The organism is Bacteroides sp. 43_46 (genome assembly GCF_001915455.1).
Taxonomy (GTDB): domain Bacteria; phylum Bacteroidota; class Bacteroidia; order Bacteroidales; family Bacteroidaceae; genus Bacteroides; species Bacteroides caccae.
The window spans coordinates 11,292-93,646 of the sequence record NZ_MNQN01000098.1 but is presented as its reverse complement, the minus strand read 5'-3'; the positions used below and the strand labels follow the sequence as shown (position 1 = coordinate 93,646).

The window sequence follows — 82,355 nt, the reverse complement described above, 5'->3', positions numbered from 1 at the left end:
ATCTATATCGGTGATCTTTTTATAAAGTAACGCCTGTCTTGAAGATAGCTATTTCGCGATAACCTTTCTTTTCATTGTTAACGAATTCACCGCTCGCCACTTTGATAACGTAGTCGATAAAACGTTCGCAAGTCTTTTCCATTGGTTCGTTCTCAACGATTACTCCTGCATTGAAGTCAATCCAACCCGGTTTGTTCTTCGCTAGATTTGAATTGGTGGAAATCTTCATTGTCGGGACAAAGGTACCGAAAGGCGTGCCACGTCCGGTAGTGAAAAGTACCATGTGACATCCGCAAGCGGCAAGGGTAGTAGCGGCTACCAGGTCATTGCCCGGAGCAGAAAGCAGGTTAAGTCCTTTCTTTTGCAGGCGTTCGCCGTAAGGCATTACACCGGACACATAACTCTTACCACATTTCTGTGTACATCCTAAGGCTTTTTCTTCCAATGTAGAGATACCGCCGGCTTTGTTTCCCGGAGACGGATTTTCACCAACAGGCTCTCCGTGTGACAGGAAGTATTCTTTGAAATCATTAATCAAATGTACTGTCTGTTCGAACAAGCCTTCGTCTGAACAACGATTCATTAAGATAGTCTCTGCACCAAACATTTCCGGCACTTCGGTCAGGACACTCGTACCGCCTTGTGCAATCAGGAAGTCGGAGAACATACCCAATAGCGGATTGGCTGTAATGCCGGAGAAACCGTCGGAACCACCACATTTCAGACCCACACGGAGTTCAGACAAAGGAACATCGGTCCGTTCGTCTTTGGATACTTTGGCATACAATTCACGCAGAATTTCCATTCCTTCTTCATATTCATCACCTACTTTTTGAGTTACCATGAATTTTACACGGTCTTTGTCGTACTCACCTAGAAATTCACGGAATACATCCGGCTGGTTATTCTCGCAACCCAGACCTACTACCAACACCGCACCTGCATTGGGATGAAGCACCATGTCACGAAGAATCTTTTTCGTATTTTCATGGTCGTCGCCAAGCTGTGAACAGCCGTAGTTATGTGGGAAAGCAACGATTGCATCCACGCCTTTTCCTGCTGTTTCACGGCGCAGTCCCTCTGCTAATTGTCCGATAATACCATTTACGCAACCGACAGTCGGAATGATCCATATTTCATTTCTTACGCCGACATCGCCATTCTTGCGGCGGTAGCCTTTGAAGGTTAAGTCTTTATGAGGGATATCCAAAGAGACCTGAATCGGATTATAGGTATATTCCAGTAATCCGGCGAGGTTCGTTTTGATATTCGTTTCGTTCATCCAGTCGCCTTGTTTCTTTGCCATTAGGGCGTGTCCGATAGGATAGCCGTATTTAATGACGTTTTCGCCTTCGGAGAAGTTCTTTAATGCGAATTTGTGTCCTGCGGGGATGTCTTCATTTAATGTAATCTCTATTCCATCTACGGAGAGATATTCTCCTGCCGGGAGGTTAACAATGGCAACGGCAACGTTGTCGGCAGGATTAATTCTTAAATACTTTGTTTCCATGTACTTGTTAGTTGGATTTGTTTTTTTGTTGTTATTTGCTATGGTAATAATCAATGGTTTCTACTGTCAACAAGTCAATTGGCATATAGTTGATGCAGGTCACTTCTTTCTTGAAAATAAGGTGGTCGCAAAGAGCTTTAATACCATTGAAACCTTGCAATTCCGGTTGCTGGGCAATGAGGAAGGAAACACTTCCTTCTTTCAGGCAGGTGACATTCCGTTCGAGAAGGTCATAACCTATCAGGTTGAAGTCTTTCTTTCCGTGACTTTGCAGATATTCGCCCACGATGTAGACTTTGGAGTTAAAAGTAATTCCGTTCTTCACTGTCGGGTGGGTGCGGAAGAGTTCATCCAGCATCTCATTGTCTTCGTCGTTGCGTTCGGCATGCAAGTCGAGCTCCAGTATAGTACAAGACGGATGATATTCTTCCATGTACTGCCTGAATCCGATTTCTCTGTTCTCTTGCTGGTTAGAACCGACAATTCCTTCATGTATTTTACGGAAAATGACGATTTCTTTTTCATCTCTGGCGAGCAGCATCAACATCCGTGCAGCAAAATATCCGCTCTGACGTGAGTTCTGGCCGAAGAAGGCGAGGGGAGGAACATCCTTGATATTCGAGTCTATATATATATAAGGTATGTCTAGTGTGTGCAGCTGGTCGGTGAATCCTTTCGTATATTGCGGAGCGGTGGGGGCCACCATAACTCCGTCCGGTTGAAGAGTGATAATCGTTTCGCTGGCATCAACAAAGGAATGATAGTCGTATGGGTCGTAGTAGTTGATTTTCACCGAGGTATTAAAATCTGAATAGGTAGCAATAGCCTCGTGGATACCCAGTTCTACGGCAGTCCAGTATTCACCTTCCAAATGTTCCGGCAAAAGGCATATGAACGTATATTTCTTATTGGAAGCCAGCGCACTGGCATACATATTAGGCTGGTAGTCAAGCTGTTTTAGAATTTCTTCCACTCGTTTCTTACTTGCTTCCGATACTCCGCTACGACTGTGGATCACACGGTCTACCGTTCCTACTGATACATCTGCCAGACGCGCGATATCTTTAATTCTGATTCTTTCGGGCAATTTATTCATACGATTACCTTATTTATATAGGTTTTTGTGCTCGCACACAATATCGCACACAATAATAATCTTAATATTTTCGATACAAATATATAACAATTTTTGTAATTACGAAAATTGTTGTATCTTTGTGCCCGCACACGAAAGGTGTTGTATCCTATCCTATTTATGGATTAATAGTCATTATATCAGTGTGTTAAGCTCGAAAATTAGCTAAAAATGATAAATTGAAAGTTCATAATATTAATAACTTAGAATTTAAAACATAAGATTATGGGAGAAAGTCGTTACATTAGGCGAAATCATGCTTAGATTATCAACTCCGGGTAATACTCGTTTTGTTCAATCTGATTCTTTTGATGTAGTATATGGTGGTGGAGAAGCGAACGTTGCTGTAAGCTGTGCCAACTACGGACATGACGCCTATTTCGTAACTAAATTGCCGAAACACGAAATTGGACAGTCTGCTGTTAACGCATTGCGTAAGTATGGTGTGAAGACAGACTTTATTGCTCGTGGCGGCGATCGTGTAGGTATCTACTATCTTGAAACAGGTGCTTCTATGCGTCCTAGCAAGGTTATCTATGACCGCGCTCATTCTGCTATTGCTGAAGCCGACGCTGTTGACTTCGACTTTGACGCTATCATGGAAGGCGCTGACTGGTTCCATTGGTCTGGCATCACTCCGGCTATCTCTGACAAGGCTGCCGAACTGACTCGTTTGGCTTGTGAAGCTGCAAAACGTCATGGTGTAACTGTTTCTGTTGACTTGAATTTCCGTAAGAAACTGTGGACAAAGGAAAAAGCACAGTCTATTATGAAACCGTTGATGCAGTTTGTCGATGTATGTATCGGTAACGAAGAAGATGCAGAACTTTGCCTGGGCTTCAAACCGGATGCAGACGTTGAGGCCGGTCACACAGATGCTGAAGGCTACAAAGGTATCTTTCAACAGATGATGAAAGAATTCGGATTCAAATATGTTGTTTCTACATTGCGCGAATCTTTCTCCGCAACTCACAACGGTTGGAAAGCTATGATTTACAACGGCGAAGAATTCTATACTTCAAAACGTTATGATATTGATCCGATTATCGACCGTGTAGGTGGTGGTGACTCATTCTCCGGTGGTATCATCCACGGTTTGATGACTAAACCTAATCAGGGCGAAGCTCTTGAATTTGCAGTGGCTGCGTCTGCCTTGAAACACACTATTAATGGTGATTTTAACCTTGTTTCCGTAGAGGAAGTGGAAGCATTGGCTGGTGGTGATGCAAGCGGTCGTGTACAGAGATAAAGAGATAAGTTGAAAGTTTAAAAACAATTCATTTAAAATAGGAGATTAAAATGGCAAAATTCGATAAAATAGCCGTATTGAATAAAATCGGTTCTACAGGAATGGTTCCTGTATTCTATCACAAAGATGCAGAAATTGCAAAAAAAGTGGTAAAGGCTTGTTATGACGGTGGTGTTCGTGCTTTTGAGTTTACCAATCGTGGTGACTTTGCACAGGAAGTATTTGCTGAAATCGTAAAATTCGCAGCAAAAGAATGTCCTGAAATGGCAATCGGTATCGGTTCTATCGTTGATCCGGCTACTGCCGCTATGTATTTGCAACTGGGTGCTAACTTCGTAGTAGGTCCATTGTTCAATCCTGAAATTGCTAAGGTATGTAACCGTCGTTCAGTGGCTTATACTCCGGGTTGTGGTTCTGTATCAGAAGTTGGTTGCGCTCAGGAAGTAGGTTGCGACCTTTGCAAAGTATTCCCGGGTGATGTTTACGGAACAAACTTCGTGAAAGGTTTAATGGCTCCGATGCCATGGTCTAAGTTAATGGTGACAGGTGGGGTAGAACCTACAAAAGAAAACCTGACAGCATGGATTAAGGCTGGTGTATTCTGTGTAGGCATGGGGTCTAAATTGTTCCCGAAAGATAAAGTGGCAGCAGAAGACTGGGCTTATGTAACAGCTAAATGCGAAGAAGCTCTCGGCTATATTGCTGAAGCTCGTAAATAAGATTAGAGAGCGAAAGCTGTCTATAATAAAAAAGAGGCTGGTGAGACAGCCTCTTCAAAATATGCCTCAAAGGGTTAGTTAGTTTAGTTAGTAATGAGGCATATTTTCATTTTGTTTAAAGGTGTTTAAAGGGGATAGGTCATCGGAATGAGTGATTCATTTCGGTGGCTTGTTTTTTGTTACTTTTCATTAAGAATGATGAGGCAATCGCATTTTGATGACACGCCCGACAATAAGAGCTATAATATAGAATACGGCAAAACCGATAATAGAAAAAACGAATGGCTTTTGTTCATTGAAGGTACGTCGTGGAGGAATGACAGTGTAAGTTTCTGACGTAACCTGATTGGTTGGCTGTGTGGCAGGAGAGACCTTTAGTGTTGTTCCTGTTGTTTCCATTTGACAGCTATCTGTTGCAGATATTGTATCCTCTGTTATTTCTGTAAACATATCTTTTTCCCTTTTTATTTGTATCTGAATTCTTGTAATTGTTATCAGTTATAACATAGTACATAGACTTTTGTTTAAGGGAGCAAAGATTGTTGCAAAGGTAATTAAAAAAGTAAATGATGAATCAAGGGGAGTGCATTCTTTTTAAAAGATTTGATGTAGGTCAATTTTTAAGGCCTTTCTTTCTTGTTGTCTTTTGATAAGAGTGCCATGTCGTGTGAGTTCTTTAGAGAGTTACACGGATAATATTTGTAGGCATTATCCGTGTAGTAGTGTTAGAGTAACAATTATTCGGGTACGTAAATTATTTCCCCGTTATCCAATTCATAGGCGATACCGATTTTCTTGCCACGTTTCCCTTCTTTTTTATCCTGGTCCTCCGAAGGAGTATACCGATTGATTTTTTCTCCTTCTTTGGTGATGATTTCCATATTTTCCTTACCCGGATTTTTCACCATGGTGAAGTCTTCTTGCGAGAATACCTCAGTCATGTTGTAGCGGCTGACAAGGGCAACCATTAAAGCTACTGCAAATACCATAGCAACGTCAAACAAGTTGGATACTACGCTGATGGGGTCGGAGTCTTCTTCTTTTCGTAATAGGTTATGTTTCATTTCTCAGTAGTTTTAGTAGTACGGTTTTCGTTCAGAAGTTCAGCGATAAATTCGAGATTGGTCATATCTTGCAGATACCAACGTTGCTTAACCTGCTGTGTGAGAAACCCGACGGCACCTGCTACCAATCCGACCACGGTCGTGGCAAAGGCAATCTGCATATTATAAGCCATGGAAGCAATATCTCCGCTTGCCAGTCCGGCCAGGGCAGGGCCCATTGGAATCAAAGTACCCATTAATCCTAAGATAGGACCTAGTTTGGTCAGCGTTTTTGAGATTGCAAGGTCTTTGTCGGCTGCAATCTCAAAGTTAGCCAATAAACGTTGTACTTGTGCGGGAGTATCACGGGCATCCAGTACCTGACGCATATACATAATAACGAGTGAACGCGACTTTTCCGGTAACTTGGAATTTAGTTCTCCTACTGTTTCAGAAGTTAGTTTCCCCAGTTCATTGCGGAGCAAAGCTTCTGTTTTGCGAATGGACATATACTGTCCGTAGAAACTGCCTGCAAGTAACAGTGCCCGGCAGAAGAGAATGATTAATAATACGATGACAGGAACAAGTAATCCTGTTGAAATCCAATATAAAATATCTGATATAAAGTTCATTGTTGTTGATTATTTAATAGGTAATTGATTCTTTTTATTGCTTCATGCTTTTCTGTTTGTTTCTGTTCCGAAAGTTCCACCAGACAAGACCGATGATTCCACCGGCCAGAGTGATAACCAAAACGCCTGCCAGTGCTTGCCAGTCTATTTCGCTGACACCTGTCGCCGAAGTTCTTCCGTTGACGGTGGCTACAATTCCTAGGATAGCTACCAGTGCATTAGTGAGGAAGAACAATTCGAGGCGTAATTCCTTCTCCGGTAACAAATAGAGCAATAAATATCTGCCGGAAGGAATTGCTATCAGGATAAAACCGGCATAACTCCAGGCTATTGTCTGAAAGGAAATGCCCGGAAAGGCGAATATCAGGTATATTAACCCGCTGAATAGAACCGGGAATATCAATAATCCAGGAAACCAGCGGAGAAAGCGGTACATCACAATCATACGAGGTTTGACCGGATAATCGTTCGCCACGTGGACAGCCAGCATGGCGTAAGCCATTTGCACGCAGACCTCCACACTAAGCAATACAGCTGTATCCAACATCAAAGGTTGATTACTAAGCCAATTTGCTATCTGGGTTTTAGACTGTTCAATAGCATACGGCCACATTAATCCGGCAAACGCAGCGCAGATAGCGGCGATAACACACACCGCTATTACTTTCCAAAATGTTTGCTTCAGCAGAAAATTAAATGCTGTCAGAAGCATAAGTACAAGGACAACTGTATTCATTTTTGCTAATTACAAATTATGAGTTACAATTACATTTGGCTGCTTTTACGGCGTTTGCGTACAAAGAGGATTAAAGCAAGTAGGACAATGATAACAGCAATACCGACAGCTACATTGCTTAATGTATTTGTTTGTTCTTCAGTGGTCTGGTTCATTTCTTCTTTTTTCATCACTACTCCTTTGTCATTTCCGCTTGCTTTTGCTTCACGGATTTTGGAGATATTCTCTTTGTATTGTGCGGCTGTTGGCGCATCTGCTTTAGAAGCAATATAATCGCGTAGTTTTGCATTGTCGCAGACGAAGCCCGAACAGGACGGACGATAATTGTTGACTATCTCCGTATGTAACTTACTCAATTCTGCTACTTGTTCTTCGCTGGCTTTCCATAATCCTTTGCGGGCACTTTCGAGCATGACAGCCGTCATTTCCTCGAGAGCGGCAGGATTCTGTTGTTCAAAGTATTTCTTTACTCCCAAGTTAAGCTCGTCTTTTACATATACATTATAGATATTATCCCAAAGTTCTTTATCAATGGCGGCAGTTTTCATCACATTCCAACCATAAGTGTTGGTGATAACTTCTGCAAATTCACTCGCAGAAGAAGCTCCTCCTTTCATTTTCTCTTTAATATAGACCGGATTGAGAATAGTCGTACGACTTTCTACACCGACAGCTTCTTTAAGTTCCTGCATTTTCATGTTATTACGATTGCGATAGTCGCTGAGGTAAGCGTCCGGATCTTTACCGGTCACATTGCGAACGGCAAGATTCATGCCTCCCATAAACTCATATACATGGTCAAGGCTTAAGGCACCCCAAGTATTGCTTTGACGTGGCTGTACTACTACATCTGTACGTGTCAATGCTGCTTCAAAAGCAAATTTTTGGAAAACTTCCCAGTTCTTTTCACTACCGTAATAAGCTCCCATATTATTGAGATAGGTAGTAGCAAGTTCCGATTCATTTTCCCAACGGTCACCGGATTCCACCATTTCCTGAATACCGGTACCGTACATACCGTTTATTCCTCCGAATATGCGGAAAGTTGAAATCTCCCGGGCGTCTTTCGGGCTCAATCCTTTTTCTGTCAATACCCGTTCAGCCTCAATTACACTTGTCGCTACTTGGTTCTCGTATTTATCATCTTTGGCACCGGCAGCCATTTCTACCGCACGGTTAATCAGGAAAAGACGGGAGGCGGCAAGGTCACGAAGTTGTCCGGAGGTCTGAACTACCACATCAATACGCGGACGACCCAGTTCTGCCGAAGGAATCAATTTTAAATCGCTGACACGGCCGAAAGCATCACGAACAGGTTCTACACCAAGCATATAAAGGACTTGAGCAATCGTTGCTCCCCCGGTCTCGATGAACTCGGAGGACCAGAGTGTATAGCTTACTTTCCGTGGTATAGAATCGTTATGACGTTGTTTGTACGTATCAATCGTTTGTTTGGCTAAAGCAATCCCTTTTTCCCATGCCGATTCAGTAGGAGTCGCTTCAGCGTTGATAGCGTACATATTGCGTCCGGTAGGCAATGTATTCGGATTAGCTATGGGGTCACCTCCCGGGGTAGGGGTGGTGTAGCCTCCTTTCAATGCATTCATCAGACTAGCCAGTTCTTCTTCAGGACTTGTCAAAAGTGCATTTTTATAGTTTCCTATATTCTTAATAGTGCGTTCCACTTCTGTGACAGCCAAAGAAAACTCTATATCTTCTTTGCTATACTCTTTAGGAGCTTTTCCCGGATCCATGTTAGTGCCCATTTTCTTCATGGCTTCTTTCATGCTTTCGGGAATTTTCTCATGAGGGGACTTTTCACTTTGCTGTGCAGGATGTCCTCCCATTTTCTTGTTCTTATCATCTTTATCTTGTTTGGCTGCGGCAACCATCATCATCGCCATCATTCCTTTCGGAGCATTCCGGTCAGCTTCTATTTGGCGTGCTTTAGCCAGTTCCTGAGGAGTAATTCCGGCAGTACGGCAGATCAGTTCGTCTGTTGCCTGTGCAGGATTGGTTATCAGCTTTTCTACTAACTGGCGGGCAGGATTTAGATATTGCTGTGTAAAAAGACTCCGGTGTTTGTTGATAGCGTTCGTTGCTTTTCCACGTTGCTTGTCAAGAGCCAAAAGGCTGTATGCGATAGGTTCTGTTGCCATTGCGTAAACAGAAGAAGTAATCCGTTCCGGTTCATACGGAACACCCATAGTATAAAGTTGCCCGGTGATTTTTTCTGTGGCCAATTCTTCGGCGAAGTTTTCTATACGGGCGATTTCATCCTCTGTATAAGGCTTGTTGGTGATGCTGTCTAGACCTAAATCTCGGTGGATTCCCATTTTTACTGTCAATGCTTTGATGGCCAGCGATTCCTGCTCTTTATTCTCTTTTGCGGAGTTATTGTAAATCTTGATTTTCTCCATAAGCTCACGATAGATACCGCGCACGCTACTTTCGAGGAAAGGAGGAGTAAGGTAAGATTGCAGTGTCGCATACGAACGGCGTTTTGCCATCATTCCTTCACCTACATTTCCGATAGAATAGAGATAAAAGTGAGGAACAGTTCCGACCAGACGGTCCGGCCAGTCATTGCTGCATAGGGCAACTTGTTTTTTAGGAGTGAATTCCAAACTGCCATGTGTTCCGAAATGAATGAGTGCATCAGCTTTGAAACCGTGCTGCATCCATAAATAAGAAGCGATATAAGTATGCGGAGGAGCAGCGTTCGTTCCATGAACTACCTGAAAAGAATTGTCTCCACTTCCTGCTGCATTCTGTGGCATTAACACGATATTACCGAACTGTAACCGGGCTACGCCCAAACATCCGTCCGAAGTGACCATATAGTTTCCGGGAAACTCTCCGTCGGCAGCAACGACTTCTGCATATTTTTCAGGACGAAGCGATTCTTTCACCCAGCTTTCATATTGTTCTTTTGTAATTAATTCCGGATTTCCGTTTTTCATGAACTCGTCAAAAGCCCCCTCTGCATACGAGTTGAATACTGCACCTTGTGCTTGTATCATTTTTGCAAGTTCTTGTGCATTGGCAGGAAGTCCTGACACATTATAACCTTCCTGTTTCATGCGAAGCAAGAGATTGTAGAGCGAAGGTACTACTTCCATTCCGGCAGCCGTCAAGGCATTTTGTCCCGGTCCTTTGTAATAGTAGATAGCAACCTTTTTGTCTTTATTAGGCTTTGTTTTCAGATTCAGATAGTTGTTGATAGTGGAAACGAATGTTTTCAGTCGTTCGGGAATGGCGTATGAGTGGCGTAATCCTTCTTTGTCTTCATATTGTGCAAAAAGGGCAAAGGGGCGGATAGCACCATCTATTTCCGGTGTCACAATGCTTTGTGACATAAAACCACCGGACATACCCAACGGATCGTTTTCCCATTCATCCACAAGGCTGTTGATCGTGAGTGGGGCAAAAAGCAGAATATTCTTAGTTTTCAGATAATCTACCATTCTATCCCCCATGCGTCCGTGAGCCATATTAATAACAGCGTCAGGCTGCACTTCATCAATAAACGACATGAATCTTGTCATTGACTGAACCGGATAAACGTTGTAGCCTTCTTTTTCGAGAGCTTTGATGAGGTCGGTAGCATCTGCCATTTGTCCGGTAATTATAATTCTTCGAGCTCCTTCTTTGTAGAGGTTGTTGTCTTTCATAAATTTCTCATAGTCGGTAACTGTGAGAAATTCCAGCTCATCGTCCGGATTACTGATTCCGGCATGATACAACATATCGCTCGGCCTTTCTACCGGGTCTTCCATTTCAGTTGTGGAATATGTTTTTCCATCAATGGCTTTACGGATGTAGTTCAACATATTCCTGTAGTTCGTTTTTCCGCCATTGCTCAGATAGCGGCGTATCAGATTCTGTTGTACACTATCGAGGTTACAGATATTGTTGGTAGGATTGGTGGCCATTGATGTGTACACAGGGACACCTTTGTCTGCTGCCTGCTGTATTTGCTGACGCTGTTCTTCAACGATACGCAGTCCCATGCCGTTAACAAATACCATATCATAATTTGACAGGCGGTCGAGGTTGGCAAGCGATACTTCGCTGAGTTTGATGAATGAATTGTCATTTGCTTTCGATATGCTTCCCTGCTGTATGGTCTGGAAGTTGACGAAAGCAATCTTTGTGGCGCTGAACCAGGCATTCCAGATAGATATGCCTATCAGGACGGCTGCAACGATGCACACACCTAAGATGATTTTACTTTTCTTTTTCATTTCTCTTATTTTTAGCTTTGTATGTAGTTTTATTGTTGTTTATTTTTTGAAGAACCGATCTATATCCAACGAAAGACCTAGTGTCAGATTAGCTCCTGTCGTAGTGGGTGAATTGAAATAATAATAATCCGGTACATAGTTAAACAAGTTATTAATAGCCAGATTCATATTCACACCTTTGAATACTCCCACCGAGAAGGTTAAATCCCAAATCATATATCCCGGGTACGTAACAGCAGTGCTTCCGGCAGCAGGGTTGTTGAAGCTATCGTTGTATACGTTTGTTTTTACTTCTGACAAGATGCGTCCGTTGAGTGAATAATTGAAATCTACTTTATCTAGGTTTTCGCCCCAGTCTACTCTTACAGTTGCCGTATGCGGGCGCGTATCTGTGAATTTTTTCTGCCCGTCACGCATAAATTCATGGATGTAAGTGTATGACATACGAAATCCTAATCCACAGGGGTATTTGGCAGAGATGTTAGCGTCCACTCCTGCAATGTCCACTTTGTCGGTATTGGTATATATTTGTCCTTTGGGATCATCGCTGTAAACTGTGTTAATACGGTTGTGTACCAGATTATAATATCCTGTTACAGAAAAATTGTAACGGTTTTTTGTGTACTCGGCAGACAGGGAGAAGTTGTGGCTTGTTTCTGATTTAAGATCAGGATTTCCATAAATCATCATCATGTTTGCCATATTGAACACCATATACATTTCTTTTAAAGTCGGTGAGCGGAATCCTTGTGAATAAGAACCTCTCAATGAACAGTTACCAATCTTATACATCATTCCCAAATGCGGGGATAAATGACGAACATTGGAATCGGAGAAATAATCGAACCGTAATCCGGCGATTACATTTAGTCTTTCAGTCGGATTCCAGTCGAATTGTCCGAAAGCATCTGCTGTATGCATGATATAGTTAGCGTTATCAGTGAATTGGTAAGACATCAGATAATCGCGAAGGTAATCGGCTCCGACAGTCAACGTATGTTTTTCATTGAAAGTGTAATTATAAAGAGCGTGTACATTATGCTGCACATTGCTATAATCACGTACATCATTTTTATAGAGTACCTGGTAATCACTTTTGTCATATTGGTCGAAAGTGTAACCGACTTCAAGATTACTTAATGTGTTGAATGTATAATTTGCTTTTAGCCCACCGTTGAAATCCCGGTATCTGTCTTGAGTGTCTCCCGGTTTATTACGTTCACGGAAATAATACCCGGCTCTTGCGGTCAGTTTAAGTGTTTCCAATGGGTGATAGATCAGCCGTTCCTTGAAGTTCCATACTCGGCTTCCGAATACAGTTGAGAAATCTCCCGGATTATCTACGCCATACGTATCTACATTATTATATTGTACATTGGTCAGGCTGTTGAATTTACCTGCATTGAATCCCACAGTACCGCCATATCGATGGTCATTGTGCTCGGAGAAGCGTGAATTAAGATTTAAATTCCATGGGTCATCCGATTCGCGTGTAATGATGTTGATAACCCCTCCGATAGCGCTTGAACCGTAAAGGGTGGATGCTGCACCTTTCACAATCTCGATGCGTTCTACATTATCAAGGTTCAGACGGTCGTAGTCTACGTTATTTAGCGTTTCACCGGCCAAACGTTCCCCGTCTACAAGAAATAATACAGAGTTTCCGCCGAAGCCTTGCATATTGATAGAGGTTTGCTGGTCCATAGCAAAAGTGAATTCAATGCCGGGAAGTTCAGTCTTTAACAAGTCGGCTACATTATTGGCATTTACCTTTTTAATATCTTCCGAGGTAATCACCCGTGTAATGATAGGTGCATCTTTCAGCAGTTTGGGAGTACGGGTACCGGTAACTACTACCGTTCCTAAGTCAAATTGATCTTCGGATAGACGGAAACTTAGTTTTTTGTTTTCGTCCGTTGTGAATTTCTTTTCTGCTGTTTGATAACCTACGTAAGAGGCGGTAATGATATACACGCCAGTTCCGGGTAGTTGCAATGTATATGTTCCGTCGGATGTGGTGACGGCTCCAGTTCCTTTTCCTTTTATAGAGATTGTGGCGCCGGGAAGGGGTCCCCCGTTTGTATCAGTTACACGTCCGCTGACATAATTACTGGATTGTTGTGCAAATGTGGAGCAAGTTGCTATAAAGGAAAATAATAATATTATAAATGTAGGTTTCATTCTTTGTTATTGTTTTCTTAGTTATTTTCTTCGAAATCAAATGGATATAGGAAGTCGAAGTCGATGTATCCCTTTATACCTTTGGCATTGGTATAGTTGGTAAAACGAATGGCTGCATAGGTGTTGTCTTTCAGTCGTATCAGGTAGACCTGATTGGACATTGTGTAGATAGGTGGCATAGTCGAAGTATCTACATTCAGCCAGGTGGATAGGATACTGTTATAATAAGAGTCGGTATAGACAATGTTTCCTTCCATCATGCCGGACATATCAATAGCAATTTTGTCCGTTGTCCATTCATCTTTAACAAAGTCTTTGTCATCAGGCAATTTTCCGTTTGCTTTCAGGGCATCAAAACTTGTGTAGCTCGTTTGGTAAGCTGCCCCTTCATTCGTTTTTATATCATAGCGATGAATGGCGATATCCCAATTATCGGGTATTTCGCTTTCATATTCTTTCCCGATTTTGACTGTGGTAACTTTACGACCGGAAAAATCAATATATGCCCACTCTGTGTACTCAACAGTTTTGATTTGTGAGAAACTATTTTCTTTGATTTCCATTTCAGTTTCTGTGGGGGCGTCATAAATATTCTCAAATAATCCATTACAAGCTGAGAGCGACATAGCCGCTCCCAGTATCATTGTATATTTAAAAATAGTGTTATTGCTTCTTTTCATTTCTTTCATTTAGATTGTTTATTCTGCACTTGCTGTATCACTTCCTGTAAATACTGTGGAAATAGCTATCGGCATACTACCCGGCTTGAAGTCAGTGTTAATAGTAGCAGTACCGTCTGCTGCGATTGTACCGCTCAGGCTTTCTCCTGTGATAGCTTTTCCATTGCTGTCGGTAGATTCATATTCTCCCAGGCTGAGTGAATAGGTTCCGTTTGCTCCGGCTGTTACATTGACTCCACTGATAGTGAAATTACCTAAACTCATATGACCACCGGCACCTGACAAGTTAGCGAAACCGCTTAAAGTAATGTCTACCGTTGTGTCCGATACACGTTTGATAACAGCTTTACATTCATCAGTTGTGCCGTAGGATGTATCTCCAACACTGATAGACAATGAACTGTTATACTGATAGGTAGCAGCTATATTATAAGTTATCGGTGTTTCTCCTTGCATGAACACGATTTCCATTTCTCCTATGGGTGTCGGAATATCTACATTAGTCTTCAAGGTTAACACTTTGGATTCATTTACACTACCTTCCAGTGTGTAGTTATAACTACTACCTGTGCCACTGCCCATGGACATCACCACTTCACCTGAACCACTGAAAGATTTCGAGGAAAGTTTTAAATTATTCAGGCGGAAATCACCTGAACCGGATTTATATACCAAATTAATGCTACCGTCTTCGTTACCGGTTATTGTTGCGCTGGATTGATCGCCCAACAAATAGTCTGAGAACATATCGCATTCACCGACTGAATATCCATTATAAGTGCCGGCAATTTCCTTTGCAAGATTTATATCGTTGTCGTCACCGCAAGAAACAAATGTTGTTGAAAATGATAGTGCCATAAGAGCAACTGTCCAAAAGTTTAAAATTTTCATACTTAATATTGATAGATAATGATTAATAAATTTTTCAGTTGCAAAGGTACGGGGAACTGAAATGTGGAAAAATACCCAAAAGAAATGAAAAAGAGTTGAGACGTTAATCATATGTAGGTATTATAAAAAGTTTGAACCAATTCTTTTCACTTTGGAATTTGAAAATGAGGAAATCACGGCTTTTTCATTTAAGCTTTGAATTAGTCGTTCGATTCTCCTACCCATGCCACTGCGGCATGAGGGGAAATCCCGTTATTGGTAATCACTAATTTACGAATATCTCAAATCTGAATTTTTCTCATTTTTGAGCTGGAAAATGTAACACGTCAGTGAAGCTTACTGATAGTCCCCTTATTATCTCAGCGTGCGTGAATAATCTGCTTTTCTTCTGGAATACTTGACAAACGACTTTTTATTTTGTATCTTTGAAGAAATAAAAGTGATAAATAGCATGAGTGATATAAGAAAAATAGATACATAAATAGCATTCAGACTGATATGTTTTAGTATCAGGATAGATATGATATAGGGCAATAGTCTAACGATTATTGCCCTATTTTGTTTGTATTTTTGCGCAAAACATTTAATCCATTTCCGAAAAACGAAAAAAATAGTTTTTAATAAACTCTGATACCGTTTATAATAAACTATCCAAAAGTTTATTATAAACAGAAATCAAGTTTATTAATATTGGAATAGCTGGTTGTAAAAATAGGAAAAACTGTATTATAGAGTAGAGGAGCATCGATAAGCGCATTCGTTTACAAAGTAATATAAGATAACATTTTCCATTTCTTCCAAATATGCAGAGAATTCAAACCGTCAACACAAGGAGATAGTATCCCGTCAAAAATGAACGATAAGAAGAAACACCTATGGTGATGTTTCCGCATCGCTGCGCACGAATATAAGGATTTTTACTACAATAACGAGCGACGAACAATATTTCTTAAATGAAAAAGCCGTGTGAGGAAATCACTTGTAAGATGGAATGTTGTGCGGATTGAAATAAAATCCGTACCTTTGCGCCCTTAAAACTAACTAACCTTTATTTTTATGTTTACTGACTTGTTGCACTCCTCTTATTTTTCCCTTTTCCTGATTGTCGCGTTGGGATTTATGCTGGGAAGAGTTAAAATTAAGGGGTTATCTCTTGATGTGTCGGCGGTAATCTTTATCGCACTTCTTTTCGGGCACTTTGGCGTCATCATTCCCAAAGAATTGGGAAATTTCGGTTTGGTACTTTTTATTTTTACTATCGGTATTCAGGCAGGACCCGGATTCTTCGATTCTTTCCGTAGTAAGGGGAAGACGTTGATTCTCATTACTATGCTTATCATTTGTTCCGCCTGTCTCACGGCGGTAGGACTGAAGTATGCGTTCGACATTGATACTCCCAGTGTGGTAGGTCTGATTGCCGGAGCATTAACCAGTACGCCGGGTTTAGCCGTCGCTATTGACAGTACACACTCACCTTTGGCTTCCATTGCTTACGGTATCGCATATCCGTTTGGAGTTATCGGTGTGATTTTGTTTGTTAAGCTGCTGCCTAAAATCATGCGGGTGGACTTGGATAAAGAAGCACGTCGCCTGGAGATAGAACGTCGTGGACAATTCCCTGAATTGATTACCTGCATCTATCGTATCACTAATTCAAACGTATTCAACCGCAGTCTGATGCAGATTAATGCTCGAGGAATGACAGGAGCTGTTATTTCTCGTTTGAAACATAGTGATGAAATATCTATTCCTACTGCTTCTACCGTGTTGCACGAAGGAGACTATATACAAGCAGTAGGTAGCGAAGAATCACTAAATCAACTCGCAGTGCTGGTAGGCGAGCGTGAAGAAGGCGAACTTCCTTTGGATAAAACACAGGAAATAGAGTCTTTGTTATTGACCAAAAAGGACATGATAAACAAGCAATTGGGGGATTTGAATTTACAGAAAAACTTTGGTTGCACAGTGACCCGTATTCGTCGAAGTGGTATTGATTTATCCCCGTCGCCTGATTTGGCTTTGAAATTCGGCGATAAGTTAATGGTTGTGGGAGAGAAAGAAGGACTTAAAGGTATAGCCCGCCTACTGGGAAATAATGCGAAGAAATTGTCGGATACAGACTTCTTCCCGATTGCAATGGGGATTGTACTGGGAGTGTTGTTTGGCAAAATAAATATCTCTTTCTCCGAAAGTCTGTCATTCTCACCGGGATTGACCGGAGGTGTCCTAATGGTAGCTCTCGTACTGAGTGCGATCGGTAAGACAGGACCTATTATTTGGTCTATGTCGGGACCTGCCAATCAGTTGCTGCGCCAATTAGGGCTGCTTCTTTTCTTAGCCGAAGTAGGTACTTCTGCCGGAAAAAATCTCGTAGCTACTTTTCAGGAAAGCGGGCTACTGATGTTCGGTGTAGGAGCAGCCATTACTTTGGTGCCGATGCTTATTGCAACAGTTGTGGGGCGTCTGATATTTAAAATTAGTTTACTCGATTTGCTGGGAACTATCACCGGTGGTATGACAAGTACGCCCGGTCTGGCTGCTGCCGATTCAATGGTAGACAGTAATATTCCCAGTGTGGCATACGCAACAGTTTATCCGATTGCTATGGTATTCCTGATTCTGTTTATACAAATGATAGCTTCAGCCGTATATTAACAGTATTCTGTCTGAAAATTGATTGTTAAAAAAAAAGTTTGTATCTTTGCCGTCCTAAAGTAGAAATGAGTTGAAACGATTGTTACTGAATATAACGCGCTATTTCTTGCCGATACTTTTTGTATCGTATCTGGTAAGCCTTACATTCTTTGCCCACGTACATGTGGTCAATGGCGTGACAATCGTCCATTCACACCCGTTTAAGAAAGGGACGGCACATGAACATTCAACAGTCGAGCTGATACATATTCATTTCCTGTCTCATCTGACGACGGACGGTGCGGCTGTTATTTTTGCTCTTTCTCTTTTCATCCCTTTTTTATTGTGTCTGTTGTTCGGTCGTCCGCAGCATACACATTCTCATGCTCCATATCATGGAGTGATTGCACTCCGGGCACCGCCTGCGATTCGTTTTTCAGTTATTTAGCTGATGATATTCTGCCTTGTTTGAGGCTGGGTATTGTCTGATTTTTCATGTGAATACTTAACGAAGAACGAATTATAAACGAAAAATGAAAAAATACATATTTTCGCTTGTCTGCTTGTGCTGTGCATTGTTGCCTGCTCTTGAAGGACAAGCTGCTCTTCACGAGCATCCTGAGTATCCGGAATTGCGTAAATCGGATGCGAATATTGTTGGTCATATCCTTGATAAAAATACAAAAGAACATTTGCCCTATATTACTATTGCTCTGAAAGGAACAACAATCGGTACTGTAACCGACGTAACCGGACATTATTTCCTGAAGAACCTTCCCGAAGGAAATTTCGTACTTGAAGTTAGCTCTGTAGGTTATAAAACGGTGAGGCGGAATGTGACCTTGAAGAAGGGACATACGCTGGAGGAAGATTTTGAAATAGAAGAAGATGCGGTAGCATTGGACGGTGTCGTTGTTTCTGCCAATCGCAATGAAACAACCCGTCGTTTGGCACCGACATTGGTGAATGTTGTCGATCTGAAAATCTTTGAGAATACCAATTCGACAACTTTAGCACAAGGACTGAATTTTCAGCCGGGAGTTCGCGTAGAATCCAATTGTCAGAACTGTGGCTTCCAGCAGGTACGTATCAATGGACTGGACGGTCCTTATACACAAATCCTGCTGGATTCTCGTCCTATCTTCAGTGCACTTTCCGGAGTATATGGCATCGAACAGATTCCTGCCAGCATGATTGAACGTGTGGAAGTGATGCGCGGAGGTGGTTCGGCGTTGTTCGGTTCGTCTGCTATTGCAGGTACAATCAATATCATCACGAAGGAGCCGATTCGTAATTCGGGTATGTTGTCGCATACTATTACTGGGATTGGCGACGGTGACGCTTTTGATAACAGTACAGCATTGAATGCCTCACTGGTGACGGATGACCAGCGTGCAGGTTTATATATCTTCGGTCAGAACCGTCATCGGTCGGCGTATGACCATGACGGAGATGGATATTCGGAAATACCGAAGATACACGGGCAAACGGTCGGTTTCCGTTCTTTCCTGAAGACAACTCTTATTCCAAATTGACTTTCGAATATCATCACATGGAAGAATTCCGTAGAGGAGGAGATATGCTCAACCGTCCGCCTCATGAAGCGAATGTGGCTGAGCAGACAGAGCATTCTATCAATGGTGGTGGTATGAAGTTCGATTATTTCTCGCCTGACGAGAAACACCGTTTCAATGTATTCGCATCTGCGCAACATATCAATCGCGACAGCTATTATGGAGGTGGGCAGGACCCGAATGCTTACGGAAACACTACTGACCTAAATTGGATGGCAGGCTCACAATATGTTTACAGCTTTGGTAAATGTATTTTCATGCCTTCTGATTTTACTGCCGGAGTGGAATTTAATCAGGACAAACTGGAAGACAATATGTGGGGATACAACCGTACGGTAGATCAGAAAGTAAATATCGGTAGTGCTTTCGTACAAAACGAATGGAAGAATGATCGTTGGGGATTTTTGCTCGGAGGTCGTTTTGATAAACATAACCTGATAGATCATCTCATTTTCAGTCCCCGTGCCAATCTGCGGTTCAATCCGACCAAGGATATCAATCTTCGTTTGAGTTATTCATCCGGTTTCCGAGCTCCCCAGGCTTTTGATGAGGATTTGCACGTAGAAAATGTAGGTGGTAAAGTAGCAATGATTGAACTTGCTGATAATCTGAAAGAAGAAAGATCTCAGAGTTTGAGTGCTTCTGCGGATGTTTATCGGCGTTTTGGCGCTTTTCAGATAAACTTCCTGATTGAAGGATTCTATACTAAATTATCAGATGTCTTTGCTCTTACCGACGGCGAAGTTGTAGACGGAGTTCTGATACGTACACGTCATAATGCACCGGGAGCTCGGGTAATGGGACTTACATTGGAGGGAAAAATGGCTTATCTGAATAAATTCCAGATTCAGGCAGGGGTAACTCTGCAACAGAGTCATTACAGTGAACCGCATACGTGGAATAAGGACGCACCGGCAGTAAAGAAAATGATGCGCACACCTAACACTTATGGCTATTTCACAGCAACCTATACACCGATAAAGCCGTTATCCATTGCGCTTTCGGGTACATATACCGGTTCAATGCTGGTTCCTCACGAGCCAGTCCCCGGATTCCTTGAGAACCCGATTACGGTGAATACAAAAGATTTCTTTGATATAGGTTTAAAGGCGGCTTATGATTTTAAACTTTATAAATCAATGAATCTCCAGATAAATGCTGGCATACAGAATATCTTCAATGCTTATCAGGATGACTTTGATAAAGGTGCAGATCGTGACTCTGGTTATATTTACGGCCCGTCACTGCCGAGAAGTTTTTTTGCGGGAGTAAAGATTAGCTATTAATAATGGTTTAATAATTCTTTTAAGCTCTGAAATCGTCATAAATGGGGATTGTTCGGATATAAAACAATCCCTATCTTTGTTTCGCAGAAAACGCTATTGTTTTTGTTACACAAAACTAACGAATGAGACAACTGTATCGGAATATAATAAAGTTTTTTCTGCCTGTACTATTTATTTCGTACATGGCAGGGATTACTTTGTTTACTCACTCTCATGTAGTAAACGGGGTTACAATTGTCCACTCACATCCTTTTAAGAAGGGCACCGAACACAATCACACGACAGTCGAGTTTCAGTTACTTCATCTATTGAACCAAGTGTTGGTGACAGATAGCGGGTTATTACCTATATTTGTTGTTTCCGTTTTATCATTATTATGTATTCTTCTTATTCGTCCGCAAGGTGCGTGTTATTGCCGGTCTTGTCCGGGTGTTGTCTCTCTTAGGGCACCTCCTGTCCCTTAGTCTACATTTATCGAAATTGCTATTTATTTTTAGAAACAGTACTTATTATTGTTTCCGTTTCCTTTATTACTTTCTGAATTTAAACGATTAAAAGACTAACGACAATGAAGAAATATCTATTAGTCCTGGTCAGCCTATGCTGTGTCTTATCGGCCGCATTCGCTGAGAATCCGGATTACCCTGAGCTGAAAAAATCTGATGCAAATATTATCGGTCATGTATTGGATAAAAAGACGAAAGAACATTTGCCTTATATTACAGTCGCACTGAAAGGCACTACGATAGGAACTGTGACTGATGCAACCGGGCATTATTTTCTGAAGAACCTGCCGGAAGGTAGCTTTGTTCTCGAAGTGAGTTCAGTTGGCTATAAAACACTTACTCGCAACGTTACCCTGAAGAGAGGAAAGACATTAGAGGAAGATTTTGAAATAGAAGAAGATGCGATCGCTTTAGACGGAGTGGTGGTTTCTGCCAATCGCAGTGAAACGACTCGGCGTCTGGCTCCGACTTTGGTCAATGTTGTTGATTTGAAACTTTTTGAAACGACTAATTCTTCAACTCTGTCGCAGGGATTGAACTTCCAACCCGGTGTCCGTGTAGAAACAAACTGCCAGAATTGTGGTTTCCAGCAAGTCCGTATCAATGGTTTGGACGGGCCTTATACGCAGATATTGATTGATTCGCGTCCTGTGTTCAGCGCTCTTTCGGGAGTATACGGGTTGGAGCAGATTCCTGCCAGTATGATTGAGCGAGTAGAGGTCATGCGTGGGGGAGGATCAGCCTTGTTCGGCTCTTCAGCCATTGCTGGAACAATTAATATCATTACGAAGGAACCTTTACGTAACTCCGGTCAGTTGTCGCATACCATTACTTCTGTCGGAGGAAGTTCCTCGTTTGATAATAACACATCGTTGAATGCTTCTTTGGTGACTGACGATCATCGTGCGGGATTGTATATTTTCGGACAAAACCGTCATCGGTCCGGATATGACTATGACGGCGACGGATTTACAGAACTTCCTGAATTGAAGAATCAAACAGTCGGTTTCCGTTCTTATCTGAAGACAAGTACATATTCAAAGTTGACATTCGAATATCACCATATGCAGGAGTTTCGCCGGGGTGGGGATATGTTGGACCGTCCACCTCACGAAGCCCATATTGCGGAGCAGTTACAACATTCGATAGACGGCGGGAGTTTGAAATATGATTATTTCTCACCAAATGAAAAGAATCGTCTGAGTATCTTCGCGTCGGCTGCCAATACAGACCGTGACAGTTATTACGGTCCCGGGAATGACCCTCTCAAAGCATACGGAAAGACAACAGACCTTATTGCTATGGGGGGTGCCCAATACGTACATACGTTTGATAAATGTCTTTTCATGCCTTCCGATCTCACTGCGGGACTTGAATACAACCGTGACCGGCTGAAAGATAATATGTGGGGATACGATCGTCATACGGATCAGACAGTGAATATTTACAGCGCCTTCCTGCAAAATGAGTGGAAGAATGAACGCTGGAGTATTTTGGTCGGAGGACGTCTCGATAAACATAATATGGTAGATAATATCATTTTTAGCCCACGTGCCAATTTGCGCTTTAATCCTACGCAGAATATCAACTTGCGTTTGAGTTATTCTTCCGGTTTTCGTGCTCCTCAGGCTTTTGATGAGGATATGCATATTGAAAATGTAGGTGGAACTGTTGCCATGATTGAACGGGCGAAGAATCTGAAGGAAGAGAAGTCGCAGAGTTTTAGTGCATCCGCAGATATCTATCATCGTTTTGGCGCTTTTCAGACTAATTTTCTGATAGAAGGATTCTACACAAAACTGACAGATGTCTTTGTGCTGGGTGAACCTTATAATCGTGGAGACGGTGTTCTGGTGAAATTACGTAGTAATGGTCCGGGTGCCAAAGTAGTGGGGGTAACGCTGGAAGGGAAACTGGCTTATCTTTCCTTGTTGCAAGTACAGGCAGGATTGACATTGCAGCGTAGCCGATATGATGAACCGCATAAGTGGCATGATGATGTGCCTGCCAAGAGGACGATTTTCCGTACTCCCAATGTGTATGGCTATTTCACCGCTACCTATATTCCGATTAAACCTTTATCAATAGCCTTGTCAGGTACATATACTGGTAGTATGTTTGTGCAACGCATGGATATTACAGCCAAAAATGCTGCAATGGGTGATATGCCCGAACGAAAAGCGGAAGCTGTTAAAACTCCGAAGTTCTTAGATTTGGGCGTGAAACTTGCTTATGACTTTAAATTATATAAAACAGTTGATTTACAACTTAGCGGTGGTGTTCAGAATATTTTGGAAGCCTATCAGAAAGATTTTGATAGAGGAGCAAACCGTGATTCCGGCTATATCTATGGTCCCGCACTGCCGAGAAGTTTTTTTGCAGGAGTGAAGATTAGCTATTAAAACAGTGTATAAAAGATTTGTCTCCAGATAAACATATATAAAAAACAGCTTTCATTTTTCATATCCGCAAAATGAAAGCTGTTATTATTCTAGTAAGAAGGCAGAGTCAATGATTGCAAACCTTTGTGATATCTACGGTAAAACCTTCATCGGTAGACATAAACTTACCTTTCATCTTGAGAAACTCTATAAGTTCATCAATATCCATATTTTCTGCCGAACAAGTATAGAAGCGTTGATCTTCTCCGAACTTTTCAATAATTGCCTTCTTTAATGATGATTCTGAGTAACTATTACCTTTCATCATGTGAAGGACTTCATGAGCATGTAATTGTTCCATAATCTATTTTTTTGCAAAGATAATACGGGCATATAGATTAAAACTGTAACATATGTGACAAAGGTCAATTATATCTATTAATTATGGTTTATTTATTGTTTTTTCGACCATATCTTTATCTATTCCGAATTTTTCATTTGTCTGGCATTCACCGGCAGGTTCTACGTGTACAAGAATGTCATAAACGTTATCTATGGAACTTTTTATGCTTTTTTCCACCGATTCTGCAATCTCATGGGCTTGTGTGATGGTAATTTGTGGATTAACCTCTATATCGAGGGTAATCATATAAAGATTCCCTATCATTCTTGACCTTACACGGTGCGGGTTGCTTGCGCCGGGGACTTCCTCTACGGCTTCAAAGATCTTGTTATATACATTCACATCTTTAACACCGTCCATTAGTTCGACATTAGAATCAATAAAGATACTGACAGACGATTTTATAATAAAGAGACTGATTATTAATCCTGTGATTGAATCGAGTATCGGTAGTTTGAATATAAAGGTAAAGACCAGTCCTACCAAAACTCCGGATGAAATAATAACATCATTACGCATATTGATCGCATTTGCTGTCAGTAAAGAGCTATCAATTCTCTTTCCTTGTTTATACTGATACAGGGCCAGCAAGAGCTTTCCAATGATAGAGAATACAGTAACATATATCGCAATAGCCGAAGGAACCTCTTTTGTTGCATCCGAAAAGATGTTGGCAACGGAGGATAACAACATTTGCATACCGGCATAAAATATTACGAGCGACAGGATTTTGGTTGCGATTCCTTCCGCTTTCTCATAGCCGAATACATACTTTTTTGAAGGTGGGCGGTTCATGATGCGTGCAGTGAAAATCATTACGATAGAGATGATTACATCGGTTGCCGAATCAATACCGTCACCGAGTACAGCCAAACTGCCTGCAAATAATCCGACAATGATTTTTGATGCGGAAAGTATGGCGTTGCCAATTGTACTTACCCAGGAAGTTCTGATTAATATTTTCTCTCGTGACATATAATTACTATGTTTATGAAGCGAATATATATTATTTTATAATACTGACCCTCATATTGTTCTTTTTATTATCATAATTTGATATGTGAGAGGACATGAAATCTAATAAATCACTATAATCTTTCTTTCTCCTTTTAGTAGTTTGGATGTTTTAGTTGTATTATATATAGACAGTCAATTAAAACAAGACATTAACCCATAAATAGTTAGCCTTTATGTTCAAAAAATTAAGTACCTCTCTGCTGATAGTATTAGCTTATGTTTTATACTCATGCACATCTGCCGTCAGGCAAGAGATTGCCATTTTACCTACTCCCGTTAATTTAATGGAACAGTCAGTCAGTTTTGTCTTTAGAGATGAGATGAAGAATACTTCCTGCCTATAGAGAGAAAGATTGTGAAGCCTGCTGATATTCTCAGAATGGCAATTTGTCACTCAACAAGGTAAATAGTTCTCGCCTTGGAGTATAGGCTTTGAATTGTTCTTGTTGTTGAGTCATAACGTTGCTTTTTGTTAGTTTGTTGTTGAGCGAATCGTTTCTTGGTATAACAAGTTTCCATTGGAAAACGTTTCTCCGATTATCTGTCTTTTTAGAAACGATTCTGCTCGGTACAAACTACATACAAACAAAGCTTACAAAGCCAAAGTTATCTTTTAAACAGCAATCTTAATACCTCTTTTTTTGTTGCAATAGCGTTTGCATTGCTGGCAAAGATCATATCCCAGCATTGTTCCTAAAATGAAATCTTCTTCAGCTGTCAATTGATTTAAAGGACGAGTGATAATATGTCGCATAGCTTCCATACATTCGGGTTTACCAAAAAACAGGTTGATTTTATTAGTACTTATCTCCTGTATCATATAGCTGATGTTTTGGTTCTTCAACCGGCGCACGGCAAAGTCTTCATGTTCTTTACTCATTGTATAAAGTACCATGTTACGTATACCTTTCTTAAACTCATAAATATGATTGAGGAAAATCCGGATTTCACCGGGAATGATTCTTTTGGTAGCCATGATGCAAACAATTGTTTATATTAAGGTAAAGGTTAGCTTATTTCTTGTTTTACTTGTTCAGCCCATGCACTGATACGTTCCTCTGTCTGATTGTCTTCGTTGACTTCATCAATTGGAAGTCCGACAAATTTGCCGTCTACGACCGCTATGGAAGAATCGAATGTGTATCCAGCCGTATCTACTGCTCCGCAGAATTTGCAATGCGTGTCTTTCAGGTCTTCATAAATAATCCCGATGGCATCGCAGAATGTATCGCTATATGAGTCGGAATCACCGCAACCGAACAAGGCTACATATTTATGAGACAAATCGCATTTCTTTAAAACATTTACTCCGTCATACCAATCGTCTTGCAGTTCGCCGGCTCCCCAAGTAGAGCTGCCTAGCACAAGTACATCATACTCATTGACTAAAGCCTCTGTAAGTTTAGATACTTCAAAAATATGTGCGGAAGGAACATTTAGTTTCTCTGCAATTCGACGGGCGACGTCTTCGGTTGTTCCGGTTGTGGAACCATAAAATACTCCAATTTTATTCATCTTTGATATTTTTTTAATGTGATGCTGCAAAGATAGGGTACCTTGTAGAAATAGAAAATCCCTATTAATAATGGAATAATAGTCTCATTCTCATCATAAGTGGGGATAAAATAACTATGTTTTTTGATACTTTTATTTAAAATAGCTATCTTTGGGTCGATCAAAACAAACATTATATGAATATGAGAAATTTAAAGTATTTTTCTTTTGGAATCATCAGTCTGATTTTCGCTTCATGTATAGAAGAAAAAAACTTATCTATTCAGAATGAGGAAGAACTGGAAAATGCAGAACTTGGTTTATCTACAGATTTTTCTCTAAAAACAGAGAGGAGCATATCTATTACTGCTACTGACGGAGAAGGAAAAACACAGAAAGGGGTAAAAATGGGGATATTTGCAAGTCAACCTTACACGGGCGAAGGAATTATCTCTGTCGAACCTATTTTTGTTGGATATACAGATGCTTCCGGTAAATTGAATGCGGATGTAGTCGTCGCCAATAATCTTTCTAAAGTCTTTGTTGCTCCACTTACTGCAGGATATGGGCAGGTGCAGGAAGTGGATGTACGGAATGTTAGCTCATTAAATTTTCGTGGAGTTGCTTTCCCGCAGGCTGCTACTGTGACTCGTGCTGCTGCAGATGAAATTCCACAGATTTTTGGTCCAATCAGCGGGCTTTATCAATTATTTATTCCTTATAAAAATGACGAAGTGAATGAGAATGGTATACCTGTTCAGGGAGGTTGCTCGTTGGTGTCAAAAGAACAACTTTCTCCGGCATTGATTAATAAGATTGATAGTTGGTATCCGGAAAAAAAGAATGTTCAGACAGCGGATTTATCAAAGAATTCTGATTTGAGAATTGTTGATGAGGACGGAGCTCAGGTTTGGGTGACTTATGTTGGAGACGGTGGTTTCTGTGTGGATAATCAAACTGTTTATAATTCATTGCTATATTATAATTATAAAGAGGGGGATTTAAAAAGTGATGTTTATAAACTTCACATGACTATGTTACTGCCTAATACAAATCAGTTGCAATGTCCGTCAGGCTTAAAAGTTCAGTTGCTTTATTGGGATGGCTCGAAATATAGTAAGGTTTTTCCAAATGGTACACGAATCGGGTTTGCCGTTGCGCGTGCCGGATTTAAGAAAGACGGTACTGCTATAACAGATAAACTTGCATATAGTTTTAAGAATACGATGAGTCCTGCCGTTAATGGGGATGTGAATGGAATGTATTACTCTACTCCAGAATTGAATACATGGGGTAAAACTCAAGCAGTAACTCGTGAATTGGACGGCTATAATTGTTGTGTGACAGGTTTTGATATCCGTCCTTTTGGAGACAGGAAGGCTGATTATGATTTCAATGATGTAATGGTAAAGGTAACGGCTACTCCTGAAAAAGCTATTAGGCCGGGTGAAGATATTCCAGTTGATGAAGATGTGACTGTGGCTGAATCAATTCATGGTACGTTAGCTTTCGAAGATCAATGGCCTAATCCCGGTGATTATGATTTAAATGACTTTGTAGTGAACTATACATATGGTGTCTATAAAAATGTGGATAATAAAATTAACGGTATCCAAATGCGGTTTAGACCGATTGCTAAGGGTGCGGCAAGTTATACAAAAATTGGTTTTGGGATAGAACTACCGTTGGCTTCGAATGATATTGATGTAGCAGAAGTAGAGGGAGCTATTTTAGAAAGTGGAGACTCAAACGCTACTTTCATTATTTGGGAAGATATAAGTAAACCTTTTGCTGGTGGTGAAACAGGTTTTATCAATACAGAAAAAGGCTCTTCTTTTGTTTCGGCAGAAGAGTTGGTTGTGACTATCCCATTAAAAGCAGTAATTAGCAATGTTTCTATGATGAAGTTTAATCCGTTTATATTTGTCAATAAGCGTTCGCATGAGATTCATTTAACGGATTTTGCTCCGACATCAAAAATGGATATGAATTTGTTGGGAAACGGGAAAGATTGTTCGGATGTATCGAAAGGTTTTTATTTCCGAATGAAAGATATGTATTGTTGGGCATTGGATTTTCCACGAACTTCTGCAGATGAAGCGGCATGGAGATATCCGAAAGAAAAATCATCAGTGGTAAAAGCTTATAAGAATTACAATAAATGGGTAACAAACAAGACAGATTTATCTTGGTTTGACTCTACTATTCCGGGTAATGTAGATGGAAGTGAATTGTATTAATCTGTTTTGATAATAAGTTAATAAATAAGGGGCTGCTTTTTGAGGCAGCCCCTTATTTATTAACTATGTTTTTTAATGGTGGAATAAACGAATTCCTGTAAATGCCATTGCCATATTATATTTGTCGCAAGTGCTGATAACATGGTCGTCGCGTACAGAACCACCCGGCTGTGCTATGTAGCTGACGCCGCTCTTATGTGCTCGTTCGATGTTATCTCCAAAGGGGAAGAAAGCGTCTGATCCCAAAGATACTCCTGTCATTGTGTTCAACCATGCACGTTTTTCTTCGCGAGTCAGTACTTCCGGTTTTTCAGTGAAAAACTGTTGCCATATGCCGTCTGCTAATACATCATCATAATCTTCTGATATGTATATATCAATCGTATTGTCACGGTCTGCACGACGGATTTTTTCAATCCAAGGCAGGTTCATCACTTTCGGATGTTGGCGTAGATACCAGATGTCTGCTTTATTTCCGGCGAGGCGTGTGCAATGAATACGTGACTGCTGTCCGGCGCCAATGCCGATAGCCTGTCCGTCTTTAGCATAACATACAGAGTTGGATTGCGTATATTTTAAAGTGATTAAAGCAATAATCAAATCACGTTTTGCATCGGCAGGAATTACTTGATTCTGTGTCGGCATTTCTTTCAAAAGACTTTCGTCAATTTTCAGTTCGTTTCTTCCCTGTTCGAAGGTTATGCCGAAAACATCTTTGTGTTCAATAGAATCCGGACGATAAGCCGGATCTATTTTGATTACATTGTATGTACCTTTTCTCTTGTTTTTGAGAATTTCCAATGCTTCGGGAGTATAATCCGGAGCAATCACACCGTCAGATACTTCACGATTAATAAGGCGTGCGGTTTCTTCGTCACAGGTATCGGACAATGCGATGAAATCTCCATACGACGACATACGGTCGGCACCACGTGCGCGTGCATAGGCGGTGGCTAATGGGGACAACTTCACATCATCTACAAAATAAATCTTTTTGAGTGTATCATTCATTTCCACTGCAACGGCAGCGCCGGCTGGACTTACATGCTTAAAGGAAGCGGCAGCCGGTAGCCTGGTAGCTTCTTTTAGCTCTTTCACTAACTGCCAACTGTTGAATGCATCCAACAGATTAATATAACCGGGACGTCCGTTCAGTACTTCAATGGGGAGTTCGCCGTCCTTCATGAAAATACGGGCAGGCTTTTGGTTAGGGTTGCAGCCGTATTTCAGTTCGAGTTCGTTTGCCATATCACTTTAATTATAAATTACTAATTACAATTTAATAGCGACAAAATTACTAAAAAAAGAGTAGCCAGCCTAAACTCCTGTTAGAAATTACTAGCATATAATTAGTATTTAGTAATCCGTAATTAATTGAAATACCTATAAATGGTGATTGTATTTCCGTGAAATATTCCGTTTCTTTGCAGCATCTAAACATAAATAGGTATAAATGGATAATTTACAGAAATATAAACCAACCGATAAGATGATTGATCTTATCAGTGATAACTATTCTTTGTTGCAAGTGATGAGTCGTTTCGGACTTTCGTTGGGATTTGGTGATAAAACGGTCAAAGAAGTTTGTGAACTTAACGGAGTAGACTGTCGGACTTTTCTTATTGTTGTCAACTTTATAGCTGAAGGTTTTTCCCGGTTGGATGGAGATGACGGAGAAATTTCCATTCCAGGATTGATAGATTATCTGCGTCAGGCGCATATTTATTTTCTTGATTTCTCCCTTCCCGCTATTCGTCGTAAACTGATTGAAGCGATAGACTGTTCTCAGGATGATGTCGCTTTTCTTATTCTCAAATTCTTCGATGAATATACAAGGGAGGTGCGCAAGCACATGGATTATGAAGAAAAAACAGTGTTTAAGTATGTGGATTTACTGATTAAAGGGGATGCTCCTAAAAACTACCAGATCAGTACGTTCTCTAAGCATCATGATCAAGTAGGGGAGAAGTTGACAGAACTGAAAAATATCATAATTAAATATTGCCCTGCCAAGGCGAACGAAAATTTGCTGAATGCAGCCCTTTTTGATATTTATGCTTGTGAGGCGGGATTGGAATCCCATTGCAAGGTTGAAGATTATATTTTTGTTCCTGCCATTCTGAAGTTGGAAAGGAGGATAAGAGAAAATGAAAAATAACGAAGTTATTCGAATAGCCATTGCAGAAACTTCTGTAATTATTCGTGGAGGACTGACTGCGGCATTGAAACGTCTTCCTAATGCAAAGGTGCAGCCAATAGAGTTACTTTCTGCTGAGGCTTTGCATGATTGCTTGCGGACACAATGCCCTGAAATGTTGATTGTAAATCCGACTTTTGGCGATTATTTTGACGTAAATAAGTTCCGGGAAGAAGTATCTGGCAAAAAGATACGTTTGATAGCATTGGTCACTTCTTTTGTGGATGCTTCATTGCTAAGTAAGTATGACGAGTCGATCTCCATATTCGATGATCTGGAAACTCTTTCCAAGAAAATTGCCGGTTTGTTGGATATGTCTTCGGAAGAGGATGAAGTGGATAGTCAGGACGCACTTAGCCAACGGGAGAAAGAGATTGTGATCTGTGTGGTAAAAGGTATGACTAATAAAGAAATTGCGGAAAAATTGTTTTTATCGATTCATACAGTGATTACTCACCGGAGGAATATTAGCAAAAAATTGCAAATACACAGTGCAGCTGGTCTGACTATCTATGCTATTGTAAATAAGCTGGTTACGCTTAGCGATGTGAAAGATTTGTAACTACTGAAAGTGTTATAAAACACAAAACCGTTTGCGTACACGAAAATATTTCGTACCTTTGCAGTGCAGTTGAGAAACTGTTAGTTTATAAGGTAAAAGAAAAAGGTTAAAGGTATTAGATTTGACAATTTAAGGTATTAATGGTTTTAGTTCAATAGGAAAAGTTTTAATAGAAGGTAAAAGGATAACGATAGGTAACACGTTTTTAGGTAAAAAGAAGATTAGTTTTCAGGAAAAAAGAGGTAATGAGAAGAAAAGCCCCCAAAGGCTTTTCTGATGCGAGGCGAGTGGTTCCATAGAAGGAATTAGCTCGTTTTTTTATTTGGGGAACAGATTAACGGAGTTATGTTTCCTGATTAATAAAACCTAAAGTCTGTGTAATCTGTGCTTAAAACAAAAACAAAATCCCGACGAAATCGCTTCGGCGGGACTCTATTTCATTTTTACTTAAATGTGGCTACGTAATAAAATTATGACTAATTAATTCAATTCTGATACTGCAAAGATAAAGCGTTTCAGTGGGTGTCACAATCACCTTTATGAGGTATATTGCGTAGCTATTCTCACTATTTATAATTACCGGATACTGTTTTTTCCACCTTTTTCCATTCTTTTGTTTCAAAATCATAGGTTTTGATAACTTTTGCAGGACATCCGGCACATATAGAATAGGAAGGTACGGAATGGCTGACTACGCTTCCGGCAGCTACTACACAGTGCTTCCCTAAAGTTACTCCTGGAAGAATAACTGAGTTAGCGCCTACCCATACGTCATCTTCAATAACAACGGGCTGTGTGTTGACCCCTTGTTCGTCGATCATCTTTTTCACATCCTGATAATTATGATTGAGTCCTGTTACGGTCACATTTTGGGCTAGATTAACGTGATTGCCGATATTGGCCGGACCTATAATCGTATTTCTTAATCCGACACGGGTATAATCTCCGATAGTCAAATCACCAACTGCATTATTAAGGCAGGAGAAATCTTCAACCACAGAATATTTTCCTAAAAAGAAATGGTTGAAAGGAGGAAGATCTTTGCGTACACTCCGATAGATCACAGAGCCTTTTCCGCGTTTCAGGTAGATGAAATCAAAGAGGCGTATCCACCAGTTTGGACGAGTTTTGACAGGATGCATAATAAGCCGATACACTGCTTGCTTTAAACTGGGTTTTTCTTTAATTCGTTGCTTAAATGTCTTTTTCTCCATATTGAATGTTTTTTCTTTTTGTCTTCCACCAAATAATCCGGAATAGCCAGACTATAAGTAACTAGTAGGCCGAAGAGTATAAGCCACCAGCCGATAGATAATGCCCAGTTATATCCTGTAATCAGCAATGTCCATACACTGACGAAGATACACATTTTTAGCGGAGAAGGTATTAGATGCTGTACTATTCGGTTACAGAAATTCCAGTTCCCTTCCAAAAGCGAAGGGAAAAAATAAGAGGCTGTCTTTCGGAGGCGTCTCCTATATGGGTGAACCGGACTTGATTGACAGTATACAATAGCATCCGGAAGGTAGTCAATATATACATTCTTCTGAAATAACTTCCGTTCGATATTGGTTTTAGAGCTTCTCAGATTGTTTTGCAACCATCCCAAGTCGATAGCCATATTGGTTCCGGATAAGTTAGACGACAGTCCGAATTGTGTATTTCCAGCTCTGAAAAGGCTGTTCTTTATTTCTTTGCATATAGCACGGAAACGATTACAGAAACCTTTGCGATTTTCAATAACTGTGTGTAATTGAATGGCTTGTATTCCGGCATCATACGCATTGTAGATTTTCTCCAGAAAGAGTGGAGACAGAGAAATGGCTGTGTTTGATAAGATAAGGACCAGTTGATAGTGTTCTCTGTCAAGAGTATTGATTCCTTGATGCAAATCATTGTATGTGAAGAATTCGTAAGATTCTTCACGATAGATTACGGGAAGCGGACTTTCTTCCGGAACGAGGATAGCACAATGGTATTTCTTTTCAGCTTTTGGATAGACAATGCGCTTGAAGTGCGATGCAACTGCCAATACAAAGAGGTATAGAATAACAATCCCCACGAAGAAGAATACCAGGTCATCTATTATGTAAATGTAGGTGCTCATCGTCTGTAAAAGGTTATACGTTCTCTTTTTGAATAAATGCAGTAACTGTTTTCAGAATAATTTTGATGTCCAACCAGAAAGAGAATGTCTTTGCATACTTGATATCCAACTGTTTGCGTTCTTCCGCAGATAACTTGCCGGCTTCACCTCTTTTTTCTACTTGCCATAGCCCGGTAAGTCCTGCCGGTCCCATAAAGCGGTCGATATGTTCATCACTAGTTAGTAATTCGGCTTCGTAGAGTGGGAGAGGGCGATTACCTACTATGGACATATCTCCTTTTAAGATATTAATAAGCTGTGGTAATTCGTCAATACTATATTTACGAATGAAGCGCCCTATCTTCGTTATTCTAGGATCATTTTCCAACTTGACAAAAGCATTACTTTTCTCTTTCGATTTTTTGTGAATATAATCTTCTTCGGAAATAACGAAATCATCAGATATCAGGAGAATTTCTTCTTCGTCCACTTTTTGAATTTCTTCGGTCTCTTGCTCTTCTCCCCAAATATCTTCCTCTTGCTGATACTGGTTGAGCGTATTGAAATCCTTCAAATGTTTGTCGGCATCGGTATACATGGACCGAAATTTGAGAAAATCAAAAATCAGATAATTGCTTCCTACACGTTTGGATTTGTAAATAATAGGACCTTTGCTTTCTAGGCGGATAGCCAGTGCTGTGAGTATGAGAAGTGGGGAAAGACATAACAATGCCATTCCTGAAAAGACGATATCAAAAGCTCTTTTCCATAAAGGTAGGCGGAAAGCATTCAAGTTTTGCGTCTTGAGTTGAAGTGCCTGTATCTTTTGATCTTTTCTATGTTTCAGGAAGGTTGACAGAGCCTGCAAGGATTCCGGATTCGTTTCGTATTTAATGGTATTATTTATACCGGCTTTGAGATATTCTGGAGCTTCTTCTTTAGATAAAGAATCAATGACGAGTACCATATAAAGTCCCGGATACTTTTTGCGCATATAATGAATATTTGCAATATCTTGGGATAGATTTATCTGTTCGAAAAACAGAGCTGTATCGTATTTTTCCCGTATCTTGTCTAGTACCTTAATTGCTTGATTACAATTAGATGCTGCATAAAATACCCCTATGCTAAGTTTAGAGAATAGGTTTATAGTCTTGCTATCTTTGCCTATGTAAACAAAATATTGCATATAGAGGATCTGGTGTTAATCGATAATCTTTTTGATTCGAATTTTGAGTTCTAGTGGATTGAATGGCTTTAAAATATAATCTTCCGCTCCTTCTTCCAGCAATCTGATTCTTTCGGTTGTACTTTCTTCACTAGATAACATAACGATAGGTATTGACTTGAATAACTCGTTATTTTTCATATATCTTAGAAATTCGTCACCTGTCATTAACGGCATACGGATGTCTGAAATGATAAGATCAGGTACGTTACCTTCATTCAGCCATTCTATTGCTTTAATGGGATCTTCCAAATAGGTAAAATCATAATCCTTACCTAGGTATATACCGGCAACTTTTCCAATAGTCGCTTTATCATCGACTAGTAATATTTTTTTCTTCATACGAATAGACCTTTCTATCGCTTGCTTTGTTATTGATTTATAGATTAGCTTACTGTCACAGATTATTTATGACAGTTTGCAAATATAGATATTATTTTAGAATAATCTCTCAATATTGACAAGTAAAATTCGTGATATATATTTATTTTATCTAATAAATCTCTCAGTGCGATGTTCTAATAGAAAAACACGGATTTCATCAATATGAAATCCGTGTTATCAATAAATATTTGGTTGTTATTTGTACACTTTAGATGAATCGAATGTTTTCCACCATTCCTGATTCTTAACACCACCGCTAGTTACCCAATCTGTAAACAAGGAATAAACAGTTTTTATATTTACATATTCTAAAGCCCACTTGAAGTCAGTAGGGACCATGATTCCCCATGCCAGATTGTCTTTACTGATGTAATATTTCTTACCGGAAACAGAACTATTATCATTATTTCCTCCAAATAAATCAGTATTAGCTAGTTTGGTTGGTTGATAGCCGATAACATGAATTTCTTTACGATTATTTCTATTTCCTTCCACAAAAATGAAAACATTCAGTTTGTTGATGTTTAATTCATCCGGAGAAATCGGATTGCTGAGTTTTATGGTGAAACTGATGTTCTTAACATTCGTATTGTTTGAATGATTGGCAAAGGTGTTAATTTGTTCATACCGATCTCTTCCCAATGCTTTGTGCGCATCGTCGAATAACGGAATAACTGCATAATCTTGTCCGTTCTCAATCTTATTACTGTTCAGGTTGAAGCTTTTGATAAGAGAGTTGTCACTAAATTCAACAGGTTGCATAATTGCGCTGGCAGGAACACCGTCCAACATGATAGCAGCTCCAATACTTTTAGTAGCTCCGGTAGCGGCTAAATCGATGCTTAATTTGAATTCTTCCACTTTATTATTCTTATTGAGAGAAATCGTTCTTTCTTTGATAATCATGACTAAATCATTCATATCATAGTCTCCATATAATGGCCATTGATCTTCAAATAAATATGCATAATTATGTGTATCATCCACTATGATCGGGAATTTAGGTTCCTCTGGTTCTTCTCCCTTATTTCCTTCGTTCTTTGTTCCTGTACAAACTTCGATAGTTACTTTGGATTCTCCTATTTTTGTAATATATGCGCCGTTCTGTACATGAAAATTAGTCCAATGTGGACTTTTCTCTACATGATTATCTGATTCAATAGCCAAATTGCCGTCATAAGTAAATCCTTGACCGGCTATAATGGGAGATTTTATCATAGAGGTGTTTTCACCTTTTCCATAGAACGTAGCATAACCAGGAGGTATATCCAGTCTTGTAGTTGCTTCCAGCATAGAGCCGTTATTCAAGTTAACAACTCCGTTTTGGAACTCCATTTTAGGTGCCTTGATATATCCTTGGGTTAAGTTTAACTTAATTCCGTTTGCGTAGAAGGAAATAGTGGCTTCCATACTGCAACTATTGTTGACGGTAGGATTAGTGAAACTGATCGTCTCAAAAATGATTATATTTTTGTTTGTGATAACAGCATCTGAGTTTGCAATCATTTTTTTTCCATAAATCTCTCCGTTATTTTCTAATGAGAAATTAGACGGAAGGTTAAACTCTCCTTCAAGTTCAATCTTATTGTCGTTGATAATTTGGGTATTTGAATTAATTGCTATGTCCTTGCTTGTTATAGTACCTCCGTTGTAGAGTGTAGCTCCCGAATGTAATGTCATAGTGTTTGTAACTGATACATTACCCCAGTTTCTTAATGCCGCAGGTGCTCCGTTAGTAAATGATATATTTTCGGCTTCAACGTTTCCTTCATCCATGACAGTCAGCATGGAGTTTCTTATAAAAGTCATCACTCCGGATGCTTTTATTTTAGCATTGTCCATAACTATGATTTCAATACCATTCTGGAACTGGAATGTAGTCGGAATTGTCCATGTTGCATCAACGTAAACTTTGGTTTTAATCTCACCGTCATATCCGTCAAATTTGAATGTACCGTTATAGTCAGAGGTAATTTTATAGGAAGCGTCACGCAGTAAAGTTGTTCCTTGCATTTCTGTAATTTCTTTTGCTTCACTTGGTATGGAAGTATAAACCGGTTTCTCGGGTGAAACAGCTCTTGTGGTAGCGGTACGGCTCATTAACACTCTGTTTTGAGCAGCAGATTCTTGATAGTAGAGTTTACAGGTAAAGTTGTCATTATCTTCCGGCACATCAAACAGATATACCTCTACACGTCCTCTGGGATCAGTCTGCTTTATATAAATACCTTTTTGCGTAGGTAGCAGAGTGATAGCAGCTGTAGCTTTAAAGTTATTCTCTTTATTTGCTGTCCTTGTAGCCAGTACAGATGCGTTTTCATTAGTAAGAGGATCTTCTGTATATATTTCTACTAAGTAGGAATATAACCCTCCTTCTTCATCTTTAACTTCGACTGTGACATTTTCTGTTTTGATTGTGCTCCAATCAAAACCATCAGGAGCAGCAAAACCGTCTCCCATTGGGTTGGACGTTTCGTAGGAGGGATCATACAAATCCTTCCCCGAGTCAACACAACTAAACAGGATACCTCCCATTGCTATTGCAATGATTGGCATGAAATGAATTGTTTTTTTCATCATAATTAATATTGCTTGATTGTTTGTAACCAAAATCTAATGCAAAAATAGCCGCATGTCTTATATTTAGGCTGTATTTTCTGTTATTTTATGTAGGAAAAACAATTGAATTTCCGTTTCGGTTCTATTTTAGCTCTAGTAGGTGCGATTAAGACTTTTTATATGATAAGAAATCCCTTGATTTTCAAATCTACAGATATATCAGATTTGAGAATCAAAGGATTATAATAATCGAATGGGTGTCTTAAGACTTGGTGATTTCTCCTATTAAACAGGAGTTCATTTTGTATCGTATATCTTTGTTGGGCAGTCCGTGTCCTAATAGAAACATTAGTTTTGTTATAGCACATTCAGGGGTACTGTCGTATCCGCTGATAACACCTGCTTCCAAGAGATGCATTCCGGTTTCGTAACGTCCCATTTCGACTGCTCCGGAAGCACATTGGGTGATGTTGACAATGATAATGCCTCGTTCAGTAGCCTCCTTTAATTGACGGATAAACCATTCTTTTTGCGGTGCATTTCCTGAACCGAAAGTTTTCATTACCACAGCTTTTAATCCGGGAACATGAAGGAGTGAAGTTACAATACTCTCTTGAATACCAGGGAAAAGGGTTAAAATAACCACATTGTTATCAAATAAGTAATGCGGCTTTAACGGCTTCGTAGGGTCTGGTTTACGAATGAGGTTGGGCTCGTATTTAATGTGTATGCCAACTCGTGCCAAAGGCGGGTAATTGAAAGAGCGAAAAGCATTAAAGTTTTCTGCATTGATTTTGGTGGTACGATTACCACGCATCAGATGATTTTCAAAGAAAATGCATACCTCCGGAACGATAGCAGTGCCATCCGGATTTTTTGCAGCAGCGATTTCAATAGCAGTGATGAGATTTTCTTTCCCGTCTGTACGCAAAGTTCCGATAGGGAGTTGGGAGCCGGTGAGGATCACAGGCTTACTCAGATTCTCAAGCATAAAACTTAAGGCGGAGGCTGTATATGCCATTGTATCTGTTCCGTGAAGGATCACAAAACCGTCGAAATAATCATAATTGTAATTGATGATTTTTACCAGTTTTGCCCAGTAAGCAGGCTCCATGTCCGAAGAATCGATAGGAGGATTAAATTGATAGGAGGAAATGCGATAGTTGAATCTTTTTAGCTCAGGAACGTGCTTGAGCAGATGATCGAAATTAAAGTTTTCTAGCGCACCAGTTTCTGGGTTTTCTATCATTCCGATAGTTCCACCCGTGTAAATTAACAAAACGGAAGGAGTTTCTGCTCTCATAATTGTTGAATTACTGTTAAAACGCTGACAAAGATATAGATTAATTGCGAATTATGGATAGTAAATGATAAATTTGTTTGTATTTTAGCGTAAAATGTTATAATATTGAATATTTATGCGGATGTATGCTAGGAATTAAAAGGAAAAGCAGGGTAAGTAGCTAAAGTAGTAACTACTTACTCCTGATTACTTCTATAAACTTACTTCAGTGCTTCTTTCAGTTTGAGAATAGCTTTTTCCGGGTCTTTTTCTTCTTCGAGCAGGGTGACGAATCGACTACCTATAATAGCTCCTGAAGCATGTTCGCAGGCAGCCTGAAAAGTTGCCTTGTTAGAAATTCCGAATCCTACCATTAATGGGTTTTTTAGATGCATATCTTCAATCTTCTTGAAGTATAACCGTTTTTGTTCATTGAAATCCTGTTGAGCTCCGGTAGTGGCTGCCGATGAAACCATATAAATGAATCCGTCTGTATGTGCATCAATCTCACGTACACGTTCTTCGCTGGTTTCGGGGGTGATAAGCATAATCACTTTAATGTCGTAACGTTCGGCAATGATGCGATAGCGTTCCTGGTAATCATGGAAGGGAAGGTCAGGAATAATAACACCGTCGATTCCGCACTCCACGCATTTGCGACAGAAATTTTCGAATCCGAACTGCATAATCGGGTTTAAATAGCCCATTAATACTAATGGGATTTTTACATCCCGGCGGATGTTACGTAATTGTTCAAAAAGTACCTTTAGGGACATTCCGTTGCGTAATGCTTGAGTTGCGGCATTTTGAATGACAATACCGTCTGCCATTGGGTCACTGAAGGGGATTCCGACTTCGATCATGCTGACACCATGCTTTTCGAGGGTACGGATCACATCGGCAGTACCGTCCAAAGTTGGATCACCTGCACAAAAATAAATGGAAAGTAAATCTTTCTTATTGCTATTGAAGAGTTGGTTAATTCTGTTCATGACTTTAAAAAATTAAATTTATCATTTTAGTTCATTTAAAAATGTCCGGATTCGTACCGGATCTTTTTTCCCCGGTTCCAATTCAAAACGGCTGTTCAGGTCGTAACCGGCGAGACGTGGATGTTTGAACTCCTTTAGTGCGTTGGCGCTGTAAGAGTTGATGCCTCCGCTAAGAAGGAAAGGAAGGAGACCGTTATAGGTATGCAGAATATTCCAGTCGAACAAGTTACCGGAGCCGCCGTATTGTTCGCATTTGGTATCGAACAGGAAAAGGTCACAGACTTTCTCATACTTATATACATTTTTCAGATCTTTCGGATGGGATATAGAAAAGGCTTTGATAATTTTTATCCCCATGGAATACAATGATCGACAGTATTCCGGTGACTCATTTCCATGTAGTTGCACATAGTTTAGTCCGAAACGGTCAGCATACATACTGACAATCTGCTTGTCTTCGTTCACAAAAACACCGACACGGTGGGTGTGGATAGGCAGATAAGCCGGAAGCTCATAGACATACCGGGGAGATTTGGGATAGAAGATAAATCCCAGCATATCTATATCTTGGAGCGATTCTATCTCCTGTATGTTTTCGGCTTCGCGCATACCGCATACTTTGATGATTTTTCCGTTGACCATAAATCTTCTGTTTTGAATAATTGATTTATTGTATACCTTGCAGGAAATTCCCTAAGGTGTTTCCCGGTTGTGTAGTTCTCATAAATGTTTCTCCGATCAGGAATCCCCGGAATCCGGCTGTTTGCAGACGTTTTACAGTTTGCGGGTCGGAGATTCCGCTTTCGGATACCAATACTGCATCTTGGGGAAGTTGTCCGGCCAGCCGAAAAGAGTTTTCCACATCAGTGAAGAATGTTCCTAAATTCCGATTGTTGATTCCCACCATATCTATTTTCTCATTAATATAAGTTAACTCCTCGGAACTGTGAATTTCTAGTAGTACTTCCAGACCTAAATCGTGTGCTTTCTTCACAAGTTCATTGCATTTTTCCGGTTTCAAAGCAGCGGCAATGAGAAGTACAGCATCTGCACCAACAATTTTAGCTTGATAGAGTTGGTATTCGTCAATGATAAAATCTTTTCTAAGAATCGGAATATCTACCAAAGGACGTGCAGCGCGAATGTCTTTCAAGTTCCCTCCGAAAAACTTCTCATCCGTGAGGATAGAGAGCGCAGAGGCCCCCGCAGCCGCATAAGCCGGAGCTATTTCTTCCGGACGAGCCTCCTGCTTTATCCAGCCTTTGGACGGAGAACGACGTTTGAACTCTGCTATAATTCCCGGAGACGAGGAAATTAATGCCTGTTTCATGGAACGGGAAGACGGCATTTCACTAATTCCTTCCTGCAACTGCTCGATAGAAATCGCCTGTTTTTGCAGATCTACTTCAAATCGTTTATTTGCTATGATTTCGGATAATATATCTTTCATATTTTAATTATTGAGTTCAATAAACTTCTTTAATGTATTCAGTGCCCTTCCGCTTTCTAGTGATTCTTTTGCAAGAGTGATACATTCTTCAATAGTCTTTTCCGGACAAATAACATGAATGGCAAAAGCCGAATTAACTACTACTACATTTTTTTGAGCTTCAGTTGCTGTATTATTCATGATATTATCGAAAATTTTGGCAGCCTCTTTCGGTGTCTGACCGCCATCCAGGTCAATGTCCCTATAACGGGAGAATCCGAGGCTTTCGGGAGTATAAATCTTTTCGTTGTCACTCGTTGCTACCTTAAATTCATTCGTCAGAGAAATTTCATCATATCCGTCCAAGCTATGAACAACGGCAAATTTGGTTTTACTTTCCTGATAAGTATAAGTATAGAGGCGTAATAACGGAAGATTGTAAACTCCCAAAAGTTGATAAGCCGGTAATACTGGATTTACTAACGGGCCGAGCATATTAAAAAAGGTACGCACGGCAAGTCCTTTGCGAACCGGAGCGACCGCTTTTAATGCCGGATTAAACAACGGAGCGTGCAGATAAGTAATGTTACATTGTTCCATGCTGCGGCGCAACTGATCTATATCGTCGGTGAACTTTACACCATGTTGTTCCATTACGTTACTGGCGCCACTAACAGATGTTGCTCCGTAATTACCATGTTTCACGACCGGGAAACCTGCTCCGGCTACCGTGAAGCAAGATGCTGTGGAAATATTGAACGTGTTTTTCCCGTCACCACCGGTTCCTACAATATCTATCGGCGCAAATTCGCTTAAATCAACCGGAACGCGCATTTCCAACAATGCGTCGCGGAAGCCGCATAATTCTTCGACTGAGATATTGCGCATTAGAAAGACAGTGATGAGTGAGGCCACCTGTACATCGTTATATTTTCCTTGTGCGATATTTTGTAAGATAGTACGGGCTTCATCACGTCCCAGATATTGATGCTCGAAAAGCTTGTATAGAATCTGTTTCATAAATTTAATTGTTTAAGAAGTTCTTGATAATTTCTTTTCCTTGCGGAGTTAATACTGATTCGGGGTGGAATTGTATCCCGTGCACATCATAGGTCCTATGGCGCAATGCCATGATTTGTCCTTCCCGGCTTTCTGCCGTTATTTCCAGACAGTCAGGAAAATCCTCCCGGCTGACCACCCAAGAGTGATAACGTCCTACGGGAATTTCTTTTCCCAGCCCTTCGAATAATACATCTTGTCGTAGGATACTGACCGGGGTCTGTACACCGTGATATACCTCTTTCAGATTCTCCAGTCGTGCACCGAAAGCCTCGCCGATAGCCTGATGTCCCAGACAGACACCTAAAATACTTTTCGTGGCTGCATACTTTTTGATAATAGGCAACAATAAACCTGCTTCTTCCGGGATACCCGGCCCGGGAGACAAGATGATTTTATCGAATCGTTCCACATTATCAAGTCCTATTTGATCGTTGCGGACTACTTCTATGTCCGTAGCACCTAATTCTTTCACTGCGTGCAATAAGTTGTAGGTGAAAGAGTCGTAATTATCTAAAAGTAATATTTTCATTTTATGATTATTGTAAAATTGTTGCTTAAACAGGTTACTTTATTTTTTCTGCTTAGTTCTTTAATTGAACGGCTAAATCAATCGCCTTTTTCAGTGCTCCCAACTTATTGTTGACTTCTTGCAATTCGTATTCATCCTGACTCCGTGCCACAATACCACCTCCTGCCTGAAACCACAATTCATTGTTGCGACTGACGAAGGTACGGATAGTTATGGCTTGATTCAATTCACCGTTTAATCCGATAAAACCGATACAACCACCGTAAGCTCCGCGATTGTGAGGTTCTATTTCACTAATTAACTGCATGGCACGTACTTTGGGCGCGCCGCTCAAAGTGCCGGCAGGGAACGTATCAATAAAAGTTTTTATCTTGTCCGCATCCTCGTTCAATTCACCACTGACACGGCTAACCAAGTGGATGACATGACTGTAATATTGTGGCTCTTTATAGAAAAGTACCCGTACATCATGACAATTACGTGACAAGTCGTTTCTGGCAAGGTCTACCAGCATAACGTGCTCCGCATTTTCTTTAGGATCAGCCAGTAATGCTTCTGCCAGTTCACGGTCTTTCACGATATCGCCACTCCGGCGTGTTGTTCCGGCAATCGGATCGATATAAGCATGGTTGCTTTCAATCTTGCAGTGTGTTTCCGGTGAAGAACCGAAGATTCGATATCCTCCGAAATCGAAATAGAAAAGATAAGGGGAAGGGTTAATGCTGCGGAGTGCCCGATATACTTTGAAATCATCTCCGGCGTAAGGCTGAATGAACCTCCGGGAAAGAACGATCTGGAATACATCGCCACGCATACAGTGCGCAATACCTTTGCGGACGTTGGCTTTGTGTTCTTCATCTGTGATAGGGCTGGTAACGGGACCTGTCACAGAAAAATTGTAAGAAGCATAATTCCGGTTTTCAATAGCTGCTTCCAGTTCCGGCAGGCCGCTTTCTTCCCCTTCGGTCAACATCTCTACGAGTGTCAATTCATTTTTGAAATGATTGAAGACAATTATGTATTTGTATAATATATATAATAAGTCCGGTGCATCATTCTGTTCATCGTGGCTCTCTTTAACGGGAATATGTTCGAAGTATTTCACGGCATTGAAAGTCGTGTATCCATAAAGTCCGCATACATTCTTATTTTCTCCGGTCACTTGGAATTGATTGATGAATCGGTTCATTGCCTTTTCTACGGTGAATGTTTTCGTCAGCGGTTCTTCCGTGCGGCTATTGTCCGGATAGTTGGCTGTGACTATACCACTGTTCACACCGATATTTGCCAGTGGACAAAGGGCGATGAATGACAGTGAATTTTCTCCGGCGTGATAATCGGAACTCTCCATTAATGCAGATTGCGGATACATATCACGCACTTTCAGATAAATGCTGACCGGAGTATGCATATCTCCCAACACCTGTTTACTGTGGGTAGTATAATTGAATGTTTTCATTTTGATTACAAATTACAAGTTACAAATTACTGTGAACTAATTGTCCTGTTTTTCTTCGTTAAAGGATAAATAAGTCTCTATATCCTTGTCGCCACGTCCGGATACAGTTAATACGACTACATCTTCCGGTTTGAATTTCAACTTTTTTAAAGCGCCAAGCGCATGAGCTGATTCCAGTGCGGGGATAATTCCTTCAAACTTAGTCAGTTCATAAGCAGCTTCTATGGCTTCGTCATCGTTTATTGCCAGAACGTTGGCGCGTCTTTGTGCGGCAAGATTCGCGTGTATCGGTCCGATACCCGGATAATCGAGTCCGGCAGAAATCGAATAAGGTTCCTCAATTTGTCCGTCTTCGTTTTGGATAACGTAAGTACGTGCTCCGTGGATAATTCCCAATTTGCCAAGTTGAATGGTAGCTGCGGTCATTCCGGTTTCTATTCCCTTGCCTCCGGCTTCTGCCAGGACGATACCTACCCGCTCATCGTTGATATAATGATAAATAGTTCCGGCAGCATTACTTCCTCCTCCTACACAGGCTATCAGGTAGTCGGGGTAATCGCGTCCCTCTTTTTCTTGAAGTTGCTTTTTGATTTCTTCACTGATAACGGATTGCAGACGTGCCACCATATCCGGGTAAGGATGAGGTCCTACAGTAGAACCGATGATATAATAAGTGTCGGCGGGATGACAGCACCAGTCGCGGATAGCTTCGTTGGTAGCGTCTTTCAGTGTCATATTCCCGGAGGTGACAGGGATTACGGTAGCTCCCAGCATTTTCATTTTCTCAACGTTGATGTGCTGGCGTTCCACATCCGTTTTTCCCATGTATACGATACATTCCATATTCATTAGTGCACATACGGTAGCGGTAGCCACTCCATGTTGGCCGGCGCCGGTTTCGGCGATGATGCGCTTTTTTCCCATGCGGCGTGCCAATAGAATCTGTCCGATAGTGTTGTTGATTTTATGGGCACCTGTATGGTTCAAGTCTTCCCGTTTCAGATATAATTTGCAACCATATTTTTTCGAAAGGCGCCTTGCCGGATAGAGTGGGGAAGGACGTCCTACGTAATCACGTAACAACTGTTCGAATTCTTTCTTGAATTCCTCACTCTCAAGTACTTCGAGGTACTTATTCTTCAGTTCCTCTACACATTTGTGGAGAATTTCCGGTACATAAGCACCGCCGAACTCTCCGTAATAGCCATCCTGGTCAACTAAAAAACTTTTCATAATCCTATCTATTTTTATATGTTATTTTTTTCGATGTTTAGAAACGGGCAAATAAAAAAGCCCTGCCGCAAGTTGCGACAGGGCTCTTTCAAATCTGTTATATCTTTAATGAGGTATATACATACGAGCGCTGCTCCCTTACGACTGTCGGAGTTGTAACGGACGCCACCACCAATATGTATTTACTAATATAGTTCTCATTGTCATTTGTTATTTAACGGGAGCAAATATAGACACTTTGTTTGAAACAACAAACAAAAAATGACTTTTTTTCATTTTCCCCTTCATTTTTCTGATATAGAACAATTTTCCCCCTGATCTGTTCTTATAAATACTGAATATTTAAACAGAAAACAATTATGAAACAGAGAAAAGTATTAGTAGGTATCGCTATTGCCATTTTCGTTATATTATTACTTTATTGGTTGTTGGTAGCAGAAGATATGAAACCTTGGTTGTCGGCTATGGTTCCTTCTCTTACGCAGCAATTCATAGCCTGATTCCGACAAGGTTTCAGATAATTCGTGTATATTTGCATGAAACATGAAAAGTGAATAATAACCGAAATAATAACAATAGACAAGATATGGAAAATTTTATCTTTCAAAATCCCGTCAAACTGATAATGGGGCGCGGGATGATTGCCCGATTGGCGAAAGAAATTCCGTCCGACAAACGTATCATGATTACTTTTGGCGGTGGAAGTGTAAAGAAAAACGGGGTATACGATCAGGTGAAGGAAGCACTGAAGAATCATTATACCGTTGAATTTTGGGGGATTGAACCCAATCCTGCTATCGAAACTCTCCGCAAAGCGATTGCTTTGGGAAAAGAAGAGAAGGTAGATTATTTATTAGCTGTTGGTGGTGGTTCCGTGATTGACGGTACAAAATTAATCTCTGCCGGGTTATTGTATGACGGTGATGCTTGGGACTTGGTGCTTGCCGGACGTCCCGCTACCCACACTGTACCTCTTTCCACTGTGTTGACGCTTCCCGCTACCGGTTCGGAAATGAACAATGGAGCAGTGATCTCACGTCGTGAAACCAAAGAAAAATATCCTTTTTATTCCAACTATCCGTTATTCTCTATTCTTGATCCGGAAGTAACATTTACTTTACCTCCTCATCAAGTGGCTTGTGGATTGGCGGACACATTTGTACATGTCATGGAACAGTATATGACTACTCCCAGACAAAGCCGTGTCATGGACCGTTGGGCAGAAGGACTCCTGCAAACTCTTATAGAAATAGCTCCGAAAATCCGTGAGAACCAGCATGATTATCAACTTATGGCTGACTTTATGCTTTCGGCTACAATGGCATTGAATGGATTTATAGCTATGGGAGTATCGCAGGACTGGGCAACTCACATGATAGGACATGAAATCACTGCATTGCACGGGTTGACACACGGACATACGCTGGCGATTGTACTTCCCGCTACATTGCAAGTGCTTCGGGAAGCCAAAGGAGATAAACTTGTGCAATATGGTGAGCGCGTATGGGGAATAACTTCGGGTACAAAAGAGGAACGAATAGATGAGGCAATCCGCTGTACGGAACAATTCTTCCGTTCATTGGGGTTGACTACACGCCTGCACGAAGAAAACATCGGCCAGGAGACGATTCTTGAAATTGAACGCCGCTTCAATGAGCGAGGAGTAAAATATGGAGAAAATGGAAATGTGACAGGTGCTGTGGCTCGTAAGATATTGGAAACTGCACTATAATTTCTTTTCCTATAAGAAATAATAACTGCCTTGTGACTTTTATCAGAAAAGTATACAGGGCAGTTTTTTATTGTTCAATCGTATCGTGTATTGGCACCCCAAAGCAATACGGGAATATCTTGTTTGATATTAAAATGACGTCATTTAAACCAAAAATAATTTTAATTTGTTTTCTATAAGGGGGAAGAAATATCTATATTTGTTCACTCAAGTTTTTGATATCATCGAAATAAAACATTCATTTTATTTTATTACTTATGTTGATAACCATTATTATTCTCGTTCTTTCGGCTATCTTTTTTGTAAATGGTAAAATCCGTTCGGATATTGTGGCGTTATGTGCGCTGGTTGCTTTACTTGTCTTTCAGATATTAACTCCTGATGAAGCCCTTTCGGGTTTCTCCAATTCGGTAGTTATTATGATGATCGGACTGTTTGTGGTAGGAGGTGCTATTTTTCAAACAGGGTTGGCAAAGATGATAAGTTCGCGTATTCTTAAACTTGCGGGAACGAGTGAAATTCGTCTGTTTCTATTGGTGATGTTGGTGACTTCAGCTATCGGTGCATTTGTCAGCAATACCGGAACAGTAGCGTTAATGCTTCCTATTGTGGTTAGTCTGGCGATGAGTGCTGGGATGAATCCGAGCCGCTTGCTGATGCCGTTGGCATTTGCAAGTAGTATGGGAGGCATGATGACATTGATTGGTACTCCGCCGAACCTTGTGATACAGAACACATTAACTTCGGCAGGACTCGAACCGCTTTCTTTCTTCTCTTTTCTGCCTGTTGGCATTGTTTGTGTGATTGTCGGTACATTGGTATTGATGCCGCTTAGTAAATGGTTTCTGTCTAAAAAAGGACAGAAGAATGACAGTAACCGTTCAGGAAAATCGTTAAAGCAGTTGGTCAATGAATACGGGCTTTCCAGTAACCTGTTTCGTTTGCAGGTGATAGGGGATTCCCGACTCTTGGGAAAAACGATTATTGATTTGGATATACGACGCAAATATGGATTGAATATAATGGAAGTCCGTCGTGGGGATGCATCGCAACATCGTTTCCTGAAAACTATCACGCAGAAATTTGCGGCACCGGATACGGTTTTGCAAGTAGAAGATATTCTGTATGTGACAGGAGATTTTGAGAAAGTACAACTGTTTGCTGAAGATTATCTGCTCGATATATTAGGTGACCATGCTACCGAGGAAACGAAAAATACAACTAGTTCTCTTGATTTTTATGATATAGGTATTGCTGAAATAGTATTGATGCCTGCGTCTAATTTGGTAAACCAGACAATTAAAGAAGCCGGATTCCGTGATAAATATAATGTGAACGTTTTAGGTATCCGTCGTAAAAAGGAATATCTGTTACAGGATTTGGGAAATGAGCATATTCATAGTGGCGACGTGCTTTTGGTACAAGGCACTTGGGGAAATATCGCCCGTCTTAGTAAGGAAGACTCTGATTGGGTGGTATTAGGTCAGCCTTTAGCCGAAGCTGCTAAAGTAACTTTAGACTATAAAGCTCCGGTGGCTGCTGCTATCATGGTGTTAATGGTGTTAATGATGGTATTTGATTTTATCCCGGTTGCTCCGGTTACGGCTGTTATGATTGCGGGTATATTAATGGTACTGACAGGGTGTTTCCGTAATGTAGAGGCCGCATACAAAACGATAAATTGGGAAAGTATTGTACTCATTGCAGCAATGTTGCCTATGTCGTTGGCATTGGAGAAAACAGGAGCGTCGGAGTATATATCCAATACATTGGTGAGCGGATTGGGTTCCTATGGACCATTGGCTCTGATGGCGGGTATCTATTTTACTACTTCATTGATGACTATGTTTATCAGTAATACGGCTACTGCGGTACTGCTGGCACCTATTGCTTTGCAAAGTGCTATACAAATCGGGGTTAGCCCGATTCCTTTCCTGTTTGCTGTGACAGTGGGGGCAAGTATGTGTTTTGCTTCTCCATTCTCTACGCCGCCTAATGCATTGGTAATGCCTGCCGGACAATATACTTTTATGGATTATGTGAAAGTAGGATTACCGTTACAGATTATCATGGGAATTGTGATGATATTTGTTTTGCCTTTGATCTTCCCTTTTTGATTGAAAAAGAAAAAAACAGGAAGGCTGTATTGAAAAATGCAGCCTTTTTTTATTTAATATCTGCAAATACAGTTATCTTTGCACCGTCCATGACCGATGATTGAGAGGGTTGTGGATGTTTTTGCGCATAAATAAAACGAACTAAAGCATTAAGGGATTATGAAACAAAACATTGCAAAAGTATTAACCTTTTCTTTATTGGCAACTTCTGCCGTTTTTATCAGTTGTGTGGATAATGAGAAAAATCTGTTTGATGCAGAACAACTGAGACAGATTTATGAAGAAACTTTTCCGGTAAAGAATATCGATCCTGACGGAGACTGGACTATGTCCCGTAGTGTAACTGCACACGTGACGGTTAATGGAGATTTAGGAGAGGATTATCCGATACGGATATTTGATGCGAATCCTTTAAGTCCGGAAAGTAATGCCAAACTTTTAGCAGAAGGTGTTGCAAATAGAAGTACATCTTTTAATGTTGTAATGGATTGTGCTACTGCACTCGATAGAGTATTTGTCGCGCGTGTAGACAGAAAAGGACATTATCTTGTGCAACCGATCGCTATTGAAAATGAAGAGGTGAAGGCCTGTTTCGGAAATAAAGAAGGTAGTACTACTTGTTCTATCACGAGAACTATAACAGATATACCTGCTATGGCAGCTCCTTATACAGATGAGTATATTAGTAATAAAAAGGCCTATGCTACTATTATTAAGTCCGGCTGGGATCTTGGCTCTGGATTTGACCAGTATTCTGCCTATAATCTTCCTGTTTTCAAGGAAAAGGAACGTTGGTTTAAGATTCAGGAAGGGGGCTTTAGGGCAAGATTTACTACAGGAGGAACTTGGGGTGGAGCTAATGCCGTGAAAGTGATTGTTCCTGAAGGAAGTACATGGGTGATTGAAAACGAAAATCAATTCAGTGATATAACGGAGGTAATAGTTGAAAATGGAGGAAAAATAGAAATAACTAGAAATGCCAGTTTGATATTGACTCGGGCTTCTTATATAACTGTAATGCCGGGTGGTAGTATTATAGGTGAGGGAGATATTTCAATAACAAATAGTTCTGCCGGGTTTAGTAATTATAATGCTGGTATGATTGATTGTTCCCGTTTAAATATTGATGGCGGTGGAAGTGGGGTTGATTTCATGAATTATGGAACGCTTAAATTGAATTCTTACAATGCATCTACAAGCGGTACAACACTGATAAATCACGGTGTTATTGAGGCTGGTAGTATTAATGGTAATAACAATACCAATGTTAAGAACGGCTGTTATATGAATGTGGCAGGAATGTTTCAGTTCGGTACACTTATAATGGGGCATACTTCTGAAGCTATTTGTGGGGAGTTGGGTTATAACGGAAATAACAATGATATTGTGATGGAGGCACAATCAATACTGACCTGTACAGGTAAAGCTAGTCTATATAGGCATGTAGTCGGTCCCACAACGGGAACGGCTTTGTTGAGAATTCATACGATTGCTAATATTTCAGGGCTCATTGAATCAAATTCGAAAGTCACGAATAACATTATTTGTGAGATAACAGACCAGACCTCTTCTAATGAAAAAGAGCAATCACTGTGGACTCCTTTCGACTGGTTAGTATATAAAGGCTTACAGAATTCCGCCACTTATTGCAATCCGGGAAAAGCAGATTTTTTGCTTCCTGCTGATGAAGATGGGTGTATAAAAGAAGGATATGGTTCTGATGATACCCCCGATGACGTGGAGATTCGGAAAGCCGTTTATTCCTATGCTTTCGAAGATAATTATCCCAAAGCAGGCGATTATGATTTCAATGATATTGTATTGAACGTGACTTTACCCGTTGCCGGTAATGAAGTGAAAGAATTGAAATACGTGGTTGACCTTCAGGCTGTGGGTGCCATGAAGCAATTAGGTGCCGGATTAAGAATACTGGGAATAAATAAAAGTAATGTGGAAACGGTTGACTTTGGAGCCGGCGCCGCTCAACGTGACGGTTCTTTGTCTGCTTCCCGTATATTTGAAGATGCATCTTATGAGACGACTGGCAGTGAACTTGTCATTCCTTTGTTTGGAGATGCACATTCTGTATATGGATATACCGGAACACAACGTCCTATGCTGAATACTGGAAATGCAAGTACATCTCTAACAGATATATATACTCTTGAAGTGATAATCAAACTTAAAAATGCCGTATCCATTCCCAGTGTAACAAACTGTTTAGACTTCTTTATAGCATATCAGGGTACTGGTGAAAAGAGAACGGAGATTCATTTGAATCAATTTAATTCGGCAACGGCGAATGGTCAGTTGGCAGATAATAACGTGCTTGAGGTTATCAAGGTAGTCAATAATACATGGGCTCTTTGCGTTCCTGATAAATTCGCATATCCGACAGAAAGAACTGTGATAACAGAGGCGTATGCTAAGTTTGCGGACTGGGCACATGACCAGAGTACTAATACCGATTGGTATAATATGCCTTCAAGTAGTGATAAAGTGATAGAATACTAACCTTTTCTTTTAAATATAAGTCAACCGCCGGAGAAGTTTTTGTTTTCCGGTGGTTTTTGCTACGAATTAATGCTTTGATTGTAAGGTAGTAGTATTTGTTTTACATGATCTTATTCGTCTGACAGTTGTTGAACATTCGTTTGACAACTGTTGTCTTTTCGTCTAACAACTGTCAGACGAAAAGAAGACAGCTGTCAGACGAATAAATTGTTGCAAACTGAGGTATAAATTCTTTAACTTGGAGAAGTAGAATTATGCGAAACAGGTGGTACATTCATATTCTGTGTGTACAGACTATCAATGATACCATCGGACAATCCGATAGTAGGTACAATAATACCAGTAGCTTTTACATAAGTCGCCACCTCAAGAAATATCTCTGCTGCCGGAACAATTACATCTGCCCGATCCGGTTTTAGCTTGTATTGTTTGATGCGCTGTTCGGCGGGAAGTACCTGTAATGCTAAATAAATCTCACGTAGTGACTCAACTGGTAGGAGAGAAGCCTTTTTATCCTTTTTATCCGCGAGACGGAAGAGTTTGTTGATATTTCCCCCCGAACCGATAATGCTGACAGGCGCATATTCTGTGGCAATGCCAATCAGGTCAGTACGTAACGCTTCTTTTTCCTCCTCTTTCACCATGCCGCTAAGCATACGGACTGTACCTATATTATATGAACGGGAGTTTTTCAGTTCTCCGTTACTGATAAGATTGATTTCCGTACTACCGCCGCCAACATCTACATATAGATAATTCTGTCCGGAAGCAAACAGTTGCTCGATATGATTGTCATATACGATATGCGCTTCTTCCTGTCCGTCGATAATATCTACACGAATACCCGTTTTTTTGGCTATTTGCCGGACGATAGCTTTACCGTTCCGGGCATCACGCATAGCGGACGTGGCACAGGCGCGATAATCCACTACATCATATATTTTCATTAACTGCTTGTAAGCTTTCATCAGCCGGATCAGTTTCTTTTCTTTTTCTGCTGAAATAATACCTGCTGTGAAAGCGTCTTCTCCTAGCCGTAACGGGATACGGATGAGTTGCACCTTACTCATAAGTTCGGGCGCATTTTCTTCGTTTACGCATTTTATCAGTAGTCGTACGGCATTGGAACCGATGTCGATTGCTGCATAATTAACTTTCTTCATATTTATCATCATGTGTTCTTGTATTCGTTATATAATTTTTCTTGTGAACGGAAAAGCGATGCCATTTCTTCACTAAGCGGGGGAGTAAACGGAAAATTCCATATCCGGTTGGTTCCCATTCCGTCTACTATGCGTCCTTTGGCTGTATCCTGAAACCCGTAACAAACAATCCGTTTTAAATCCGCCTGTATCTCTTTGTCATAAACAGGAGCCAGTACTTCGATGCGGTTGTCCAGATTGCGTGGCATCCAATCTGCTGAACCGATATAATACCTTTCTTCTCCGGCATTAGCGAAAATGAAAATACGTGAGTGTTCAAGATAACGGTCGATAATTCCATTGATATGTATATTTTCACTGACACCCGGAACGCCCGGTACTAAAGAACAGTTGCCGCGTACAACTAGTTCTATCTTGACTCCTGCTGCTGAGGCTTCGTATAGCTTTTCGATAAGTGCGCGGTCTGTTATGTGATTTACTTTGGCAAGGATATAGGCGTCTTTTCCTTGTTCCTTGTTCTTTATCTCCTTATTGATAAGGGCAATCAACCGTTTACGCATATCATTGGGAGAAACGAGCAACTCTTTGAAATTGACGGGAGTGTATGGCTTCTCGATAAAGTCAAATACTGCATTTACTTCCCGGACAATGGGACGGTGAGTTGTCATAATGGTATAGTCGGTATACATACGTGCATTTCCTTCGTGGAAGTTGCCTGTACTGATACAGACAATATCTCCATGTCTTGTCCCGATGTGCACCAGTTTGGAGTGAATCTTCAGCCCTTCCACCCCGAAGATTACACGGATTCCTGCATCCTGCATCCTTTTACTCCAGTTGATATTTGAGGCTTCGTCAAAACGTGCCAGTAGTTCGATGACTACCGTCACTTTCTTACCGTTCTTTGCTGCGCAAATCAATGCTTTAACCACTTTGGAGTCTTTAGCTAGTCGGTAAAGCGTCATCTTGATGCTTTTCACTTCTTTGCTGATAGCAGCTTCGCGCAGTACGCGGATGAACGTATCAAAACTATGATAAGGATAATGTAGTGAACGGTCTTTCTGGCGAATCAGGGTCAGCAGGCTTTCTGTACCATTTAGTTCGGGTTTGAAAATCGGTTCCCAAACCGGATATTTCAGATGACTGTGTCCGCAGACAGGAAATTTCATCAGGTCTTTGAAATTATGATAACGTCCGCCGGCTACGCGGGTGTCGTTCTTGTCTATATTCAGCCGGTCGGTCAGTCTTTTTAGCAAGTCCCTGGGGATTTGCTCGTCATATACAAAACGGAGAGGTTCGCCTTTCTTGCGGCTTTTCACTCCTTTGGAGATTTTCTGAAGTACGCCGGTCCGCAAATCACTGTCTATTTCCATTTCAGCGTCTTTGGTAAATTTGAAGGTATATGCTTCATAATCCGTATATTTCATTCCGACAAAAATCATTGGCAGGCAGTAACGGATAACATCATCAAGAAACATTAGATAGGTCTTTCCTTCCGATTCGGGTAGTTGGATGAAGCGTCCGAATTCCCCAACGGGCAGTTGGATAACCGCGTAATCCTTCTCTTTTATTTTTCCTGCTTCATCTTTGCGGAGCAAGCGGATAGCCAGGTAAATATCTTCATCTGTCTGGTCGTCCAGCTGTCGGGGACCGTTAAGGAAAAGAGGGTTGGTGGAACCGTTCAGCTTATTACGATAGAAAGAAGTGATGAACGCTTTCTGCTCATCGTTCATTTCCGTTTCTTTGATAACGTAGATATTCTCTTTTTTCAGTTCTTCCATGATAGAAGCGAACGTTTCTTCAAACTGTTCATAGTAACGGTTGTGCAGTTTACCTATCTGTTTCAGTGTGTGCGCAGCGATTTCCTGTTCTTTCTGTATATTCTTGTCGTCATACTCTATAATCCGGTTTAAGGTAGCGACACGGACGCGGAAGAACTCGTCAAGATTGTTCGAATAGATGCCAAGAAAAGTCAGCCGTTCCAGTAAAGGAACTTCCGGGCGGGCAGCTTCGAGTAAGATACGTTGGTTGAAATACATCCAACTGATGTCACGCTCAACATAAGGGCACTTCTTTCTTGTTTCGCTTGGTTTCATGATGAAGAATCTATTTTTAATTTTCTGCAAAAGTATCTAAGTGAGATGTAATAGCTATAACGATTTTGTTACGAACTTATTACAATGTTTATTTGTTATTTTTATATATCAGTAGAAACACTTATATTCGCAAAAGTATTGAAACAGACTTGGTTAAAAAATATAGAATTTATGAAAACAATGAATTATTCCCTTATTCGTATTCTCTTTGCATTAGTGATTGGTCTGGTGTTGGTGCTGTGGCCTAATACAGCTGCCAGTTATATCGTTATTACGGTTGGAGTTGCCTTTTTGATTCCCGGTGTTATCAGCCTTTTCGGCTATTTCGGACGTAAGAAATCCGAAGACGGAGTTTCGCCCCGTTTTCCGATAGAAGGAGTCGGTAGTCTGCTTTTCGGACTTTGGCTGATTGTAATGCCCGAATTTTTTGCAGATGTCCTGATGTTCTTGTTAGGTTTTATCCTGATAATGGGAGGGGTGCAGCAGATAGCTTCCTTGTCAATGGCTCGTCGTTGGACACCTGTTCCGGGAGCATTTTATCTGGTTCCCGCTTTGATTTTAATTGCGGGCATCGTTGCTTTATTCAATCCGACAGGAGCACGTAATACAGCGTTTATAATTATTGGTATCAGTAGCTTGGTATATTCGCTTTCTGAATTGATAAACTGGTTTAAGTTTGTACGTTGCCGTCCGAAGAACCCGATATCACATCACGATGAGGATATTGAGGATGCGAAGATTATTGAATAAAATAAGAAAAAGAAGAGGGCTACCTCACGGTACCCCTCCACTGCAAACTTAAAACAACCAACAAAAGAAATAGATCATTTCTACTTTATGTCCGATGAAAACTTCTTCATCGGACATTCTCTTTTTCTATCTTACAAATAATAGTTCTCTGTATTTCGGAAGTGTCCACATCTGGTTGTCAACGATAAGTTCCAACTTGTCGATGTGATAACGAATTTCTTCCAGTGCCGGAACAATCGTGTCGTGATAAGCAATGGCTTTTTCACGTTCGCTTTCAATCTTGTTCGCCACTTTACGCGCTTCTACCATTGCGTCTACATGCTCTTTGATGAAGGCTGTACGGTCAGCAATTTCTTCGATAAGTTCCAGATTCTTTGCTGATAGTTTCGCCGCTTTTTCTGCCGGAAACAGGGATTGCATTTTATAGACGTTATTAATCAAATCCGTCTGATACTGGGTTGCAACCGGTATAATGTGGTTCATAGCCAAGTCACCCAATACACGGGCTTCAATCTGGATCTTCTTCGTGTAGGTTTCCCATTTCACTTCATTGCGTGCTTCCAACTCTTTCTTTGTCATTACACCGGTAGCTTCGAACATGGCAATTGTTTCCGGTTTCAGGTAGTTGTCGAAGATAACGGGAACACTCGTTTCACAATCCAGACCACGGCGTGCAGCCTCTTCTTTCCATTCGTCACTGTAGCCGTTGCCGTCGAAGTGAATGGCTTTACATTCTTTGATATATCCGCGAATGATTTCAAGGATAGCGGAAACTTTCGGTTCTCCTTTTTCAATTAGAGCGTCCACGTCTTTCTTGAACTTCGCTAACTGGTCTGCTACTGCGGAGTTCAGCGCAATCATTGCAGAGGCGCAGTTTGCTTCGGAACCTACGGCACGGAATTCGAAACGGTTTCCGGTGAAGGCAAAAGGAGAGGTGCGGTTACGGTCTGTATTGTCAATCAACAATTCCGGTATCTGCGGAATATCCAGTTTCATTCCCTGTTTGCCGCTAAGGCTGATTAAATTGTCTTTTGTGCTGTTTTCAATATGGTCTAATACTTGCGATAACTGCTTTCCGAGGAAAGAAGATATGATTGCGGGAGGTGCTTCGTTGGCGCCTAAGCGGTGGGCGTTGGTTGCACTGGAGATAGAAGCCTTCAGTAACCCGTTATGATGATAAACTGCCATTAACGTATTTACTACAAATGTCACGAAACGCAGATTGTCTTCCGGTGTCTTCCCCGGTCCCATTAATAAGATTCCCGTATCAGTACCCAATGACCAGTTGTTGTGCTTACCGGAACCGTTGACACCTTTAAATGGTTTTTCATGAAGCAATACACGGAAACCGTGTCGACGGCTTACCTTGCGCATCAATGACATAATCAATAAGTTATGGTCATTTGCCAGGTTACATTCTTCGAATATCGGAGCTAACTCGAACTGATTAGGAGCAACCTCGTTGTGACGGGTCTTTACGGGAATACCCAATTTCAGAGCTTCAATTTCGAGCTCTTTCATAAAAGCAGCTACACGGGTGGGGATAGCACCGAAGTAGTGGTCTTCCAACTGCTGGTTTTTAGCACTGTCATGTCCCATTAAGGTACGTCCTGTCATTAATAAGTCAGGGCGGGCAGCATATAAACCTTCATCAACTAAAAAATATTCTTGTTCCCAGCCAAGGTAGGCAACCACTTTTTTCACTTCCGGATTGAAATAATGGCAGACGTCTACGGCTGCTTTGTCTACTGCACGTAATGCTTTCAATAATGGAGCTTTATAGTCAAGGGCCTCGCCGGTGTATGCAATAAACACAGTCGGGATACAAAGAGTATCATCTACAATGAATGCAGGAGATGAAGGGTCCCAGGCACTATATCCACGGGCTTCAAAAGTATTACGGATACCTCCATTCGGGAAAGAGGAAGCATCCGGCTCTTGCTGAACAAGTAATTTGCCCGTAAATTCTTCCATCATGCCACCTTTACCGTCATGTTCAACAAAAGCATCATGTTTTTCTGCCGTACCTTCGGTCAGGGGTGCAAACCAGTGGGTATAATGAGTGACACCCATTTCGATAGCCCATTTTTTCATGCCGGCAGCTACTTCGTCAGCAATGCTACGGTCTAGCGGAGCACCATTATCAATAGCATCAATCAGTGCATTATACACTTTGCTGGGAAGGTATTTAAACATCTTTTCCTTGTTGAACACATACTTGGCGAAATATTCCGACGGACGTTCAACAGGAGTTGCTACCTCAACCGCTTTCTTCTTGAAAGCAGTCTCTACTACTCTGAATCTTAGTTTTGACATAATACCTAATTTGATTTGTTGTTAAATATGTTAGAGTAAATAATTACGTTCTCTTATATGGTTAGTTGTATGCTGATTCTCCGTGTTCGTAGATATCCAGCCTTTCTTCTTCAACTCGTGCCGGAACGCGGAGTCCGTGGACTTTGTCGAGCACTTTGAAGATGATGAATCCCATACCTGCTGCCACCTCTTACATCATAATAAGAGAACCATTCTATGTCTGCTCAAAGCCAGTTCTTTATTCTTCTCATGGCTTCAATGCAGTCGTTACGTTCACCGAATGCCGTCAGACGGATATAGCCTTCGCCGCTGGGGCCAAAACCTACACCGGGAGTTCCGACTACGTTGGCCTCATACAACATCTGCTCAAAGAACCGCCATGAAGAAAGGCCATTCGGGGTTTTCACCCATAAATAGGGAGCGTTGACTCCTCCGTAAACTTTCAATCCGCTAGCTTCCAGTCCTTCCTTCATGATTCCTGCATTGGTCATATAATAGTTAATCGTTTCTTTAATCTGTTCCTTTCCTTCTGCGCTGTAAACTGCTTCTGCCGCCCGTTGAGTGATATAGGAAGTGCCGTTGAACTTAGTACATTGGCGGCGGTTCCACAGTCTGTTGAGTGGGATTCTGTCTCCTTCGAGTGTTGCGGCGGTAAGTTCTTTGGGGACTACAGTGTATCCGCAACGCACTCCGGTGAATCCTGCCGTCTTCGAAAAACTACGGAACTCAATGGCGCACTTCTTGGCTCCCTTGATTTCATAAATAGAGTGGGGGACATCCGCATCCTGAATATATGCCTCATAAGCAGCGTCGAACAGGAGTAACGTGTCATTTGCCAAAGCGTAATCTACCCATTTCTTCAATTCCGGTTTTGTCAGTGTAGTGCCAGTCGGGTTATTCGGATAGCAGAGATAGACAATATCTATCCGTTTGTCCGGAATTTCGGGTATGAAGTTATTTTCACTTGTGCAAGGCATATAAGTTACATTACTCCACTTACCTGTTTCTTCCTCTAATACTCCGGCACGTCCGCACATGACGTTACTGTCTATATAAACCGGATAAATAGGGTCTGTGACGCCGACACTGTTGTCATGACGGAGAATATCTCCGATATTTCCAGTATCGCTTTTTGCTCCGTCGCTGATGAATATCTCTGAAGCGGAGAAATGAATACCGCGCGGAGCAAAGTCATTTTTTATAATTGCTTCAATTAGAAAATCATATCCCTGTTCAGGACCATATCCGCGGAATGTATCCTTATCGGCTAGTTCTTCTACTGCTTTGTGCATTGCTTCGATACAAGCCTTGGGAAGTGGCTGAGTAACATCGCCGATACCTAGCCGGATGATGTCCTGCTTGGGATGCGTTATCCTAAAAGTATTTATCTTTTTTGCTATATCCGAGAATAAATAGCTTCCCGGTAATTTTAAAAAGTGTTCGTTTACTAATGCCATGTGGTTATTGTTTTAAGTTTCTATCAATTATTATTATTAATTCTTCATTTTCAACCCCTCAACCCTCGATTTCTTCAATTTCTCCGTCAAAAACTTTAGTTGCCGGTCCCGTCATTAATATATGGCCCGAGGCTTCATCCCATTCAATGGTGACTGTACCACCGTCCATTATTATATCGCTTTTTCTTCCTGTAAGCTCGTTGATGAAGGCTGCTACTGCGGTAGCACAAGCACCTGTCCCACAGGCTTGAGTAATTCCCGAACCTCTTTCCCATACTCTCATCCGTATAGTATCTTTGCAGACAATTTGTGCAAACTCTACATTGGTTCTGTCGGGGAAAAGATGATGATTCTCCAATTCAGGGCCGATTTCCGGCAAATTAATCTGGGTAATATCATCCACGAAAGTAACCAGATGAGGATTTCCCATTGATACTCTGGTTGATCGGAAAGGATATTTATCCTCAAAATGAACTTCTCCTGTTTCTAATGGACTGCCCATATCTACTGTGACTGCTGTAACTGTTTTTCCTTCTACATGAAGTTTCAGAATTTTAATTCCCGACAGTGTGTCCAGAGTGATTTCTGTTTTATCAGTCAAGCCATATTCATATACATATTTGCCTACACAACGGCTTCCATTACCACACATCATCGCTTCCGAACCGTCTGCATTGAAAATACGCATACTGAAATCAGCCTTATCAGAGTTTCCGATCAATATAAGTCCGTCACTCCCAATTCCTGTATGGAACTTGCTCCATTCGATTGCTTTCTTTTCAGGAGCTGCTATCGGATAGTTGGTAGTGTCTACATATATGTAGTCATTTCCTGCTCCATGCATTTTAGTGAACTTAATCTTTTTTGTCATTTTGACTTGTATTTGCTGGTTGTTGTATCCTTTTGTTTTATTACAATGCAAAGGTATGACTTTTTGCTTTATGTTTTATTGAAATATATATCTAATCTCTATTTATTTTATGTAAACTTTCAATTGTTTCGTATATAGCTATGTTTGGTTATAATCTGAAATTATATATATATGTATATTGATAAACTGTTATTTAGGTGAATTGTTTTGCATATACTTTCATAATATATAAAGAATAATTAGCCTTGATAATCTTTAAATTTAGTCATAAGAATAGGAAAAAACTCCTTTTTGTTTTGACGAAATGAAAGCGGATAGCTTTATTTCACTATCATATTGCTTGCCGGATACTCTGAAGAACCTTTTCCCGTATTCATTGTTCTAGCACTATATTAATATAAAAATGTAGAGATATGAATATAGAGAAACAATTAGAAACAGCAGTACGAACCAATCATTTGGTATTGGTTGTATTTTATGCGGACTGGTCGCCTCATTACGAATGGATAGGGCCGGTACTCCGTACTTATGAGAAGAGGACAATCGAATTAGTACGAGTAAATGTTGGAGAAGATAAGGCAATAGCCGATGCGCATAACATAGATACTATTCCGGCTTTTCTTTTATTACATAAGAGAAATGAACTCTGGAGACAAGTTGGGGAGTTGACAGTGGAAGAACTGAAAGATGTATTAGATGATTTCAAGTGATCGGACTGTAATCTTTTATAAGTATGCATAGAAATATCAATTTCTTCCTCAATTAAAAATAACGAAAAATGTAGTGTATTGATAATTAAGTTCTTATATGTTTGCATTTTTCTTTAAAAGAAACCATACGTTTGACACCGAGAAATAGCCCGTTCCTTTTAAAGGAACGGGCTGTTTCATTAATGTTGAAGGATAGAGTATTGAATGTGTATGTTTTATTTATTCTTTTTTAGTTCTTCCAACAAAACAACCGGCTCATTGGTCGTAATGAAATCTACTTTCTGTTCAATTAACCACTTCATTTCTTCGGCTTCGTCCACTGTCCACACATTGACTTTCAGACCAAGGTCATGAGCTTCTTTAATCCATTCGGGATGTTTTTTAATCACTCCCATGTGATAGTCAAGACCCGTAGCCCCGAGTTCTTTTAATTCTTTCGGAGATAATTCACCGTTCAGATAGAATACCGGAGTGCCGGCAGGTGCCAGGCGGATAAACTCTTTCATGGCATGCAATGAGAAAGTGATATATTCCATGCGGCTCTCTAATCCCATTTTTTTCACCGTAGCCAGAATTTCCTGAACGGCTTTGGTCTCGCGCTTTTTGCTGTTAAGTGCTTTCAGTTCAAGTATCAGTTTAGTATTATGTTCTTTTCCGACTTTTAAGTACTGCTCCAGACTTGGGAGGTTTTCTCCATTTGATAATTTCAACCCAGTGAGCGCGTCTCCTTTAGAATACTCCATAGGTCTCATTTTGTACACAGGATCATGATTGACTACTAACTTGCTGTCTTTAGTAAGCCAAACATCAAATTCTGAACCATAACAACCGATAGAGTCTGCTTTTAGAAGTGATGTAATACTGTTTTGTGATGGTCCCGGGGTTTTCCAGAAACCGCGGTGAGCAATTGCTTTTGTCTGCGCCTGCATACAACATGCAGCCATTAAAAGGGCGGAACCTATCATCATTTTTTTTAAATTCATTCGTTTTATCTTTTAAAGGGTTTATATAGGTTTAATTGGGTTTGGCTTCAAAATTATAAAAAAGAAAACGCAAATTAGTCAATTATATGCTAATCTGCGTTAATCCTTGGGATTTAGAATCGAAATACTACAAAAAAGTAACAGAAATAACCGATTCTGTGATTCTTTCTGTCGTCAGTTAAGTATAGGCTTCTTCATGTATTCCTTTTACTGCGCGTCCGCTCGGTTCATTCAGGTTCTTGAAGGCGATATCCCATGCCAGCGCTTCTGCTGTAGAGCAGGCTACGCTGGGAACACTGGGTACACTGCGTGCTGCACTTTCGCTGGGGAAATGTTCTTCAAAGATACTGCGGTAATAATATTCTTCTTTATTTTGCGGGGTATTGATAGGGAAGCGCCTGGCCGCGTTTTCCATTTGTTCATCACTTACGGCAGCAGTGGTTATTTCTTTTAACGTATCAATCCAGGAATACCCTACACCGTCACTGAACTGCTCTTTCTGTCTCCATGCCACGCTTTCCGGTAGCATATCGGCAAAGGCTTCGCGTACGATTCTCTTTTCAATGTTTTTTCCGGGACACATTTTGGCTTTCGGATTCAACGTCATTGCGACATCAAGAAACTCTTTGTCTAAGAATGGTACACGTCCCTCTACGCCCCAAGCTGACAAACTTTTATTAGCACGAAGACAGTCATACATGTGTAATTTAGAAAGTTTACGTACTGTTTCTTCATGAAATGCTTGTGGGGTGGGAGCCTTATGGAAATAAAGGTATCCTCCGAAAACTTCGTCGGCACCTTCTCCGCTCAGCACCATTTTGATTCCCATGGATTTAATGACACGTGCCAATAGATACATAGGAGTGGAAGCCCGTACGGTAGTTACATCATACGTTTCGATAAAATAGATAACATCACGGATCGCATCTAGTCCTTCCTGCACGGTGTAGTTTATTTCGTGGTGTACGGTACCGATATATTCGGCAACCTCACGTGCTTTTATCAAATCGGGTGCACCTTTCAGACCGATAGCAAAGGAGTGAAGTTGAGGCCACCATGCATCGCTTGCTCCGTCTGTTTCTATACGTTTGGCCGCATATTTCTTGGCAATGGCGGAGATAACAGAACTATCCAAGCCACCGGAAAGAAGTACTCCGTAAGGCACATCACTCATTAATTGGCGATGAACGGCATCTTCTAATGCTTCTTTCACATCGCCGGCTTTCGCATCGTTGTCTTTTACAGTTTCATATTCCGTCCAGTCGCGTGCGTACCAACGTTTCATTTGCCCTTCCTTGCTGTAATAGTAATGTCCCGGAAGGAATAATTCATACTCATCGCAAAATCCTTCAAGAGCTTTCAGCTCGCTGCCGAAATATATTTTCCCGTCTTTGTCCCTGCCTATATATAAAGGTATGACGCCAATTGGGTCACGGGCAATCAGAAATTCATCTTTTTCTTCATCGTAGAGAACGAATGCAAAGATTCCGCTGATATCTTCCAAAAAGTGAATGCCTTTGTCTTTGTAAAGGGCAAGAATAACTTCACAATCACTTCCCGTCTGAAAATCATATTTTCCGGCATATCGGGTACGGATTTCCCGGTGGTTATAGATTTCACCGTTTACGGCAAGTACTTGTTTCCGGTCGGGAGAGTACAAAGGCTGCCCTCCACTTTGCGGGTCGACAATTGAAAGGCGTTCGTGTGCCAAAATCGCACTTCCACCTACATAGATACCACTCCAGTCCGGTCCGCGGTGACGGATTTTCTGAGCCATTTTCAATGCTTTATCTCTTAGCTCCTTGGTTTGAGCTTTTATATTGAGTATACCTGCTATTCCACACATAACTTTAATTTTTAGTTGTTAAATAAGTATCTATTTCCGCAGCCGTCTTTCGTCCTCCTGCCATGGCGCGTACCACCAGACTGGCTCCGGTAGCAGCATCTCCGGCAAGAAATACATTATCGGCAAAATTCGGTTGTTCCGGTTTTAAGAATCCCATGGCCAGCAATACCATATCTGCCTCGATCACCTCTTTTTTCCCGGTAGGTTTCAGTGTCGGACGTCCTCCGTCTGTTGCCGGAATCCATTCTACTTCTTCCACTTCCACACCTGTTACGTTCCCATTTTTTCCTAGGAATTGATTGGAAGTGAGGCACCAGCGGCGTATGCAACCTTCTTCATGGCTGGAAGTAGTCTTGAGGACTACCGGCCACTGCGGCCAGGGGGTAGACGGGTTATGTCCCACGGGTGGCTGGGGCATGATCTCAATCTGCGTTACGCTGGTTGCTCCTTGGCGCACACTAGTTCCGATGCAATCCGACCCCGTATCTCCACCACCAATGACAAGTACCTTTTTGCCCTTGGCATTCACTAATTTATCTTTGGAGAAAGTTTGTCCTTCCAGAATCCTATTCTGTTGGGCCAGCATTTCAAGTGCAAAGTAAATACCTTTCAAATCCCGTCCCGGAATACTTAAATCGCGTGCTGCCGGTGTTCCCGTACAGATGCAGTAAGCGTCGAATCCCTCCGGTAAATGATTGACGTCAATTTCTACTCCCATTTCAAACTTGATTCCTTCCGCAGTTAAGATATTCATGCGCCGGTCAATCACATTCTTATCCAGTTTAAAATTGGGAATACCGAAACGTAGCAATCCGCCGGGAGCTTCGTTCTTATCAAATAAGGTTACTGAATATCCTTTTAGATTGAGTTGATTGGCCACGACCAGTCCGGCAGGACCGGCACCAATAACCGCTACTTTCTTTCCGTTTCTTTCCGGGGTCTGTATTTGTATATATCCTTCACGAAAAGCTGCTTCAACGATAGCCGCTTCGTTTTCGCGAATCGTCACAGGTTGGTCACATGAAAGTTTTAGTACACAAGACTTCTCACAAAGGGCTGGACAAATACGCCCCGTAAATTCAGGAAAGTCACAGGTGGACGATAGGATTTCGTATGCCTCTCTCCATTTCCCTTTGAATAAAGCGTCCTGCCATTCCGGTTGTTTATTCCCTATCGGGCATGCCCAGTGGCAGAAGGGTACGCCACAGTCCATACAGCGAGAAGCCTGTAACTTGCGGCTGTTTGTATTCAATGTTTGTTCTACCTGGCTGTAATCAGTGATTCGTTCGTTCACAGGGCGGTATCCCGCTTCCTGTCGAGGTATATTTAAAAAAGCTCTAGGATCTCCCATTTTCTTTAAGTTTTAAGTTTAATTTTAGTCCCGCATGGAAACCTGGCTCCGGCATCTGCCGGTTGTCGGTTAATAGTCTCTTTGCATATCTGCAATCTTTTGTTGTAACTTTCTCATTTGCTCTTCCTGTAGCACTTTTTTGTACTCGATAGGCACTACCTGGATAAATTGATCGACATAATGATTCCAGTCATCAAGCATGGTACGTGCCAGTTTCGAACCTGTATATAAGTAATGTTGACGAATCAGTTCGTGTAATTCTTTTCGGTAACTGGCTTCTTCAATCAGTGAAAGTTCTACCATTTCCATATTGCAGAAATAGTCAAAGTTTCCTTCCTTATTCCATACATACGCTACCCCACCACTCATACCGGCAGCGAAGTTGCGTCCTGTCTGTCCGAGAACCACCACACGTCCTCCAGTCATATATTCGCAACAATGATCGCCTACACCTTCTACTACGGCTACTGCACCGGAATTACGTACAGCAAAACGTTCACCTACACGTCCGTTGATATACACTTCACCACTTGTAGCTCCATAAAGTAACGTATTGCCTGCAATCGTATTCTTTTCAGCTTCGAAGTTGCTACGGATAGGAGGGAGTACGGCAATACGACCACCGCTTAACCCTTTTCCCAGATAATCGTTAGCCTCGCCTTCCAGTTTGAAATTAACTCCCGGTACTAAGAATGCACCGAATGACTGACCTGCCGAGCCTTTGAATTTCACGTTCAACGTATGTTCCGGTAATCCTCTTTCTCCATACTTCTTGGCGATGACGCCGGAAAGCATAGCGCCGATAGCACGGTCGGTATTAGCTATCGTATATTCCAGAGAAATCTCTTTCTCATATTCAATAGCCGCCTGAGCTGCATCAATAATCGTCACATCCTTTACAGTAGAAATAGCATGGTCCTGGTCAATGACGTGGCGGATAGCTGCACTATTGTCAATGCGTGTCAGTAATCTTGTGAAATCAATTAATGCGTGCTTCGGATTCGGGTCGTCCGTCCCCGACTTACGTTCAATCAAATCAGTCCGTCCGATGATGTCGTCCATTTTTGTGAATCCCATTTCAGCCAGATATTCCCGGACTTCCTGTGCCAGGAAAGTGAAGAAATTTACTAGGTATTCGCTACGGCCATGGAAGCGTTTGCGCAGTTCCTCATTCTGGGTGGCAACTCCAACCGGACAAGTATTTTGATGACATTTCCGCATCATCACGCAACCTAGTACGATGAGGGCGGAAGTGGCAAAACCGTATTCTTCGGCTCCCATTAATGCCATTAGGATAATATCTCGTCCGGTTTTTAACTGGCCGTCGGCTTGCAGTACTACCTGTCCGCGAAGTCCGTTCAAGACTAATGTCTGCTGTGTTTCGCTTAATCCCAGTTCGGGAGAGATACCTGCATAACGGATAGAAGAAGCGGGCGAAGCCCCTGTACCGCCTTCCGCTCCGGAGATCACAATCAAGTCCGCTTTCGCTTTTGCCACACCGGCAGCAATTGTTCCAACGCCACTTTCCGCTACCAGTTTCACGCTGATTTTTGCTTGTGGATTTATGTTCTTCAAATCAAAAATCAGTTGAGCCAAATCTTCGATAGAATAAATGTCGTGGTGGGGAGGAGGAGAAATCAGCGAAATTCCCGGAATAGAGTGACGTGTTTTGGCAATCACATCGTTCACTTTGAATCCGGGAAGTTGTCCGCCCTCGCCCGGTTTGGCTCCTTGGGCAATTTTAATCTGTATTTCATCTGCATTTACCAAATATTCTGTCGTCACGCCAAACCGGCCGGAAGCTACTTGTTTAATAGCACTTCGCATGGAATTTCCATCAGGTAACGGCTGGAAACGGGCAGCATCTTCACCCCCTTCACCCGTATTGCTGCGTCCGTGGATCCTATTCATGGCAATAGCTATTGCTTCATGTGCTTCCTTGCTGATAGAGCCGAAAGACATGGCACCCGTAACGAAGCGGCGTAAGATGCTTTCCACCGGTTCTACCTGTTCGATAGAAATCGGATTACGACGGAAATTTAAGAAATCGCGCAGGAAAATAGGTTTTTCCTTTTCATCTACCAAGTAAGTGTATTCCTTAAATTTCTTGTAACTACCCAAACGGGTGGCCAACTGTAATGTACTGATTGTTTCAGGATTCCAGGCATGTTTTTCTCCGTCTTTACGGAAAGAATACAAACCTTTATTCGGTAATAATCCGCCTGCCTCTGCTGCAAATCCTTCATTATGGAAAGCAATGGCATCTCTAGCTACCTCCTCCAATCGGATACCTCCAATCGGTGAACCTAGTCCTCCGAAATATGCTTTGCTCAGTTCTTCACTCAAACCGATAGCTTCAAAGATTTTTGCTCCCCGGTAAGAACGGATCGTAGAGATACCCATTTTACTCATAATCTTGAAAAGTCCCTTGCAGATTGACTTGATGTAGTTTTTCTCTGCCGTGGCATAATCTAGTTGGATATCTTTGTTTTTTACCAACTTATCAAGAATAGCAAAAGCCATGTATGGATTTAGGGCGCTTGCTCCGAATCCCAGCAATAATGCAGCGTGCATCACTTCACGTATTTCACCGCTTTCCACAACCAGCGCTGTCTGTACGCGTTTCCCTACAGAAATTAAATGATGATGAACGGCACTCACTGCCAGAAGTGAAGGTATCACTGCATGAGTGGCATCTACATTCCGGTCTGTCAGGACGATATAGTTTACTCCTTCTGTTACGGAGGCCTCCGCCTGTTTGCAAAGTTCGGTCAGTGCTTCCTGTAATCCGGCTTTCCCTTTGGCTACTTCAAACAACATCGGCAGTTTGACAGTCTTAAAACCTTTATAGCGGATATTGCAAAGGATATCCAGCTGTGTATTGCTTAGGATCGGGTGATTCAGACGTACCATTTTACAATGGCTTTCACTAGGTGTCAGAATATTCATACCGACTGCTCCGATATATTCCGTCAATGACATCACCAATTCCTCGCGTAGCGGGTCAATTGGCGGATTTGTCACTTGGGCAAATTGCTGGCGGAAATAATTGTAAAGCAACTGCGGCTTGTCCGAGAGTACAGCCAGCGGAGTGTCGTTACCCATTGAATGAATCGGTTCGGCTCCGGTACTTGCCATGGGTATAATCAGTTTCTCGATATCCTCCTTTGAGTAACCGAAAGTACGGAGCATCCGGTCGTAATTCTCTACATGATGAGGCATTTTGCGTCCGCTTTTCAATTCATCCAGTTCGATACGGTTTGTAGACAACCAGATACGGTACGGTTTTGCTTCCGCCAGTTGTTTCTTCAGCTCACCGTCATAAAATATTTCGCCTTTTTCCGTATCAACCAGTAGAATTTTACCCGGTTGCAGCCGTCCTTTCTCTTTGATATCTCCCGGTTCGAAATCTATTACACCGACTTCTGAGGCAACCACCATCATATCATTTTTGGTAATCAGGTAACGGGCGGGGCGCAGACCGTTACGGTCGAGCATACCACCGGCAAAGCGTCCGTCGCTGAATAACAAGGCAGCCGGTCCGTCCCAAGGTTCCATTAGTATGGAATGATATTCATAAAAGGACTTCAAATCTTCACTGATAGGGTTCTTCTCATTGAAAGACTCCGGCACAAGCATTGCCATTGCGTGAGGCAGGCTCAATCCTGACATTACCAAAAACTCCAGCACGTTGTCCAATGAGGCGCTATCACTCATGCCCGGCTGTATAATCGGACGGATCTCTTTGATATCCCCGAGAGTGGGAGAGGAGAGTACACTTTCGCGAGCTTCCATCCACCCGCGGTTGCCGCGAATCGTATTGATTTCACCATTGTGTGCCAAAAGGCGGAAAGGTTGTGCCAATCCCCATGTCGGGAAAGTGTTAGTACTGAAACGGGAATGCACCAAAGCCAACCCGCTGGTGAAGTAATTGTTCGTCAGGTCGGGATAATAGTTCCGTAGCTGCAATGACGAAAGCATACCTTTATATATAATACTTTTTGTAGAGAGCGAAACGATGTAAAAATCCTCTTTCGCCGGAATGGCTGACATTCTGACTTTATTTTCTATTCTTTTACGGATCAGATACAGTTTGCGGTCGGCAGTTTCTGTCTCAGTAAATCCCGTGATAAATACCTGTTTGATATCCGGTTCATTAGCCAAAGCCGCTTCTCCCAGAATTTCCGGGCAAGTAGGTACATTACGCAGATGCATCAGCGTAAGTCCTTCTTTTTCGATTTCCTCAATAATGATGCTCAAAATAGTTGCCTGGTCTTTCTCTTTTTTCGGTAAAAAAAGCAGACCGGTGCCATAACGTCCCTTTTCCGGAACGGGAATACCCTGCAATAAAATAAACTCATGCGGAATTTGTAACATAATGCCTGCACCGTCCCCGGTTTTGTTGTCTGCACCTTCGGCACCGCGGTGGCGCATATTCTCTAATACTTTTAAAGCCGACTCAACAATGTCGTGTGACTTTTCTCCGTGAATGTTTACCAGCATACCAACACCGCAGGCATCATGTTCGTATGCCGCATCGTACAGGCCCGGCTGTTTGGGATGTCGTTGGTAAGGGAATCCTTTTGCTCTGTTGTTAAAAAGTTCTTGTTTCTTCATTCTTACTATCTTTATTGTATGATAATACCTGTTTGGTGTATCAAAATGTTTGGCAAAATTAAAAATTTAATTTCATAATGATACTAAATTCTATCATTTCTATGACACGAAATGAGAAGCCTATTCTATATTCTTTTAATTTGTAATCAAAATCGTTGGCATTGCTTTTAAATTGTTAGTCTGTTGCCTATTATTTTAAGATGATTGTAATTTGTTTCTTTTTGAGCTAAAAATAATATATTATTTAACTTTTTGATGTATTTGCAACTTTTTTGTGCGTTTCTGTCAAATAAATATCGAATTTATAATCTTTATGTTATTTGAAATATGTATATTTGCAACCAAAATAAAAACGCTATAATGTGCGTGGAATGGTAGGCTATATTGGTACAAGAAAAGCCTTTCCCAGCCTAATAAAAGGGCTGAAGTATCATCGAAAACTATGTTGTTTTCAAAGGAAAACTTCAAGCCCAAGGAAATACAGTCATCAACAAAATCGCCGATTGTAGTATCGAATTTCCCGAAACAATCGAATGCCTCGATCTGTTGATTACTACGGTACCTCTTCAGTTGCCTGCTTACCATATTGCGGTTTGCAAGGGAATGGATGTAGGCCAGCCCAGGAATTTGGCTAAATCAGTAACAGTGGAGTAAAACTTGTAACTTATAACAGGTAATTTGGATTTGTATAAATGGAACAATTGAAACATGAATGTGGCGTTGCCATGATACGCCTGCTTAAACCGCTGGAGTATTACGAGAAGAAGTACGGAACGTGGATGTACGGTCTGAACAAGCTTTATCTGCTAATGGAAAAGCAGCATAATCGTGGGCAGGAAGGTGCGGGACTGGCTTGTGTTAAACTGGAGGCCAATCCGGGTGAAGAATATATGTTTCGCGAACGTGCCTTAGGTTCCGGTGCCATTACGGAAATCTTTGAGAATGTACAGAATAATTTCAAGGATTTGACTTCCGAACAATTGCATGATGCAGAGTTTGCCAAACGTACATTACCTTTTGCGGGTGAAACGTATATGGGGCATTTGCGTTATTCGACAACCGGGAAATCCGGTATCTCTTATGTGCACCCGTTTTTGAGGAGAAACAACTGGCGTGCCAAGAACTTGGCTCTCTGCGGTAACTTCAACATGACGAATGTAGATGAAATTTTTGCCCGTATCACAGCCATTGGACAACATCCCCGTAAGTATGCTGATACCTATATCATGTTGGAACAAGTGGGGCACCGGCTTGATCGTGAAGTGGAACGTGTGTTCAACCTTGCCGAGGCCGAAGGGCTTACAGGCATGGGAATCACCAACTATATAGAAGAGCATATTGATTTGGCTAACGTATTGCGTACCTCCAGCCGTGAATGGGACGGGGGATATGTCATTTGCGGACTGACCGGAAGCGGTGAATCTTTTGCAATACGTGATCCGTGGGGGATACGTCCTGCTTTCTGGTATCAGGATGAAGAGATTGCTGTGTTGGCTTCCGAACGTCCGGTCATTCAGACAGCTTTTAATGTCTCTGTAGAAGATATTAAAGAACTGCAACCGGGACAGGCATTATTGATTAGTAAAGAAGGTAAACTGCGGACATCACAAATAAACAAACCTCGTGAGAAACAGGCTTGTTCATTCGAGCGTATCTATTTCTCCCGTGGTAGTGATGTCGATATTTACAAGGAACGGAAACGGCTCGGCGAGAAACTCGTGCCGAACATTTTGAAAGCTATCAACAACGATCTTGACCATACCGTTTTCTCTTTTATTCCCAACACCGCCGAAGTTGCTTTCTACGGAATGTTACAGGGACTGGATGACTATCTGAATGAAGAAAAAGTGCAGCAAATAGCTGCATTAGGTCATAATCCGAATATGGAGGAACTGGAAGTTATTCTTTCCCGCCGTATCCGCAGTGAAAAGGTGGCTATTAAGGACATCAAGCTCCGTACGTTTATTGCCGAAGGAAACAGCCGAAATGATCTGGCGGCTCATGTCTACGATATCACTTACGGAAGCCTTGTTTCTGGTGTCGATAATCTGGTGATTATTGACGATAGTATTGTGCGTGGCACAACATTGAAGCAAAGTATTATCGGTATTCTCGACCGTCTTGGTCCGAAGAAGATTGTTATCGTTTCTTCTTCCCCACAGGTCCGTTATCCCGATTATTACGGTATCGATATGGCAAAGATGAGTGAGTTTATTGCTTTCAGAGCTGCTGTCGAATTGCTGAAAGAGCGGGATATGAAAGATATAATTGCGTCTGCCTACCGGAAATCCAAAGATCAGATAGGTTTGCCGAAAGAGCAAATGGTGAACTATGTAAAAGAAATATATGCACCTTTCACGGATGAGGAAATCTCCGCCAAAATGGTAGAACTATTGACTCCGAAGGGAACGAAAGCTAAAGTGGAAATCGTCTACCAGCCATTGGAAGGGCTTCATGAAGCCTGTCCCAATCATCGGGGCGACTGGTACTTTAGCGGCAATTACCCTACGCCGGGTGGCGTGAAAATGGTGAATCAGGCATTCATCAATTACATAGAGCAACTGTATCAATTCTGACAATCATACAACGATTCAAAAATAAGAATGAGAAATGTGACATTAATCCTTGACGACGGGAGCCGGTTTTCCGGCAAGTCGTTTGGCTACGAGAAGCCGGTGGCGGGCGAAGTAGTTTTTAATACTGCCATGACCGGATATCCGGAGAGTCTCACTGACCCTTCGTATGCCGGACAGTTGATGACTCTTACCTATCCGTTGATAGGAAATTACGGAGTTCCCCCTTTTTCAATCGAACCGAACGGACTCGCTACTTTTATGGAAAGTGAGAAGATTCATGCGGAAGCGATTATCGTAAGTGACTATTCTTACGAATACAGTCATTGGAATGCTGTTGAAAGTCTAGGCGACTGGCTGAAACGTGAGCAGGTTCCCGGCATCACAGGCATTGATACCCGCGAACTGACTAAAGTACTCCGCGAACATGGCGTGATGTTGGGAAAGATTGTTTTTGACGATGAACCGGACAATGTTCTTGAAGCTACTTATGCAGGCGTTAACTATGTAGATAAAGTAAGTTGCAAGGAAGTGATTCGCTATAATGAAGGTGCGGATAAAAGGAAAGTGGTATTGGTGGATTGCGGTGTAAAGACTAATATTATCCGTTGTCTGCTGAAACGTGATGTTGAAGTGATTCGTGTCCCTTGGGATTATGACTTCAATGGACTCGAATTTGACGGATTGTTTATTTCCAATGGTCCGGGCGATCCGGATACCTGTGATGCTGCGGTACAAAATATCCGCAAGGCAATGAAAAACGAAAAACTTCCTATCTTCGGAATCTGTATGGGTAATCAATTACTCTCGAAAGCCGGAGGTGCCAAGATATATAAACTGAAGTACGGACACCGTAGCCACAATCAGCCTGTGCGTATGGTAGGTACGGAACGATGTTTCATCACTTCCCAAAATCACGGTTATGCCGTAGATAATAATACGTTAGGAGCAGATTGGGAGCCGCTTTTCATCAATATGAATGACGGTTCTAACGAAGGAATTAAACATAAGACGAATCCTTGGTTCTCGGCACAATTCCACCCGGAAGCTGCCAGTGGACCTACGGACACGGAATTTCTGTTCGATGAATTTGTAAACCTGCTTAAATAACCGACAATTATGAAAGAAAATATAAAGAAAGTATTGCTGCTGGGTTCCGGTGCCCTAAAAATCGGTGAGGCCGGTGAGTTCGACTATTCCGGTTCGCAGGCACTCAAAGCCTTGAAAGAAGAGGGGATTGAAACGATTCTCATCAACCCGAATATTGCTACGGTACAGACTTCCGAAGGAGTGGCAGATCAGATTTACTTCCTGCCGGTGACTCCGTACTTCGTAGAGAAAGTGATTCAGAAAGAGAGACCCGAAGGCATTATGCTTGCATTTGGCGGTCAGACCGCTTTGAATTGCGGTGTGGCTTTATATAAGGAAGGAGTCCTTGAAAAATATAATGTAAAGGTACTCGGTACTCCGGTACAAGCTATTATGGATACCGAAGACCGTGAACTTTTCGTGCAGAAACTGAATGAAATCAATGTAAAGACTATCAAGAGCGAAGCCGTGGAAAATGCGGAAGATGCTCGTCGTGCAGCAAAAGAACTGGGTTATCCGGTGATTGTTCGTGCTGCTTATGCATTGGGTGGTTTGGGTTCCGGTTTTTGTGATAACGAGGAACAACTGAATATTCTGGTAGAAAAGGCTTTTTCCTTCTCCCCACAAGTATTGGTGGAAAAATCACTCCGTGGCTGGAAAGAAGTGGAATACGAAGTAGTGCGCGACCGCTTCGATAACTGTATTACTGTTTGTAATATGGAGAATTTCGATCCGCTAGGTATCCATACCGGTGAGTCTATCGTTATTGCTCCGTCTCAAACGCTTACTAACAAAGAATATCATAAACTTCGTGAATTGGCTATCCGTATCATTCGCCATATCGGTATCGTGGGCGAATGTAACGTACAATACGCTTTCGATCCGGAATCCGAAGATTACCGGGTGATTGAAGTAAATGCCCGTCTTTCCCGTTCATCAGCCTTGGCCTCCAAAGCAACCGGCTATCCGCTGGCTTTCGTTGCCGCTAAATTAGGATTGGGTTACGGACTTTTCGATTTGAAAAATTCCGTAACAAAAACGACCTCCGCCTTCTTCGAGCCTGCTCTGGATTATGTGGTCTGTAAAATTCCTCGTTGGGACTTGGGTAAATTCCATGGGGTAGACAAAGAATTGGGTTCTTCAATGAAATCAGTCGGTGAAGTAATGGCTATCGGTCGTACTTTTGAAGAAGCGATCCAGAAAGGTCTTCGTATGATAGGACAGGGAATGCACGGATTTGTGGAAAACAAAGAACTGGTTATCTCTGATATTGACAAAGCACTTCGTGAGCCGACCGATAAACGTATTTTTGTAATATCGAAAGCATTCCGTGCCGGATACACAATTGATCAGGTACATGAACTGACAAAGATTGACAAGTGGTTCCTTCAGAAACTGATGAATATTATGCAGACTTCCGAAGAACTGCACAGTTGGGGAAACAATCACAAACAGATTACCGACTTGCCGGGAGAATTGCTGAAGAAAGCGAAAGTGCAAGGCTTCTCCGATTTCCAGATTGCCCGTGCCATTGGTTATGAAGGTGATATGGAAGACGGCATTCTCTATGTCCGTAATCATCGCAAACGTGCGGGTATTCTTCCCGTTGTGAAACAAATTGATACTCTGGCTGCCGAATACCCGGCACAAACTAATTATCTATATCTTACTTATAGTGGTGTAGCAAATGACGTTCATTATCTGGGTGACCATAAATCTATCGTCGTACTAGGCTCCGGTGCCTATCGTATCGGTTCTTCGGTTGAGTTCGACTGGTGTGGTGTTCAGGCATTGAATACAATCCGCAAGGAAGGGTGGCGCAGCGTTATGATTAACTATAATCCGGAAACCGTATCTACGGATTACGATATGTGCGACCGCCTCTATTTCGATGAACTGACTTTCGAACGCGTAATGGATATTCTGGAACTCGAAAATCCACATGGCGTCATTGTATCTACCGGTGGACAAATTCCGAATAATCTGGCATTGCGCCTGGATGCACAAAATATCAATATTCTCGGTACAAGTGCCAAAAGCATTGACAACGCTGAGGATCGCGAGAAATTCTCTGCCATGCTCGACCGTATTGGTGTAGACCAGCCGCGTTGGCGTGAACTGACTTCTATGGATGATATCAATGAATTTGTTGACGAGGTCGGTTTTCCTGTACTTGTCCGTCCGTCTTATGTGCTTTCGGGTGCCGCGATGAATGTTTGCTCCAATCAGGAAGAACTGGAACGTTTCCTGAAACTGGCAGCCAATGTATCGAAGAAACATCCGGTAGTAGTAAGTCAGTTTATTGAGCATGCCAAGGAAGTGGAAATGGATGCCGTGGCTCAAAATGGAGAAATCGTAGCGTATGCTATCAGTGAGCACATCGAGTTTGCCGGTGTGCACTCCGGTGATGCGACCATTCAATTCCCGCCGCAAAAGTTATATGTGGAGACGGTTCGCCGCATCAAGCGTATCAGCCGTGAGATTGCCAAGGCTTTGAACATTTCCGGTCCGTTCAATATCCAATATCTGGCAAAAGATAATGATATCAAGGTGATCGAATGCAACCTGCGTGCCAGCCGCTCTTTCCCGTTTGTCAGCAAGGTATTGAAGATAAACTTTATCGAACTGGCAACGAAAGTAATGCTTGGCCTGCCTGTCGAAAAACCGGAAAAGAATCTTTTTGAACTGGACTATGTTGGAATCAAGGCTTCCCAGTTCTCCTTCAACCGTTTGCAGAAAGCCGACCCGGTGTTGGGGGTAGATATGGCTTCCACCGGTGAAGTCGGTTGTATAGGTATGGATACTTCCTGCGCCGTACTGAAAGCAATGCTTTCCGTAGGTTATCGCATTCCGAAGAAGAATATCCTGCTTTCTACAGGTACAATGAAACAGAAAGCCGATATGATAGACGCAGCCCGTATGTTGGTAAATAAAGGATATAAGCTCTTTGCTACGGGCGGTACGCACAAAGCGCTTGCCGAAAACGGTATTGAGAGTACTCATGTTTATTGGCCGAGTGAAGAAGGACATCCGCAAGCTTTGGAAATGCTCCATAGTAAAAAGATTGATATGGTAGTCAACATTCCGAAGAATTTGACAGCCGGAGAGTTGGACAACGGATATAAAATCCGTCGTGCGGCTATCGACCTGAATGTTCCGTTGATAACGAATGCCCGTTTGGCTAGTGCATTTATTAATGCTTTCTGTACAATGAGCATTGATGATATTGCTATCAAGAGTTGGGCGGAATATAAGTAATATAATAAGTTGTTATATAATAAGTAGAAGAAGTCGTCTCTGTTTTTTCAGGGGCGGCTTTTTTTATAAAAATATTGCAAAAAGGATAATTGGCTTAGTCTCCGTGCTCATTTTTTTATGCTCGAAAATTAGTTGCATTCAAATATTCGTTTTACCTTTGACAGAAATTGTCAACGTGTAAAGTAAATGGAGTCATTGAGTCAGTATTCAAAAGATGTTCGTGAGGAATTGAAATTGTCATTACAAGAAGTCTATAATCGAACTGATATAGATGTCACTCTTTGGGGGTATAAGATGTTTGATTTGGAGAGTCGTAGATATATTGGAAATAAAGCAAAGTTAACCCCTTGGATTATGAATATAATCAACGAGCATACAGGAGGGTTTGAATCATTTTTTGATGTCTTTGCGGGAACCGCATCTGTTTCCAAGGCTGCGATACCTTATGCAAAGAGAATAATAATGAATGACTTTCTGTCATCTAACAATATTATATATCAAGCCTTTTTTGGTTCCGGAGCTTATGATATGAATAAACTTCATTCAATCATAGAGTATTATAATAATATAAATCCTGACACTATTGAAGACAATTACTTTTCGGATAATTTCGGAGATAAGTTCTTTGATTACAAGAACTCCAAATTGATAGGTCATATAAGGGAGGATGTCGAAAAGAGGAAAGTGGCATTGACGCATAAGGAATATGCCATTCTATTGACCTCTTTAATATATAGTATTGATAAAATAGCAAATACAGTAGGGCATTTTGATGCATACATCAAAAAAAACATCCTGTATCATCCTTTATCCATACAACTTATTAGACCACTTGATCCTCAGTGTGTAGAAATCTTTAGAGAAGACTCCAATATACTTGCTGAAAACATCACGGCAGATGTTGCATATATTGACCCGCCTTATAACTCTCGTCAATATAGTAGATTTTATCATATTTACGAAAATCTGGTAACTTGGGAGAAGCCTGAATTGTTTGGTGTAGCGATGAAGCCTAAAGCACAAAATATGAGTGCATATTGTACCTCTAGTGCTCCCGTTGCATTTCGGGATCTTATAAGTAAATTGAACGTCAAGTATATTGTCGTATCATACAATAATACATACGAATCAAAAAGCGGGTCATCAAAAAACAAGATTACATTAGAGCAGATTAAATCCATTTTAGAAGAACGCGGTACTACAAAGATATATGATTGCGATCACAGATATTTTAATGCAGGTAAGACTAATTTTGCAAAGCACAAGGAACTATTATTTATCACGGAAGTAGGGCAATGAAAAAAAAGATAGTAAGATCACCTTTTTTCTATGTTGGAGACAAATATAAGCTCATTGAAGAAATTAGCTCGTATTTCCCTGACGACATAGAGAAATTCGTTGAACCGTTTGTTGGCGGAGGGTCGGTATTTATGAATATTGACGCTCGGAAATTTTACCTGAATGATATAGATGTAAATGTAATTGCGCTACACAAATTCTTATGTAAATCTGCCAATAAACGAACTGATTTTTTTAGTCGAATAGAAAGTCTTATCGCTGAGTATGGACTATCATATTCATATAAGGAAGATCGTATTCCGGTAGAACTTAAACGACAGTATAAAAAAACATATTATGCTAAATATAACAAAGAAGCGTATGGGCAGATGAAAAGGGATTTTAATGAATCGTCGGTAGCAGATTTATATGTTTTGTATCTTCTGTTGATATATGGATTTAATCGAATGCTACGATTCAATAAAAATGGAGACTTCAATCTTCCTGTAGGCAATGTTGATTTTAATGCTAATGTAGTAAATGCTCTAGAGGCATATTTCATGCAAGTAATATCCAAAAAACCTAAATGGTTTAATATCGATTATAAAGATTTCCTACAAAAAATAAGGTTGTCTGAAAAAGATTTTGTATATTTAGACCCGCCATATCTTATCACATTTAGTGAATATAATAAGTTATGGAATGAGCAAGATGAAATTGAGTTGTTGCAATTATTGGATAGCCTAAACAAACGACGTATTCGGTTCGCTATATCGAATGTTACTCATTACAAAGGTCGATGTAACAATCTGTTTATAGATTGGGCATGCAAGTACAATGTTCATCCGATAAAGAGTAATTATATAAGCTATCACGACAATTCAACAAAACAAATTAGCGAAGTATTAATCACAAATTACTAATATGCCTAGAAAACCTGAATATAAGCCGTTGCTTTACACGACTACGATACGAAATCCTGAGCGTTTTAAAGATTTCATGCACATACTTAAACGGTTCAATGGCCGGATACTTAATAATAAAACAGTCGAGTTGTTCGAGAGAGAACTGTTTAAGGTTGGCTTGTATCGACCAATGAAGCGCCCGGAAACAGTTCAGGATAAGTGGAAATCAACAAAGAACGGGGAATTAGCCAGCAAACCATTAACAGATGAAGAAACGAAAGATGTGTATCAGCAGAATGATCCCCAAGTCAACAAAAGTATAAAGGGACATCAAGAAGCAGGGTTTCCTAAAGGGTGGCCGAGTCGATTTGACACACAATTCAAATTGATGAAAGTTCTGGGCTTTGTATATTATGAATGGGGAAAGCCTATAAACTTCTCTCAAACAGGTAACTATCTTGCAGATACTGTATCCATTGAAATAGATTCAGGAGCAATATCTCGCGAGATTGTAAATCCACAGAATGAGCAAATTGCATTTATGCAGGCTTTTGCCAAGCAACAAAGATGCAATCCGTTTATTTGTGAATTAAATGATAATATTCCACTGATATTATTGCTTGAAGTTATAAAGAAGTTAAACTCTGATCCAGATTATAATGGTTCGGGAATCTCATATAAGGAGATACCTTTAGTTATCTTTTGGAAAGATAATGATGCGGAATCTTTGTATCAGCGTATTAAACTTCTGCGAAAGGAACATAGGTACAATCCTTCAAATGAAGTGATAGAGGATATATGTGTAAACGAAATACTTGGGGGATTCAAGAAATTTGATCTTGACTCTATTGTGTCCGAATATCCCGATGAATTTGTCCGCAAAATGAGAATGACAGGACTTATATCATTTAGAGGGGGTGGTCGATTTATCGACATTAACCATAATGAAGATGATAAGATAAATTATATACTGGCTAATTATGCCACATATCGCAAGTACACTTCAAAAGAAGAATATTTTGACTATATGTCAGACATTGATGATGCATTGTTTGCATTAAAAGCTGTCGAAATCCCAAAGAATGTCGCAGCTGATAAATTAGCTAAACTTGTGGGTGATTACTCATGGGATTCTATTAAAAAAGAACTTACCCATTTAGCGAAAAAAACATCATCAAGCCACAATATTTTAAGGTTTATTGCAGCTCCGGCAAGATTAGAGTTCCTGACCGCTCTTGCTATTAAGTCAAAACTGCCTGCTGTTGAGGTAATTCCCAATTATCCTTGTGACGATGAAGGTTTGCCTACCTCTACGGCTGGTGGGGATATTGGAGATATTGAGTGTTTCGAGGCTTCTAACAGTATATTGGTAGAAGTCACAATGTCTGAAGGGCGTCAGCAGACAATGATGGAAGTATGGCCTATTGCGAGACATTTAAAGGAGCTTAGAGAAAAATATGAATGTGAAAATTTCCAATGTGTGTTTCTGGCACCAAGTATATTTGTTGATTCTGAGAATCAGATAGACTGGGTTAAGGATAAAAAGCAGCTTGTTATTCGTCCATACAAGATTGTAGATTTTATTAACTATCTGGATACAGCAGCATCTTTATATCAGATTGTATAAGGTTACTAAAAACAATATAAGAAAACTATAGAAAAGCATCTTCTTGTTTGGAAATTTGTTTAAATTCTCGTATTATCGAATTCATTTTTAAACTAATAGTAATAATATGAGAAAAGACGGATTTACCGTATGCGCAAAACATTATATTAAGTGTTTGCGGCAAGAAGGGCGTTATGCCACTGCGCATGTTTATGAAAGTGCGCTTCGCTCTTTCACTATGTTTTGTGGCACTGCGGGTGTATCATTCAGACAGATCACCCGTGGAAATTTAAAGAGGTATAGCAGCTATCTTATGGATTGCCATTTGAGGCTTAATACCATTTCTACCTATATGCGGATGTTGCGCTGCATATACAATAGGGGAGTAGATATGCATCAGACCCCATACGTTCATCGTATGTTTCGTGATGTGTTCACTGGGATAGACACTCGTCAGAAGAAAGCTATTCCTATAAACGAACTTCATACGTTACTTAACGAAGACCCACAATCTGATAAGCTGCGTCGGACACAAGCTATTGCCAACTTATTGTTTTTATTTTGCGGAATGCCTTTTGTCGATCTTGCCTATTTGGAAAAGTCAAATTTGGAAGGGAATATGTTGAAGTACAACCGTGCCAAAACCGGTATTCCTATGAACGTAGAAATATTGGATTCGGCAGCAACTATCATTTCACAACTTCGCAATAAGCATACAACAGTTCTTCCCGAACATCCGGATTATCTGTTTTACATATTGAGTGGAAAGAATAAGAGGAGTGATGAGGCGGGTTATAAAGAATACCAATCTGCTTTACGTTGTTTCAATAATGATTTGAAGAGTTTAGCCAGAAAGTTATGTATTCGCTCCTCTGTAACCTCTTATACATTCCGTCATTCATGGGCTACTACGGCAAAATATCGTGGAGTTCCTATCGAAATGATAAGTGAATCATTGGGACACAAATCTATCAAAACAACACAAATCTATTTAAAAGGCTTCGAACTGTCAGAAAGAACTAAAGTAAATCGGTTGAATTATTCTTACGTGATGAACTTCAAGACTATCTAGTTGTATGTGTGTAAACTGTTGATAAATAGTATGCTTAGATGAATGTTACTTTAAAGGTAACGGAAATATTTCGATGCAAATATAGGTAAAAATATTAATAGCATACAAGTAAACTTTCCTTTTTTTCCTTTTTCTCTTGAAATATGCGATAAAAAAGCTGCTGAACATGAAAATATGAATTTCATGCTCAATGGATTTTATTGCCTGAATCCGAATGATTTCTGCATTGAATATCAGACATTCCCCGGTTTTACGTCCTCCTTGTTAGTATAATTTCCTTTTTCATTGCTGTCATGTCTCCTATGTGTATGATCCGTTACCTTTAAAGTAACGGATAAAATTGGGGTAAAAAAATATGATTTTTCAAGAAAAGAAGTCAGCAAATGCCGGGTCTAGTTGTGGGACAGGGGAAGGCGTAGCACACTCAAAACGTTGGTATGTCGCTCTCGTTCGTATGCATCACGAGAAGAAGGTATCCGAACGTTTATCCA

General features: G+C 41.0%; 59 protein-coding genes and 4 pseudogenes. 25 read left to right on the top strand and 38 right to left on the bottom strand.

Translation table 11 applies throughout. The annotated features are described in order from the left end of the window. Positions 1 to 19: 19 nt before the first annotated feature. Together BHV72_RS08250 and BHV72_RS08245 are read right to left on the bottom strand one after the other, a co-directional pair. Entirely contained in the window at positions 20 to 1,510 is a 1,491-nt protein-coding gene (locus BHV72_RS08250) for a UxaA family hydrolase (protein ID WP_005675619.1), read from the bottom strand. A gap of 31 nt (positions 1,511 to 1,541) precedes the next feature. Then, positions 1,542 to 2,606, bottom strand: coding sequence for a LacI family DNA-binding transcriptional regulator (locus BHV72_RS08245; protein ID WP_005681243.1), 1,065 nt, complete (start codon positions 2,604 to 2,606; stop codon positions 1,542 to 1,544). Positions 2,607 to 2,862: 256 nt separating this feature from the next. Between BHV72_RS08245 and BHV72_RS08240 the strand changes: the two genes are divergently transcribed. Together BHV72_RS08240 and BHV72_RS08235 are read left to right on the top strand one after the other, a co-directional pair. Beyond that, a complete protein-coding gene (locus tag BHV72_RS08240; RefSeq protein WP_286855575.1) occupies positions 2,863 to 3,894 on the top strand; it encodes a sugar kinase in 1,032 nt (343 codons plus the stop codon). 50 nt (positions 3,895 to 3,944) lie between these two features. Further along, the gene (locus BHV72_RS08235; protein ID WP_122265072.1) at positions 3,945 to 4,613 is read left to right on the top strand and encodes a bifunctional 4-hydroxy-2-oxoglutarate aldolase/2-dehydro-3-deoxy-phosphogluconate aldolase; all 669 of its coding nucleotides are present in this window, start codon (positions 3,945 to 3,947) and stop codon (positions 4,611 to 4,613) included. Between the two features lie 189 nt (positions 4,614 to 4,802). On the opposite strand, the gene BHV72_RS08230 is transcribed toward BHV72_RS08235, so the two are convergent. The 8 genes from BHV72_RS08230 to BHV72_RS08195 form a co-directional block, all read right to left on the bottom strand. Continuing rightward, a complete protein-coding gene (locus BHV72_RS08230) occupies positions 4,803 to 5,063 on the bottom strand; it encodes a hypothetical protein (protein WP_005681241.1) in 261 nt (86 codons plus the stop codon). 287 nt (positions 5,064 to 5,350) lie between these two features. Further along, the gene (locus tag BHV72_RS08225; protein WP_122265073.1) at positions 5,351 to 5,677 is read right to left on the bottom strand and encodes a DUF2149 domain-containing protein; all 327 of its coding nucleotides are present in this window, start codon (positions 5,675 to 5,677) and stop codon (positions 5,351 to 5,353) included. Continuing rightward, positions 5,674 to 6,288 (bottom strand): MotA/TolQ/ExbB proton channel family protein, encoded by a 615-nt coding sequence (locus BHV72_RS08220; protein WP_005675625.1) that lies wholly within the window; start codon positions 6,286 to 6,288, stop codon positions 5,674 to 5,676. Before BHV72_RS08220 ends, BHV72_RS08225 begins: the two co-directional genes overlap by 4 nt. Before the next feature lie 34 nt (positions 6,289 to 6,322). Beyond that, positions 6,323 to 7,024, bottom strand: coding sequence for an HmuT family protein (gene hmuT, locus BHV72_RS08215; protein WP_005681239.1), 702 nt, complete (start codon positions 7,022 to 7,024; stop codon positions 6,323 to 6,325). Between the two features lie 29 nt (positions 7,025 to 7,053). Further along, entirely contained in the window at positions 7,054 to 11,271 is a 4,218-nt protein-coding gene (locus tag BHV72_RS08210) for a cobaltochelatase subunit CobN (RefSeq protein WP_286855573.1), read from the bottom strand. A 39-nt stretch (positions 11,272 to 11,310) separates the two neighbouring features. Continuing rightward, complete coding sequence (locus BHV72_RS08205) at positions 11,311 to 13,452, bottom strand: TonB-dependent receptor (RefSeq protein ID WP_122265076.1); 2,142 nt, start codon at positions 13,450 to 13,452, stop codon at positions 11,311 to 11,313. Between the two features lie 17 nt (positions 13,453 to 13,469). Next, positions 13,470 to 14,132 (bottom strand): HmuY family protein, encoded by a 663-nt coding sequence (locus BHV72_RS08200; protein WP_122265085.1) that lies wholly within the window; start codon positions 14,130 to 14,132, stop codon positions 13,470 to 13,472. Between the two features lie 18 nt (positions 14,133 to 14,150). Further along, a complete protein-coding gene (locus tag BHV72_RS08195; RefSeq protein ID WP_182317084.1) occupies positions 14,151 to 15,023 on the bottom strand; it encodes a calycin-like domain-containing protein in 873 nt (290 codons plus the stop codon). A 1,056-nt stretch (positions 15,024 to 16,079) separates the two neighbouring features. Here BHV72_RS08195 and BHV72_RS08190 point away from each other — a divergent pair. The 5 genes and pseudogenes from BHV72_RS08190 (at position 16,080) to BHV72_RS08170 (ending at position 23,425) form a co-directional block, all read left to right on the top strand. Next, the gene (locus tag BHV72_RS08190) at positions 16,080 to 17,678 is read left to right on the top strand and encodes an aspartate:alanine exchanger family transporter (RefSeq protein ID WP_005675635.1); all 1,599 of its coding nucleotides are present in this window, start codon (positions 16,080 to 16,082) and stop codon (positions 17,676 to 17,678) included. Between the two features lie 70 nt (positions 17,679 to 17,748). After that, complete coding sequence (locus tag BHV72_RS08185) at positions 17,749 to 18,105, top strand: DUF8478 family putative metalloprotein (protein WP_286855572.1); 357 nt, start codon at positions 17,749 to 17,751, stop codon at positions 18,103 to 18,105. A gap of 85 nt (positions 18,106 to 18,190) precedes the next feature. Next, a pseudogene (locus BHV72_RS08180) lies at positions 18,191 to 20,517 on the top strand (TonB-dependent receptor). A 122-nt stretch (positions 20,518 to 20,639) separates the two neighbouring features. Further along, positions 20,640 to 20,981 carry a DUF8478 family putative metalloprotein gene (locus BHV72_RS08175; protein WP_032837778.1) on the top strand — a complete coding sequence of 114 codons (342 nt, stop codon included), beginning with the start codon at positions 20,640 to 20,642 and terminating at the stop codon, positions 20,979 to 20,981. A 104-nt stretch (positions 20,982 to 21,085) separates the two neighbouring features. Beyond that, complete coding sequence (locus BHV72_RS08170; RefSeq protein ID WP_122265080.1) at positions 21,086 to 23,425, top strand: TonB-dependent receptor; 2,340 nt, start codon at positions 21,086 to 21,088, stop codon at positions 23,423 to 23,425. Between the two features lie 106 nt (positions 23,426 to 23,531). Here BHV72_RS08170 and BHV72_RS08165 read toward each other — a convergent pair whose 3' ends face one another. The 4 genes from BHV72_RS08165 to fldA form a co-directional block, all read right to left on the bottom strand. Then, the gene (locus BHV72_RS08165; RefSeq protein WP_122265081.1) at positions 23,532 to 23,765 is read right to left on the bottom strand and encodes a YecH family metal-binding protein; all 234 of its coding nucleotides are present in this window, start codon (positions 23,763 to 23,765) and stop codon (positions 23,532 to 23,534) included. An 81-nt stretch (positions 23,766 to 23,846) separates the two neighbouring features. After that, complete coding sequence (locus tag BHV72_RS08160) at positions 23,847 to 24,782, bottom strand: cation diffusion facilitator family transporter (protein ID WP_022041913.1); 936 nt, start codon at positions 24,780 to 24,782, stop codon at positions 23,847 to 23,849. 655 nt (positions 24,783 to 25,437) lie between these two features. Next, on the bottom strand, positions 25,438 to 25,800 hold the full coding sequence (locus BHV72_RS08155; protein ID WP_022041914.1) for a DUF2023 family protein: 363 nt from the start codon (positions 25,798 to 25,800) through the stop codon (positions 25,438 to 25,440). Positions 25,801 to 25,832: 32 nt separating this feature from the next. Further along, positions 25,833 to 26,339: a flavodoxin FldA gene (gene fldA, locus BHV72_RS08150; RefSeq protein ID WP_022041915.1), complete on the bottom strand. Its 507-nt coding sequence runs from the start codon at positions 26,337 to 26,339 to the stop codon at positions 25,833 to 25,835. Between the two features lie 182 nt (positions 26,340 to 26,521). On the opposite strand from fldA, the gene BHV72_RS08145 reads away from it, so the two are divergent. After that, a complete protein-coding gene (locus BHV72_RS08145) occupies positions 26,522 to 28,558 on the top strand; it encodes an LruC domain-containing protein (RefSeq protein ID WP_286855571.1) in 2,037 nt (678 codons plus the stop codon). Between the two features lie 72 nt (positions 28,559 to 28,630). Here the strand turns inward: BHV72_RS08145 and BHV72_RS08140 are convergent, their stop codons facing one another. Beyond that, complete coding sequence (locus BHV72_RS08140; protein ID WP_005675646.1) at positions 28,631 to 29,806, bottom strand: phosphoribosylaminoimidazolecarboxamide formyltransferase; 1,176 nt, start codon at positions 29,804 to 29,806, stop codon at positions 28,631 to 28,633. Between the two features lie 205 nt (positions 29,807 to 30,011). On the opposite strand from BHV72_RS08140, the gene BHV72_RS08135 reads away from it, so the two are divergent. Together BHV72_RS08135 and BHV72_RS08130 are read left to right on the top strand one after the other, a co-directional pair. Further along, the gene (locus tag BHV72_RS08135) at positions 30,012 to 30,716 is read left to right on the top strand and encodes a hemerythrin domain-containing protein (protein ID WP_122139569.1); all 705 of its coding nucleotides are present in this window, start codon (positions 30,012 to 30,014) and stop codon (positions 30,714 to 30,716) included. Continuing rightward, the gene (locus tag BHV72_RS08130; RefSeq protein ID WP_005675649.1) at positions 30,706 to 31,317 is read left to right on the top strand and encodes a response regulator transcription factor; all 612 of its coding nucleotides are present in this window, start codon (positions 30,706 to 30,708) and stop codon (positions 31,315 to 31,317) included. Before BHV72_RS08135 ends, BHV72_RS08130 begins: the two co-directional genes overlap by 11 nt. Positions 31,318 to 31,883: 566 nt before the next feature. Here the strand turns inward: BHV72_RS08130 and BHV72_RS08125 are convergent. From BHV72_RS08125 to trpB, 13 genes are all read right to left on the bottom strand, one after another. Next, positions 31,884 to 32,531 (bottom strand): acyltransferase, encoded by a 648-nt coding sequence (locus BHV72_RS08125; protein ID WP_022041918.1) that lies wholly within the window; start codon positions 32,529 to 32,531, stop codon positions 31,884 to 31,886. Further along, positions 32,483 to 33,424 carry a glycosyltransferase family 2 protein gene (locus BHV72_RS08120; RefSeq protein ID WP_022041919.1) on the bottom strand — a complete coding sequence of 314 codons (942 nt, stop codon included), beginning with the start codon at positions 33,422 to 33,424 and terminating at the stop codon, positions 32,483 to 32,485. The genes BHV72_RS08125 and BHV72_RS08120 overlap by 49 nt, the downstream gene beginning before the upstream one ends. Before the next feature lie 13 nt (positions 33,425 to 33,437). Continuing rightward, positions 33,438 to 34,592, bottom strand: a complete 1,155-nt coding sequence (locus BHV72_RS08115) for a sugar transferase (RefSeq protein WP_286855570.1) — start codon at positions 34,590 to 34,592, stop codon at positions 33,438 to 33,440. A gap of 15 nt (positions 34,593 to 34,607) precedes the next feature. Continuing rightward, on the bottom strand, positions 34,608 to 34,973 hold the full coding sequence (locus BHV72_RS08110; protein ID WP_005675653.1) for a response regulator: 366 nt from the start codon (positions 34,971 to 34,973) through the stop codon (positions 34,608 to 34,610). Between the two features lie 237 nt (positions 34,974 to 35,210). Further along, entirely contained in the window at positions 35,211 to 37,595 is a 2,385-nt protein-coding gene (locus BHV72_RS08105; RefSeq protein WP_130057505.1) for an LruC domain-containing protein, read from the bottom strand. 241 nt (positions 37,596 to 37,836) lie between these two features. Continuing rightward, entirely contained in the window at positions 37,837 to 38,877 is a 1,041-nt protein-coding gene (locus tag BHV72_RS08100; protein WP_005675655.1) for an asparaginase, read from the bottom strand. A 200-nt stretch (positions 38,878 to 39,077) separates the two neighbouring features. Next, the gene (gene trpA, locus BHV72_RS08095; protein WP_286855569.1) at positions 39,078 to 39,848 is read right to left on the bottom strand and encodes a tryptophan synthase subunit alpha; all 771 of its coding nucleotides are present in this window, start codon (positions 39,846 to 39,848) and stop codon (positions 39,078 to 39,080) included. Between the two features lie 21 nt (positions 39,849 to 39,869). Next, positions 39,870 to 40,490 carry a phosphoribosylanthranilate isomerase gene (locus tag BHV72_RS08090; RefSeq protein ID WP_022041923.1) on the bottom strand — a complete coding sequence of 207 codons (621 nt, stop codon included), beginning with the start codon at positions 40,488 to 40,490 and terminating at the stop codon, positions 39,870 to 39,872. A 25-nt stretch (positions 40,491 to 40,515) separates the two neighbouring features. After that, positions 40,516 to 41,298, bottom strand: a complete 783-nt coding sequence (gene trpC, locus BHV72_RS08085; protein WP_122295419.1) for an indole-3-glycerol phosphate synthase TrpC — start codon at positions 41,296 to 41,298, stop codon at positions 40,516 to 40,518. A 3-nt stretch (positions 41,299 to 41,301) separates the two neighbouring features. Further along, positions 41,302 to 42,297, bottom strand: coding sequence for an anthranilate phosphoribosyltransferase (gene trpD / locus BHV72_RS08080; RefSeq protein WP_286855568.1), 996 nt, complete (start codon positions 42,295 to 42,297; stop codon positions 41,302 to 41,304). 4 nt (positions 42,298 to 42,301) lie between these two features. After that, complete coding sequence (locus BHV72_RS08075; RefSeq protein WP_122295418.1) at positions 42,302 to 42,868, bottom strand: anthranilate synthase component II; 567 nt, start codon at positions 42,866 to 42,868, stop codon at positions 42,302 to 42,304. A gap of 52 nt (positions 42,869 to 42,920) precedes the next feature. Then, on the bottom strand, positions 42,921 to 44,327 hold the full coding sequence (locus tag BHV72_RS08070; RefSeq protein WP_122265032.1) for an anthranilate synthase component I family protein: 1,407 nt from the start codon (positions 44,325 to 44,327) through the stop codon (positions 42,921 to 42,923). Between the two features lie 36 nt (positions 44,328 to 44,363). After that, on the bottom strand, positions 44,364 to 45,560 hold the full coding sequence (gene trpB, locus BHV72_RS08065; RefSeq protein ID WP_022041927.1) for a tryptophan synthase subunit beta: 1,197 nt from the start codon (positions 45,558 to 45,560) through the stop codon (positions 44,364 to 44,366). Positions 45,561 to 45,919: 359 nt separating this feature from the next. Here trpB and BHV72_RS08060 point away from each other — a divergent pair, with 359 nt between their 5' ends. From BHV72_RS08060 to BHV72_RS08045, 4 genes are all read left to right on the top strand, one after another. After that, a complete protein-coding gene (locus BHV72_RS08060) occupies positions 45,920 to 46,060 on the top strand; it encodes a hypothetical protein (protein WP_005675664.1) in 141 nt (46 codons plus the stop codon). Between the two features lie 86 nt (positions 46,061 to 46,146). Beyond that, complete coding sequence (locus tag BHV72_RS08055; RefSeq protein WP_022041928.1) at positions 46,147 to 47,292, top strand: iron-containing alcohol dehydrogenase; 1,146 nt, start codon at positions 46,147 to 46,149, stop codon at positions 47,290 to 47,292. Between the two features lie 257 nt (positions 47,293 to 47,549). After that, positions 47,550 to 49,409, top strand: coding sequence for an SLC13 family permease (locus BHV72_RS08050; RefSeq protein WP_022041929.1), 1,860 nt, complete (start codon positions 47,550 to 47,552; stop codon positions 49,407 to 49,409). A gap of 159 nt (positions 49,410 to 49,568) precedes the next feature. Next, positions 49,569 to 51,923, top strand: a complete 2,355-nt coding sequence (locus BHV72_RS08045) for an LruC domain-containing protein (RefSeq protein WP_022041930.1) — start codon at positions 49,569 to 49,571, stop codon at positions 51,921 to 51,923. Positions 51,924 to 52,156: 233 nt separating this feature from the next. On the opposite strand, the gene BHV72_RS08040 is transcribed toward BHV72_RS08045, so the two are convergent. Next, positions 52,157 to 53,095, bottom strand: a complete 939-nt coding sequence (locus tag BHV72_RS08040) for a Ppx/GppA phosphatase family protein (RefSeq protein ID WP_055171574.1) — start codon at positions 53,093 to 53,095, stop codon at positions 52,157 to 52,159. Further along, on the bottom strand, positions 53,095 to 55,182 hold the full coding sequence (locus BHV72_RS08035; RefSeq protein ID WP_122295417.1) for an RNA degradosome polyphosphate kinase: 2,088 nt from the start codon (positions 55,180 to 55,182) through the stop codon (positions 53,095 to 53,097). The genes BHV72_RS08040 and BHV72_RS08035 overlap by 1 nt, the downstream gene beginning before the upstream one ends. A gap of 171 nt (positions 55,183 to 55,353) precedes the next feature. On the opposite strand from BHV72_RS08035, the gene BHV72_RS08030 reads away from it, so the two are divergent. Continuing rightward, on the top strand, positions 55,354 to 55,932 hold the full coding sequence (locus tag BHV72_RS08030) for an HdeD family acid-resistance protein (protein ID WP_005681230.1): 579 nt from the start codon (positions 55,354 to 55,356) through the stop codon (positions 55,930 to 55,932). Between the two features lie 126 nt (positions 55,933 to 56,058). On the opposite strand, the gene BHV72_RS08025 is transcribed toward BHV72_RS08030, so the two are convergent. From BHV72_RS08025 to dapF, 4 genes and pseudogenes are all read right to left on the bottom strand, one after another. Further along, entirely contained in the window at positions 56,059 to 58,248 is a 2,190-nt protein-coding gene (locus BHV72_RS08025) for a glutamine synthetase III family protein (protein ID WP_005675674.1), read from the bottom strand. 61 nt (positions 58,249 to 58,309) lie between these two features. After that, positions 58,310 to 58,432, bottom strand: a pseudogene (locus tag BHV72_RS08020) (hypothetical protein); the annotation flags it as partial. Between the two features lie 40 nt (positions 58,433 to 58,472). Further along, the gene (locus BHV72_RS08015; protein WP_005675678.1) at positions 58,473 to 59,705 is read right to left on the bottom strand and encodes an LL-diaminopimelate aminotransferase; all 1,233 of its coding nucleotides are present in this window, start codon (positions 59,703 to 59,705) and stop codon (positions 58,473 to 58,475) included. A 58-nt stretch (positions 59,706 to 59,763) separates the two neighbouring features. After that, positions 59,764 to 60,576 carry a diaminopimelate epimerase gene (dapF, locus tag BHV72_RS08010; RefSeq protein WP_005675679.1) on the bottom strand — a complete coding sequence of 271 codons (813 nt, stop codon included), beginning with the start codon at positions 60,574 to 60,576 and terminating at the stop codon, positions 59,764 to 59,766. A gap of 413 nt (positions 60,577 to 60,989) precedes the next feature. Between dapF and BHV72_RS08005 the strand changes: the two genes are divergently transcribed. Next, entirely contained in the window at positions 60,990 to 61,286 is a 297-nt protein-coding gene (locus BHV72_RS08005) for a thioredoxin family protein (protein WP_005675680.1), read from the top strand. A gap of 215 nt (positions 61,287 to 61,501) precedes the next feature. Here BHV72_RS08005 and BHV72_RS08000 read toward each other — a convergent pair whose 3' ends face one another. The 4 genes from BHV72_RS08000 to gltB form a co-directional block, all read right to left on the bottom strand. Beyond that, positions 61,502 to 62,269, bottom strand: a complete 768-nt coding sequence (locus BHV72_RS08000; protein WP_286855567.1) for a glycerophosphodiester phosphodiesterase family protein — start codon at positions 62,267 to 62,269, stop codon at positions 61,502 to 61,504. A 178-nt stretch (positions 62,270 to 62,447) separates the two neighbouring features. Next, positions 62,448 to 64,115 carry an asparagine synthase B gene (gene asnB / locus BHV72_RS07995; RefSeq protein ID WP_055171495.1) on the bottom strand — a complete coding sequence of 556 codons (1,668 nt, stop codon included), beginning with the start codon at positions 64,113 to 64,115 and terminating at the stop codon, positions 62,448 to 62,450. 4 nt (positions 64,116 to 64,119) lie between these two features. Beyond that, on the bottom strand, positions 64,120 to 65,466 hold the full coding sequence (locus BHV72_RS07990; protein WP_005675684.1) for a glutamate synthase subunit beta: 1,347 nt from the start codon (positions 65,464 to 65,466) through the stop codon (positions 64,120 to 64,122). Between the two features lie 69 nt (positions 65,467 to 65,535). Continuing rightward, positions 65,536 to 70,083 carry a glutamate synthase large subunit gene (gene gltB, locus BHV72_RS07985; protein WP_286855566.1) on the bottom strand — a complete coding sequence of 1,516 codons (4,548 nt, stop codon included), beginning with the start codon at positions 70,081 to 70,083 and terminating at the stop codon, positions 65,536 to 65,538. A 474-nt stretch (positions 70,084 to 70,557) separates the two neighbouring features. Here gltB and BHV72_RS07980 point away from each other — a divergent pair. The 9 genes and pseudogenes from BHV72_RS07980 to BHV72_RS07940 form a co-directional block, all read left to right on the top strand. Further along, a pseudogene (locus tag BHV72_RS07980) lies at positions 70,558 to 70,737 on the top strand (hypothetical protein); the annotation flags it as partial. 38 nt (positions 70,738 to 70,775) lie between these two features. Next, positions 70,776 to 72,659 carry an amidophosphoribosyltransferase gene (locus BHV72_RS07975; RefSeq protein WP_122270596.1) on the top strand — a complete coding sequence of 628 codons (1,884 nt, stop codon included), beginning with the start codon at positions 70,776 to 70,778 and terminating at the stop codon, positions 72,657 to 72,659. Positions 72,660 to 72,686: 27 nt separating this feature from the next. Further along, positions 72,687 to 73,766: a glutamine-hydrolyzing carbamoyl-phosphate synthase small subunit gene (carA, locus tag BHV72_RS07970; protein WP_005675689.1), complete on the top strand. Its 1,080-nt coding sequence runs from the start codon at positions 72,687 to 72,689 to the stop codon at positions 73,764 to 73,766. 9 nt (positions 73,767 to 73,775) lie between these two features. Further along, entirely contained in the window at positions 73,776 to 77,003 is a 3,228-nt protein-coding gene (carB, locus tag BHV72_RS07965) for a carbamoyl-phosphate synthase (glutamine-hydrolyzing) large subunit (protein ID WP_005675690.1), read from the top strand. A 186-nt stretch (positions 77,004 to 77,189) separates the two neighbouring features. Continuing rightward, entirely contained in the window at positions 77,190 to 78,302 is a 1,113-nt protein-coding gene (locus BHV72_RS07960; protein WP_286855565.1) for a DNA adenine methylase, read from the top strand. Beyond that, on the top strand, positions 78,299 to 79,204 hold the full coding sequence (locus BHV72_RS07955; RefSeq protein WP_122264375.1) for a Dam family site-specific DNA-(adenine-N6)-methyltransferase: 906 nt from the start codon (positions 78,299 to 78,301) through the stop codon (positions 79,202 to 79,204). The genes BHV72_RS07960 and BHV72_RS07955 overlap by 4 nt, the downstream gene beginning before the upstream one ends. 1 nt (position 79,205) lies before the next feature. Continuing rightward, complete coding sequence (locus BHV72_RS07950) at positions 79,206 to 80,813, top strand: AlwI family type II restriction endonuclease (protein ID WP_055171487.1); 1,608 nt, start codon at positions 79,206 to 79,208, stop codon at positions 80,811 to 80,813. Between the two features lie 106 nt (positions 80,814 to 80,919). Then, the gene (locus BHV72_RS07945; protein WP_005681223.1) at positions 80,920 to 81,864 is read left to right on the top strand and encodes a tyrosine-type recombinase/integrase; all 945 of its coding nucleotides are present in this window, start codon (positions 80,920 to 80,922) and stop codon (positions 81,862 to 81,864) included. A gap of 355 nt (positions 81,865 to 82,219) precedes the next feature. After that, a pseudogene (locus tag BHV72_RS07940) lies at positions 82,220 to 82,355 on the top strand (UpxY family transcription antiterminator); the annotation flags it as partial.

Coding starts and splice junctions, on each gene's coding strand:
- BHV72_RS08250 (WP_005675619.1), bottom strand. CDS start 1,510: ATGGAAACAAAGTATTTAAGAATTAATCCTGCCGACAACGTTGCCGTT.
- BHV72_RS08245 (WP_005681243.1), bottom strand. CDS start 2,606: ATGAATAAATTGCCCGAAAGAATCAGAATTAAAGATATCGCGCGTCTG.
- BHV72_RS08235 (WP_122265072.1), top strand. CDS start 3,945: ATGGCAAAATTCGATAAAATAGCCGTATTGAATAAAATCGGTTCTACA.
- BHV72_RS08230 (WP_005681241.1), bottom strand. CDS start 5,063: ATGTTTACAGAAATAACAGAGGATACAATATCTGCAACAGATAGCTGT.
- BHV72_RS08225 (WP_122265073.1), bottom strand. CDS start 5,677: ATGAAACATAACCTATTACGAAAAGAAGAAGACTCCGACCCCATCAGC.
- BHV72_RS08220 (WP_005675625.1), bottom strand. CDS start 6,288: ATGAACTTTATATCAGATATTTTATATTGGATTTCAACAGGATTACTT.
- hmuT (WP_005681239.1), bottom strand. CDS start 7,024: ATGAATACAGTTGTCCTTGTACTTATGCTTCTGACAGCATTTAATTTT.
- BHV72_RS08210 (WP_286855573.1), bottom strand. CDS start 11,271: ATGAAAAAGAAAAGTAAAATCATCTTAGGTGTGTGCATCGTTGCAGCC.
- BHV72_RS08205 (WP_122265076.1), bottom strand. CDS start 13,452: ATGAAACCTACATTTATAATATTATTATTTTCCTTTATAGCAACTTGC.
- BHV72_RS08200 (WP_122265085.1), bottom strand. CDS start 14,132: ATGAAAAGAAGCAATAACACTATTTTTAAATATACAATGATACTGGGA.
- BHV72_RS08195 (WP_182317084.1), bottom strand. CDS start 15,023: ATGAAAATTTTAAACTTTTGGACAGTTGCTCTTATGGCACTATCATTT.
- BHV72_RS08190 (WP_005675635.1), top strand. CDS start 16,080: ATGTTTACTGACTTGTTGCACTCCTCTTATTTTTCCCTTTTCCTGATT.
- BHV72_RS08175 (WP_032837778.1), top strand. CDS start 20,640: ATGAGACAACTGTATCGGAATATAATAAAGTTTTTTCTGCCTGTACTA.
- BHV72_RS08170 (WP_122265080.1), top strand. CDS start 21,086: ATGAAGAAATATCTATTAGTCCTGGTCAGCCTATGCTGTGTCTTATCG.
- BHV72_RS08165 (WP_122265081.1), bottom strand. CDS start 23,765: ATGGAACAATTACATGCTCATGAAGTCCTTCACATGATGAAAGGTAAT.
- BHV72_RS08160 (WP_022041913.1), bottom strand. CDS start 24,782: ATGTCACGAGAGAAAATATTAATCAGAACTTCCTGGGTAAGTACAATT.
- BHV72_RS08155 (WP_022041914.1), bottom strand. CDS start 25,800: ATGGCTACCAAAAGAATCATTCCCGGTGAAATCCGGATTTTCCTCAAT.
- fldA (WP_022041915.1), bottom strand. CDS start 26,339: ATGAATAAAATTGGAGTATTTTATGGTTCCACAACCGGAACAACCGAA.
- BHV72_RS08145 (WP_286855571.1), top strand. CDS start 26,522: ATGAGAAATTTAAAGTATTTTTCTTTTGGAATCATCAGTCTGATTTTC.
- BHV72_RS08140 (WP_005675646.1), bottom strand. CDS start 29,806: ATGGCAAACGAACTCGAACTGAAATACGGCTGCAACCCTAACCAAAAG.
- BHV72_RS08135 (WP_122139569.1), top strand. CDS start 30,012: ATGGATAATTTACAGAAATATAAACCAACCGATAAGATGATTGATCTT.
- BHV72_RS08130 (WP_005675649.1), top strand. CDS start 30,706: ATGAAAAATAACGAAGTTATTCGAATAGCCATTGCAGAAACTTCTGTA.
- BHV72_RS08125 (WP_022041918.1), bottom strand. CDS start 32,531: ATGGAGAAAAAGACATTTAAGCAACGAATTAAAGAAAAACCCAGTTTA.
- BHV72_RS08120 (WP_022041919.1), bottom strand. CDS start 33,424: ATGAGCACCTACATTTACATAATAGATGACCTGGTATTCTTCTTCGTG.
- BHV72_RS08115 (WP_286855570.1), bottom strand. CDS start 34,592: ATGCAATATTTTGTTTACATAGGCAAAGATAGCAAGACTATAAACCTA.
- BHV72_RS08110 (WP_005675653.1), bottom strand. CDS start 34,973: ATGAAGAAAAAAATATTACTAGTCGATGATAAAGCGACTATTGGAAAA.
- BHV72_RS08105 (WP_130057505.1), bottom strand. CDS start 37,595: ATGATGAAAAAAACAATTCATTTCATGCCAATCATTGCAATAGCAATG.
- BHV72_RS08100 (WP_005675655.1), bottom strand. CDS start 38,877: ATGAGAGCAGAAACTCCTTCCGTTTTGTTAATTTACACGGGTGGAACT.
- trpA (WP_286855569.1), bottom strand. CDS start 39,848: ATGAACAGAATTAACCAACTCTTCAATAGCAATAAGAAAGATTTACTT.
- BHV72_RS08090 (WP_022041923.1), bottom strand. CDS start 40,490: ATGGTCAACGGAAAAATCATCAAAGTATGCGGTATGCGCGAAGCCGAA.
- trpC (WP_122295419.1), bottom strand. CDS start 41,298: ATGAAAGATATATTATCCGAAATCATAGCAAATAAACGATTTGAAGTA.
- trpD (WP_286855568.1), bottom strand. CDS start 42,297: ATGAAACAGATTCTATACAAGCTTTTCGAGCATCAATATCTGGGACGT.
- BHV72_RS08075 (WP_122295418.1), bottom strand. CDS start 42,868: ATGAAAATATTACTTTTAGATAATTACGACTCTTTCACCTACAACTTA.
- BHV72_RS08070 (WP_122265032.1), bottom strand. CDS start 44,327: ATGAAAACATTCAATTATACTACCCACAGTAAACAGGTGTTGGGAGAT.
- trpB (WP_022041927.1), bottom strand. CDS start 45,560: ATGAAAAGTTTTTTAGTTGACCAGGATGGCTATTACGGAGAGTTCGGC.
- BHV72_RS08060 (WP_005675664.1), top strand. CDS start 45,920: ATGAAACAGAGAAAAGTATTAGTAGGTATCGCTATTGCCATTTTCGTT.
- BHV72_RS08055 (WP_022041928.1), top strand. CDS start 46,147: ATGGAAAATTTTATCTTTCAAAATCCCGTCAAACTGATAATGGGGCGC.
- BHV72_RS08050 (WP_022041929.1), top strand. CDS start 47,550: ATGTTGATAACCATTATTATTCTCGTTCTTTCGGCTATCTTTTTTGTA.
- BHV72_RS08045 (WP_022041930.1), top strand. CDS start 49,569: ATGAAACAAAACATTGCAAAAGTATTAACCTTTTCTTTATTGGCAACT.
- BHV72_RS08040 (WP_055171574.1), bottom strand. CDS start 53,095: ATGATAAATATGAAGAAAGTTAATTATGCAGCAATCGACATCGGTTCC.
- BHV72_RS08035 (WP_122295417.1), bottom strand. CDS start 55,182: ATGAAACCAAGCGAAACAAGAAAGAAGTGCCCTTATGTTGAGCGTGAC.
- BHV72_RS08030 (WP_005681230.1), top strand. CDS start 55,354: ATGAAAACAATGAATTATTCCCTTATTCGTATTCTCTTTGCATTAGTG.
- BHV72_RS08025 (WP_005675674.1), bottom strand. CDS start 58,248: ATGTCAAAACTAAGATTCAGAGTAGTAGAGACTGCTTTCAAGAAGAAA.
- BHV72_RS08015 (WP_005675678.1), bottom strand. CDS start 59,705: ATGGCATTAGTAAACGAACACTTTTTAAAATTACCGGGAAGCTATTTA.
- dapF (WP_005675679.1), bottom strand. CDS start 60,576: ATGACAAAAAAGATTAAGTTCACTAAAATGCATGGAGCAGGAAATGAC.
- BHV72_RS08005 (WP_005675680.1), top strand. CDS start 60,990: ATGAATATAGAGAAACAATTAGAAACAGCAGTACGAACCAATCATTTG.
- BHV72_RS08000 (WP_286855567.1), bottom strand. CDS start 62,269: ATGAATTTAAAAAAAATGATGATAGGTTCCGCCCTTTTAATGGCTGCA.
- asnB (WP_055171495.1), bottom strand. CDS start 64,115: ATGTGTGGAATAGCAGGTATACTCAATATAAAAGCTCAAACCAAGGAG.
- BHV72_RS07990 (WP_005675684.1), bottom strand. CDS start 65,466: ATGGGAGATCCTAGAGCTTTTTTAAATATACCTCGACAGGAAGCGGGA.
- gltB (WP_286855566.1), bottom strand. CDS start 70,083: ATGAAGAAACAAGAACTTTTTAACAACAGAGCAAAAGGATTCCCTTAC.
- BHV72_RS07975 (WP_122270596.1), top strand. CDS start 70,776: ATGGAACAATTGAAACATGAATGTGGCGTTGCCATGATACGCCTGCTT.
- carA (WP_005675689.1), top strand. CDS start 72,687: ATGAGAAATGTGACATTAATCCTTGACGACGGGAGCCGGTTTTCCGGC.
- carB (WP_005675690.1), top strand. CDS start 73,776: ATGAAAGAAAATATAAAGAAAGTATTGCTGCTGGGTTCCGGTGCCCTA.
- BHV72_RS07960 (WP_286855565.1), top strand. CDS start 77,190: ATGGAGTCATTGAGTCAGTATTCAAAAGATGTTCGTGAGGAATTGAAA.
- BHV72_RS07955 (WP_122264375.1), top strand. CDS start 78,299: ATGAAAAAAAAGATAGTAAGATCACCTTTTTTCTATGTTGGAGACAAA.
- BHV72_RS07950 (WP_055171487.1), top strand. CDS start 79,206: ATGCCTAGAAAACCTGAATATAAGCCGTTGCTTTACACGACTACGATA.
- BHV72_RS07945 (WP_005681223.1), top strand. CDS start 80,920: ATGAGAAAAGACGGATTTACCGTATGCGCAAAACATTATATTAAGTGT.